Origin of the sequence: Mesorhizobium sp. M1423 (assembly GCF_040317575.1) — a bacterium.
Taxonomy (GTDB): domain Bacteria; phylum Pseudomonadota; class Alphaproteobacteria; order Rhizobiales; family Rhizobiaceae; genus Mesorhizobium.
In genome coordinates this window covers 1-111,553 of record NZ_JAMYKU010000010.1, presented here as the reverse complement: position 1 = coordinate 111,553, position 111,553 = coordinate 1, and the positions used below count along the sequence as shown (strand labels likewise).

General features: G+C 61.8%; 113 protein-coding genes, 3 tRNA genes and 1 pseudogene (1 of these 117 cut by a window edge). 44 read left to right on the top strand and 73 right to left on the bottom strand.

Going from position 1 to position 111,553, the window contains the following annotated elements; genetic code table 11:
• The 5 genes from NKG95_RS15050 to NKG95_RS15030 all read right to left on the bottom strand — a co-directional run.
• Positions 1–1,507, bottom strand: the 5' portion of a protein-coding gene (locus NKG95_RS15050) for an ORC-CDC6 family AAA ATPase (RefSeq protein ID WP_353041293.1). The gene continues 380 nt to the left of window position 1, outside the view; 1,507 of the gene's 1,887 nt are visible here — the first part of the coding sequence; its start codon is at positions 1,505–1,507; the stop codon falls past the left edge of the window.
• Positions 1,504–2,388, bottom strand: a complete 885-nt coding sequence (locus NKG95_RS15045; RefSeq protein ID WP_353041292.1) for a phosphoribosyltransferase-like protein — start codon at positions 2,386–2,388, stop codon at positions 1,504–1,506. The genes NKG95_RS15050 and NKG95_RS15045 overlap by 4 nt, the downstream gene beginning before the upstream one ends.
• Positions 2,389–2,432: 44 nt before the next feature.
• Positions 2,433–2,897 carry a dUTP diphosphatase gene (dut, locus tag NKG95_RS15040; RefSeq protein ID WP_353041290.1) on the bottom strand — a complete coding sequence of 155 codons (465 nt, stop codon included), beginning with the start codon at positions 2,895–2,897 and terminating at the stop codon, positions 2,433–2,435.
• Positions 2,894–3,481, bottom strand: a complete 588-nt coding sequence (locus NKG95_RS15035; RefSeq protein ID WP_353041288.1) for a recombinase family protein — start codon at positions 3,479–3,481, stop codon at positions 2,894–2,896. Before NKG95_RS15035 ends, dut begins: the two co-directional genes overlap by 4 nt.
• Before the next feature lie 895 nt (positions 3,482–4,376).
• Positions 4,377–4,452: transfer RNA gene (locus NKG95_RS15030), tRNA-Val, on the bottom strand.
• Between the two features lie 217 nt (positions 4,453–4,669).
• On the opposite strand from NKG95_RS15030, the gene NKG95_RS15025 reads away from it, so the two are divergent.
• Positions 4,670–4,746, top strand: a tRNA-Asp gene (locus NKG95_RS15025).
• 203 nt (positions 4,747–4,949) lie between these two features.
• Here NKG95_RS15025 and rbsK read toward each other — a convergent pair.
• Genes rbsK through NKG95_RS15010 form a run of 3 tightly spaced genes read right to left on the bottom strand, consistent with a single transcriptional unit; the run spans position 4,950 to position 7,438 of the window.
• Positions 4,950–5,891 carry a ribokinase gene (gene rbsK / locus NKG95_RS15020; RefSeq protein ID WP_353041287.1) on the bottom strand — a complete coding sequence of 314 codons (942 nt, stop codon included), beginning with the start codon at positions 5,889–5,891 and terminating at the stop codon, positions 4,950–4,952.
• Between the two features lie 4 nt (positions 5,892–5,895).
• Positions 5,896–6,348, bottom strand: coding sequence for an RbsD/FucU family protein (locus tag NKG95_RS15015; RefSeq protein WP_352481196.1), 453 nt, complete (start codon positions 6,346–6,348; stop codon positions 5,896–5,898).
• Positions 6,349–6,379: 31 nt separating this feature from the next.
• Positions 6,380–7,438, bottom strand: coding sequence for an ABC transporter ATP-binding protein (locus NKG95_RS15010; protein WP_352640079.1), 1,059 nt, complete (start codon positions 7,436–7,438; stop codon positions 6,380–6,382).
• Between the two features lie 293 nt (positions 7,439–7,731).
• Between NKG95_RS15010 and NKG95_RS15005 the strand changes: the two genes are divergently transcribed.
• From NKG95_RS15005 to NKG95_RS14990, 4 genes are all read left to right on the top strand, one after another.
• Positions 7,732–9,396, top strand: a complete 1,665-nt coding sequence (locus tag NKG95_RS15005; protein WP_353041286.1) for an ABC transporter substrate-binding protein — start codon at positions 7,732–7,734, stop codon at positions 9,394–9,396.
• A 128-nt stretch (positions 9,397–9,524) separates the two neighbouring features.
• Entirely contained in the window at positions 9,525–10,646 is a 1,122-nt protein-coding gene (locus NKG95_RS15000) for a carbohydrate ABC transporter permease (RefSeq protein WP_353041377.1), read from the top strand.
• Positions 10,647–10,659: 13 nt separating this feature from the next.
• Positions 10,660–11,577, top strand: a complete 918-nt coding sequence (locus NKG95_RS14995; RefSeq protein ID WP_353022162.1) for a carbohydrate ABC transporter permease — start codon at positions 10,660–10,662, stop codon at positions 11,575–11,577.
• Positions 11,578–11,580: 3 nt separating this feature from the next.
• Complete coding sequence (locus NKG95_RS14990) at positions 11,581–11,889, top strand: hypothetical protein (protein WP_353041285.1); 309 nt, start codon at positions 11,581–11,583, stop codon at positions 11,887–11,889.
• 7 nt (positions 11,890–11,896) lie between these two features.
• Here NKG95_RS14990 and NKG95_RS14985 read toward each other — a convergent pair whose 3' ends face one another.
• Together NKG95_RS14985 and hxlB are read right to left on the bottom strand one after the other, a co-directional pair.
• On the bottom strand, positions 11,897–12,640 hold the full coding sequence (locus tag NKG95_RS14985; protein ID WP_023717331.1) for a creatininase family protein: 744 nt from the start codon (positions 12,638–12,640) through the stop codon (positions 11,897–11,899).
• 5 nt (positions 12,641–12,645) lie between these two features.
• Complete coding sequence (hxlB, locus tag NKG95_RS14980; RefSeq protein ID WP_353041283.1) at positions 12,646–13,212, bottom strand: 6-phospho-3-hexuloisomerase; 567 nt, start codon at positions 13,210–13,212, stop codon at positions 12,646–12,648.
• Between the two features lie 184 nt (positions 13,213–13,396).
• Here hxlB and NKG95_RS14975 point away from each other — a divergent pair, with 184 nt between their 5' ends.
• The gene (locus tag NKG95_RS14975) at positions 13,397–14,419 is read left to right on the top strand and encodes an aldo/keto reductase (protein WP_353041281.1); all 1,023 of its coding nucleotides are present in this window, start codon (positions 13,397–13,399) and stop codon (positions 14,417–14,419) included.
• Positions 14,420–14,507: 88 nt separating this feature from the next.
• On the opposite strand, the gene NKG95_RS14970 is transcribed toward NKG95_RS14975, so the two are convergent.
• The 4 genes from NKG95_RS14970 to NKG95_RS14955 all read right to left on the bottom strand — a co-directional run bounded on the left by NKG95_RS14970 (position 14,508) and on the right by NKG95_RS14955 (position 19,878).
• Positions 14,508–14,780, bottom strand: coding sequence for an HU family DNA-binding protein (locus NKG95_RS14970; RefSeq protein ID WP_006201846.1), 273 nt, complete (start codon positions 14,778–14,780; stop codon positions 14,508–14,510).
• Positions 14,781–14,976: 196 nt separating this feature from the next.
• Positions 14,977–17,388, bottom strand: a complete 2,412-nt coding sequence (gene lon / locus NKG95_RS14965; RefSeq protein ID WP_023674656.1) for an endopeptidase La — start codon at positions 17,386–17,388, stop codon at positions 14,977–14,979.
• Positions 17,389–17,668: 280 nt separating this feature from the next.
• A complete protein-coding gene (clpX, locus tag NKG95_RS14960; protein WP_006332719.1) occupies positions 17,669–18,943 on the bottom strand; it encodes an ATP-dependent Clp protease ATP-binding subunit ClpX in 1,275 nt (424 codons plus the stop codon).
• 305 nt (positions 18,944–19,248) lie between these two features.
• On the bottom strand, positions 19,249–19,878 hold the full coding sequence (locus NKG95_RS14955) for an ATP-dependent Clp protease proteolytic subunit (protein WP_023674655.1): 630 nt from the start codon (positions 19,876–19,878) through the stop codon (positions 19,249–19,251).
• 347 nt (positions 19,879–20,225) lie between these two features.
• On the opposite strand from NKG95_RS14955, the gene NKG95_RS14950 reads away from it, so the two are divergent.
• Complete coding sequence (locus NKG95_RS14950) at positions 20,226–20,816, top strand: hypothetical protein (RefSeq protein WP_353041279.1); 591 nt, start codon at positions 20,226–20,228, stop codon at positions 20,814–20,816.
• A 4-nt stretch (positions 20,817–20,820) separates the two neighbouring features.
• Here the strand turns inward: NKG95_RS14950 and NKG95_RS14945 are convergent, their stop codons facing one another.
• Positions 20,821–21,924 carry an NAD(P)/FAD-dependent oxidoreductase gene (locus tag NKG95_RS14945; protein WP_353041278.1) on the bottom strand — a complete coding sequence of 368 codons (1,104 nt, stop codon included), beginning with the start codon at positions 21,922–21,924 and terminating at the stop codon, positions 20,821–20,823.
• A 195-nt stretch (positions 21,925–22,119) separates the two neighbouring features.
• On the opposite strand from NKG95_RS14945, the gene NKG95_RS14940 reads away from it, so the two are divergent.
• The gene (locus NKG95_RS14940; protein ID WP_353041276.1) at positions 22,120–23,367 is read left to right on the top strand and encodes a cytochrome P450; all 1,248 of its coding nucleotides are present in this window, start codon (positions 22,120–22,122) and stop codon (positions 23,365–23,367) included.
• 33 nt (positions 23,368–23,400) lie between these two features.
• Here the strand turns inward: NKG95_RS14940 and NKG95_RS14935 are convergent, their stop codons facing one another.
• The 6 genes from NKG95_RS14935 to NKG95_RS14910 form a co-directional block, all read right to left on the bottom strand.
• Positions 23,401–23,751, bottom strand: a complete 351-nt coding sequence (locus NKG95_RS14935; RefSeq protein ID WP_352857149.1) for a cupin domain-containing protein — start codon at positions 23,749–23,751, stop codon at positions 23,401–23,403.
• 5 nt (positions 23,752–23,756) lie between these two features.
• On the bottom strand, positions 23,757–25,037 hold the full coding sequence (locus NKG95_RS14930; RefSeq protein WP_352857151.1) for an O-acetylhomoserine aminocarboxypropyltransferase: 1,281 nt from the start codon (positions 25,035–25,037) through the stop codon (positions 23,757–23,759).
• 143 nt (positions 25,038–25,180) lie between these two features.
• Entirely contained in the window at positions 25,181–25,702 is a 522-nt protein-coding gene (locus NKG95_RS14925; protein WP_023717322.1) for a CoA-binding protein, read from the bottom strand.
• The gene (locus NKG95_RS14920; protein ID WP_353041376.1) at positions 25,699–26,475 is read right to left on the bottom strand and encodes an AAA family ATPase; all 777 of its coding nucleotides are present in this window, start codon (positions 26,473–26,475) and stop codon (positions 25,699–25,701) included. The genes NKG95_RS14925 and NKG95_RS14920 overlap by 4 nt, the downstream gene beginning before the upstream one ends.
• A gap of 12 nt (positions 26,476–26,487) precedes the next feature.
• Positions 26,488–26,910: a VOC family protein gene (locus NKG95_RS14915; RefSeq protein WP_353005510.1), complete on the bottom strand. Its 423-nt coding sequence runs from the start codon at positions 26,908–26,910 to the stop codon at positions 26,488–26,490.
• 9 nt (positions 26,911–26,919) lie between these two features.
• Positions 26,920–27,741, bottom strand: coding sequence for an enoyl-CoA hydratase (locus NKG95_RS14910; protein ID WP_353041274.1), 822 nt, complete (start codon positions 27,739–27,741; stop codon positions 26,920–26,922).
• A 149-nt stretch (positions 27,742–27,890) separates the two neighbouring features.
• On the opposite strand from NKG95_RS14910, the gene NKG95_RS14905 reads away from it, so the two are divergent.
• The 3 genes from NKG95_RS14905 to rpsI all read left to right on the top strand — a co-directional run bounded on the left by NKG95_RS14905 (position 27,891) and on the right by rpsI (position 29,518).
• Positions 27,891–28,355 (top strand): PaaI family thioesterase, encoded by a 465-nt coding sequence (locus tag NKG95_RS14905; RefSeq protein ID WP_023717318.1) that lies wholly within the window; start codon positions 27,891–27,893, stop codon positions 28,353–28,355.
• A gap of 214 nt (positions 28,356–28,569) precedes the next feature.
• Positions 28,570–29,034 (top strand): 50S ribosomal protein L13, encoded by a 465-nt coding sequence (rplM, locus tag NKG95_RS14900; RefSeq protein ID WP_023717317.1) that lies wholly within the window; start codon positions 28,570–28,572, stop codon positions 29,032–29,034.
• Position 29,035: 1 nt separating this feature from the next.
• Complete coding sequence (gene rpsI, locus NKG95_RS14895) at positions 29,036–29,518, top strand: 30S ribosomal protein S9 (RefSeq protein WP_023717316.1); 483 nt, start codon at positions 29,036–29,038, stop codon at positions 29,516–29,518.
• A 22-nt stretch (positions 29,519–29,540) separates the two neighbouring features.
• Here the strand turns inward: rpsI and NKG95_RS14890 are convergent, their stop codons facing one another.
• On the bottom strand, positions 29,541–30,497 hold the full coding sequence (locus NKG95_RS14890; RefSeq protein WP_023717315.1) for a LysR family transcriptional regulator: 957 nt from the start codon (positions 30,495–30,497) through the stop codon (positions 29,541–29,543).
• 95 nt (positions 30,498–30,592) lie between these two features.
• Between NKG95_RS14890 and NKG95_RS14885 the strand changes: the two genes are divergently transcribed.
• Entirely contained in the window at positions 30,593–31,465 is an 873-nt protein-coding gene (locus NKG95_RS14885) for an aldo/keto reductase family oxidoreductase (protein WP_353041272.1), read from the top strand.
• 108 nt (positions 31,466–31,573) lie between these two features.
• Here NKG95_RS14885 and NKG95_RS14880 read toward each other — a convergent pair whose 3' ends face one another.
• Positions 31,574–32,623, bottom strand: coding sequence for a glycerophosphodiester phosphodiesterase family protein (locus tag NKG95_RS14880; RefSeq protein WP_353041270.1), 1,050 nt, complete (start codon positions 32,621–32,623; stop codon positions 31,574–31,576).
• A gap of 303 nt (positions 32,624–32,926) precedes the next feature.
• Here NKG95_RS14880 and speB point away from each other — a divergent pair, with 303 nt between their 5' ends.
• Genes speB through NKG95_RS14865 form a run of 3 tightly spaced genes read left to right on the top strand, consistent with a single transcriptional unit; the run spans position 32,927 to position 35,723 of the window.
• On the top strand, positions 32,927–33,934 hold the full coding sequence (speB, locus tag NKG95_RS14875) for an agmatinase (protein ID WP_352481211.1): 1,008 nt from the start codon (positions 32,927–32,929) through the stop codon (positions 33,932–33,934).
• Positions 33,935–33,956: 22 nt separating this feature from the next.
• On the top strand, positions 33,957–34,883 hold the full coding sequence (argC, locus tag NKG95_RS14870; protein WP_352587776.1) for an N-acetyl-gamma-glutamyl-phosphate reductase: 927 nt from the start codon (positions 33,957–33,959) through the stop codon (positions 34,881–34,883).
• Complete coding sequence (locus NKG95_RS14865; protein ID WP_353041268.1) at positions 34,884–35,723, top strand: aminoglycoside phosphotransferase family protein; 840 nt, start codon at positions 34,884–34,886, stop codon at positions 35,721–35,723. It abuts the gene before it with no gap.
• Here the strand turns inward: NKG95_RS14865 and NKG95_RS14860 are convergent.
• On the bottom strand, positions 35,713–36,807 hold the full coding sequence (locus NKG95_RS14860; RefSeq protein WP_352481214.1) for a COX15/CtaA family protein: 1,095 nt from the start codon (positions 36,805–36,807) through the stop codon (positions 35,713–35,715). The genes NKG95_RS14865 and NKG95_RS14860 overlap by 11 nt on opposite strands.
• Positions 36,808–36,958: 151 nt before the next feature.
• Here NKG95_RS14860 and NKG95_RS14855 point away from each other — a divergent pair, with 151 nt between their 5' ends.
• On the top strand, positions 36,959–37,186 hold the full coding sequence (locus NKG95_RS14855; RefSeq protein WP_352465564.1) for a DUF2842 domain-containing protein: 228 nt from the start codon (positions 36,959–36,961) through the stop codon (positions 37,184–37,186).
• Here the strand turns inward: NKG95_RS14855 and NKG95_RS14850 are convergent.
• Complete coding sequence (locus NKG95_RS14850; RefSeq protein ID WP_353041266.1) at positions 37,183–38,241, bottom strand: polysaccharide deacetylase family protein; 1,059 nt, start codon at positions 38,239–38,241, stop codon at positions 37,183–37,185. The two genes, NKG95_RS14855 and NKG95_RS14850, sit on opposite strands and share 4 nt — an antisense overlap.
• Positions 38,242–38,330: 89 nt before the next feature.
• Here NKG95_RS14850 and NKG95_RS14845 point away from each other — a divergent pair, with 89 nt between their 5' ends.
• Positions 38,331–39,560 carry a GNAT family N-acetyltransferase gene (locus tag NKG95_RS14845; RefSeq protein WP_353041265.1) on the top strand — a complete coding sequence of 410 codons (1,230 nt, stop codon included), beginning with the start codon at positions 38,331–38,333 and terminating at the stop codon, positions 39,558–39,560.
• A gap of 21 nt (positions 39,561–39,581) precedes the next feature.
• Here NKG95_RS14845 and NKG95_RS14840 read toward each other — a convergent pair whose 3' ends face one another.
• A complete protein-coding gene (locus tag NKG95_RS14840; protein WP_353041263.1) occupies positions 39,582–41,837 on the bottom strand; it encodes a GumC family protein in 2,256 nt (751 codons plus the stop codon).
• 255 nt (positions 41,838–42,092) lie between these two features.
• Here NKG95_RS14840 and NKG95_RS14835 point away from each other — a divergent pair, with 255 nt between their 5' ends.
• The 5 genes from NKG95_RS14835 (at position 42,093) to NKG95_RS14815 (ending at position 46,850) form a co-directional block, all read left to right on the top strand.
• Positions 42,093–42,656 (top strand): polysaccharide biosynthesis/export family protein, encoded by a 564-nt coding sequence (locus NKG95_RS14835; RefSeq protein WP_023717305.1) that lies wholly within the window; start codon positions 42,093–42,095, stop codon positions 42,654–42,656.
• Between the two features lie 12 nt (positions 42,657–42,668).
• Positions 42,669–43,793 (top strand): glycosyltransferase family 4 protein, encoded by a 1,125-nt coding sequence (locus tag NKG95_RS14830; protein ID WP_023717304.1) that lies wholly within the window; start codon positions 42,669–42,671, stop codon positions 43,791–43,793.
• A 123-nt stretch (positions 43,794–43,916) separates the two neighbouring features.
• Complete coding sequence (locus NKG95_RS14825) at positions 43,917–45,452, top strand: undecaprenyl-phosphate glucose phosphotransferase (protein WP_352481219.1); 1,536 nt, start codon at positions 43,917–43,919, stop codon at positions 45,450–45,452.
• The gene (locus NKG95_RS14820) at positions 45,449–46,783 is read left to right on the top strand and encodes an O-antigen ligase family protein (RefSeq protein WP_353041261.1); all 1,335 of its coding nucleotides are present in this window, start codon (positions 45,449–45,451) and stop codon (positions 46,781–46,783) included. The genes NKG95_RS14825 and NKG95_RS14820 overlap by 4 nt, the downstream gene beginning before the upstream one ends.
• Positions 46,774–46,850, top strand: a tRNA-Pro gene (locus NKG95_RS14815). The genes NKG95_RS14820 and NKG95_RS14815 overlap by 10 nt, the downstream gene beginning before the upstream one ends.
• Positions 46,851–47,563: 713 nt before the next feature.
• Here the strand turns inward: NKG95_RS14815 and NKG95_RS14810 are convergent.
• Positions 47,564–47,863 carry a DUF1236 domain-containing protein gene (locus NKG95_RS14810; protein ID WP_023717301.1) on the bottom strand — a complete coding sequence of 100 codons (300 nt, stop codon included), beginning with the start codon at positions 47,861–47,863 and terminating at the stop codon, positions 47,564–47,566.
• Positions 47,864–48,362: 499 nt separating this feature from the next.
• Between NKG95_RS14810 and NKG95_RS14805 the strand changes: the two genes are divergently transcribed.
• Positions 48,363–48,596 (top strand): hypothetical protein, encoded by a 234-nt coding sequence (locus tag NKG95_RS14805; protein ID WP_031193496.1) that lies wholly within the window; start codon positions 48,363–48,365, stop codon positions 48,594–48,596.
• A gap of 153 nt (positions 48,597–48,749) precedes the next feature.
• A complete protein-coding gene (locus NKG95_RS14800; protein WP_023717300.1) occupies positions 48,750–48,944 on the top strand; it encodes a hypothetical protein in 195 nt (64 codons plus the stop codon).
• A 38-nt stretch (positions 48,945–48,982) separates the two neighbouring features.
• Here NKG95_RS14800 and NKG95_RS14795 read toward each other — a convergent pair whose 3' ends face one another.
• Positions 48,983–49,441 (bottom strand): YbaK/EbsC family protein, encoded by a 459-nt coding sequence (locus NKG95_RS14795; RefSeq protein WP_023717299.1) that lies wholly within the window; start codon positions 49,439–49,441, stop codon positions 48,983–48,985.
• Positions 49,442–49,559: 118 nt separating this feature from the next.
• On the bottom strand, positions 49,560–49,838 hold the full coding sequence (locus NKG95_RS14790) for a helix-turn-helix domain-containing protein (protein ID WP_023674515.1): 279 nt from the start codon (positions 49,836–49,838) through the stop codon (positions 49,560–49,562).
• Between the two features lie 317 nt (positions 49,839–50,155).
• On the opposite strand from NKG95_RS14790, the gene NKG95_RS14785 reads away from it, so the two are divergent.
• Entirely contained in the window at positions 50,156–50,347 is a 192-nt protein-coding gene (locus NKG95_RS14785) for a hypothetical protein (protein WP_353041259.1), read from the top strand.
• A 121-nt stretch (positions 50,348–50,468) separates the two neighbouring features.
• Here NKG95_RS14785 and NKG95_RS14780 read toward each other — a convergent pair whose 3' ends face one another.
• The 7 genes from NKG95_RS14780 to NKG95_RS14750 form a co-directional block, all read right to left on the bottom strand.
• Positions 50,469–50,801: a hypothetical protein gene (locus NKG95_RS14780; RefSeq protein WP_352815971.1), complete on the bottom strand. Its 333-nt coding sequence runs from the start codon at positions 50,799–50,801 to the stop codon at positions 50,469–50,471.
• 75 nt (positions 50,802–50,876) lie between these two features.
• Positions 50,877–51,419 (bottom strand): MerR family transcriptional regulator, encoded by a 543-nt coding sequence (locus tag NKG95_RS14775; protein WP_023717293.1) that lies wholly within the window; start codon positions 51,417–51,419, stop codon positions 50,877–50,879.
• A gap of 247 nt (positions 51,420–51,666) precedes the next feature.
• Entirely contained in the window at positions 51,667–51,990 is a 324-nt protein-coding gene (locus NKG95_RS14770; protein ID WP_023717292.1) for an integration host factor subunit alpha, read from the bottom strand.
• Between the two features lie 104 nt (positions 51,991–52,094).
• Complete coding sequence (locus NKG95_RS14765) at positions 52,095–53,066, bottom strand: beta-ketoacyl-ACP synthase III (RefSeq protein ID WP_353041257.1); 972 nt, start codon at positions 53,064–53,066, stop codon at positions 52,095–52,097.
• 9 nt (positions 53,067–53,075) lie between these two features.
• Complete coding sequence (gene plsX, locus NKG95_RS14760) at positions 53,076–54,146, bottom strand: phosphate acyltransferase PlsX (RefSeq protein ID WP_352481224.1); 1,071 nt, start codon at positions 54,144–54,146, stop codon at positions 53,076–53,078.
• 123 nt (positions 54,147–54,269) lie between these two features.
• Positions 54,270–54,818, bottom strand: coding sequence for a YceD family protein (locus tag NKG95_RS14755; protein WP_023717289.1), 549 nt, complete (start codon positions 54,816–54,818; stop codon positions 54,270–54,272).
• Between the two features lie 22 nt (positions 54,819–54,840).
• On the bottom strand, positions 54,841–55,398 hold the full coding sequence (locus NKG95_RS14750) for a ubiquinol-cytochrome C chaperone family protein (protein ID WP_023717288.1): 558 nt from the start codon (positions 55,396–55,398) through the stop codon (positions 54,841–54,843).
• A 114-nt stretch (positions 55,399–55,512) separates the two neighbouring features.
• Between NKG95_RS14750 and NKG95_RS14745 the strand changes: the two genes are divergently transcribed.
• Positions 55,513–56,046: an outer membrane protein assembly factor BamE gene (locus NKG95_RS14745; protein WP_023717287.1), complete on the top strand. Its 534-nt coding sequence runs from the start codon at positions 55,513–55,515 to the stop codon at positions 56,044–56,046.
• Between the two features lie 121 nt (positions 56,047–56,167).
• Here the strand turns inward: NKG95_RS14745 and NKG95_RS14740 are convergent, their stop codons facing one another.
• Both NKG95_RS14740 and NKG95_RS14735 read right to left on the bottom strand, forming a co-directional pair.
• Positions 56,168–58,309 (bottom strand): sodium-translocating pyrophosphatase, encoded by a 2,142-nt coding sequence (locus tag NKG95_RS14740; protein ID WP_023717286.1) that lies wholly within the window; start codon positions 58,307–58,309, stop codon positions 56,168–56,170.
• Between the two features lie 253 nt (positions 58,310–58,562).
• Positions 58,563–59,055: pseudogene (locus NKG95_RS14735) on the bottom strand (DUF2165 family protein).
• Positions 59,056–59,134: 79 nt separating this feature from the next.
• Between NKG95_RS14735 and NKG95_RS14730 the strand changes: the two are divergent.
• Positions 59,135–59,368, top strand: coding sequence for a hypothetical protein (locus NKG95_RS14730; RefSeq protein WP_353041256.1), 234 nt, complete (start codon positions 59,135–59,137; stop codon positions 59,366–59,368).
• A gap of 25 nt (positions 59,369–59,393) precedes the next feature.
• On the opposite strand, the gene NKG95_RS14725 is transcribed toward NKG95_RS14730, so the two are convergent.
• The 16 genes from NKG95_RS14725 to NKG95_RS14650 all read right to left on the bottom strand — a co-directional run bounded on the left by NKG95_RS14725 (position 59,394) and on the right by NKG95_RS14650 (position 74,184).
• On the bottom strand, positions 59,394–60,143 hold the full coding sequence (locus NKG95_RS14725) for an ABC transporter permease (protein WP_023717283.1): 750 nt from the start codon (positions 60,141–60,143) through the stop codon (positions 59,394–59,396).
• A complete protein-coding gene (locus NKG95_RS14720) occupies positions 60,140–61,078 on the bottom strand; it encodes an ABC transporter ATP-binding protein (protein ID WP_352481228.1) in 939 nt (312 codons plus the stop codon). Before NKG95_RS14720 ends, NKG95_RS14725 begins: the two co-directional genes overlap by 4 nt.
• A gap of 5 nt (positions 61,079–61,083) precedes the next feature.
• On the bottom strand, positions 61,084–62,250 hold the full coding sequence (locus NKG95_RS14715; RefSeq protein WP_352857192.1) for an ABC transporter permease: 1,167 nt from the start codon (positions 62,248–62,250) through the stop codon (positions 61,084–61,086).
• Between the two features lie 42 nt (positions 62,251–62,292).
• On the bottom strand, positions 62,293–63,204 hold the full coding sequence (gene osmF / locus NKG95_RS14710) for a glycine betaine ABC transporter substrate-binding protein OsmF (protein ID WP_352481230.1): 912 nt from the start codon (positions 63,202–63,204) through the stop codon (positions 62,293–62,295).
• 159 nt (positions 63,205–63,363) lie between these two features.
• Positions 63,364–64,581 (bottom strand): MFS transporter, encoded by a 1,218-nt coding sequence (locus NKG95_RS14705; RefSeq protein WP_023717280.1) that lies wholly within the window; start codon positions 64,579–64,581, stop codon positions 63,364–63,366.
• Complete coding sequence (nusB, locus tag NKG95_RS14700) at positions 64,578–65,078, bottom strand: transcription antitermination factor NusB (protein WP_023717279.1); 501 nt, start codon at positions 65,076–65,078, stop codon at positions 64,578–64,580. Before nusB ends, NKG95_RS14705 begins: the two co-directional genes overlap by 4 nt.
• Positions 65,075–65,569 (bottom strand): 6,7-dimethyl-8-ribityllumazine synthase, encoded by a 495-nt coding sequence (ribH, locus tag NKG95_RS14695; protein ID WP_353041254.1) that lies wholly within the window; start codon positions 65,567–65,569, stop codon positions 65,075–65,077. Before ribH ends, nusB begins: the two co-directional genes overlap by 4 nt.
• A 130-nt stretch (positions 65,570–65,699) precedes the next feature.
• Positions 65,700–66,317, bottom strand: coding sequence for a riboflavin synthase (locus NKG95_RS14690; protein ID WP_352449304.1), 618 nt, complete (start codon positions 66,315–66,317; stop codon positions 65,700–65,702).
• Positions 66,318–66,347: 30 nt separating this feature from the next.
• Complete coding sequence (gene ribD / locus NKG95_RS14685; protein WP_352640061.1) at positions 66,348–67,478, bottom strand: bifunctional diaminohydroxyphosphoribosylaminopyrimidine deaminase/5-amino-6-(5-phosphoribosylamino)uracil reductase RibD; 1,131 nt, start codon at positions 67,476–67,478, stop codon at positions 66,348–66,350.
• Between the two features lie 2 nt (positions 67,479–67,480).
• On the bottom strand, positions 67,481–67,990 hold the full coding sequence (gene nrdR / locus NKG95_RS14680; protein ID WP_352481231.1) for a transcriptional regulator NrdR: 510 nt from the start codon (positions 67,988–67,990) through the stop codon (positions 67,481–67,483).
• Positions 67,991–68,143: 153 nt separating this feature from the next.
• Entirely contained in the window at positions 68,144–68,725 is a 582-nt protein-coding gene (locus NKG95_RS14675; RefSeq protein WP_502897822.1) for an invasion associated locus B family protein, read from the bottom strand.
• A 69-nt stretch (positions 68,726–68,794) separates the two neighbouring features.
• Entirely contained in the window at positions 68,795–70,108 is a 1,314-nt protein-coding gene (glyA, locus tag NKG95_RS14670; RefSeq protein WP_353041253.1) for a serine hydroxymethyltransferase, read from the bottom strand.
• A gap of 302 nt (positions 70,109–70,410) precedes the next feature.
• The gene (locus NKG95_RS14665) at positions 70,411–71,664 is read right to left on the bottom strand and encodes a L,D-transpeptidase family protein (RefSeq protein ID WP_023717271.1); all 1,254 of its coding nucleotides are present in this window, start codon (positions 71,662–71,664) and stop codon (positions 70,411–70,413) included.
• Between the two features lie 338 nt (positions 71,665–72,002).
• Positions 72,003–72,518: a transcriptional regulator LdtR gene (ldtR, locus tag NKG95_RS14660; RefSeq protein WP_353041251.1), complete on the bottom strand. Its 516-nt coding sequence runs from the start codon at positions 72,516–72,518 to the stop codon at positions 72,003–72,005.
• A 203-nt stretch (positions 72,519–72,721) separates the two neighbouring features.
• Positions 72,722–73,144 (bottom strand): DUF6163 family protein, encoded by a 423-nt coding sequence (locus NKG95_RS14655; protein ID WP_023717270.1) that lies wholly within the window; start codon positions 73,142–73,144, stop codon positions 72,722–72,724.
• Positions 73,141–74,184, bottom strand: a complete 1,044-nt coding sequence (locus NKG95_RS14650) for an enoyl-CoA hydratase/isomerase family protein (RefSeq protein ID WP_353041250.1) — start codon at positions 74,182–74,184, stop codon at positions 73,141–73,143. Before NKG95_RS14650 ends, NKG95_RS14655 begins: the two co-directional genes overlap by 4 nt.
• Positions 74,185–74,379: 195 nt before the next feature.
• On the opposite strand from NKG95_RS14650, the gene NKG95_RS14645 reads away from it, so the two are divergent.
• From NKG95_RS14645 to NKG95_RS14635, 3 genes are all read left to right on the top strand, one after another.
• Positions 74,380–75,201 carry a DUF2066 domain-containing protein gene (locus tag NKG95_RS14645; protein ID WP_353041249.1) on the top strand — a complete coding sequence of 274 codons (822 nt, stop codon included), beginning with the start codon at positions 74,380–74,382 and terminating at the stop codon, positions 75,199–75,201.
• 82 nt (positions 75,202–75,283) lie between these two features.
• Entirely contained in the window at positions 75,284–76,315 is a 1,032-nt protein-coding gene (gene hemB, locus NKG95_RS14640) for a porphobilinogen synthase (protein WP_353041247.1), read from the top strand.
• A gap of 399 nt (positions 76,316–76,714) precedes the next feature.
• Positions 76,715–77,362 carry a dihydrofolate reductase family protein gene (locus NKG95_RS14635; protein ID WP_353041245.1) on the top strand — a complete coding sequence of 216 codons (648 nt, stop codon included), beginning with the start codon at positions 76,715–76,717 and terminating at the stop codon, positions 77,360–77,362.
• A 284-nt stretch (positions 77,363–77,646) separates the two neighbouring features.
• Here NKG95_RS14635 and ppk2 read toward each other — a convergent pair whose 3' ends face one another.
• Positions 77,647–78,567 carry a polyphosphate kinase 2 gene (gene ppk2, locus NKG95_RS14630; protein WP_352491852.1) on the bottom strand — a complete coding sequence of 307 codons (921 nt, stop codon included), beginning with the start codon at positions 78,565–78,567 and terminating at the stop codon, positions 77,647–77,649.
• Positions 78,568–78,847: 280 nt separating this feature from the next.
• Between ppk2 and NKG95_RS14625 the strand changes: the two genes are divergently transcribed.
• Both NKG95_RS14625 and NKG95_RS14620 read left to right on the top strand, forming a co-directional pair.
• Positions 78,848–79,891 carry an aldo/keto reductase gene (locus NKG95_RS14625; protein WP_352856122.1) on the top strand — a complete coding sequence of 348 codons (1,044 nt, stop codon included), beginning with the start codon at positions 78,848–78,850 and terminating at the stop codon, positions 79,889–79,891.
• Positions 79,892–80,014: 123 nt separating this feature from the next.
• On the top strand, positions 80,015–80,173 hold the full coding sequence (locus NKG95_RS14620; RefSeq protein WP_292656176.1) for a hypothetical protein: 159 nt from the start codon (positions 80,015–80,017) through the stop codon (positions 80,171–80,173).
• 52 nt (positions 80,174–80,225) lie between these two features.
• On the opposite strand, the gene NKG95_RS14615 is transcribed toward NKG95_RS14620, so the two are convergent.
• Both NKG95_RS14615 and NKG95_RS14610 read right to left on the bottom strand, forming a co-directional pair.
• Positions 80,226–80,483 (bottom strand): DUF982 domain-containing protein, encoded by a 258-nt coding sequence (locus NKG95_RS14615; protein ID WP_023674477.1) that lies wholly within the window; start codon positions 80,481–80,483, stop codon positions 80,226–80,228.
• Between the two features lie 96 nt (positions 80,484–80,579).
• On the bottom strand, positions 80,580–81,242 hold the full coding sequence (locus NKG95_RS14610) for a GntR family transcriptional regulator (RefSeq protein ID WP_353041243.1): 663 nt from the start codon (positions 81,240–81,242) through the stop codon (positions 80,580–80,582).
• Between the two features lie 169 nt (positions 81,243–81,411).
• Here NKG95_RS14610 and NKG95_RS14605 point away from each other — a divergent pair, with 169 nt between their 5' ends.
• Together NKG95_RS14605 and NKG95_RS14600 are read left to right on the top strand one after the other, a co-directional pair.
• Complete coding sequence (locus tag NKG95_RS14605) at positions 81,412–82,671, top strand: MFS transporter (RefSeq protein WP_353041241.1); 1,260 nt, start codon at positions 81,412–81,414, stop codon at positions 82,669–82,671.
• Between the two features lie 55 nt (positions 82,672–82,726).
• On the top strand, positions 82,727–83,098 hold the full coding sequence (locus tag NKG95_RS14600; protein WP_353041239.1) for a DUF423 domain-containing protein: 372 nt from the start codon (positions 82,727–82,729) through the stop codon (positions 83,096–83,098).
• A 51-nt stretch (positions 83,099–83,149) separates the two neighbouring features.
• Here NKG95_RS14600 and NKG95_RS14595 read toward each other — a convergent pair whose 3' ends face one another.
• Together NKG95_RS14595 and NKG95_RS14590 are read right to left on the bottom strand one after the other, a co-directional pair.
• Positions 83,150–83,293, bottom strand: coding sequence for a hypothetical protein (locus NKG95_RS14595; RefSeq protein ID WP_352481237.1), 144 nt, complete (start codon positions 83,291–83,293; stop codon positions 83,150–83,152).
• A 64-nt stretch (positions 83,294–83,357) separates the two neighbouring features.
• The gene (locus tag NKG95_RS14590) at positions 83,358–83,501 is read right to left on the bottom strand and encodes a hypothetical protein (protein WP_353022111.1); all 144 of its coding nucleotides are present in this window, start codon (positions 83,499–83,501) and stop codon (positions 83,358–83,360) included.
• Between the two features lie 164 nt (positions 83,502–83,665).
• Here NKG95_RS14590 and NKG95_RS14585 point away from each other — a divergent pair, with 164 nt between their 5' ends.
• A complete protein-coding gene (locus NKG95_RS14585) occupies positions 83,666–84,748 on the top strand; it encodes a LacI family DNA-binding transcriptional regulator (protein ID WP_353041237.1) in 1,083 nt (360 codons plus the stop codon).
• Positions 84,749–84,770: 22 nt separating this feature from the next.
• Here the strand turns inward: NKG95_RS14585 and NKG95_RS14580 are convergent, their stop codons facing one another.
• Positions 84,771–85,943: an OpgC family protein gene (locus tag NKG95_RS14580; RefSeq protein WP_023717256.1), complete on the bottom strand. Its 1,173-nt coding sequence runs from the start codon at positions 85,941–85,943 to the stop codon at positions 84,771–84,773.
• A 22-nt stretch (positions 85,944–85,965) separates the two neighbouring features.
• On the opposite strand from NKG95_RS14580, the gene NKG95_RS14575 reads away from it, so the two are divergent.
• Entirely contained in the window at positions 85,966–86,823 is an 858-nt protein-coding gene (locus NKG95_RS14575) for an alpha/beta hydrolase (RefSeq protein WP_502913952.1), read from the top strand.
• A 9-nt stretch (positions 86,824–86,832) separates the two neighbouring features.
• On the opposite strand, the gene sthA is transcribed toward NKG95_RS14575, so the two are convergent.
• A complete protein-coding gene (gene sthA / locus NKG95_RS14570) occupies positions 86,833–88,221 on the bottom strand; it encodes a Si-specific NAD(P)(+) transhydrogenase (RefSeq protein WP_023717254.1) in 1,389 nt (462 codons plus the stop codon).
• A 209-nt stretch (positions 88,222–88,430) separates the two neighbouring features.
• On the opposite strand from sthA, the gene NKG95_RS14565 reads away from it, so the two are divergent.
• From NKG95_RS14565 to NKG95_RS14555, 3 genes are all read left to right on the top strand, one after another.
• Positions 88,431–88,901, top strand: a complete 471-nt coding sequence (locus NKG95_RS14565; protein ID WP_023674465.1) for an RDD family protein — start codon at positions 88,431–88,433, stop codon at positions 88,899–88,901.
• 136 nt (positions 88,902–89,037) lie between these two features.
• On the top strand, positions 89,038–89,802 hold the full coding sequence (locus NKG95_RS14560; RefSeq protein WP_023717252.1) for an arginyltransferase: 765 nt from the start codon (positions 89,038–89,040) through the stop codon (positions 89,800–89,802).
• A gap of 122 nt (positions 89,803–89,924) precedes the next feature.
• A complete protein-coding gene (locus NKG95_RS14555; RefSeq protein ID WP_023717251.1) occupies positions 89,925–90,821 on the top strand; it encodes a DMT family transporter in 897 nt (298 codons plus the stop codon).
• On the opposite strand, the gene NKG95_RS14550 is transcribed toward NKG95_RS14555, so the two are convergent.
• Positions 90,809–92,029, bottom strand: coding sequence for an AI-2E family transporter (locus tag NKG95_RS14550; RefSeq protein ID WP_023717250.1), 1,221 nt, complete (start codon positions 92,027–92,029; stop codon positions 90,809–90,811). The genes NKG95_RS14555 and NKG95_RS14550 overlap by 13 nt on opposite strands.
• A gap of 309 nt (positions 92,030–92,338) precedes the next feature.
• Positions 92,339–94,591 (bottom strand): DNA topoisomerase IV subunit A, encoded by a 2,253-nt coding sequence (gene parC / locus NKG95_RS14545; RefSeq protein WP_353041232.1) that lies wholly within the window; start codon positions 94,589–94,591, stop codon positions 92,339–92,341.
• Positions 94,592–94,958: 367 nt separating this feature from the next.
• On the opposite strand from parC, the gene NKG95_RS14540 reads away from it, so the two are divergent.
• Positions 94,959–96,152 carry an aq_1923 C-terminal domain gene (locus tag NKG95_RS14540; RefSeq protein WP_352587811.1) on the top strand — a complete coding sequence of 398 codons (1,194 nt, stop codon included), beginning with the start codon at positions 94,959–94,961 and terminating at the stop codon, positions 96,150–96,152.
• A 75-nt stretch (positions 96,153–96,227) separates the two neighbouring features.
• Here the strand turns inward: NKG95_RS14540 and aspS are convergent, their stop codons facing one another.
• The 5 genes from aspS to NKG95_RS14515 form a co-directional block, all read right to left on the bottom strand.
• A complete protein-coding gene (aspS, locus tag NKG95_RS14535) occupies positions 96,228–98,018 on the bottom strand; it encodes an aspartate--tRNA ligase (RefSeq protein WP_023717247.1) in 1,791 nt (596 codons plus the stop codon).
• A gap of 196 nt (positions 98,019–98,214) precedes the next feature.
• Entirely contained in the window at positions 98,215–98,766 is a 552-nt protein-coding gene (locus NKG95_RS14530) for an AAA family ATPase (RefSeq protein ID WP_023717246.1), read from the bottom strand.
• Positions 98,767–98,855: 89 nt separating this feature from the next.
• On the bottom strand, positions 98,856–99,680 hold the full coding sequence (locus tag NKG95_RS14525) for a carbohydrate ABC transporter permease (RefSeq protein ID WP_353041372.1): 825 nt from the start codon (positions 99,678–99,680) through the stop codon (positions 98,856–98,858).
• A gap of 19 nt (positions 99,681–99,699) precedes the next feature.
• Positions 99,700–100,572: a carbohydrate ABC transporter permease gene (locus NKG95_RS14520; protein ID WP_353041370.1), complete on the bottom strand. Its 873-nt coding sequence runs from the start codon at positions 100,570–100,572 to the stop codon at positions 99,700–99,702.
• 68 nt (positions 100,573–100,640) lie between these two features.
• Entirely contained in the window at positions 100,641–101,909 is a 1,269-nt protein-coding gene (locus NKG95_RS14515) for an ABC transporter substrate-binding protein (protein WP_023717243.1), read from the bottom strand.
• A 281-nt stretch (positions 101,910–102,190) separates the two neighbouring features.
• Between NKG95_RS14515 and NKG95_RS14510 the strand changes: the two genes are divergently transcribed.
• Together NKG95_RS14510 and rnd are read left to right on the top strand one after the other, a co-directional pair.
• Positions 102,191–103,453: an MFS transporter gene (locus NKG95_RS14510; protein ID WP_352845138.1), complete on the top strand. Its 1,263-nt coding sequence runs from the start codon at positions 102,191–102,193 to the stop codon at positions 103,451–103,453.
• A gap of 57 nt (positions 103,454–103,510) precedes the next feature.
• Positions 103,511–104,662 (top strand): ribonuclease D, encoded by a 1,152-nt coding sequence (gene rnd / locus NKG95_RS14505; protein WP_023717241.1) that lies wholly within the window; start codon positions 103,511–103,513, stop codon positions 104,660–104,662.
• A gap of 12 nt (positions 104,663–104,674) precedes the next feature.
• Here rnd and NKG95_RS14500 read toward each other — a convergent pair whose 3' ends face one another.
• From NKG95_RS14500 to guaB, 3 genes are read right to left on the bottom strand one after another with little or no spacing between them, the layout of a single operon-like run.
• Positions 104,675–105,094, bottom strand: a complete 420-nt coding sequence (locus tag NKG95_RS14500) for an MAPEG family protein (protein WP_352587814.1) — start codon at positions 105,092–105,094, stop codon at positions 104,675–104,677.
• A 28-nt stretch (positions 105,095–105,122) separates the two neighbouring features.
• A complete protein-coding gene (locus NKG95_RS14495; protein WP_031193481.1) occupies positions 105,123–105,662 on the bottom strand; it encodes a hypothetical protein in 540 nt (179 codons plus the stop codon).
• A gap of 31 nt (positions 105,663–105,693) precedes the next feature.
• A complete protein-coding gene (gene guaB, locus NKG95_RS14490) occupies positions 105,694–107,196 on the bottom strand; it encodes an IMP dehydrogenase (RefSeq protein ID WP_352458563.1) in 1,503 nt (500 codons plus the stop codon).
• Between the two features lie 294 nt (positions 107,197–107,490).
• On the opposite strand from guaB, the gene NKG95_RS14485 reads away from it, so the two are divergent.
• A complete protein-coding gene (locus NKG95_RS14485; protein WP_352851970.1) occupies positions 107,491–108,912 on the top strand; it encodes an MFS transporter in 1,422 nt (473 codons plus the stop codon).
• Between the two features lie 211 nt (positions 108,913–109,123).
• Here NKG95_RS14485 and NKG95_RS14480 read toward each other — a convergent pair whose 3' ends face one another.
• Both NKG95_RS14480 and NKG95_RS14475 read right to left on the bottom strand, forming a co-directional pair.
• Complete coding sequence (locus tag NKG95_RS14480; RefSeq protein WP_353041231.1) at positions 109,124–109,834, bottom strand: RlmE family RNA methyltransferase; 711 nt, start codon at positions 109,832–109,834, stop codon at positions 109,124–109,126.
• Positions 109,835–109,892: 58 nt separating this feature from the next.
• Positions 109,893–111,299: a Ppx/GppA phosphatase family protein gene (locus NKG95_RS14475; RefSeq protein ID WP_353041230.1), complete on the bottom strand. Its 1,407-nt coding sequence runs from the start codon at positions 111,297–111,299 to the stop codon at positions 109,893–109,895.
• Positions 111,300–111,355: 56 nt separating this feature from the next.
• On the opposite strand from NKG95_RS14475, the gene NKG95_RS14470 reads away from it, so the two are divergent.
• Positions 111,356–111,505: a hypothetical protein gene (locus NKG95_RS14470; RefSeq protein ID WP_353041228.1), complete on the top strand. Its 150-nt coding sequence runs from the start codon at positions 111,356–111,358 to the stop codon at positions 111,503–111,505.
• Positions 111,506–111,553: the final 48 nt, after the last annotated feature.

Sequence of the window (111,553 nt, the reverse complement as noted above, 5' to 3'; positions counted from 1 at the left end):
AACCTCCAAACGGGTTCATTGAGAGTATTTGGAAAAATCGGCCTAATCCCAGCAGCAATTTCACCAGCTGGACGCCGTGCACGGTCACGCCTTCGAGTTCGGTAAGATATTGAAGGCCGACATCGCGTGCCGCTCTTGTCTGGTTTTCGACGCTGATGGGAACAGTTACGGCGTTGTCAGCAGCAATATGACGCGAGATGCTCTCGGTGACTAGCTGAAGAAAAAATCGTATGTTATTGCGGGATATTTTGGCAAAAACATCGGTCCCGCAATAGTATTTCGGAATCTCCGACCCTTTTCCAGTAATCGAGAACAAGTAAGCATATTTATAATTGCCATACCTTTCTATCTGATGTTTATCTCCAGCGGCAAAAAGGCATATATCCTTATATGCGTCATCAAAATGATATTGATTGAAAGCCAGAAATACATAAATTGATAAACCGCTAAGCTCAGCCAGCTGCTCAGCACGAGGAGATTCTGATAGGAACGTGCGAAAATCAGCAATCCGACTCTCAACGCCCAACAATACCGCTTCGTTTTCTATAGAGAGGCCTGGAAGCAAATCGTCGAGCGTCTTCTCTTCTATGCCTGCACTGTTATACCACATCGCTAGACGTGTCTCGCATACTTCTCTTGCAAACGCGGGGAAAGTATCGCTTAGACGGTTATCAATATTTATTAGCTCATAATCAGCCGGGCTGACAAGCTGCTCTGTCGGATTTAGAGTTGATTTTACGCGCCATCCCAGATCTCGGACACCTATCTTAAATACGTATCCGGAACCGGCGTGTTTTATCAATGTGTTAAGCACTTGCTGTTGATAATCTAAGTAATTTTCAAATTCATCCAGTATTATGTAAAACCGCTTTCGCCTAAAATAACTCAGACGTTCAATTTCGACAATAAGCTTATCAATTGGCGCCTGCAGAAGCGACAGGGTCGGCATATCCATCGCGCTATTATTTATATATAGCTCAAGATTATTTCTTGATAAATCTATGCAATTTCTAAGAGATTCTTGAGTGTCGATATTTTCGTAGCCAAACGACATCGCGACTCGACGGCAGGCATCACTATTGAGGTGGTCTGCCTCTTTAATGTGGTTCTGATACCATTCGAGCGCCTCCAGGAGCATTTCGCATATTTCAATATTGACATAGTGGCTAAACAGCTGCCGCCATTGGTCAGGCGTTTTATTTGGCCCGGTGAAGGCCGTAATCCTATTGGTATTCACTCTATGATACAGACCGACAAAATCGTTTGCAGAGACTTTAGAAAAGTCATTGCCAGCCAGCGCTAGCTGACCCTCATAGGACATGCATCGAAGGACGGTCGTTTTTCCTGTGCCGCGGCCCCCTACCAATACACAGGGACGGTGATCTATGAGCGATGGGAAGTATGTGGGCTCATTAAACAGCGTGAAAAGTTTCTCTTGAAGCCACTCAGCTCGAAAACTGCCAAACAGCTCCTTCAGCGATTTGGAGGTTGCATCGAACTCGGTCATGGGCTTCGTTTCATCAGTGGTCTCCAGCTGTTCAGGTCGGAAAAGTATATGGGCAAACAGGCGTCTGGGATAGAGTCATGAAACCCCACCGACAATCCCAGCTTGTGAAATCCCCGCCAATCGTTCTCTCCTCCGTCGTGGGCTGTGAAGCCTGCCCGCTTAGCTGCACGCTCTAGAAAATCGATACCTTCTGAGACGTTTAATCCGGTCCAGATTAGAGAGCTTGAGGACGATGCGTTGTGGCTTTCTGTTAGCAAGTGAGCGGGAACGATCTGAAGCTGTGGTGCCTTGCGGCCAAGTTGGGCCTTGCCGTATTCGGTGCAGAGGCATGGGCAGTATACAAATGTGTGTTTGCCGGCTGACGCTAGGTCGAGAAACGAAGCGGTAGACCCGTCCGTTCTCTTTCTCTGCCGTTTCCATGTGTCGATCATCTGATTTCCGCTGCCGACGAAATCGTCAACGAACACAAAAGTGTCAAATGCATCATGTTTTAGAATCGCGTTATCTGGAGATAGCAGACGCGATTCTTCTATTCGAAGCTTATCTCTAAGCCTTCGCATGAATGAGAATCCGCTGTCAGCTGGGTTCGGAGTTTCGCCCTCCACGTAAACAAAGGCGTACCTTGCGTTCTTTACCGCCTGAGAGGAGCCCAATCTAAAGTACTCTGAATCAAAAAATCTTCTAACTGCCCCAGAAATAAGTGCATCGACCATTGGGTCGCAAAAATAAACAAAACGGTCAAGCAATCTGTCAGCAAAAATTAGTTCATCCGCTAAGAAATTCTGCCGCCATTGCACAGTGTCGAGCTTTTGAGAGAGCGGCCAGATTTGGAACGATCTGAAGTAGCGTACTTTTTCAGATATCAGATCGACATCACTCATTTCAATTTACATCTTTTATCGTACGGTGCGTCTTAAAAGAGTGTCTACTCGACCCCGGTAGATCCAAAACCATTGTCTTGTCGTTTAGTTGGCGCAATGAAATTAACTTTCACCAGTTCTACTGAGGCGTAAGGTGCGATAACAAGTTGAGCTATACGTGCGCCCCTAGAAATCGTGAATGGCGACTTGCCGTGATTCATCAAAAGAACCTTTAGCTCGCCACGATAGTCGTTGTCGATTGTCCCGGGAGAATTCAACACAACAATTCCATGTTGCATTGCGATACCGGATCGCGTTCGAATCTGCCCTTCATATCCATCTGGAAATCCGAGGCGCAATCCGGTCGGCACCATTGCCCATTCGCCAGGTGACAAAATGATGGAGTTGTCAGTCGGAACAGCTGCCCTGATGTCGAGCCCTGAGGAGCCGTCTGAAGCATATTGGGGAAGCTCAATGTCTTGAGCATGTGGCAAACAAACGACGCGTAAAAGCAAACGGTTCTGGCTCATCTTGAAACTCTTTGGACGGCTTTGTGTGCCTTTCCTACCGAAACGTCATACTTAGCAGCTATCTGCCTGATCGATAGGCCACGTTGTCTGTCAGTTTCTATCGACATCTCACACAACTGGCGTTCCGGCCGCCCCAATTTTTTTCCTTGCTCTTTGGCTCTTTGCAAACCTGCCTTCACACGTTCTCTAATCATCGACCGTTCAAATTCAGCAAACACTCCCGTCATCTGAAACATCGCTTTTCCGGAGGGAGTGGTCGTGTCGATAGCCTGTTGATGAAGATAAACGTCAATTCCGTGCACATGAAGCTCGTCCAGCGCACTAACAAGACCCCCTAGGCTCCTCCCTAAGCGTGATACGTCCCACGACATTAAGATATCAAATTTGGCTCGAACGGCATCTTTCAACATTTGATCGTAGGCTGGCCGCTTATGTCTCTCTTTGGCTCCGCTAATCCCATTATCCTCATAGATATTGGCGATTGACCAGCATTTGGCCTGAGCCACGCGCTCTAGTTCGATGCGTTGGTTCTGGGTAGTTTGTTCCTTCGTGCTCACGCGAAGATATAAAGCAGCTCGTTTCATATTGCCCTCCAATGTTCATAAAACACTCATTTTATGAACATAAATTTTGACTCTTTGAAGGCCATACAAATCAAGGTCATGCAGACCGAATTCACAGGGGGTTTTTTGAACGCCTGTTGTCGAAGTTTTGGGGCTCTTTTGTAAGAACCAAGTGCAAGGCGAAGGCTTGAACAATCGCTTGACGGCAATGGATGCGATGTCAGTCTGAGAGCGAAGGGAGGATCTCAGATGACATTGGAACTACATTTTGTATGTCCGCACGGCCTTAATCACGTGCATAAAAGGGAAGAAGAGCAGTTTGAATCCGGGAATTGGGTGGTTAGCAATGACCTTGCGGACGAGGCTTTAGGCGGACGGATATTTCTGCACGAAACCCAATCATCTCCAGCATGGCACGGTGGCAGGATCGTTGGGTGGCGTGGTTCGGCAGAGGAAAGCAGAAAAGTCTTCACCTACGTCGTTGATGGTCCATTCCGGTTTGTATGCCGCGAAAACTGGGCCCAGGAGAAATCAGTCGTCCGAAAGCCCTGACAGGGGCGGTCATCTTGTTTGGGGCCGAGCGAATTGGAGTTCGGCTGACCCACCTAAAGAGGGCGCAATATGTTTACAAAGAGTGCAACCTCAAAATGTAGACTAAGGTTGTCGACGCGCCCCGCTTCTTCGATCTGTAGACTTATCGTCCTGATGGAATGAGATTCCTTCGCAACAAACCGACAGGCGACTCCCGCTGCGATGAAAATGGGTGACACCCCAGGTCTAGGGGGGATGTGACATGCCGGGGGGTGCCTACTGTGTAACTTGTTTGACGTGTGACCGAAAACATCGTAGATCGCGCAAGCAACTGATTTATCAGCGTTTTTGGGAGCTGGAAGAGCGCTATTCTATCTGGTGGGAGTGGTGGGCGATGACGGGCTCGAACCGCCGACATCTTCGGTGTAAACGAAGCGCTCTACCAACTGAGCTAATCGCCCGCTCCGGGCCGGACCTTTAAGCAGTTAGGACCGGCTTCGCAAGGCCAAATGAGCGGCCAGCGGCTTGGCCGAGAGCAGCTTTCGGCGACAAGGTTCTGCTTGTCAAAAAACCTTCTGCTGTTTGCTGTTATGCTGTCCGGGTCCGCTTGACACCCGGTGGCTTACCCCTTATCCACCGCCCCAACGACGAACACGGCTGACACGTGCTCGTCCATGCGCGGGTGTAGCTCAGTTGGTTAGAGTGCCGGCCTGTCACGCCGGAGGTCGCGGGTTCGAGCCCCGTCACTCGCGCCATTTCTCCTTCGGGCCACGGCCCTTGGTGTCGGAGAAATGTCGACGTTGATTTGTCAAAAACCGTCTTCTTCGTCAGGTAATCCCGATTCATTGGTTTTGAATCTGAGATCGATCTCTACATCGACCCACCAGCCCTGCTTGCTAGCGCGCCGAGCCACAAGACAAGAGCTTCCTGCCCACAGTCTGGTCCCTCAGCTACGGACTCACCCCTTGGCGAGCAGCGCCTCGACCTCCTGCAACGCCGGCATGGACGGCGCGGTGCCTGGACGCGTCACCGAGATGCCGGCGACGGCGCAGGCGAAGCGCACCGCCTGCAGGGGTTCGATCCCCCTCGACAGCGCCGCCGCCAAGCCGCCACTGAAGGCGTCGCCCGCGCCGGTGGTCTCGATGACCGGGCCGGCAGCGACCGCTGCGACATGTTCGGATCGATCGGCCGTGTGCAGCAGCGCACCCTTTTCGCCGAGCGTCACGATGACAGTGCCAACGCCCTTCTCGAGCAGGCTGTCGGCGGCACGGCGGGCATCGTCGATCGAGGACACCTTGATGCCGGTCAGTTCCTCGGCCTCGGTTTCGTTCGGCGTGACATAGTCGCAAAGCGTATAGATGCGGGCTGGAAGCTTTGCCGCCGGCGCCGGGTTGAGGATGGTGGTCACCCCTGCCCCACGCGCGATCTCCAGCGCCCGCATCGCCGCCTCGATCGGCTGTTCGAGCTGGGTGACGAAGACCCCGGCCGCGCGGATCAGTTCGGCATTTGCCTCGATATCGGCGGGCGAAATCAGCATGGCCGCACCGGGACTGACGATAATGGCGTTGTTGCCGCTCGTCTCCTCGATGAAGATATAGGCGGCACCGGTGTAGCTTTCCGGTGTGTCGATGACAGCGCTCTTCACGCCGGCCGCGTTCCAGGTCTGTCTCGCCATCTCGGCAAAGGGATCGACGCCGAGGCGGGTCAGAAAGGTGACGTCGGCGCCGAGCCGGCCGGCCGCCACCGCCTGGTTCGAGCCCTTGCCGCCGGGGCCGAGCGTGAAGGACGTGCCCAGGATCGTCTCGCCGATGCGCGGCTGGCGGGCGGCGCGGTAGGCCGTGTCGGCGACGAAGACGCCCAATATGACAACAGGCTTCATAACGATCGGTCTGCCCGGCATGTCGCTACTCCGCATCCGGCGGCACGACGCCCTTGCGGAATGCGAAGCAGCCATAGAAGCGGCGCTCGCCGGTCTGGATGACGCAATAGGCCTTCTTGGCGCGTTCGTAGAAGGCATAGCGCTCGACCGAGATCATCGGCCAGGCCTTGCCCTCGGCGGCATCGATCTCTTTTTGCACTTCCTGCTGCACGGCGGGTATCTCGTCCGGCTTGCCGACGATCTCCATGCGCGCGGCGGCATCGTCGACGAAGGTGTCCAGCGGATAAAGCGACAGCACCGCCTTGACGACCTCCGCTGCCGATGCGTCGATGCGCAGCAGCTTGCCAAGCACAGTCTGCCGCGCCACCGAATCGGACGGGAAATTGGTGTCGGCGATGATCAGATCGTCACCGTGACCCATCGCCCGCAGCGCCTGCAGCACATCGGCATTGAGCAGCGGATTGATTCCTTTGAGCATGGTATTCCTCGCGAGGTTTGCTGGGGCGAAATCAGAGCCGCTTGCCGGTCTCTGCGTCGAAGAGATGCACCTGGTCGAGCCGCGGTTTCAGGTGCAGTGTGTCGCCCGGCTTGAACTCGTGGCGTTCACGGAACAGCGCCACCATCTCGCCCTCGCCGAAGCGCAGGAACACGAGAGTCTCGGAACCGGTCGGCTCGACCACCGAAATCTTCGCTGGGACACCATCTGGATGGATTTCGAGATGCTCGGGCCGCACGCCGTAGACGACATTGCGGCCATCTTCCACGGTATTGCTCGATGCGATCGGGAACGGCGTCCCGGCGATCTCGACGACGGGCTTGTCGCCCTTGCGCACGACGCCCTTGAGCAGGTTCATCGAGGGCGAGCCGATGAAGCCGGCGACAAACAGATTGGCCGGCCGGTCGAACAATTCCAGCGGCGCGCCGACCTGTTCGATGCGACCGTCGCGCATCACCACGATCTTGTCGGCCATGGTCATGGCCTCGATCTGGTCGTGGGTGACGTAGATGGTGGTGGTCTTCAGTCGTTGGTGCAGTTCCTTGATCTCGGTGCGCATCTGGACACGCAGCTTGGCATCGAGATTGGAGAGCGGCTCGTCGAACAGGAACACCTGCGGGTTGCGCACGATGGCGCGACCCATGGCGACGCGCTGGCGCTGGCCGCCCGAGAGCTGGCGCGGATAGCGCTTGAGGTAGGGGTTGAGGTCGAGGATGTCGGCGGCGCGCTTGACCCGCTCAGTGACCACCGCCGGATCAGTTTTGCGCAGCTTGAGAGCAAAGGCCATGTTCTGCTCGACCGTCTTGTGCGGATAGAGCGCGTAGTTCTGGAACACCATGGCGATGTCGCGCTTGGCCGGCGGCAAATGGTTGACGACGCGCTCGCCGATGGCGATGGTGCCGCCGGAAACCGTTTCCAGCCCGGCCACCATCCTCAGCAGCGTGGACTTGCCGCAGCCGGAAGGCCCGACCAGCACCACGAACTGTCCGTCGGCGATGTCGACGCTGACATCGTGCAGAACCTTGACGGTTCCGAACGCCTTGGCCACATTGCGGATCGCGACTTGAGCCATCATTCCCCCTTCAGTTGCCGTGAAGCTAAACAACGCAAACGGCGAGGGCAAGTCGGTCTCTTATAGATAAAAAACCCATTCACGTTGACACCGCACTTCGTTGTGCGAATAGTGACAGTGCCCGGCTTATGACCCTGTTCCGGGCGCACCGGTACGCTTGTCCGGCACTCAATGCGAGGCGTCGCGGGAGGGAGAATTCGGGCCGCTATTTACGGGAGTCGCTGTCGTTGGGGAACATAATCGGCGCTCCACCATCTGAACCAATTCACGATTGATCTTCTGGGAGGAACGAGATGAAAGTCAGCCTTTATAACCAACTTGTCCGCGCCGGGGCCACCCGCCGCGACGTGCTGAAGGGAGCGGCCAGCATGGCCGCCCTCGCCGCGGCCTCAAGCGCCGGACTTGGTGCCCTGACGCGCCCGGCTGCGGCCGCCGATGACCTGCGCGCGCAGATCCTGCAGATCCCGGGCGTCGGCAAGGGTCAGCCGACCGATGCCGATTTCCAGCAGGTCGGCGAGCTTTGCCTGGGCGCCACCAAGGCCAATGTCAAGGAAGGCGAATTCGCCGGTGTCGAACTCACCTTCATGGGCCTCAACAATCAGAACCTGCACAATGTGCTGTTTCGCGGCTTCCTGAAGCCGTGGGAGACCTATACCGGCGCCAAGATCAACTGGATCGACCTGGCGCAGGCTGACTACAACGCCCGCCTGCAGCAGTCGATTGCGACCGGCACCGTCGATTTCGACATCATCGAAATGGGAGCACCGTTCGAAGGCGACGTCTGCGGCAAGGGTCTCACCTCCGAGATGCCGGACTGGGTCAAGGACCAGATCGACATGAAGGACGTCGTGGCCTATCTGCAGCCGCCGGTCGGCACCTGGGACGGCAAGCAATATCGCGTCACCGTTGACGGCGACGCGCATAACTTCAACTACCGCACCGACGTGTTCGCCGATGCCGACCTCGCCAAAGCCTGGAAGGACGGCGGCGGAGAAGGCGAATGGGGCGTGCCGAAGACCTGGCAGCAGGTGCAGGCGGTGACGAAATTCCTCAAGGGCAAGCAGGTGAACGGCCAGGATGTCTTTGGCTACCTCGATGCGCCCAAGCCCTGGGGCGGTTTCGGCTTCTATTTCCTCGGCAGCCGCGCCAGCGCCTACGCCAAGCATCCCGATGACAAGGCATGGCTGTTCGATGCCGACACGATGAAGCCGCGCGTCAACAATCCGGCATGGGTGCGGGCGATCCAGGACGTCATCGATGCCCTGCCCTCCGAACCTGCCGACCAGATCAACGCCGACCCGAATACCACCGCCTTCCAGCAATTCCTGGCAGGCACCGGTTCGATGGTCACCTGGTGGGGCGACGTCGGTTCGAACGTCAAGACCAACGATTCCTCGGTCGTCGGCGACATCACCGGCTTCTCGATCCTGCCGGGCTCGGACGATGTCTACAACTCCAAGACCGGCCAGTGGGACAAGCTCGCCAGCGGGCCGAACCATGCGCCGAACTGCGCCTATCTCGGCTGGGGCGTCTATGTCATGGCCCGCGTCGACAGCGACGAAAAGAAGAAGAAGGCGGCCTGGTCTGCCGCCGCCCATCTCGGCGGCAAGGACCTGTCGCTCTGGTGCGCGGCCTATCCGTCGGGTTTCCAGCCCTATCGCAACTCGCATTTCAACATTCCGGAATGGGTGGCGGCGGGCTACGACGAGGCGTTCATCACCTCGTATCTGAAGTCGGAAGCCGACAGCTACAACCATCCGAACGCGGCGATCGAGCCGCGTATCCCCGGCATCTTCCAGTATTACAGCGCCGCCGAGGACATTTTGGCCAACACCTTTGCCGGCAAGATGAAGGCGCAGGAAGGCGCCGACGCCATCGCAGCCGCCTGGGAGAAGCTGACCGACCAGATCGGCCGCGACAACCAGATCAAGCTCTACAAGGCCTCACTCGGCATGTAGGTTGAGATAGTGAAACTTGGTCCCGCGGCGTACAGCCGCCGGACCTCCCCTTGACCGACTTGGCCTCGACCGGCTCGGCCGGTCATCGAGCCTCCTGTGAACGGGCAAGACGCGTGGCTGACCGGACCCTGGCTGACCAGACTCTGTCGACAAGTGAATGGCCGGCAGGCGCCGTGCCATCCGACCTGATACCGCGGAGCCGCAAACGGCTTGGCTGGGCGCTGATGGCTGCTGCAACGCTAGGCCTTCTGGCGGTGATTGCGCTGCAGATCCTTTACAAGAGCGATGTCGACACTATCGGCTTCGAGACGTGGCGGCCGGTGGTCTACGCCTATGTGCTGTGGGGTGTCGCGCTCGGCATCGGCCAGGTGCTGACGCGCGGCGAGGATGGCCAGCGCGCGTTGTTCCTGCTGCCGGCGCTGCTGTTCACCATTGCCATGGTGATCTTCCCGACGCTGTTCGGCTTCTACATCGCGCTGACCGATTGGAACCTCAGTTCTTTCAGCGGCCGGACGTTCAACGGGCTCGACAATTTCTGGCAGATGCTGAACGACGCCTATTATCGCAACGCGCTGTTCAACATGGTGCTCTACGTGCTGGCGGTGTTGGTCGAATATGTGATCGCCTTCGGCCTGGCGCTGCTGCTCAACGCGCAGATCCGGGCGCGAAAATTCTTCCGCATCGTCTTCCTGCTGCCGTTGATGCTGTCGCCAGTCGCGGTGTCGTGGATGATCGGAAAGTCGCTGATGGAATACCGCTTCGGGCCGGCCGCAACGCTGGCGCGGCAACTCGGCTGGGAAAACCCGGCCTTCTTCTCCAACCCGATCACCGCCCGCATCTCGATCATGGTGCTCGACGCGTGGACTTTCATCCCGTTCATGATGATCATGCTGCTCGCCGGCCTGCAGGCGATGTCGCGCGAGGTGCTCGAGGCGGCGCGTGTCGATGGCGCCACCGCCTGGCAGACCTTCTGGCAAGTCACCTTCCCGCTGATGCTGCCGGTGTCGGTGACGGCGGTCATCCTGCGCATCATCTTCAAGCTGAAGCTGGCCGACATCATCATTACCGTCACCTCCGGCGGGCCGGGCGGCGCGACTGATTCGGTGTCCAGTTTCATCTACCGCGAATATCGCGACCGCTCGAATGTCGGCTACGGCACCATGCTGGCGATGGCCTATTTGGTCATCATCATCGTGTTCGTGACCTGGCTGCTGAAATTCGCCAGCCGCTTCGTACGCAACGTCAACTGATCGGGCCGGCAAGATGAGCGTTCAAACCACCGACTTTGCCGCCTCCGAAATCCGCTCGCCGGCGAGCTTCTTCGCCAACCGCGTCTTCATCTACGGCGCCCTCATCTTCTGGGCTTTCATCTGCCTGTTCCCGATTTATTGGACGATAACCACCTCGTTCAAGACCGCGGTCGACGTCACCCAGGGCCATCTGATCCCGTTCGTCGATTTCAAGCCCGACTGGAAGGGCTGGCGTTCGCTCGGCCTGTCGCCGGACTCGATCTTTCGGACGTCGACGGTGCGCGACGAATTTATCAAGCGCTTCATGAATTCGGTCATCACTTCGGTCGGCGCGTCGACCCTGGCCATCGTCATCGGCAGCCTCGCCGCCTATGGGCTGACCCGCTATCGTTACAAGTTCGCCTGGTTCAGGAACGAGGACATTTCCTTCTTCTTCCTGTCGCAGTTGATCCTGCCGCCGGTGGTATTGGCCCTGCCCTTCCTCGTGCTCTACCGGGAAGTCGGCCTGCTCGACACACGCGTCGGGCTGATCCTGCTCTACACGCTGATGGTGCTGCCGATCGTCATCTGGATCATGCGCGACCAGTTCAATTCGATCCCTGTCGAGCTGGAGGAGGCAGCACTCGTCGATGGCCTGTCGATCTGGGGCGCCTTCTTGCGCATCGTCATGCCGATCGCGCTGCCGGGCATGGTCGCCGCCTTCATCCTGGCGATGGTGCTGTGCTGGAACGAGTATTTCTTCGCCGCGCTTTTGACCTCGACCGATGCCAAGACCATTCCTGTCATGGTGGCGAGCCAGACCGGCTCACAAGGCATCAACTGGTGGTCGATGGCAGCGCTTGCCACCGCGGCCATCACACCGCTCGCCGTCATCGGCATTGCGCTCGAGCGTTACCTGATCATGGGCATGACGGCGGGCGCGGTGAAATAGGCGATGGCCAACAAATACTGGTTCGCACGCAACAGGCGCGGCAGCGGCTACGCCAAAGGCGTGATGCCGATCAGTTGGGAAGGCCGGGCCGTAGTCGCCGGTTTTGTGATGGCGATGATTGCCGGCGGCTTGATCATGCTGCTTCTCGGCCTCTACGCGAACCTGATGGCACTCGGCATCGTGATTTACGACCTGCTGGCCATCTGCGGCGCCGGCACGTTCATCTGGGCTGCGGCGACCAAGGTCGATCCCGAAAAGACCATGGCCGACTATCAGGCGGAAAGGCTAAGAGCCCGGTCGTCCGGGATCTAGACAGCACCTAACCCAAAAGTGTTGCCCGCAAATGATCGAGGATCATGGCAACCCCTTTTTGCCCCAGTTCCGCCGAGGCTTCGGGCGCACTTGCCGTGTACCAGCCGGTGTTGTCGGCGAAGCGGCCGGCATCCACCGCTTCCGGGCACAGCGCCAGCATCAGTGACGTCTCGCCGGTGCCGGCATGGTCGAACGGGTACTGGCTGTGCATTGAAGCCGGCATCAGCGGATGCACCTGTACCCAGTTGAAGAAATTGCTGCCCTCGGCGTGCTCGGCATAATAGTCAGCCATCGCCGCAGAGCCCCACCAGCCTTCGCCGCGTTCTTTCTCCAGGAAGCGGAAGATCGCTTGTCGGCCGGCGGCCTTGAAGGCGAGATCGGTTGGCATGCCGGCAGCAAAATTCTCGGTTTGGTGGTGAATGATGGCGTGGATGTTGCGGAAGCCAATGCGCAGCAAGCTGTAGAACAATTCTTCCGCAAATGGCGCCAGCACATTGCCGCCGACCTGCACCGAGCCGCTGCCTTCCGGCGCCGCAACGGCATAGCTTGCCGCGCCGTAATAGAAGGGCGGCAGAATGACGATTTCGGCCTCCGTTTCGAACAGTTCCAGGCTCTTGACCACGGCCAGCGTGTCCATGCCGACGGCCATGTGCTCGCCGTGATATTCGAGCACACCGAGCGGCAACACGACCGGCCGGTTCTCGGCGATCGCCTTGCGGATCTGGTGCGGCAGCATCAGTTCGTAGCGCATGACACCTACTCCATATTGGTGTGGCGGGCGCGCATCGCTTCCGGCGAGACGCCGGTCAGATCCCTGAGCTTCAGCACCATCACTTCGAAGAGGACGAACAGCGCGCCTTCGAACACCGAGCCCATCGGCAGGACGGATGTCTTTTCCGGACCCTGGTCGTCGGCCATGGTCTGAGCCGGGATAAGCAATGTGAAGTCGGCTAGCTTCGCGGCAGTGCTGTCGGCTTGCGCGGTGAGCAGCAGGACGGCGGCACCGGCCTCGCGCGCGACCCGCATCAAGGTCAGCACCGTCGATGTCTCGCCCGGGCCGGAGCTGGCGAGGAAGACATCGCCCGCGCCCAGCGGCGGCGTGGTCATGTCGCCGACGACCGACACCGGCAGACCGAGATGGCAGAGCCGCATGGCAAAACCCTGGACCTGCAGCGCCTCGCGGCCGCAGCCATAGGTGACGATCTTCTTCGCGCCGGCCAAGATGGCGCAAGCCGCGTCAATGCGGCTTTCGTTGATACGCTCCAGCACGGTGCCAAGCTCGCTCAGCGCAATCCCAAACAGGTTTTCGCCGTCGTCCGTCATGACATTTGCACCAGCTTGCAGGTACCGGAGAACCACATGAACATCTCAGTCACATTTGCCCCGAACAGCTTGTTTTCATTCATGCTATCACCGCGAAAATTGGTGTCCAACGACACGCAGTGCTTTTGATGCGCCACAGCCGTGATAGTGTCACGGCAAATCGCAAATGAGGAAACGACAGCATATGAAGACACGGCATTTCGACCGCATCGGCAATGGCGGCATCAACTTCACCGAGCTCGGCTTCGGCACCGCGCCGCTCGGCAATCTCTATCGCGCCGTGTCCGATGAGGATGCCAATGCGACGCTGGAGGCGGCATGGCGGGTCGGCTGCCGCTACTACGACACCGCACCGCTCTATGGGCTCGGCCTCGCCGAAACGCGGCTCAATCCGTTCCTGCGTTCGAAGAGGCGCGACGACTACGTGCTGTCGAGCAAGGTCGGGCGCATCATGCGCGCCTGCCCGCCGGAACAGCGCACCGGCATCGGCAAGTTCTTCGACACGCCGACGCGCCGCGAGGTCTACGACTACAGCTATGACGGCGTCATGCGCTCGTTCGAAGCCTCGCTGGAACGGCTCGGCGTCGACCGCATCGACATCCTCTTCGTGCACGATGTCGACATCTTCACCCATGGCAGCAAGGAAGCCTCGGACCAGCGCATCCAGGAATTCATGAGCTCCGGCTACTATGGATTGCTGGCACTGCGCGACCAGGGCGTAATCAAGGCGTTCGGCGGCGGCATCAATGAGTGGCCGGTTGCCCAGACGCTGGCCGAGCGCGGCGATTTCGACCTGTTTCTGCTTGCCGGGCGCTATACGCTGCTGGAGCAGGAGGCGCTGCAGTCTTTCCTGCCTCTATGCCAGCAACGCGGCATCGGCATCGTTCTCGGCGGGCCGTACAATTCCGGCATTCTGGCAACCGGGCCGAAGCCCGGCGCCTACTACAATTATTCGGAAGCGCCGCAGGATATCATCGACCGCGTCACCCGCATCGAGGCCGTCTGCAAGCGCCACGGCGTGCGCCTGATCGAGGCGGCGCTGCAGTTCCCGCTGTTGCATCCTTCGGTCGTGTCGGTAATCCCGGGTGGCCAGCGGCCGGGCGAAGTCGAAAGCAATCGCTCGCTGCTCGACGCGAAGCTGCCATCAGCGCTGTGGGCCGATCTCAAGACAGAAGGCTTGATGCGCACGGATGCGCCGACGGCATAGCGCCGCCTTTTCCAACGACACCGCGGGCACAGAAAAGAAAAACCGGATATGCCGGCTTTTCTTTTCTCTGAAAGACTTAAGGAGGCGCTTAGTTGACCGCGTCCTTGAGGCCCTTGCCGGCCGAGAACTTCGGCACGGTGCGCGCCGGGATCTTCACTTCCGCACCGGTCTGCGGATTGCGGCCGGTCGACGCGGCGCGTTTTGACACGGTGAAATTTCCGAAGCCGACAAGCCGGACATCGCCGCCCTTTTTCAGTTCGCCGGTGATGACGGAAAACACCGCATCAACCGCCGACTGCGCGTCACCCTTCGAAATACTCGCGGCATCGGCGACAGCGGACACCAGTTCGTTCTTGTTCATAAAAATTCCCTTCCATGAGAAAACCGGAACACTCGACTCATCCGGCAGGAAACGGACTTTAGAAAGAAGCGCTCCGGCAACCAAGTCGAAAAGCGCCAAGAAAGTCGAAAAAAGCCCGGAAATCCGGGGTTCTTCACATGAAAAAGCCGGGCTCAAGGCCCGGCTCTCTCTTTGTGCATTGCAACTTTAGCAAGAACTAATGCGCCAGCGATTTACCAGCCTCGTCTCCGACATCGACCACGGCCGGCGCATTGACGGGTTCGACCCACTGGATCGGTTCCGGCATGCGCACCAGCGCATGGCGCAACACTTCACCAACGCGTGAGACCGGAATGATTTCCATGCCGCTCTTCACGTTCTCCGGAATCTCCGCCAGATCCTTAGCGTTCTCTTCCGGGATCAGCACCTTCTTGATGCCGCCGCGCAGTGCGGCAAGAAGCTTTTCCTTAAGGCCGCCGATCGGCAGCACCCTGCCGCGCAGCGTGATCTCGCCGGTCATCGCCACATCGGCCTTGACCGGGATACCGGTCAACACCGAGACGATCGCCGTCGCCATCGCCACGCCAGCCGACGGTCCGTCCTTAGGCGTTGCGCCTTCTGGCACGTGCACGTGGATATCGCGCTTGTCGAACAGCGGCGGCTCGACGCCGAAATCGATGGCCCGCGAGCGGACGTAAGAGGCCGCCGCCGAGATCGATTCCTTCATCACGTCGCGCAGATTGCCGGTCACCGTCATGCGGCCCTTGCCGGGCATCATGACGCCTTCCACCGTCAACAGCTCGCCGCCGACTTCCGTCCAGGCGAGCCCGGTGACCACGCCGACCTGATCGTCGCTCTCGACCTGGCCGAAGCGGAAGCGCGGAACACCAAGGTAATCGGCAAGATTGTCCGCCGTGATGTTGATCGTCTTCTTCTTCGTCTTCAGGATCTCGGTCACCGCCTTGCGCCCGAGCTTCATCAGCTCGCGCTCCAGGCTCCTGACGCCCGCTTCACGGGTGTAGGTCTGGATGATGCCGCGGATCGCGTCCTCGCCGACGGAGAACTCCTTCGGCTGCAACGCGTGGTCGCGGATCACCTTGGGCATCAGGTGACGCTTGGCGATTTCGATCTTCTCGTCCTCGGTGTAACCGGCGATACGGATGATCTCCATGCGGTCCATCAAGGGCGCAGGGATGTTCAGCGTGTTCGCCGTCGTCACGAACATCACGCTCGACAGGTCGTATTCGACCTCGAGGTAATGGTCCATGAACGTCGAGTTCTGCTCGGGATCGAGCACCTCGAGCAAAGCCGATGACGGATCGCCGCGGAAATCCTGGCCCATCTTGTCGATCTCGTCGAGCAGGAAGAGCGGGTTGGATTTCTTCGCCTTCTTCATCGACTGGATGACCTTGCCGGGCATCGAGCCGATATAGGTGCGGCGGTGACCACGGATCTCGGCCTCGTCGCGCACGCCGCCCAGCGCCATGCGGATGAACTCACGACCGGTCGCCTTGGCGATCGACTTGCCGAGCGAGGTCTTGCCGACGCCGGGAGGTCCGACGAGGCACAGGATCGGCCCCTTCAGCTTCTTCTGGCGGCTCTGCACGGCGAGGTATTCGACGATGCGGTCCTTGACCTTGTCGAGGCCGAAATGATCCGTATCGAGCACGTTCTGGGCAAAGGCCAGATCCTGCTTGACCTTGGAGTTCCTGCCCCACGGGATCGACAGCAGCCAGTCGAGATAGTTGCGCACGACGGTCGATTCAGCCGACATCGGCGACATCGTCCGCAGCTTCTTCAGTTCGGCTTCCGCCTTTTCGCGGGCCTCCTTGGAGAGCTTGGTCTTCTTGATGCGCGCCTCGATCTCGGCGGCCTCGTCGCGGCCGTCCTCGCCTTCGCCGAGCTCCTTCTGGATCGCCTTCATCTGCTCGTTGAGGTAGTATTCGCGCTGCGTCTTCTCCATCTGGCGCTTGACGCGCGAGCGGATGCGCTTCTCGACCTGGAGCACCGAGATTTCGGCTTCCATGAAGCCCATCGCCTTCTCCAGCCGTTCCTTGACGGAAAGCGTGGCGAGCATCTCCTGCTTCTCGGGGATCTTGATGGCAAGATGCGAAGCGACCGTGTCGGCGAGCTTGGAATAGTCGTCGATCTGGCTGGCGGCACCCACCACTTCGGGCGAGATCTTCTTGTTCAGCTTGACGTAGTTCTCGAAGTCGGTGACGACGGAACGGGCCAGCGCCTCGACCTCGACCTCTTCCTCCTCCGGTTCGACCAGCGCCGCAGCACGGGCTTCATGGAAGTCGGGACGGTCGGTGAACGCAACGATTTTCGCGCGCGAGGCGCCTTCGACCAGCACCTTCACGGTGCCGTCCGGCAGTTTCAGCAATTGCAGCACATTGGCGAGCGTGCCGATGTCAAAGATGGCATCGGGCTCCGGATCGTCGTCGGCGGCATTCATCTGGGTCGCAAGCAGGATCTGCTTTTCCTGACCCATCACTTCTTCCAGCGCCTTGATCGACTTTTCACGCCCGACGAAGAGCGGAACGATCATGTGCGGGAACACCACGATGTCGCGCAGTGGGAGGACTGCGAAGACGCCGTCGCTGGGAGCCTTGGATAATTTGGCCATTGTCCAACCTTTCATGTCGCGGCCGCCAATCGGCCAACCGCGAATCTCATATTAACGACCGGGGATCGTTCCGCCTACCACCGTTTGTGACGGGAGTTTTACAGCACAGAATTCGGCACCACGGCCTTCTGCCTTTAGTTGGAGGCACGGCGGGTAAAGATCAAGGGTCAACACGGTCCGTCCCTCCAATCCGCAGCCATTACGCGGCGCCGTACGCGGTGTGCGACAGCAAAACGGCGCCCCGCGGCGCCGTTTCAGAAAAATCCATTGCCGGCTCACGTCAGGCGCTGACGTTGCCCTTCTTTTCCTTCTGCTCGGAATAGATGTAGAGCGGCCTGGCGTTGCCTGACACCACCTCTTCCGAAATAACCACTTCGCGCACGCCTTCGAGCGCCGGCAGCTCGAACATGGTGTCGAGCAGAATCGCTTCCATGATCGAACGCAGGCCGCGCGCGCCGGTCTTGCGCTCGATGGCGCGCTTGGCGATCGCCGACAGCGCGTTCTCGTGGAAGGTCAGGTCAACATTCTCCATCTCGAACAGCCGCTGATACTGCTTGACCAGCGCGTTCTTCGGTTCGGTCAGGATCTGGATCAGTGCCGGCTCGTCGAGATCCTCCAGCGTCGCCAAGACAGGCAGACGGCCTACGAACTCGGGAATGAGGCCGAACTTCAACAGATCCTCAGGCTCGACCAGGCGGAAAACATCGCCGGTGCGGCGATCCTCGGGCGAAGCGACGATGGCGCCGAAACCGATCGAGGTCTTCCTGCCGCGATCCGAGATGATCTTGTCTAGGCCGGCAAAAGCGCCGCCGCAGATGAACAGGATGTTGGCGGTGTCGACCTGCAGGAATTCCTGCTGCGGATGCTTCCTGCCGCCCTGCGGCGGCACGGAGGCAACGGTGCCTTCCATGATCTTCAAAAGTGCCTGCTGCACGCCCTCGCCCGAGACGTCGCGGGTGATCGAGGGGTTGTCCGACTTGCGCGAGATCTTGTCGATCTCGTCGATATAGACAATGCCGCGCTGGGCGCGCTCGACATTGTAGTCGGCCGACTGCAACAGCTTCAGGATGATGTTCTCGACGTCCTCGCCGACATAGCCGGCCTCGGTCAGCGTCGTCGCGTCGGCCATGGTGAAGGGAACGTCGATGATGCGGGCCAGCGTCTGCGCCAGCAACGTCTTGCCGCAACCGGTCGGGCCGATCAGCAGGATGTTCGACTTCGCCAGCTCGACGTCGTTGTTCTTGCCGGCATGGGCGAGGCGCTTGTAGTGGTTGTGGACGGCCACCGACAGCACGCGCTTGGCGTAGGGCTGACCGATGACGTAGTCGTCGAGAACCTTGAGGATTTCCTGCGGGGTCGGCACGCCCTCGCGCGACTTCACCATCGAGGTCTTGTTCTCCTCGCGGATGATGTCCATGCACAGCTCGACGCATTCGTCGCAGATGAACACCGTCGGCCCGGCGATCAGCTTGCGCACTTCGTGCTGGCTTTTGCCGCAAAACGAGCAATAAAGCGTGTTCTTGGAATCACCGCTGTTGTTGCCGACCTTGCTCATTTTCATGTCCTTTCATGGCCGCCCGCCGATGGTCTGGTTGAAAGGGCGCATATTCAATCTATCGCGGGAATCCGCCGCCGCCAGTGCCCCGGCTCCCGCAACGCATTCCGTACGAAACACAAATCGGAAAACGGGGCAATGATTCGAACAACCCCACGCAAAGCTAAGCCGTCGAAAATCAACATAGCCTTAACGTAGGCAATTGCACCCGTCGAGGGAACAGCCAATTGTGGCCGAAATGCCGCAAGCTGCGCCAAAAGCGTGTGATCCCCGCCACTCACTGCCACCGCAGGGCCACCGCGTGCCTATAAGGCAATACCTTCGACCGGCTCACGTGACGAAATGACCTTGTCGATGAGGCCGAAATCCCTGGCCTCGTCGGCAGTCATGAAATGGTCACGGTCGAGCGTTTTTTCAATCTCATCGTAGCTCTTGCCGGTGTGCTTGACGTAAACCTCGTTGAGGCGGCGCTTCAGCTTGATGATGTCCTGGGCATGGCGCTCGATATCGGAGGCCTGGCCCTGGAAGCCGCCGGACGGCTGGTGGACCATGATGCGGGCGTTCGGCGTCGCAAAGCGCATGTCCTTGTGGCCCGCCGTCAAGAGCAGCGATCCCATCGATGCGGCCTGGCCGATGCACAGCGTCGACACGGCAGGCTTGATGAACTGCATGGTGTCGTAGATCGCCATGCCGGAGGTGACGACGCCGCCGGGCGAGTTGATATAAAGGTTGATTTCCTTCTTCGGATTCTCCGCCTCGAGGAACAGCAGCTGCGCGCAGACCAGCGTCGCCATGCCGTCCTCGACCGGGCCGGTGATGAAAATGATGCGCTCCTTGAGGAGCCGCGAGAAAATGTCATAGGCCCGCTCGCCGCGATTGGTCTGTTCGACCACCATCGGAACGAGGTTCATGTAGGTTTCGACGGGGTTCTTCATGGACTATCCCTTTTTGAGGATGGGATTCCGGCGCCGGAGATTTGCAATCGGGCAGAATCGGTTCTGGATCGTTATTGTGTAAATAGGATGCCGGCTCACCCTAGCGCAAGGCCGCCTCTCCTAGCCATCCGGTTAAGTCGAATCAAGGTTTCCAAACCAAGTTTCGCCCGTCGCCGTGCCGGCAGCCCTCTCCTGCCGCCGGAAGGGACGCTCATGCTTGGCCGTTGTTTAGCAGTTTCTTAACCGCATCGCTTAACGAAAAGCGGTGAAACCGCTTTTTCCAGCCGCGGCTTGCCCTACAATCCAACGTTGAACCCGCTTCACGCAGTTCAAACAGGGGGAGCGCGATGATCAGGAAAACTGCTTCCTTGGCCCTTACCGGCATCGCCGTACTCGGCATGGCATCCGAAACGGCTGCCAGCGGACGCGCGGTTGAATGCTACGAGAAGGTCAACCGGCCGGCCGTCTACGACACGGTCTATGAGGACGTGCTCGTCAGTCCGGCCGGCCAGCAGGTGGAATACGAGGCGCCAATCTACGGGACGCGCGAGCGCGTGGTGCAGATCGCGCCGGCGCGCGTCAGCTACGAGATCGTGCCCGCCATCACCCGAACCATCTATCGCACCGTGAAGGTAGACGATGGCGGCTATTCCTGGGAATGGCGCATCATTCATGGCCGCAAGGTGCTGTGCAAGGTCAGGCACAAGGCGCGCTATGAACGCGTGGCCGAGGTCGTCGTGGTTGAGCCGGAACGCCGGCGGCGCGTTGTCCTCCCCGCCGAATACGAGAGCGTCGCCGAAGAGGTGCTCGTGCGGCCGGAGCAACGGCGCATCATCGACATTCCGGCGTCTTATCAGACAGTGGCGCGCCGCGTGGTGGTCAGGGAGGGCTCATCCAGCTGGCGGCGCGTGCATATTCCGAGGCATTGCCGATACTAGGCGCTCAGGCCGCCTCGGCCCTGAGCCATTTCTTCAGGCCGTCGACATCGCCATTGCCGACGCAGGCCGCAACCCTTCTGCCAACTGCCGCGCCGAACTTGTAGCCGTGGCCGGAGCAGGCCGAGACGACCAGGCATCTGCCTTTCTGGTGGGCCAGAAATTTCTCATCGGCGGTGAAGGTGTAGGCGCAGGTGACCACTTCGGTGACCTTGTACTCCTCGATACGGGCAATCGGCGGCGAAAACAGATTGCGGATCGCCTCACCCTCGCCCGGTACCGGTTGACGGTTCCAGTCGGCATCGCTGGTCGGTACTCGGTGCAGGCCTGAGCCGAACTTCATGCCGGCGCCGCCGGAGGGCGGGATCACGTAGCCGTCGACGGAGCCACCGACGTCGAGCACAACCGGTGCTGCCTGCCAGGCTGCCTTCAGGTCCACTGGCGGTTCGACATAGGCGAGCGCGGTGCGCCAGGTTTTCAGCTCGCCATCCAGCTCCGGGAACAGTTTTAGCACCCAGGCGCCGGCGGCGACGACGATGCGGTCGGCCTGCATCGTTTCGCCGCTCGCAAGCACGACATGTCCGGCGTCGGCATCGATCTCGACCACCTTGCTGTTTTCGTAGACATTGGCGCCGTTCGCGCGCAGCCATCTGGCGAGGCCCGAGGCGATCTTGCGGCAGTGCAAGGCGCCACCGTCTGGTGAAAAATATGCATAGCGGAATGAACCGGGTTCTAGGAACGGCCAGCGTTCGACCGCGGCGTCCGGTTCGAACAATTCGAACGGGTAGTTCCCGGCTTCCATGCCTTCGCGGTATTCCTCGGCCTCATCTCCCGGCTCGCGCGAAATACAGATGAAGCCGCGCGGATCGAGATGGCTTTCGCCGAGATCGGCCCACATTTCGTCCCAGGCTTCATAGGCCTTGGTGATCAGCCGGCCGTAGCCCGTCCTGGCCCGATAGGCGCGGCGAATGATGCGATGGTGGTCGCCGGAGGCGGCGAGCGGATTGGGGATCGGTCCCTGCTCGACGATCGAGACGAGGTGACCGGCCTTGACCAGCGACCACGCCGTGGAAAGCCCGGCAATGCCTGCACCGACCACGATCACATTCATGAAAACCGTCCTTCCACAACCGCTTTGGTGGCTCACCTCACGGGAGGGCCAACATACGGTCTGGCACCAGACTGGCAAGCCTTGGAGCGCCGCGCGTCCTTCGACGCGCAAAGGACGCTCCAACACTTTGAATCTGCGCATGATCCTTTCCGAAAACCGATTCCGGTTTTCGGGGTCATGCGCTAATGGTCTGGCATGACCGAATTGAAGCCGCCCTACCTTGCCTTTGATCCAGCCACCCGCCGACTGCGGCTCGATCCGCACGAGCCGGCTTTTTTCCAGGACCCTTACGAAGCCTACGCCTTCCTGCACGGTGCATCGAACGCCTTCTTCTGGGAAGAATTTGGTTTCTGGTGCTTTGGCGGCTTCGACGACGTCAACCGTCTGCTGCGCGATCGCCGCTTCGGCCGGCAGAACCCGGCCGGCATTCCAGACAGCCGGGGCATCGGCCAGGATCGCACGCATCTCAGCGCCTTCGACGGCATCGAGGCCAATTCGATGCTGGAGCTGGAACCGCCCGTCCACACACGGCTCAGAACGCTGGTCAACCGCGCCTTCGTCTCGCGCCAGGTCGAGCGGCTCAGGCCGCGCGTCGAGGCGCTGGCCAACGAACTGATCGACCGTTTCGAACCAGGGGAAGTCGACCTGCTGCCGGCGTTCGCAGCTCCCTTGCCGATCACCATCATTGCCGAGATGCTCGGCGTACGGGTCGACATGGGTCCGCAGCTGCTCGACTGGTCGCATCGGATGGTCGCCATGTACATGCATGGCCGCACCCGCGAGACGGAGGACACGGCCAATCGCGCCGCGCGCGACTTTTCGAATTTTTTGCGCGGCTACGTCGCCGAGCGGCGAAAGAGGCCGGGCGAGGATCTTCTGTCGCTGCTGATTGCGGCACAGGAGGATGGCCAGAAACTGTCGGAGGACGAGCTGGTATCGTCGGCGATCCTGTTGCTCAATGCCGGCCATGAAGCAACCGTCCACCAGACCGGCAATGCGGTGCGCTCGATCCTTGCGCAAGGCGGCGACCCGCGCCGCTTCTTCGCCTCACCGGAAGCAACAGCCGCGACGGTCGAAGAGTGCCTGCGCTTCGACGCGCCGCTGCACATGTTCACGCGTTATGCCTATCAGGAGGTCGAGGCTGGGCCTGGGATCATCGTAGGCCCTGGCGAGACGATCGGTCTGCTGCTCGGCATGGCCAATCGCGATCCCGTCGCCTTTACCGAGCCCCTCGCCTTCAGGCCGGACCGCGCCGACCAGAAAAACCTGTCGTTCGGCGCCGGCATTCATTTCTGCATCGGCGCGCCGCTCGCCCGGCTCGAATTGCAGGTGTCGCTGAAAACCTTGTTCGAACGCCTGCCGCAGCTGCATCTTGCCGAACAACCACGCTTTCGCGACAGCTATCATTTCCATGGGCTGGAAACGCTCGCCGTGGGCTTTTGAGGATTCGATCCGATAGGCTCAGCCGACAGGCGATCAAAGCTTGATCACATACTCCTTGCGAGTCGTTTCAAGCACTTCCCAGCTCCCCTTGAAGCCCGGCCTCAGCGCGAAACTATCGCCGGCTTTGACGGTGCGCGCCTTGCCGCCGTCTTCGGCGATCACCGAAACCCCTGACAGGATGTGGCAGAACTCCCACTCGTCATACTCGATGCGCCATTTGCCGGGCGTTGCTTCCCAGATGCCGGCATAGAGGCCGCCGTCCTGTTCCTCGACATTCCAGGTGCGGAATTTCGGATCGCCCGAAATCAGGCGATCCGGCGCCGGTGCGCCAAGTTCCGGTTCGACGGTGTCGACGCCGACGAAAAGAAATTTCGGTGCGGTCATGGCAATCAAACCTTGCCGAGCGCCTGTTCCAGATCGGCGACGATGTCGTTGACGTCCTCGATACCGACCGAAAGCCTGACCGTGTCCGGCCCTGCCCCGGCATTGATCTTCTGCTCGTCGGAAAGCTGGCGATGCGTGGTCGATGCCGGGTGGATGACCAGCGACTTGGTGTCGCCGACATTGGCCAGGTGCGAGAACAGCTCGAGCGCCTCGACGAACTTGATGCCCGCCGCGTAGCCGCCCTTCAGCCCGAAAGTGAACACCGCGCCGGCGCCCAGCGGCGAGTACTTCTTCTGCAACGCATTGTTCTTGTCGCTGGGCAGGCCGGGATAGGACACCCAGGCGACCTTGGGATGGTTGGAAAGCCATCCGGCGACCGCCGCCGCATTGTCGCAGTGGCGCTGCATCCTGAGCGGCAAGGTTTCCAGACCGGTCAGGATAAGGAATGCATTGAACGGCGAAATCGCCGCGCCGATGTCGCGCAGGCCGAGCACGCGCGCGGCGATGGCGAAGGCGAAATTGCCGAAGGTCTCATGCAGGACGAGACCGCCATATTCGGGGCGCGGCTCCGACAGCATCGGATATTTGCCCGACTTCGACCAGTCGAACGTGCCGCCGTCGACAATGGCGCCGCCGATCGAATTGCCATGGCCGCCGATGAACTTCGTCAGCGAATGCACGACGATGTCGGCGCCATGCTCGATTGGCCGCAGCAGGTAGGGCGAGGCCAGCGTGTTGTCGACAATCAGCGGCAGGCCGTGCTTGCGGGCAATGTCGCCGATCTTCTCGATATCGACGAAGACGCCGCCCGGATTGGCCAGGCTTTCGATGAAGATCGCCTTGGTCCTGTCGTCGATCTGGCTCTCGAAGGTCGAGATGTCATTGGTGTCGGCCCAGCGCACCTGCCAACCGAAATTCTTGAAGGCGTGGCCGAACTGGTTGATCGAGCCGCCGTAAAGCTTTGTCGCTGAAACGAAATTGTCGCCGGGCTGCATCAGATTGTGGAAGACCAGCACCTGCGCGGCATGGCCGGAGGCGACCGCAAGGCCTGCCGTGCCGCCTTCGAGTGCCGCGATGCGCTCTTCCAGCACCGCCTGTGTCGGGTTCATGATGCGGGTGTAGATGTTGCCGAACGCCTTCAGCCCGAACAGCGAGGCGGCGTGGTCGGCATCGTCGAAGACAAAGGAGGTCGTCTGATAGATCGGCGTCGCTCGCGCCCCAGTCGCCGGATCCGGCTTGGCGCCGGCATGGACGGCGAGCGTGTTGAAACCGGGCGTGCGGGCCATCGAAAACCTCCCTCAATGGTGAATGGTGAATGGTGAATGGTGAATGGCAAAGTCGGCCAGCGCCGCCCTGATTGCAAGCGGCTCATATGCCGCCTTGCCGCCTTCCAGAAAAATCCTTCTATTCACCATTCACTATTCACGACCTACTTCTGGCGAACGCCGAAACTCTGGAATCCCGGCCGCATAAGCGGCTTCTTCGACGACAGCACGCCGGAATTGACGCCGGTCCAGCCGATCTCGCCCGACAGCTTGCCATATTCGATCTTGGGGCAACGGTTCATCACCACCTTGATGCCGGCGGCTTCGGCGCGTGTGGCCGCCTCGTCATGGCGTATGCCAAGCTGCATCCAGATGACCTTCGGCAGCGGATCGAGCCGCAGCACCTCGTCGACAATGCCCGGCACGGCAGCGGACGCGCGAAACACGTCGACCATGTCGACAGGTCCCGGAACGTCGGCGAGCCTGGCAAAGGTCATCTGGCCTAGGATCTCCTTGCCGGCCTGGCCGGGATTGATCGGGAACACCGAAAAGCCCTTGCCGAGCAGATATTTCAGCACGAAATAGCTCGGCCGCACGTCATTAGCCGACGCGCCGACCATGGCGATGGTCTTCACCGAATTGAGGATGCCGGCGATATAGGCGTTGTCGTAAGCGTCGTGGTTCATGCCTCGTCCTCATACAGCGCTTCGGCGAGAAAACCATCTGGATCGTTGCAAAAATTGCGCATCATGCGGAAATGATCGGTGTCGTGAAAATCGGTCGGGTCGAGCCCGGACCGGCTGATGCGGAACAGCCGCGCGCCGGGACAGGCCATCAGCAGCGGCGAATGCGTCGCCATGATCACTTGCGCCGTGCCGGACTGGTCCATCCGCCGCAGCATCTTGAGAAGTTCGATCTGGCGCGTCGGCGACAAGGCGCTTTCGGGCTCGTCGAGGATGTAAATGCCTTGCCGGCGGCAGCGCTCCTCGAAGAATCTGATGAAACCCTCGCCATGCGACCAGGACAGGAAGTCGGGCGGCGCCTCATGTGCGTCGATGGCAGCCTGATCTAGATAGCGGGCAACCGAATAGAAGGATTCGGCGCGAAAGAACCAGCCGGCGGTGACCTTCGGCAGCCAGTGGCCGCGCAACGTCGCCGCCAGCGCTGCGCCGCTCTTGTCGACGGCGCGGGAGTGATCGACCGGCATGTAGCCCTTGCCGCCGCCGGCTTCATCGTAGCCTGCCAGCGCGCCGATCGCTTCGAGCAGCGTCGATTTACCGGTGCCGTTCTCGCCGACGATGATGGTGATCGGCGTGGTGAATTCGAGCTCGAATTCATGGCGGTGAAAGATCGGCAGGTTCCAGGGATATTTTTCCCAATCGACGACCCGGCTGGGCTCGATCAGGATACGCTTCAGATAGGGCGCCTTCAGCCGCGTCAGTTGCTTGCGATGAGCCAGAGGGGAACCTCGTCAGGCCGGCAGCGAAATCGATCCGTCTTCCGCGATCGGAAAAGCCGGATTGTGCGCCACTTCCCAGACATGCCCGTCCGCATCGGCGAAATAGCCGTACCAGCCACCCCAGAAGGCCCGTTGCGCCGGCTTGACGATACGGCCGCCGGCCTTCTTGGCCAGCGCCAACACTGCATCGACCTCGGCGTCGGAGCGGGTGTTGTAGGCGAGGTAGACGGCCGACGGCGCGTTGCCGAAGGTCACGCCTGAATCCTCCTCGGCGCTTGGGCGCGGAAACAGGGCAAGGATGGCGCCACCCATCTGGAAGAAAGCAACGCCCTCGGTGATCCCGGCATGGCGGGTCAGGCCCATCGCCTCATAAAAGCGCGTGGCGCGCTCGAGATCGTCGGTGGCGATGGTGATGATGGAGATGCGCGGTTCCATATCCGCCTCCTATTCCTCCGGCCATTCCGGCTTGCGCTTGCCGATGAAGGCGCCAATGCCCTCTTCCGCATCGCGCGCCAGCATGTTCTCGACCATGACGCGCCCGGTGTAATCATAGGCCTCGGCCAGCCCCATTTCCGCCTGCTCATAAAAGGCTTCCTTGCCGATCTTGACGACCAGGGAGGATTTGGCAGCAATGGTTTGCGCGTATTTGGTAACAATCTGATTCAGATATTCGCGCGGCACGACGCGGTTGACCAAGCCGAATTCCTTGGCGGTTGCCGCTTCGATCGTTTCGCCGGTCAAAAGCATCTCCATGGCATGCTTGCGCGAGACATTGCGCGACAGCGCCACCATCGGCGTCGAGCAGAACAGTCCAATATTGACGCCCGGCGTGCAGAAGGTCGCCTCGTGCGAAGCGATGGCGAGATCGCAGCTGGCGACCAGCTGCAATCCGGCCGCCGTCGCCAGGCCATCGATCTCGGCGATCACCGGCTTGGGATGGCGAACGATTGCCTGCATCAGCGCGGCGCAGGCGGAAAACGTCTTTTCGAAGAAGGCCCTGCCGCGATCGGCATCGGCGCGGTGCGTGCTCAACTCCTTGAGGTCGTGCCCGGCGCAGAACACTTTGCCGGCCGCCCCAAGGACGATGACGCGGACGGACTTGTCGGCCTTGGCGCGGTCGAGTTCCGCCATCAGCGCCGCCATTACTGAAAGCGAAAGAGCATTGGCCGGCGGATTGGCGAGCGTCAGGCGCAGCACGCCCTTATCCAGCCGGGCGGCGACCGGCCCTTCGGCAACGGCAGGCTTGATGGCGACGATTTCGGCCATGGGTCATTCCTCCGCGATTCCGGATCGGTGATGGTCTAACCTAGTATGCGGGTCTCGCTTCGTCCAACACCCGCTTCTGCCATAATGAATGGCTGTTGCCAGAAACGGCACGCTACGCTCATACAGGCAGGCGCAAACGAGAGACCGACATGCCTGCTCAAAGCAATCTCAAGCCGGTGCTGACGGCTGCTGACGTCAACGCGCTTGTGGCGACTGTTTTCCCGCAGCTCAACGACCAGTTCACCTTCTACGAGGCGTTGGAGGTGTTTCCAGGCGGCTGTGTCGTGCGGCTCAATGCCGACGAGCGCCATTTGCGTCCCGGCGGCACCGTGTCGGGTTCGGCGCTGTTCACGCTGGCCGACATAGGCGGTTATGTCTGCGTGCTCTCGCATGCCGGACCGGATGCACTTTCGGTCACCACCAGTCTCAACATCAATTTTGTCCGCAAGGCCGAGGCCGGGCCGATCGACGGCCATTGCCGCATCCTCAAGCTCGGCAAGAGCCTGATGGTGTTCGATATCGACATCGTCGCCGGCCCGGAGGGACACACGGTAGCGCACGCAACGGGCACCTATTCGATCCCGCCAAAGCGGATTGGAGATGTGGTAAAATAATACCTTGTGCTCAAATCATTGTTTTTGCTTGATTTTACCCCAGAGATGGCTTTTCACGCGCCTTGACGTAGTCGCCGCTCTCTCCTATAAGCCCTCACGGAACAGCGGCCCGCAAAGGCCGCCGTTTTGTTATTGGCGGCGGGCAAGTGCCTTTCGCCAATCCAAGCAACAAGAAACGCCTTCTTTTGAAGGTCCGAACCGAAAGCAACAATCCATGACAACCTTTTCGCAGAAGCCTGCGGATGTGGTGAAGAAGTGGGTGCTGATCGACGCCGAGGGTCTCGTCGTCGGCCGTCTCGCCACTGTCATCGCCAATCATCTTCGCGGCAAGCACAAGCCCACTTTCACCCCGCATGTCGACGACGGCGACAACGTCATCGTCATCAATGCCGACAAGGTGGTGTTCACCGGCAAGAAGTTCACCGACAAGGTCTATTACTGGCACACCGGTCACCCCGGTGGCGTCAAGGAACGCACCGCGCGCCAGCTGCTCGAGGGCCGCTTTCCCGAGCGTGTCGTTGAGAAGGCCGTCGAACGCATGATCCCGCGCGGCCCGCTCGGCCGTCGCCAGATGAAGAATCTCCGCGTCTATGCAGGCACGGAACATCCGCATGTCGCCCAGCAGCCCGTCGTCCTCGACGTGGCCAAGCTGAACGCCAAGAACAAGAAGGTTTCGTAAGATGGCTGAGCTTTCCTCGCTCGCAGAACTCGGAACTGCCACCGGCAACACCAACACCCAGCCGGCTGCACCCGTCCATGTCCAGAAGCTCGACAAATCGGGCCGCGCCTATGCCACCGGCAAGCGCAAGAACGCCATCGCCCGTGTCTGGGTGAAGCCCGGCTCCGGCAAGATCGTCGTCAACGACAAGGTGTTCGCCGAATATTTCGCGCGCCCGGTCCTGCAGATGATCCTCAACCAGCCGATCATCGCTGCCAACCGCGCCGGCCAGTACGACATCGTTGCCACCGTCATCGGCGGCGGCCTTTCCGGCCAGGCCGGTGCGGTGCGCCACGGCATCTCCAAGGCGCTGACCTATTACGAGCCGGCGCTGCGCGCCGTGCTCAAGAAGGGCGGCTTCCTGACCCGTGACAGCCGCGTGGTCGAGCGCAAGAAGTACGGCAAGGCGAAGGCCCGCCGGAGCTTCCAGTTCTCCAAGCGCTAAGCGCTGCGAAGCTACACAGAGTTCAAAGGCCGCCTTCGGGTGGCCTTTTTCTTTGTGCCGTGCCCGTGATGTCAGAGTTCATGGGCAATGCCTTGATGAAGTCGACGAACGCCCGCAGCGGCGCCGGTACGAGGCGCCGGCCGGGATAGTAGAGGAACGGCCCGGAGAAGCTCTGCCACCAGGGTTCGAGGACGGGTTCGAGTGCACCGCTCTCGAAATGCGGGCGAAGCCAGTCCTCGAACAGCTTCACGATTCCGGTGCCGGCGATCGCTGCATCAACGGCTAAATCGGCTGCTCCGCCGATCCCCACAATCAGTGGCCCCGTCGGATCGACCCGCACCACCTCGTCGTCGCGCTCGAACTCCCATGGCGTTATCGCACCGCTGGGAAAGCGGCCGCGCAGGCAGGCGTGGCCGAGCAGGTCGCGCGGGTGTTGCGGCCGGCCATGACGATCCAGGTAGGCCGGGCTGGCGGCGGTGGCGAAGCGCTGCACGCGCGGCCCGATCGGCACGGCGATCATGTCCTGTTCCAGCCGCTCGTCGTAACGGATGCCGGCATCGCAGCCGGCCGCCAGCACGTCGACAAAGCTCTCCTCGGCGATCACCTCCAGCCGGATACCGGGATAGGCGGCAAGGAACCGCGGCACGATGCTGGGCAGGACCAGTCGCGCCGCGCTGACCGGCACATTGAGGCGCAGCGAGCCGGCCGGCCTGTCGCGAAAGCCGTTCACCACGTCCAGCGCCGACTCCACCTCGGTCAAGGCTGGACCGAGCCGCGCCAGCAAGCCTTGGCCGGCCTCCGTCAGGACGACGCTGCGCGTCGTCCGGTTGAGCAGCCTGACACCGAGCTGCGTCTCCAGGCGGCGCACCGCCTCGCTCAAGCCGGACGCACTGCCGCCGCTGGCGCGTGCCGCATCCCGAAAACCTTTGGCGCGCGCCACGGCCACGAAGGCGTTCAGATCCCCGAGATCAATCTGCATTGTTCGTCATTCCGCACAGCCCGTGCGAATTGTACCCAATTATCACGAGATCGGACACCGTCTATCTGTGCACCATTCCCTGAAGGAGAAAGACCATGTCCAGCGTCGACCAGTCCGGCACATTCATCCTCGGCGACCGCAAAGTCAGACGGCTCGGCTACGGCGCCATGCAGCTCGCAGGGTCCGGCGTCTTCGGCCCACCAAAGGACCATGATGCGGCATTGGCCGTGCTGCGCGAAGCCGTTGCGCAGGGCGTCAATCACATCGACACCAGCGATTTCTATGGCCCGCACGTCACCAACTTGTTGATCCGCGAAGCGCTCGCACACTATCGCGACGACCTCGTTATCGTCACCAAGATCGGCGCCCGGCGCGGCCGGGACGGAGCATGGCTGCCGGCCTTCTCGGCCGAAGAGCTGACCAAGGCGGTGCACGACAATCTGCGCAATCTCGGGCTCGACGTGCTGGAGGTGGTCAACCTTCGGGTCATGTTCGACGCGCATGGCCCCGCCGAAGGGTCGATCGAGGCGCCGCTTGCAACGCTCACCGAGCTTCAGCGACAGGGCCTCGTGCGTAACATCGGGCTGAGCAACGTCACCGCTGCACAAATCGCCGAAGGCCGCAGGGTTTGCAAGATCGTCTGCGTGCAGAACCAGTACAATCTGGCGCATCGGGGCGACGATGCGTTGATCGACGACCTGGCCCGCGACGGCATCGCCTATGTGCCGTTCTTCCCGCTTGGCGGCTTCAACCCGCTGCAGTCGTCGGCCTTGTCCAAGGTCGCCTCACGCCTCGGCGCCACGCCCATGCAGGTCGCGCTCGCCTGGCTGCTTCGCCGCGCGCCCAACATTCTTCTGATCCCCGGCACGTCTTCAGTTGCGCATCTCAGGGAGAACCTCGCCGCAGGCGATCTCGCGCTGCCGGAAGATGCGCTCGAGGCGCTGGAGGGCGTGGCGATGGCCGCTTGACCTGCGCACGAGGCGCGAGGTGCCGCCAGCCGGTGTTGGAGACTAGCGAAGGCGGTGATGAGCCAATCTCCCCCCTCGTGGGGGAGATTGGCAGCGCGACCGCCGCTCCTAGTTAATGCTGGCCGTATTCGCCGGCTCGGCCGGGCCGGCATAGGGCACGCGAAAACCGTTCGCCGCCAGCCAATCGATGGCGGCCTTCGGTTCGTCGGTCTGGATGATGGTGGCGCCGCGCTCGACCCAGAAGCCATAAGTCTCGCGCGGCAGGCTGGCCGCGACCGCCAGCTCGTCGCCGCGGCCACCGGCGAGGAAGCCACCCGGCTTGTTGACGATGGCATAGGTGTCGGCCCAGATGTGCCAGTCACCCCTCACCGCCAGCGCGCGCATGCGCGGGCTGAACAGCGGGCCGCCGGTCTCGGTCAGTGTCTCGGCGCCAGCCCGCCAATTGATCAGTTCGATCGCCCGCACCGGGAACGCCCGGCTGACTTTTTCGGCAAACATGGCGTCGTGAACCGCATCGTCGGCAATGATCGGCATGAACTGGAAGCCGCCGTCGATCGCGTCCATGGCGGCCGCAACCGTGGCGATCCTCTCCGCATCCCACAGGTTCTCCTTGACGATCACCTGTTCGGCCATGCCGAGGTCGCGCGCGACCGCGACCATGCCGGCGAGGCTTTCGGTATCGAGCTTATTGTCGAGATTGATGAGGATCCTGTCCCTGGTCGCCATCAACATTTCGCGCAACGTCGAGACTGTCTCGCCCGTAAAGGCGCCGGTGCCTTCGATCACCAACCGGCACGTCTTGAGTTCGGCCAGCGTGCGCTTGACCACCTCGCCCTTGCAGTTCGTGGTGCGGTCGAGCCAGCTGTCATGCATGACGACGAACTGTCCGTCCTTCGAGCGCCTGATATCGACCTCGACGATTTCGGCGCCCATTGCAATCGACGCGTCGACGGCGGCGATCGAATTTTCGGGATAGAGCGTCTTGCCGGCCTGCATGCCGCCGGCGCGGTGCGCGGCCACCATCACATGGTCGCGCCATTGGTTGGCGTGCTCGAACCGGTCGAGAATCTGCCTGGCGCGCGTTTCGCCTGCCGATGCATGGCCAAGGGAGGCCGCCAGCGCCGCGGAAAGCAGAAGGCTCAGCCAAGTCGTTCGCATGAGACAGGTCGTTCGCATGAGAATCGCTCCGTACCGGATCGACACCCGGTTAAGCGACGCTCGTGACAGCCTAGTGAACGAAGCCGGCTTCGCAAACGCTGGAAAATCAGGTTAATGCCGGCCGAAACGGCCGTAGCGGCTACTTTCGGTTGCTAACTAGGCAATCTCCGGGCCAGCCATGCGGGGCTCTCCTGGCAAGCAAGGATTTGTGACCGGGCCGAATAGCCATGTTCTTCCGAAGGGGTCGCAATTCTGAGAATTATGGCCAATAAGGTTGCGCGTCGACGCACAGGAGATCGCTTCATGCCGCCAAGGACCATCGATCACGCCTTCACCACCCGCTCCAGGACGGGCGCGTCGTTCGAGCCGACCTATGCCGGCGCGCTGTCGTTCATGCGGCGCAAATATTCGAAGGACGTGAAGGGCGCCGATGCGGTGGTGTGGGGCATTCCCTTCGACGCGGCGGTCACCAATCGGCCGGGCGCGCGTTTCGGACCGCAGGCGATTCGCCGCGCGTCGGCCATCCTCGACAACGATCCGCAATATCCGTTTTCGCGCGACCTGTTCGAACAGCTTGCCGTGGTCGATTTTGGCGATTGCCTGCTCGACAGCGGCAATCACCAGAAGACCCCTGCCACGATCGAACGCGAAGCGGCGAGGATCCTGAAATCCGGCGCCTTTCTGCTATCGCTCGGCGGTGACCATTTCGTCACCTGGCCGCTGCTCAAGGCGCATGCCGCCATCTACGGCCCGCTGGCCCTGGTGCAGTTCGACGCTCATCAGGACACCTGGCCCGACGACGGCAAGCGCATCGATCACGGCTCCTTCGTCGGCCGTGCGGTCAAGGAGGGCATCATCGACCCCGACCGGTCGATCCAGATCGGCATCCGCACCCACGCGCCCGATACGTTCGGCATCAAGATCCTGTATGGCCATGAAGTGGAGGAAATGCGGGCGTCCGACATCGCCTATGCCATCGTCGACCGTACGGGCGGCAAGAAGACCTACGTCACTTTCGACATCGATTGCCTGGATCCGGCTTTTGCGCCCGGCACCGGAACGCCGGTAGCGGGAGGCCCGTCTTCGGCAAAGATCCTGTCGGTGCTGCGCCAGATCAACCAGGTCGATATCGTCGGCGCCGACGTCGTCGAGGTTGCGCCAGCCTATGATCACGCCGATATAACGGCAATTGCCGGCTCGATGGTGGCCATGCACTATCTCGGGCTGCTGGCGGAACGAAAGGCCCGGCTCGAGGAAATGAACCAGGGCAATCACAGCGTTGCCGGATTGAATCAGGCAAGCGGCATATAGCTAACAGGAATTTTGGCAGGCAATGAAACCGAAAATCTTCATCGACGGCGAGCACGGCACCACCGGTCTGCAGATCAGGGCGCTGCTTGCCGAGCGCGGCGACCTGGAAATCATCTCCATCCCGACTGAGCGCCGCAAGGAAACGGCAGCGCGCGCCGAGTTCCTCAATGCCGCCGATGTCGCGATCCTCTGCCTACCGGACGCGGCAGCCAAGGAAAGCGTTTCGCTGATCGCCAATGACACCACCAAGGTGATCGACGCCTCGACGGCACATCGCGTCGCCGAGGGCTGGGAATATGGTTTCGCCGAAATGGACAAGGACCAGGCGAAGAAGATCGCTTCGGCGAAGCGCGTCGCCAATCCGGGCTGCTGGCCGCAAGGACCGATCGCGACGCTGCGGCCGCTGGTTGCGGCGGGGCTGTTGCCAGCCGATTTTCCGGTCACCGTCAACGGCATTTCTGGCTATTCCGGCGGCGGCCGGCCGATGATCGAGGATTATGTCGCCAAGGGCGAGGATGCGTCGGAATTCCTGCCCTACGGGCTGACGCTGCAGCACAAGCACGTGCCGGAGCTCAGGACCTATGCCAGGCTTTCGCACGATCCGATCATGCAGCCGGCAGTCGGCAATTTCGCGCAAGGCATGATCACGGTAGTGCCGCTGCAACTCGGCGGTCTCGACCATGTACCGACCGGCGCTGAGCTTCACGCGGCGATCGCCGACCATTTTGCTTCCATTGATCGTGGCGTGGTCGAGGTGGCGCCGTATCTGCATCAGGAACGCATGCCTGACATCGATCCGGAGATCTACAACGGCACCAACCGGATGAAGCTCTATGTCTTTGCCAATGACGACAGGGCGCAGGCGCTGCTGCTTGCCGTCTACGACAATCTCGGCAAGGGTGCCTCGGGTGCAGCCGTGCAGAACATGGATCTGATGCTCGGCCTCTGAATGGATGCGCCGGCATTTCCGAAGCGCTGGAAGGTCGGCGCGCCCGAACTCATCGCCGAAACCTTCAGCAGCCGCATCTGGAAGGTTGCTCGCGAGGACGACTCACCGGCAATCGTCAAGGATCTAAAGCCTTTCGACGATGTCGAGGACGAGTTGCGTGGCGAGCATTTCCTCGCCTGGCGACGCGGCGAAGGCGCGGTGCGGCTGCTCGGCCGCGACGGCCACCGCATGCTGCTCGAATACGCCGGCGACAGGATGCTGTCACACCATCTTGCCGAACAAGGCGACAATGCCGCCACCGCGATCGCGGCCGAGGTAATGGCAAGACTGGTCTCGCCGTCGAAGCACCCTGCCCCGCCGGATCTCCAGCCGTTGCGGACCCGGTTCTCCAGCCTGTTCAAAAAGGCCAAGGCCGATCGCGCCGCCGGCGAAAAGAGCCTGTATGTCGAAGCAGCCGAAATCGCGGAACGGCTGCTGTCCAATCCGCATGACGTGCGGCCGCTGCATGGCGACCTGCACCACGACAACGTCATGCACGGTCCGCGCGGCTGGCTGGCGATCGACCCGAAGGGCGTTCTCGGCGACCCCGGCTTCGACGCGGCCAACATGTTCTACAACCCACTTGACCGAGACGATCTTTGCCTCGATCCGCGGCGGATCTGCCATATGGCGCAAGTCTTTGCCGCAACGCTCGGCCAGTCGCCGCCCGCGATACTGGACCACGCCATCGCCTATGGCTGCCTGTCGGCTGCATGGCACCATGAAGATCGCAATGCGGTCGACGAGGACCGCGAGGTGGCGATCGCCATGGCGATCCGGACGGAGCGGCTCAGCCTCTGAGAGCAATCTCGTGGGGCAGCGGATAAGCGCCCTTGGTGCCGCGCCAGTGCGCGGCGGCAAAACCCAGCAGGAACAGCGCGAATGCCTGATGCGTCAGGGCCATGTGCAGCGGCACATGCATCAATAGGGTGCCGATGCCGATCGACGCCTGCACCACGACAATCAGGAACAGCAGCGTCGCGCGTCGGGCATGCGTCGTGTCCGGCAGACGCCGGCGTGTCGCAATCATGTGCCAGAGCGCGACTGCGAAGATCGTGTAGGCGCCGACCCGGTGGATGAACTGCACCGTCTTCGGGTTTTCGAAGAAATTGCGCCATGCCGGCTCGAGCAGCAGCAGGTCGCCGGGGACCAGTTTGCCGTCCATCAGCGGCCAGGTGTTGTAGCTCAAGCCGGCGTCGAGCCCTGCGACCAGCCCGCCGAGATAGATCTGGACCAGCGCCAGCAGCACCAGAAAGCCGGCCAGACGTTGCGTCGATCGGTCGGCGGCCGGTTCGGAGTGTGGGGCCAATCCGCGTGCGACCACCATGGTCGCCGTGAAGATCAGCGCCGCCAGCGTCAGATGCGTCGCCAGCCGGTATTGGCTGACCGAAACCCGGTCGGCCAACCCGGACGCCACCATCCACCAGCCTATCGCGCCCTGCAGGGCGCCGAGAAGGAGGATGCCCGACAATTTCGTGCCGAGGCCGCGCTCGATGCGGCGCGTCGCCCAGAAGAACAGCAACGGCAGGGCGAAGACCACGCCGACACTACGCGCCAGGACGCGGTGCACCCACTCCCACCAGAAGATCGACTTGAACGCCTCGATGCTCATGCCCTTGTTGAGTTCGGCATATTGCGGGATCTGCTGGTAGCGCAGGAACTCCTCCTGCCACTCGGCATCATTGAGCGGCGGGATGACGCCGTGAATCGGCTGCCATTCAGTGATCGACAGGCCGGAATCGGTGAGCCTCGTAGCGCCGCCGACCACCACCAGCGCAAACAGCACGAGGAGCACGACATAGAGCCAACCACGTACCAGCGCGCGGTTGCGAAGGTCGCGATCGCGGGCTGCGAAAGGCGCGGCATCGGATATGGCAGCAGCCATGGCTTTGTCCCGGCAGTTGAAGTCGCGGATTGGTGAACCATCGCAACCCGGCTTGCAAGACCGGACAGCGCGGCACGCCGTCGCGCCGTTTCTGGCGGCTTGCGCGCATCGGCTGTTCGGCCTAAGCGATAGCGATCAACGAGATCGCGCCGTGCCCATTCGCCTGAAAAAGCTGATCGGAAGCTTCCTGCTGGTAGTGCTGGTCGTCGTCTATGCGCTGGTCGCCTCGATCGTGGCGGTCGCCCAATTGTCACAGTCCGGGCCACTGGCGCATTTCATCTTCTTCCTGCTGAGCGGGCTTTTGTGGGTGCTGCCGGCGATGGGCATCATCAAATGGCTGATCCTGGAGCCGCGGCCGAAGAGCCGAGGCAACAGTTAGATCGTCACCACCGTCTTGCCGGCATTGGCCAGCGGCGTCGTCACGCCCGACAACATTGTTCGGATGTGGGCGACGCTCTGATAGCGGCCATTGACCGAAATACGAGGCAGGGCATGCAGGAACCCGGCATGCTCGGCGCGGAGTATGCCGTGGCGGGTCGTCACCGCCGAGGCATAGCCGGCATCGCGGACAAGGCCCACTTCGCGACGGCCGACGGCGCTGACATAACCGTAGGGATAGGCGAAATGGCGCGGCTCCTCGCCGAGTTTGGCCTGCAATATGCGCTTGACGTCGCCGATCTCATGCCGCGCGTCGCTCTCGGAAAGCCGCTTCAGATTGCAATGATTGACGCTATGCGCTCCGATCGTCACCAGCGGGTGCGCGGCCATGGTGCGGAGCTCGTCCCAGTTCATCAGCGTGTTCGGGCGCGAACCGCCCAACTCGATGCCGTTCGAACGCGCCAGATCGCGCAACACCGCACGCTGGTCCTGCTCGCGCACCTTCAGCGTCAGATGAGCGTGCAGGCGCGCATTGGCCTGGACCTTTTTTCCCGGGTTCGAGCAATCGATCGTCACCGGGCCGTCCGGCGTCGTCAGCGTCAGGCGATCGCGCGCATTGACGATGTCCTCGACCACGTCCCACCACAAATCGGCAGCGCCGTCGATCAGTCCCGGCGCGACGTAGATGGTAATCGGCGCGCCGTGCTTCTCCAGCACCGGCAGCGCCTCGGTCATGTTGTCTCGATAGGCGTCGTCGGCGGTGATCGTCGCGAACTGGCCGTCCTTGTCGCCAGCCTTGATGCGCTCGATCGCCTCGTCCAGAGTAACGAACCTGTAGCCGTTCGCCGTCATGTCGGCGATCACGATGTCGAGGAACCCAGGCGCGATGTTCAAGTGACGGTTGACGCCGTTCGGCTTTTCCGGCGTCGCGGTGACCCGATGCAGCATCAGGATGGCGCCAAGGCCGCCGATGAACGGCTTGGCCAGCGGCGCAAGACCGGAATAGCGGGCGAGATTGAGCGCCAGTTTGCGGATTGCCTCGCCCCCGTCGATCATTCATTCACCTTTTGCGCCTAAGCTCATCAAGCATGGAATGCGCCTGCGCGGACCCCCAATCGCGACGAATACGCCCTAAGGATTGAGGTATGGTTGACGCCACCGCGTCATTTGACGGCAATCGGCTGGCAAGCAGCGAGGCGTCGCCGTGTGCCTTGCCGGCCGGCAAAGCCGGCCTGTCGACCTCGGTTGCCGATAGTGCGGCGCTGGCGGCGTACGCCGAATTCTGCCGTTCGGCGCTTTTTGCCCCGGCGCAGAGCGCAGGCTGGATCCTGAACTGGGCCGCACATACCGGCGCCGACGTTGTCGTTGCGACGCTGCGCGCCGGCGACAGGCCGGTTTTCTCGTTGGCGCTGGAGGTCACCCACAGCGGGGCATTCCGCATCGCCCGCTTTATGGGCGGCCGCCATGCCAACGGCAATTTTGCCGCCTCCGACCCGCAATGGCTGGCGAATGCCGATATCGCGGCGATCCGCTCTATGCTGGCCGCGATTGCCAAGGCGCGGCGCGACATCGATCTTGTCGCGCTAGAGCGGTTGCTGCCTGATCTCGACGGCGTTGCCAACCCGCTCTCCGCCTTGCCGCATTTTTCGAGCCCCAATCTGTCGCTGGCCGCCGGTCTTGTCGGAGGGTTTGATGCACTGCTCACCCGGGTGAGCGGCAAGCGCAGGCGCAAGAAGCATCGCTCGCAGGCGCGCAAGTTCGAGGCCGTCGGCAGCTATCGTCGCATCGAGGCGAGGACTGCGGACGAGGTGAACAGGCTGCTCGACGCCTTTTTCGAGATGAAGGAATTCCGCTTCCGCAAGATGGGCATCGTCAATGTTTTCGGTGAAGCGGAGGTACGCGCTTTTTTCCGCTCGCTGTTTGCCGAAGCGCTTCAAGAGGAAAACCCGTGCTTCGTGTTGCATGGGCTGGAAGTCGCCGGCAAGCTTCGTGCGGTCACCGGGTCGAGCCGCTCGGGCAAGCGGCTGATCTGCGAATTCGGGGCGATCGCCGAGGACGACCTCGCACACACCAGCCCCGGCGACTTCCTGTTCTTCGAGAACATCCAGGAAGCCTGCGAGACGGGTTTTGAAATCTATGATTTCTCAGTCGGCGACGAACCCTATAAGCGATTGTGGTGCGATGTCGAAACGCAGCATTTCGAGGTGCTGGTTCCGCTGACGCTGAAGGGCCGCGCGCTGGCGCTTGCGCTCAGGCACGGCGCAAGCCTGAAAGCATTCATCAAGCACAGCCCAATGGTCTGGAAGCTGACCAAGCTGCTGCGCCGCAAGGCCGTGGGGCAGACAGCACCGGCCGCAGGCGAAGACAACAGCTGATTTCGATTTGAGAAAACTGCCTCAGGCCGCCGAGCGCCGTCCCGGCATTGGCCCCGGCGCCACGTGGCCGATTGGCGTGACCAGCGTCAGGTCGGGATAGCCGCTCTCGATGAGCGCGACTGCGGCTTGCGTCACCTCGTCGTCCGGCTCCAGCATGGAGAGCAGCACCTCGGTGCCCTCGCCCACTAGGCGGCTGATGCCTTGGGCGTCCGCTGGCCCGCATTCGACAACGACCAGGTCATAGGCGGTGGTCAGCGACTGCATGATGATCGGCAGCCGGTCGGCGGCGCGCATGGCACGGACCGGATCGGCTGTGCCGACCGGAATCACGTGGCAGTCCGAATAGAGATCGGGGTGGATCACGTCGCTGAACTGCGCTTGCGAGGCGAGCAGATCGGTGATGCCTGGAAACAGCCCGCTGTCCAGCATCGGCCGCGAGGCAGCACCCGAAGCGGTGAGATCAAGCAGCAGCACGCGTAGCCCGGCGTCGGAGACTGCGCGCGCCACCAGCACCGCCGAGGCAGCCGCCTCGTCGCCTTCCGGCGACACGAATATGGCGCGGGCGGCACCGGTGGCGATGAGTTTTTCCGCGGCCTTGTCGATGTCGACCTCACCGAGGGTAGAACGTGCCGGTTCAATGTCTGCAGCAGCCATCTCAGAGTACTCCGGTTCGATTTTCTCGGCAGCCGCTTCCGCCACCGCGACGGGTTCCGGCTCCAGTTTGGTTTCAGTGACACTGTTGTCGGACTCACCGAACTGGTCGATCTCGGCGACTGCCGGTTCGGGCCGGGCAACCGGCGGGCCGGGCTCGGCCACTACGCGTTCGGCCTGGACAGCCGGCATCGCAACGTGCTCGATGCGTTCGAAATGGGCACCGGCGGCCGGACGCATGGCGCGGCCGGAAAACAGTTCCTGCAGCAACGTGACGATCGCCATGAGGAGCAACGAGCCGACAAAGGCCGCACCGACAATCGGACCAATCTTGGGGAAATAGGGTTCGGTCGGCGCCCGGGCCTCCGAAAATAGGCGAGCGTCGACAGGCAGGTAGTTACGATCCTTGCGTGCGGCCGCCTGGAGATAGCTGGACGAGTAGAGATCGAGTTGCTGGCGCTTGGTCGCGGCATCGCGCTGCAGGGCATCGAGTTCCACCTGCTCTTCACCGGCGCGGGCGGACGCCGCCTTCAGGGTGTTGACGTCGGCCACGAGTTGAGCCTCTCGTGCCTTCGCCGTCTCGGCCTGCGCCATCAGACCCTTCATGATCTTTTCCGCTTCGTTGCGGATCTGGCGGTCGAGATCGGCGAGCTGCGACTTCAGCGCACGGATGCGCGGATGATTGTCGAGCAAGGTGGTGGAAAGGTCGGCGATGTTGTTCTTGAGTTCGACTTGCCGCTCGCGCAGGCGCTGGATCAGGTCGGAAGACAACACCTCTGGAACGGCATCCAGCGAGCCGCCATTGCGCAACGCCCTGCGCACACTGTCGGCGGTCGCTTCCGCCGAAGCGCGGTTGGCGCGTACCCGTGACAGTTCGCTCGACAATTCGGACAGCTGCTGGGTGGCAAGCACCGAATTGTTGCCGCCCATCAAAAGATCGGACTGCGCACGGAATGCGGCAACCTTGGCCTCCGCCTCCTTCACCCGGTTCTGCAGGTCCGCGATTTCCGGCGCCAGAAAGTCGGTGGCGGCGGAATTCGATTCGAGCTTGGCGTTGCCCTTGGAGGCGATATAGGCGTTTGCGATGGCGTTCGGGATTGCGGCGGCAAGCTGTGGATCCTCTGACGAGAACTCGATTGCGATCGCGCGGGTTTTTTCAACGCCATAGACGTTGAGCTTGTCATGCATTGCGTCCAGCACGCGCTCTTCCAGCGGAATCTCGAAGGGATCGCTTTTCAAGCCAACGAGGACAAGGGTGCGGCTCAGCGCCGACATCTTCAGCGCCTCGTCGAATTCGGGCAATTTCGCGAGGTTGAGCTTCGCCGCCACCTGTTTGAGGATGTCAGGGGACGAAATGATCTGGACCTCGGTGGCCACAGCCTCTTCGTCGGGAATCGACCACTCGTTGCCGTTGGCACCGGCTGGCCGCGTGAACTCCGATTCTCGAGGCCCGATCTCCAGCTTGGCTGCCGCCTTGTATTCGGGCGTTGCAAGCCAGGCGAGCGCAAAGGCCAGGCCGGTTACAGCCAGCGCGACGACAAGGATGCGCAGCCAGTTTCGCGCCAGGCTGGCGAAAAGCTGCCTGAGATCGACGTCGACATCTGCGGCCGCGGATTGAACGGACATGCATCCCTGCTCCGGTACTGAGTCAGCATGCACCGTAAACAACTATGGTAACTCAGCCGTTAATAACGCGGTAAGCACCTGTTAGGCTCTGCTAACAAGCCGCAAACAAGAGGCTGAAAACCATCTGCATTTGTCGATCGGGCCCGCATCGGCCGCGCGCCTTTACCGGCCATTAACCCTAACAGGATGATAACCGAGCTCGATCGTTAAGGTTTGCCGCAGAGTCGCCGGCTATTCAAAGGTACGTGTCCGCTCATGAAAAGCACTGCTCCCCTTTTCCGCGCGCTGCTTGCCGTATCGATGCTTTCGGGCTGCTCAAGCTACCGGCCGACGCCGGCCGCCTTCCATGAAGTGCTCGACCAGCCCTATCGCCTCGGTGCCGGCGACCGCGTCCGCGTCACCGTGTTCGAGCAGGAAGGATTGACCAACACCTACAGCGTCGACCAATCCGGCTATCTCTCGCTGCCGCTCGTCGGCAACGTGCCGGCGCGCGGCCACACCGCCCAGCAACTCGAGGGCGAGATCGCCGAGAAACTGCGCCAGGGCTATTTGCGCGATCCTGACGTTTCGGTCGAAATCGATCGCTACCGGCCGATCTTCGTCATGGGTGAAGTGGGCGCGGCGGGCCAATATTCCTACGTTCCCGGCCTGACCGTGCAGAAAGCTATCGCCATCGCCGGCGGCTTCACGCCACGCGCCAACCAGGAAAGCGTCGACATTACCCGCGACATCAACGGCAAGGTTATAACCGGACGCGTGGTGACCTCCGACCCACTGTTGCCCGGCGATACAGTCTATGTTCGCGAACGCCTGTTTTGATGTGCTGACCAAGTGGCGGACACACTCAGGATCGTCCACTGCTTTCGCTCACCCGTCGGAGGCATCTTCCGGCATGTGCGCGACCTGACCGAGGCTCAGGTCGCCGCCGGCCATGCCGTCGGCATCGTCTGCGATTCGACGACTGGCGGCGATTTCGAGGAACGGCTGTTCGAACAGATGAAAGGCAGCCTGGCGCTCGGCATTCATCGCACACCGATGCAGCGGCATGTCGGGCCAGGCGATCTCGCTTCGGCCCGACGCACCTATAGGATCATAAAAGAATTGCGGCCGGACGTGCTGCACGGGCATGGCGCCAAAGGTGGCGCCTATGCCCGTCTGTTCGGCTCATTGTTGCGGGTATCAAGGTCTCGCGTAGCCCGCCTTTATTCGCCGCATGGCGGCTCACTGCACTATGACGAAACCACGGCGATGGGGAAGCTGTTCTTCGCGCTCGAACGCTTCATGGCTCGCTTCACCGATTGCCTGCTATTTGTTTCCGATTATGAGCGGCGGACTTATCGCAGGAAGGTCGGCGAGCCGCCCATTCCGAACGCTCTCGTACACAACGGCCTGCGCGCCGCCGAGTTCGAGCCGGTGCAGACCGAGCACAATGCCGTCGACCTCCTCTATATCGGCATGATGCGCGACCTCAAGGGCCCGGACATCTTCATCGATGCGCTGGGGCGAGCCGCAACACGGCTCGGTCGTCCATTGAAAGCGCTGATGGTCGGCGACGGCGACGACCTGCCGCGCTATCGCGCCCAGGTAGATCAGCTCGGCCTCGAGGTCAGCTTCCTGCCGCCGATGCCGGCCAGGCTCGCCTTCACGCTAGCCAAGCTGGTCGTCGTTCCCTCGCGTGCGGAAGCCATGCCTTATATCGTTCTGGAAACGCTTGCCGCCGGCAAGCCGCTAATCGCGACGTCGGTCGGGGGCATACCGGAAATCTTCGACACCGGCTCCCCTGCCCTGATCCGGCCCGACCCGCGCGAACTTGGCGACAAGATAAGCGCCGCTCTGGCCGATCTCGACGCCTACAAAGGCCTGATGCCCGGCGCCGCCGACCTCAAGGCACGCTTCGGCGCCGATGTAATGGCCGCTGAAATCGAAAAGGCCTATTTCGCCGCGCTCAAACAGTAGAGCAACTGATATCCACTCGGCTGCAAAAGGCCCCCGGTGAAAGCGTCTCCAAAGCCATCTGTTGTTTCAAGGGTTTCTTAGCTCTCTTTTGCTATTCACCTGAGGGAAACCTACGGACGCCCCATGAACGAAATCGACCCCGCGCGCCGTTTTTCGCTAGACGCGGTGCGCAAATTCGACGCCCCTGCCGAGAACAACACGGCCGGCGGCATGAACGACGTTGCCCGCCAGGTCGCCTCGCAATACCGGCGCGATACGATGTCGCCGATCATGGTCAGCGGCGTCCTGCGCATGGCGGAATTCGCGCTGCTGTTGGTGTCGGGTCTTGCCGTCTATTTCTACTATGTCGGCTTTTTCAGCTATCTTGCCTGGCAATACTCGCTGACGATCGCCGCCACCTCGTTCCTCGCGGTCGTTTTGCTCGACGTCACCGACTGCTACCAGATCGTCGCGCTGATGCGGCCGATCGCCAATTTCGGCCGCCTCCTGCTGGTCTGGGCTGGAACCTTCGCCTTGATGGCGCTCACCGCCTTCACCATGAAAATGTCGGAAGACTATTCGCGCCTGCTCTTCGGCACGTGGTTCGTTATTGGCTTCGTGCTGATCCTGGGTCTCCGGCTGGTGATGTCGAAGCTGATCCGGCGCTGGGCGCGCGACGGGCGGATGGAGCGCCGCGCCGTCATCGTCGGCGGCGGCAAGGCGGCGGAGGTGCTGATCCGCTCGGTCGAAAAGCAGCCCTACAACGACATCCGCATCTGCGGCATCTTCGACGATCGTGGTGACAAGCGTTCGCCGCCGGTTGTCGCCGGCTATCCCAAGCTCGGCACGATTTCCGAGCTCATTGAATTTGCCCGCATCGCACGCATCGACATGCTGATCGTTTCGCTGCCGCTGACCGCCGAATCGCGCGTGCTGCAACTGTTGAAGAAGCTGTGGGTGCTGCCGGTCGACATCCGGCTGTCGGCGCATTCGAATGCGCTGCAGTTCAGGCCGCGCGCCTATTCCTACATCGGCTCGGTGCCGATGCTCGATATCTTCGACAAGCCTATCAACGACTGGGATTCGGTCGCGAAACGCGCCTTTGACATCGTCTTTTCGATCATCGGCATCATCGTGTTCTCGCCGGTGATGCTGGCGACCGCGATCGCGATCAAACTCGACAGCAAGGGCCCGGTGCTGTTCCACCAGAAGCGGCACGGCTTCAACAACGAAATCATCGACGTCTATAAGTTCCGTTCGATGTACACCGACAAGGCGGACCCGACGGCGAAGCAGACCGTGACCAAGAACGATCCGCGCGTCACCCGCGTCGGCCGCTTCATCCGCAAGACCTCGATCGACGAATTGCCGCAGTTCTTCAATTCGCTGTTCGGTTCGCTGTCGCTGGTCGGGCCGCGCCCGCACGCCATTGCCGCGCAGTCGCACAACCTTCTCTACAATGAGGTGGTCGACGGCTATTTCGCCCGCCACAAGGTCAAGCCCGGCGTGACCGGCTGGGCTCAGATCAATGGCTGGCGCGGCGAGATGGACACCAACGAGAAGATCCGCATGCGCACGGAATACGACCTCTATTACATCGAGAACTGGTCGCTGTTGTTCGACCTGAGAATCCTGTTCCTGACGCCGATCCGCCTGCTCAACACGGAAAATGCGTATTGAGCGCGACGGCCTACGAATTGCCGGCGGCGGCGGTCAACGCCAAGCTCATTGCGCTGATTGCGTCAGGGGCAGTTTTCCTCGGCGTCTTCCTGTCCGGTTTCGTTATTGCCGAGCCGGCGCCATACGACCTCTATATGATCGGGCTGATCGTGGTGTGGCCCTTGTTCGGCATGCGCATACAGCGCGCGGCGGTGCCACTTCTGGTGCTGCTGATGATCATGAACATCGGCGGAATGATCTCGATGACGCAGATGTCGGACCTCGCCGCCACGCCGCTCTATCTCGCCGTCTCGCTGTTCCTGACCCTCACCGCGGTTTTCTTCGCTTCCGTAACGGCCGTCCAGCCCAGTCTCTACCGCGTGATCTTCGTCGCTTATGTCGTGTCGGCAGTGCTGACTTCGCTGGTCGGCATAGCCGGCTATTTCCATGCCTTTCCAGGAGCGGAGATCTTCACCAAATACGACCGTGCCGCCGGCGCCTTCCAGGACCCGAACGTGTTCGGGCCGTTCCTGGTGCTGCCGGGCATCTACCTGCTCTATCTGCTGCTTACCGGCTCGATCGCGCGCATGCCTCTATTGGCGGTGCCGCTGCTGATCATCACCGCCGGCATCTTCTTTTCTTTTTCGCGCGGCGCCTGGGGCATGTTCGCCGTTTCGGCGATCCTGCTGACCGGGGCCTTGTTCCTGCAGAGCGCCAGCGGCAAATTCCGGCTGCGCGTCGTCGTCATGACCATCGCCGCCGTCGGACTGCTGGTCATTGCGATGATCGTCATCCTGCAACTGCCTGGCGTGGCGGAGATGTTCTCGAATCGCGCGCAACTCGAACAAAGCTACGACACCGCCCGCCTCGGCCGCTTCGCCCGCTACACGATCGGCTTTCAGATGGCGCTGGAGCATCCGTTCGGCATCGGCCCGCTCGTATTCGGCAAGATGTTCGGCGAGGACACGCACGACATCTGGCTGAAGATGCTGATGGATTACGGGTGGCTCGGCTTCGTGTCGTTCCTGACGCTGACGTGCTGGACGATCGCCGCCGGCTTCCGCATTCTGCTGCGCGACCGGCCCTGGCAGCCTTATCTGCTATGCGCCTATGTCGCCTTCATCGGCAATATCGGGCTCGGCACCTTCATCGACATCGACCACTGGCGGCATGTCTACCTGCTGCTCGGCCTGATCTGGGGCGCCATCGCGCTGGAATACCGCCATCAGTGGCAGTTGCGGGCGGCGCGGCGCCCGCAACCTCCGTTGCTGTTGCTTCAGGCCGGACAGCAGCCGAATTCGGTTGACCGGACCCAGTCTATCACGATACATCGCGACCGGTCCGGAGTGTAGCGCAGCCCGGTAGCGCACTTGACTGGGGGTCAAGGGGTCGTCGGTTCGAATCCGGCCACTCCGACCATTAAATCCAAAGGCTTAGCCAGTTCCCCCAACTGGCCATACAGAATAGCCGCATTGCAGCCAGCGCAACACGATTTCGACCAAGGGCTTCGCTCGCCAGGTCAATGTGGAATAGCCCAAACCAGCATGCAAAAAGCTCGCGCCTTCCGGGAGAAGGACGCGGGCAGATCGGTGCAACCCGATCTGGCAGCAATTCTTATGAGGAGGGACTTGCTGCGTTGAGATGAACCGTCGCGCCGGCCGGGTTGTTCCATCGAGTAAATAAAAACCCGCCGCACATGAAGTACGGCGGGGCCGATCAAGCGCTGTTGCACCAGGCGGGGGACTCGGGTGGGCGGGCTTGCCAGGTGCGCGCGGATCAAGTCGACATTAGGCGCATGAGCGGTAGCGCGTCCACCAACCGGCGGTTGGAACGAACTGGTTCAACGCCGGCGGCCGGCTTGGCCTGAAACTTTTTCAGGGCGGCAGCGACGGGGTCAGGAAAGTCGAGCAAGCGCAACGTGCCCGGCCCTCGTTGCTTGCGGGAATGCCGGAAGGATCAATGGCAGCAAGCATGAAGAACCCAACCTGGATGCTGGCGGCCTGGGAACGAAACGTGGCAGCTCACCCCTCCGGTTTCCGTGAGGACGCGAGCGCATCGTCCGCTACCGCGATTGGCGGCTGAACGCAAACAAGCCCGCCGCTTTTTCGGCACGGCGGGCTTCAGGCAGAAAATCAATCGTAGATCTTAACAATTTTGCGGGTACCTGGATCAACCAGGACGGTTCGTCCCTCGACGACTACATAGCGGTACTGAACGTCCGGCACTTCGTAAAGCTCGACTGTGTCGGGCAGAGCGGTGCCAATGTTGAGCTCAACACCGGGAAGGCTCAGGGATGCTACCGGCTTCTTCTTTACATACTCCCGGATCACCGTGTCTTGCTCAGGCTGAATGATGACGTCCTGAGCAGCGGCGGTTCCGATACCTACGAAAAGAAAGATTCCTGTCGCAGCAGATAAAAGTTGCTTTCCCATATAGCAATCCTCCAGCGAGGCAACCTTCCGCTACGGTGCTTGATTCTTCCGTGCGGGGCTACTTACCTAAACGAGCCGAAAGACTTGTTGTTCCGCTGGCGGTGGGCGAACTCCGGTGCCATGGCCATGAGGCCGCCTACAAACAAGCACCTGCTCAAGGCTTAGTTTCTTCCCGGGGAGGAGCTTTTGGGTCAGGACAATCAGGATAGGGCAATTCTTCACACGGAGAGGGCCTGTCGCGAACGCTGCCATAATGTTCCACGAGTTTTGCGAAACCGTAGGCGAAGGCGAAAAGAAGCATTAGGACAACCGCTATACGGACGGCCATACCGTATTGTAGCAGGATCCTCCCATTGGAGCGCGGGCGGCGTTTTTAATACGTTCGAATGTTGAGTTCGAAAAAGGTTGGCTCTAGTTGAATTGCCGTCGTCCGCAGTTGTAAGGGCGAGCGGACGCTTCGAAGATGACACGCCCTTTCGGCCTTTTCGGGAGAGATGCAATGTCGCTTCAAGGAGCTACCTGTCCTGCCGAGCTGACCATGTTGGCCAAAGCACTTGATGCCCGATGCCGTGAACTAGGCCTCGCTGACGGCGATCCAGGCAGAGAAGTGCTCGGCCGCAGGGTGATGGATTTGTTCGAAAGTGGTCAGCTCAGCGCCGAAGATTTGAGACTGGCTCTGAGCGGCGAGATTTTTTACGCCAAAAATCCTCCGGCCGGAGGCAGTGGGTTTTGATACGGCAAGCGGCTATCCGCGCAACCATTTGAATTATTGGTCCAGCGTAGGCTTCCGTGCACGCAAGGGCGCGCGTGAACAAATGTGATTTTGCGGTCGGTGCCAGACGGGCTAATCTTCCCAACGAATATCCAATGAAAGAGGAGAATGATCATGAAGACATTCCTCGCAACAGCCGCCGCACTGACCCTGTCCATATCCGCTGCCTCTGCGGATTGCCCCGCGCATTCAAAGGTCCAGGCATCGGTCGACACGCAGACGAGGACAGCGAGCGTCGAGAAGGCCGATATGTCGACAGCCGCGGACGCTCAGACGATCAAGAAAGAAGAGCCACAGAAGACCGAATAGCGGTAACGCTCACCGGATCCCACGACCCGGATAAAGGGCTACTGGCAGACATCCACCCACTCGGCGTCGACGAGTTCGGCCATGCGTTGCGGGCTGAGCCGGACGGCGGCGTTCGTCGCGCCTGCGGCGGGGACGACCTCGTCAAAGGCGCGCAGCGAGACGTCGCAGTACACCGGGAGCGGTGCCGGTAGGCCGAACGGGCACACCCCACCGACGGGATGACCGGTCGCGGCGAGCACCTGCTCGGCATCCAGCATTCGCGCCTTGCCGCCGAACCGGTCCTTGAATTTGCGATTGTCCAGCCTGGAGATGCCGCTGGCCACGATCAGCATCGTCTGGTCGCCGGCGCGCAGGCAGATCGTCTTGGCAATCTGCGCCGGCGCTACGCCATGCGCTTCGGCAGCCAGAGGCACCGTCGCCGAGCTGGCTTGCGTAACGATGACGTCGATTTCGGGCGCGTGGGCGACGAAGAAAGCGCGAACGGATTCGAGGCTCATCTCCGGCGATTTCCGTCTCGCGTCGCCGTGGCGGCCGGCAAGTCCGCTACGTGGCCGGAAAACGAAGCTCGCCAGGGCAACCCATGGCGAGCTCGTCGAATAAACGCATGGCACGCCGCTACGACACGGACCGCCTTTTCGCAGGCAACACGGCTTCGTCGAACAGAGCGCTTTCCGGAAGCTGAAGCGCGGAGGCAATACGCCGACGTTTCGAAGGATCGGCATCCTTGCCGCTTTCGATGTCGGCAATCTCATAGGCTGCCAGCCCGCACGCCAGGGACAGCTCTTCGATGCTGTATCCACGGGCTTCCCGGGCGGTTCGGACGGCACTGCGTTCAGGCGTAACCGCGCTCGCCGCCAATTCGGAGTAAGGTTCGCGTTTTGCTATTTGGGGCATTGGCAACTCCGTGGGATGAAAGAGTTAGATCAAATCATGTTGTTGCCTGAGACGATCGGGAGAATGCCCGCTCGCCGGTGATTTGCCAAGCATCAAAGATAGCGTCACGGCATCGTGAACCGACGCCGGAATGAATGGCGGATGCCGGCGCGCTCATATCTGGCTTGATCGTCGGCAGACACAGTTCGGAAACAAAATTCTACAGGCCGGAAAAACTGCCGAAAAACTCCAAGGCGATAGTCCTGACCGCAGTGCTCGAGTCACCGACCTGAATCGGTGACGCTCAAATTCGCCCTGCGCAAAAAGGAAACGATGTCATGAAGAAGTCTCTTCTCTCCGCCCTTGGACTTGCAATCGCACTTGCCCTTTCGATGCCGATCATCGGCGCGAGCAGCGCGAATGCAGCGACGATGCACACCACCGTCAAGAAGCATCACCGCCATCACTACCATCACCGCGTCCACCACTATCGCCATCATCACAAGAAGGTCGTGGCGAAGAAGTACTGAAAACGCCTTGGGACAGACAGCCGGCAAGCAGGCGTTCTTGGTCTTTGATCAAGGGCGGCCAGCTTGCCGGGTTTGCCGCGTCGACGAAATGGCGGCGGTCCCGCTGACCACCGCATTTCCTCTACCTTGAACGCGCTCGCGGCGCTTTTTGCTGCCGGCCACCGAGGAAGAGACTGGCGACCAGCCCGACCAGAACCAGCCCGACAGCGGCCGCCGTCGCCGGGTGATCACGGGCGGTCTTCTCGATCGCCCGACCTTGCCTTCTGATTGCCGGCAAGGTGTCGCCGAGACGCTCGGCGATATCCGAATAATAGTCCGACGCGGTATCGCGACCGTCTTCGTAATAGGCGCCGCCCCGCTTCAACACGGCTTTCTTCAAAGTGGCCAGTTCCCTGGTCAGGGCGGCGACCTGCTTGTTCAGATCGGTCTCGGAGATGCTCGAAAGCGATGCCATGACGTGGTTCCTTCATCTGCAGAAGGAAGCCTAACGCATGACCCTGAAGACCGTTCCGGTCAGTCCCGGCGGGCTCTAGCGAACCTGATCGAGCAGGCGCTTGCATTCCAGCAGGTCGAACAGCGCCTCCTGCAGCAATGCGCGATTGTCACGGGAAAGTTTTGACGTGTCCGGCGGAACCGGGCCTTCCTCGTCGGTCTTGCCGATGCCGAAAAAACGACGGCTGGGTTTCACCCTCGGTTGGCCGACCAGCATCTCGTCGTCCGGGCCGCGCGGCTGCGCCGCTTGCGTCAGCGGTACCGCGTCAGCCTGCCGGCGCTGCGAGATCGCCTCGACCGCCGCCATGTCGCCATTGCCGACGGCGATCAAAAACTGGTTGCCGTTCTCGCGCAACAGCTTCTGTACGCCCTTGATCGTATAGCCCTGATCGTAGAGCATGTGGCGAATGCCCTTGATCAGCTCGACGTCCTGCGGCCGGTAGTAGCGGCGGCCGCCGCCGCGCTTCATCGGCTTGATCTGGTTGAAACGCGTCTCCCAGAAGCGCAGCACGTGCTGCGGCAAATCCAGATCCTCCGCGACCTCGCTGATGGTGCGGAAAGCATCGGGGCTCTTGTCCATGGGCGAATCCTCACGCTAGAGCATGATCGCGAAAGGCGGGGACCGGTTTTTGGGCAACATCACGGTAAAACAAAGAGAGCAGCTTTTCCGTCCACCGGGGCGGATCACACCCAAATACCGATCCGGCCTGCCGAATCGCATCTTATTTCAGCGGTTTATGAAACAATATTCAAGCCCGGCGTAAAAGCAGGCTTCGTTTTTCAACCGAAGCCTGAAGCATGGATTCTCGGCAAGGGAGATCGGGAATCTACTTGCTGCCCTTGGCCTTGCTGTTTTGATGGGAGCGCAGGATGCGGTTCTTCAGCACGTTCGATGACTTGAAGGTCATCACCCGGCGCGGCAGGATCGGCACTTCCTCACCGGTCTTGGGATTGCGCCCGATGCGTTCGTTCTTGGAACGGACATGGAAGGTCGCGAAGGACGACAGTTTCACCGTCTCACCGCGAACGATCGCCTCGCAGATCTCATTCAGCACCGCCTCGACAAGCTCGGCCGATTCAGTACGCGACAGCCCAACCTTGCGGTAAACGGCTTCGGCGAGGTCGGCGCGCGTAAGTGTCTTTCCCCCCATACGAACCGTCCCATCAGCTCAAAAAATAAAATCGATACAAGCAACGGCAGAACCTAAGTAATTGATCCGTCAAGGTCAAGGACCCGAACCCGTTAGTTCGGCACTTACCAACGCAGCAGGACGGCGCCCCAGGTGAAGCCGCCGCCCATCGCCTCAAGCAGCACCAGGTCACCCTTTTTGATGCGGCCGTCGGCGACGGCCGCGGATAGTGCCAGCGGCACGGAAGCAGCCGATGTGTTACCGTGCAAATCGACGGTCACCACCACCTTCCGCTCCTCTATCCCGAGCTTTTTGGCCGAAGCATCAATAATTCGTTTATTGGCTTGATGCGGCACGAACCAGTCGAGATCAGCGGCGCTGATGCCGGCCTGTGCGAACGTCGCCTCGATGACGTCGGTGATCATGCCGACCGCATGCTTGAACACTTCGCGGCCTTCCATCCTGAGGTGCCCGACCGTTCCGGTAGTCGACGGCCCACCGTCGACAAAAAGCTTGTCCTTGTGGATGCCGTCGGAGCGCAGGCTGGCCGCCAGAACGCCTCGGTCGGCGATGCCGCCTGCCCCCGTGCCTGCTTCCAGCACTATCGCGCCGGCGCCGTCGCCGAACAAAACGCAGGTCGAGCGGTCGTTCCAGTCGAGAATGCGCGAAAACGTTTCCGAGCCGATCACCAGCACCCGTCTGGCCAAGCCGCCGCGGATATAGAGGTCGGCGGTCGTCACCGCATAGACAAAACCCGAGCAGACCGCCTGCAGGTCGAAGGCAAAACCGTGGTGCATGCCGAGCCGGTTCTGGATCTCGACTGCGGTCGCGGGAAAGGTGTTGTTGGGCGTCGAGGTCGCCAGCACGATCAGGTCGATGTCGTCAGCCGTCAGGCCGGCGCTGTCGAGGGCTGCGCGCGCTGCCGCCTCACCCAGAGAGGCCGTCGTCTCGTCGTCGGCCACAATGTGGCGCTGGCGAATACCGGTACGCTGGACGATCCATTCGTCCGAGGTCTCGACCATGCCTTCAAAATCGGCATTCTTCATAATGCGGCGGGGCAGCGCGGCGCCCGTGCCGCGCACGACTGATCTGATCAATGCTCTTTCCTATTCCTTTGCGTCGATGACGACGTCGGATTTCCGGATTGTCTGGGCATTCGGATTGCGGGCATGGAACAGGTCGAGATCGGCCTCGATGCGGTCAAGCAGATTGTTGCGCACCATGTCGTAGCCGAGCTCGATCGCCGCAGCGAAGCCATCCGAATCAGCCCCGCCATGGCTTTTCACCACGATGCCGTTCAATCCCAGGAAGACGCCGCCATTGGAGCGGCCGACATCCATCTTCTCGCGCAGGCGATCGAAGGCGGTCTTGGCGAAGATATAGCCGATCCTGGCCATCAGTGTCCGGTTCATCGCGGCGCGCAGGTAGCCGGCGATCTGCCTGACCGTGCCTTCCGCCGTCTTGAGCGCGATATTGCCGGCAAATCCTTCGGTAACGACGACGTCGACACTGCCCTTGCCGATGTCGTCACCCTCGACAAAGCCATGGTAGTTCATCGAGGCCATGTTGGCCTCGCGCAGCATACGGCCTGCTTCCTTGACCTCCTCCTGACCCTTGATCTCCTCGACGCCGACATTGAGCAGGCCGACGCTCGGCCGTTCGATGCCGAAAACCGAGCGCGCCATGCCGGTACCCAGAATGGCAAAATCAACCAGTTGATGCGCATCCGCACCGATGGTTGCGCCGACGTCCAGCACCACGCTTTCGCCGCGCAATGTCGGCCAGAGCGCCGCAATCGCCGGGCGGTCGATGGTCGCCATGGTGCGAAGGCAGAATCTGGACATCGCCATCAGTGCGCCGGTATTGCCAGCCGAGATGCAGGCGTCCGCCGTGCCTGCCTTGACCGCTTCGACGGCTTTCCACATCGATGACTTCCAGCGGCCATGGCGCAGTGCCTGGCTCGGCTTGTCGTCCATCCGGACTGCGATCTCGCAGTGGATGAACTCGCTCACCTCCGCTAGCTTGGGGAATTTGGCGAGTTCAGGCCTTACCGCTTCTTCGCGCCCATAGATGACGAAGCGTATGTCCGGACGGCGGGTGGCGACAGTCATGAGCGCCGGGATGACCACGCTTGGCCCGTGATCGCCGCCCATGGCATCGATGGAAATCCTGATCACGCGGTGTTCATCTCACGGTTGCTTGGCCAGCGGGCTTGCCAAGGTACGGGGCTCGCGAAGGTTCGGCGAAAATAACGGTTTTGGGCTGCCGCACAACCAACTTTTCTCAAATTGGGTCAGCCATCAGGATTTTCCCAGCAGTGATCTGAGCTTTTGCTGGAATTCATTCTCCACAGGCTCGGCATCGCCGGCGGCCTCCAGCGACACACCCGGCTTGCGCGGATAGGGATCGATCGCCAAGCCAAAGAACTGTTCGGCAAGCGCCCCGACGTCGATCGCGTCGCCGGAAAAGGTTTCCGGGCTGTCCGGCCCTTCGGCGTCGAGCAGGATCTCACCGCCACCGTCGAAACCTTGCCGCCCGAGCTTGGATTGTTCCGGCAGGAACAGCGCCTCGACCGGCTCGTCGATATGCGCCTCGACCGGGTCGAGAGTGACGATGCAGGCCTGCGTTATATCGGCCTCGACATGGCCGCTGACTTTCACCCCATTGCGCTTCCACGGCTCGATCAGAAGTTCGGCGCGATAGTTCTCGACCGAAAGCAGCTCATGCTCGACGGCCAGTATGGCGCGCTGCCCGGCGTCGGCATCGATCACCACCGGCAGCCCTTTTTGCGGCATCCGGGCGACATTTGCCAGGAATGACACTGGGCTGTGGGTATCAGGATGTTTCATCTTCGCCTCCACTTCGCCGCCTTCATTCGGCCTGCCTTCGCTCAGAGTTGGCCACTGGAAATGCCACCGTGCCGGAAACGATCGATTCGGTCGGCTGTTGCGTGAGTTGCCTTGATGCATCGGCGGCATAGAGTGCCAGTTGCGACGCTTGCGGCCAGGCGCCGGCATCCGGCCTGACATTGCGGGAAAGGGCGGCGGCAAGCGCATCATGGTCATTTCGTTTCAGCGCATCGTCATAGGCGGCGGTACGGCCATAGAACATCTTCGCCAGTTTCCGCATTCGCTTCGGCACGCCGACGTCGCCAATGCCCAATTCCCGCAACGAATGTTCGACATCCATGAAGAACTCGTCGATCAGCACCTGCGCAACCTCTGCCGCAGCACCGCCCTCGCCGCGCAACCGGTGCTGGAACAGGAACATGTGCAACGACAGCATCTCGAAGCGGCCGAGCGGCGTGTCCGGCACGTTCCAGGCGGAATAAAACACCGGTTGCCGCGCCGCCGCCACGATTTGTGCGTAAAGCGCCTCGGTGATGGCGCGGTTGGCGTGACGTTCGCGGCCAAAGAGGCGCTGGAACATTTGAGGGTGGTCTCCCGGGACCGTTTGTTGAAGTGGCCTTGTTGCATCGGCAAGCAAGCTGGTTTACCGGTTTTGCGGCCCAGCGCAAGTTGCGGCCAGCTTATGGAGTTGTAGTTGCGCGCGCTGAAATTCAAGTCGACTTTCCTGCCTAGGCCCGCCGGTGCGGTTTCGCTGCTGGTGATCGCTGCGGCGCTTTCCGCCTGCAATTCGTCCAAGATGATCGGCGATCTCAATCCGAGCGAGACGCTGACGCAGGGCTACGTCATCGACCAGCAGGCGATCGACCTGGTGCCGGTCGGCTCGAGCCGCGAACAGGTGCTGCTGGCGCTCGGCACTCCCTCGACGAAGGCGACCTTCGACAACGAGGCCTTTTATTACATTTCGCAGACGCGCAAGCGCTATGTCGCCTTCGACAAGCCGCGGCTAGTCGACCAGCATGTGCTGGCGGTCTATTTTGGCGATGACGGGCGCGTCACCCAGATCGCCAATTACGGCCTGAAGGACGGCAAGGTGTTCGACTTCATCTCGCGCACCACGCCGACCGGCGGCAAGGACCAGAACTTCCTCAGCCAGATCATCAGTGGCGCCAGCAAGCTGACGCCTGGTGTTCCGGGCGCCAGCGGCGGCAGTACGCTCGGCGGCACCTGATCCACTCGACGGTGTCGGCTTCTTTTCTTTTCGCTTCCCTGTAAGCGGCGGCACATCTCAGGCAATGAAAACCCGCGGGAGCGATCCCGCGGGTTTTTGTCTTGAGCCGTGGCGACCGAGCTTAGCCGTGCGCGAGCACGGCCAATAGCAGCAGCGCGACGATGTTCGTGATCTTGATCGCCGGGTTGACCGCCGGCCCAGCAGTATCCTTATAGGGATCGCCGACCGTGTCGCCGGTCACAGAGGCCTTGTGTGCTTCGGAGCCCTTGAGGTGCTTGAGGCCGTCCTTGTCGACGAAACCATCTTCGAACGACTTCTTGGCGTTGTCCCAGGCACCGCCGCCGGAGGTCATCGAGATGGCAACGAAAAGGCCGTTGACGATGACGCCGAGCAGCGAGGCGCCGAGCGCGGCAAAGGCGGATGCCTTCGAACCGGAGATCAGGAGGACACCGAAATAGACCACCAGCGGCGCCAGCACCGGCAGCAGTGATGGAACGATCATCTCCCGGATCGCTGCCTTGGTCAGAAGGTCGACGGCGCGCGCATAGTTCGGCTTCGAGGTGCCGGCCATGATGCCCGGATCCTCGCGGAACTGCTTGCGCACCTCCTCGACGATAGCACCGGCGGCGCGGCCGACGGCGGTCATGGCGATGCCGCCGAACAGATACGGGATCAGGCCGCCGAAGATCAGGCCGGCGACGACATAAGGATTGGAGAGGTCGAAGGAGACGTCGCCCATGCCCTGGAAGTAGGGGTATTTGTCGCTATTGGCGGCAAAGAACTTCAGGTCGTTAGAGTAGGCCGCAAACAGCACCAGCGCGCCGAGGCCGGCCGACCCGATGGCGTAGCCCTTGGTTACCGCTTTGGTGGTGTTGCCGACAGCGTCGAGCGCGTCGGTGGACTGGCGCACTTCCTTGGGCAGGCCGGCCATTTCGGCAATGCCGCCGGCATTGTCGGTGACTGGGCCGAAGGCATCGAGCGCGACGATCATGCCGGCGAGGCCAAGCATCGTCGTCACCGCGATCGCCGTGCCGTAGAGGCCGGCGAGCTGGTATGTCGAGATGATGCCGCCGACGATGACGATCGCCGGCAACGCCGTCGCTTCGAGCGAGACCGCCAGGCCCTGGATGACGTTGGTGCCGTGACCGGTGACCGAGGCCTGGGCGATGGAGTTCACCGGACGCTTGTTGGTGCCGGTATAATATTCGGTGATCACCACGATGAGGCCTGTCACCACAAGGCCGACCAGGCCGCAGATGAACAGGTTCGTGCCGGTGATGGCCATGCCGGCGACGGTGCCGATCTCACCCCAGCCGATGCATGCCGAAGTGGCGACGGCAAGGCCGACAATTGACAGCAGGCCGGTGACGATCAGGCCCTTGTAGAGAGCGCCCATGATCGAGCCGCTGGAACCGAGCTTGACGAAGAAGGTGCCGGCGATCGAGGTGAGAATGCAGGCGCCGCAGATGGCCAGCGGATAGAGCATGGTCGCGCCGAGAACGGCGGTGCCACCGAAAAAGATGGCGGCAAGGACCATGGTGGCGACCACGGTCACCGCATAGGTCTCGAACAGATCGGCGGCCATGCCGGCGCAATCGCCGACATTGTCGCCGACATTGTCGGCGATGGTGGCCGGATTGCGTGGATCGTCTTCGGGAATGCCGGCTTCAACCTTGCCGACGAGATCGCCGCCGACGTCGGCGCCCTTGGTGAAGATGCCGCCGCCGAGACGAGCGAAGATCGAAATCAGCGAGGCGCCGAAGCCAAGCGAAACCAACGAGTCGATGACGACACGGTCATCGGGCTGAAGGCCCATGAACTGGGTGAGGATCAGGTAATAGATCGATACGCCAAGCAGGGCCAGGCCAGCAACCAGCATGCCAGTGATGGCGCCCGACTTGAAGGCGATCTCGAGGCCGGCAGCGAGGCTGTTGGACGCCGCCTGCGCGGTGCGCACATTGGCGCGCACCGAGACGTGCATACCGATGAAGCCAGCGGCGCCCGATAGAACGGCGCCGATCAGGAAGCCGATGGCGGCGGTGATCGAAAGCAGCCACCAGGCGAGCAGCAGGACCACGACGCCGACGATGGCGATGGTGGTGTACTGGCGCGCCAGATAGGCTTGCGCGCCTTCGCGGATGGCCGCGGAAATTTCCTGCATGCGTGCATTGCCCTGATCGGCCGCGAGGACCGAACGTGTCGCCCATATGGCGTAAAGGACTGAAAGCAGACCGCAGGCGATGACAGCTGAAAGTATGGTCATTGCCGAATTTTCCTCGATTGGTGGCCCAAAAGAACCCCTCCCCGGGCCGTTGAGACAGGGGACGAATTTTCCGCAACCGGAATCCGTCCCTTCGCAGCGGCTTATGCGAAACAGGGCTCGGAACGTCAAGATATTGTTCGGTTTTTGTCCGGTTTTCGCTCAAAAGATCGCGGGTTTCATCCAAAAGGCTGGACGGCAGCGCGCCTGTCGACACTGCCATCCGATTAGATCGATTGAAATCGGCGAACGGCCGTCAAACTTTGCGCGGGTCGCCGTCCGGCTGGACGACGAAGATCAGCACCACCAGCATTGTCATGTAGAATTTCCTCCTGACCATTCCATGTCGAAGACTGCCACATGGCAAACCACTCGCCGCCAACGACCATGAAGCCGAAATACCAAACGAGGAAACCCATGGTGGCGGCTATGATGGCGAACTTCTTGGCATCGTTGAATGCCTGTCCGCTGGCGTTGCGCGCCTGCCAGAGTCGCCAGGCGGCGACTAGGTAGAGCAAGCAGGTCAGCGCCTCGCCAATGATGATCAGCCAGTAGCCCGCCGTCCACAGCGACGGGTTGGTGATCGAGCGGTACATCAGGGCGTTGCCGGGAAAGGTCGTGTCCATGCTCAGCACATGCTGGACAAAGGCGAAGTTTGAGCCGTAATCGGTGATGTTGCCGAAGGCGACAAGGAAGGCGAAAGCCGCCAGACACAAACACATGACGATCTTGGAGAAACGCGCGGTCATGGCAAGAACTCCTGCTGAAAGATCGGGGCATCGCACTCATCAATCGCCGAGTCCCGAAGATCGCGCAACGGGGGGACCAGTGATCATAGTGCTCACGACTGTCGCGAGACATTATGCCGGGAAGCAGGACATTGCCGCGATTCTCGAAACTCTCGATCTCGACAGCTATTGCGCGGTGGGCGACTTAGTCTCTGTGGTTAGAGCCGGCACACAGCACGATTTCGCCATCATCCGCCGCCGCTGGATCGCCAGCGAGACGGGCACCACGCTCGAACTGACGCTCGATCATCCGGCGCGTTCGAATGGCCGTTGAAAGAAGCGAACTTTGCCCCGAGGGGCTATTCCACCTCGCGCCCCATGCGCCGGCCCGTGTAGCGCTCGATCGCCGACAGCCCGTCATAGATCAGCACGGCAAGGGCGGCGACGATCAGGCCGCCCTGCAGGATGAAGGCGAGGTTGTTCGACAGCAGGCCGGCGATGATCACCTCGCCCAATGTCCTCGCCGCCACTGTCGAGCCGATGGTCGCGGTGGCGAGGCTGATCACCACCGACAGCCGGATACCGCCGAGGATGATCGGCGCGCTGAGCGGCAGTTCGACCTTGACCAGCCTTTGCCAGCCGGTCATGCCGGCGCCACGCGCCGCCTCGACGACATTGGCCGGCAGCGTCGTCAGGCCGGTCAGCGCGTTCTCGAAGATCGGCAGCAGGCCATAGAGAAACAACGCAATCAGCGTCGGCTTTTCGCCGAAGCCGACGGCCGGCACGGCAAGCGCCAGCACCGCCACCGGCGGAAAGGTCTGGCCGATATTGACCAGGCTGCGCGACAGCGGCAGGAATTCGGCGCCGGCTGGCCTGGTGACCAGAATGGCGAGCGCGACCGCAACGATCGTCGCGGCAACCGTTGCGATCAGGACGGTCCGCAGATGCAGCAGCGTCAACGTCAAAAGGCTGCCCTGATTGTAGATTACCGGCGCGTTGTTCTCTGTCAGCGGCTTCAGCAGCGGTTCGAACCAGCCGGGATTGGTGACGAAGGCAATAAGCAGCACCACCAGGGCAAGCCTGAGCAGTGATGGAAGCCAGGCTTTCATGCCGGCCTCGCCGCGCGTTTAACCAGTCCATCCACCGTGACGCGGCCAAGCGATTTGCCATCAGTATCTTTCACCGGCAGTGCCGGGCGGCCCGACCACAGGAGTTCGGCCAACGCGTCGCGTTGGCTGGCATCACCGGGGATCGCCTCGCCTTCGGCCGTGCCTTTTTCCACCGCGTCGCGCACCCGGCCAAGCGATAACAGCCGGAACGGTTTTTCGCTGGCGCCAACCAGGGTCTCGACAAACGCGCTGGCCGGTTTCGCCAGTATCTCGGCCGGCGCGGCATATTGCACTACTTTGCCGCCATCCATCACCGCGATCTTGTCGCCCATGTGAACGGCCTCTTCCATGTCATGGGTGACTAGGATGATGGTGGTGCCGAAGCGCTTCTGGATCGCCAGCAGATCCTCCTGCGCCTTGTTGCGGATGATTGGATCGAGCGCGCCGAACGGCTCATCCATCAACAGCACGTTGGGTTCCGCGGCAAGCGCCCGGGCGACGCCGACGCGCTGCTGCTGGCCGCCGGAAAGCTCATGCGGATAGCGTGGCCCGTAGGCTTGCGGGTCGAGCTGATATAGCGTCATCAGCTCGTCGACGCGGGCTTTGATGCGGTTGGCGTCCCAGCCGAGCAATACCGGCACAGTGGCGATGTTCTGTGCCACCGTGCGATGCGGAAACAGACCGTGGCCCTGGATGGCATAGCCGATGCTGCGACGCAGCTCATAATCAGGCACCGAGCGGTTGTCGACGCCGTCGAGCTTGATCACGCCCGATGTCGGCTCGACCAGCCGGTTGATCATGCGAAGCAGCGTCGTCTTGCCGGAGCCGGAGGTGCCGACGATGACGGCGATGCTGCGCGGCTCGATTACTATCGACACGTCGTCGACCACTGTCGTCTCGCCGTAGCGCTTGGTGATGCCTTCGATCTCGATCATGCCGTTTAAACCCTGCGCTTGCTGGCGCTCATTTCGATCACTGCATCGAGGATGATGGCGGCGGCGAAGGCCAGCGCCACCGTCGGCACGGCACCGAGCAGCACCAGGTCCATCGCCGTCTGGCCGACTCCCTGGAATACGAATACGCCAAAGCCGCCGCCGCCGATCAGCGCGGCAATGGTGGCGAGGCCGATATTCTGCACCAGCACGATGCGAATGCCGGTGAGGATCACCGGGAAAGCCAGCGGAAACTCGACGCCGAACAGCCGCTGGCGGTCGGTCATGCCCATGCCGCGCGCTGCGTCGTTGGCGGCACGCGGCACACCGGCAAGGCCGACCACGGTGTTGGCCACCACCGGCAGCAGTGAATAGAGGAACAGGGCGACGAAAGCCGGCGCCGTGCCGATGCCGCGAATGCCGAGCGCGGCAGCACCCGGCACATGCGAAGCGACCCAGCCGAGCGGTGCTATCAAGAGGCCGAACAGCGCGATCGAAGGAATGGTCTGAATGATGTTCAGCACGTTGAGCACGCCGGCCCGCAATTTCTCGACGCGGTGGCAGAGGATGCCGAGCGGCAGGCCGATAATCACTGCTGCCGCCAGCGAACCCAGCGCCAGCGTCACGTGCTTGGAGCCTTCCGCCCAAAAACTATCGGCGCGATTGAAATATTCCTTGAGGATCGACAGGCTGTTCCAGCTCCCCGAGACCAGCAGCAGGCCGATCGCCGCTGCGGCGACAACAAGCACGCCGACCCGTGCCTGCGGCGACAGGTTCAGCCTTGTAAGCACGTCGGCGAGCAGAAGCGTGAAGGCGAAGATAAACAGCCAGAAGCCCGAAGCCGGCGAGATACGGGCGAAGGTGTTGCCGGCGGGCGTCAGGAAGCTGCCGGCAACGCCGATCAGCAGCGCCAGCGCCGCAAGTGCAACCACACTGGCGGCGAGGCGCAGAGCAAGCGGCGTTTTCAGCAATGCAATGAGCGCCGCTGCGACAACAATCGCCATCAATAGCGGACCGACCGCCGCAGGCAAAGATTCGAGGATCGAGCTCGCCTCGCCGGGTACGATGCGATTGGCGCGGAACGTGGCGAATGGTGCCGCAAAAGCCGCATAGGCTGATATCGCCGCGATAACCACGCCGAGCTTGTCAAACCGGATGCGCACGCCCTCCCCCATCGGCCGATCCGCGCACCTCGAAAGCGGCGCGCCGGAATCGCCTTACTTGAGGAAGCCGTTCTTTTTCAAAAAGTCTTCGGCGACGCCCTTGACCGGTTCGCCGCCAACCTGGACGCGGCCATTCAACTCCTGCAGCGTGACGAGATCGAGCTTGGCGAAGACCGGCTTCAGCAGCGTCTCGATTTCCGGGTGCTCCTTCAGCACCGCCTCGCGGATGATCGGCGCCGGCTGGTAGACCGGCTGCACACCCTTGTCGTCCTCAAGCACGACGAGGCCGGAGGGCGCGATGCCGCCGTCGGTGCCGTAGACCATGGCCGCGTTGGCGCCGTTGGTCTGGTTGGCCGCAGCGGCAATGGTCGCCGCCGTATCGCCGCCCGACAGCGTGATCAACTGGTCCGGCTTCAGCGTAAAGCCATAGGTCTTCTGGAAAGCGGGCAGCGCGGCCGCCGAATTGACGAACTCGGCGGACGCCGCCAGCACCACCTTGCCGCCGCCCGAGACATATTTGCCGAAGTCGGAAAGGGTGACGAGCTTGTTGGTATCGGCGACCTCCTTACGCAGGGCGATCGCCCAGGTGTTGTTAGCCGGTGACGGGGACAGCCAGACGATCTTGTTGGCGTCGTAATCGAGCTTCTTGGCAGTCTCGTAGGCCTTAGCGGCATCCTTCCACACCGGATCGTCGGCCTTCTCGAAGAAGAATGCGGCGTTGCCGGTGTATTCCGGATAGATGTCGATCTCGCCGGCCGTAATTGCCTTGCGTACCACAGGCGTGCCGCCGAGTTGGATGCGGTCGGTGGTCTGGATATTATTGGCGTTCAGCACCAGCTGGATGATGTTGCCGAGCACGCCGCCCTCGGTGTCGATCTTCGACGACACCACCACCTGGGCACTCGCCGAGGCCACCGTGATGCCGAGCGCCAGCACGGTGCCGGCCAGAACCTTGATTGAAAACATATCACAAATCCCTTGCTGTGAACCGGAATATGGCTGCCGCATATGAGCATGGCTTCGATGCCCCGTCGGGGTACACGGTTTCATAAGAAGCGTGATGGACGCAATAATTTTGTTCGGATTTGGGTGAATCCGCTGTTGTCTCGTCCCGACAGCGTGGCGTCAGCTGGCCGCACGCAAGCCCGTCATCTTCAACACGCCCAGTGCCACGAAGCACAGCGCGACGACCGGAAAAATCATCCAGTTCAGCATCTCCCAGCCCCAGGCATTGTAGACCGCGCCCGACATCAGCGAGGCGAAGGCGACGGAGCCGAACAGGACGAAATCGTGGAACCCCTGGACCTTGCCTTTTTCGGATGGCTGGTAGCTGTCAGCCACCATGGCGGTGGCGCCGATGAAGCTGAAGTTCCAGCCGAGGCCGAGCAGGATCAGCGTTGTCCAGAACTGCCACAGTGCCAACCCCGACAGCGCGACTATACCGCAGCCAATGAGCAGCACCAGGCCGATGGCCACGATCCGCTCCGCGCCAAAACGATAAATCAGCGACCCCGTGAAGAAGCTCGGCGCGAACATCGCCATCACATGCCAGGAAATGCCGAGCGTGGCGTCGTCGGTCGAAAGGCCGCAGCCGACCATGGCCAGCGGCGCGCCGGTCATGACGAAGCTCATCAGCGCGTAGCTGCCGATGGCGCAAAACAGCGCCGCGACGAAGCGCGGCCTGGTGACGATTTCTAAGAGCGGCCGGGCGTCGCTGTCGGCGATTTCCACCTTCTCGGTTGCCTTGGCTGGGATGCGCAATAAAGAGAGGATGGCGGCGCCAACCGCCGCCAGCACCAGGATGGACGCAAACGAGCCGGCAAACTTCACCGGCGAGAACAGGTCGCCGGTGAAAATGACGATCTGCGGCCCAAGTATGGCGGTGACGATGCCGCCGGCCAGCACGAAGGAGATGGCGCGCGCCTTGAATTCAGGCGGAGCATTGTCGGCGGCGGCAAAGCGGAATTGCTGGACAAAGGCACCGCCGATCCCGATCACGGCAAGGCCGAAAGCGAACAGCCAGAAGCTGGCATGAAACAGCGCCAACGTAGCGACCAGCCCGCCAAGCGCTGTGACCGCAGTGCCGGTCATGAAGCCGTCGCGCTGGCCGAGCCGGCGGATGATCGCCGCGGCCGGCAGGGAACCGAGCGCCACGCCGACATTGAAGCCGGTGATCGGCGCGGTTGCCAGCGACTTGTCGGCTTCGAGGAGGTACTGCCCGGCCAGTCCGCCCATGGAAATGGCGATGGGTGCCGCCGAACCGATGATCGCCTGCGAGGCTGCGAGGATGAAAGCGGTGCGACGCGCTTCCTTGCCGGCCTCAACGACGACGATAGCAGTCATGAGGCGTCCTTGCCGCGGCCCTCGCCACGCACGCGGCGCGACACGCGATCAAGCACCGCATTGACCAGTTTCGGCTCGTCTTCTTCGTAAAATGCCTTGGCGATGTCGACATATTCGGAGACGATGACCGCCACCGGCACGTCCTCGCGTTTCATCAATTCGTAGACGCCGGCACGCAATATGGCGCGCAACGTCGAATCGAGCCTCGACAGCGGCCAGTCCTCGGTCAGCGCCTGGCGGATAATCGGATCGATGGTCTTCTGGTGCTCGACAACGCCGGCAAGAATGGCGCGAAACCATTGCGCATCGGCCTCGCGATAGAGCGCGCCGTCGACTTCCTTGCCGAGCCTGAACGCCTCGTATTCGGCGGTGATCTCAAACACGCCGCTGCCGGCGACATCCATCTGGTAGAGCGCCTGCACAGCCGCCAGGCGGGCAGCACCGCGCTTGTTGGCATGGCGAACCGCAGGCTGGCCGGGCGAAGCGGGTTCGCTCACGTTCGCTCTCCCAGTTGTTCCTTTAGGGCGATCATGGTCAGCGCCGCACGCGCCGCAAAGCCGCCCTTGTCGCCTTCGGAGCGCCTGGCCCGTGTCCAGGCCTGTTCGTCGTTTTCGGTGGTCAGGATGCCATTGCCGATGCAGACTGAATCCTGCACGGACAGGTCCATCAGGGCACGGCTGGATTCATTGGCGACGATATCGAAATGATAGGTGTCGCCGCGGACCGCCGTGCCGAGGGCGACGAAACCGTCATAGCTCGTCCCGCCTTCGGAAGCACCGTCGAGCGCGAAGGAAATCACCGCCGGGATTTCGAGCGAGCCCGGAACGGTGACGACATCGTATGTCGCGCCCGCTTCGTCGAGCGCGCTGGTCGCGCCTTCGAGCAACGCGTCCGCAAGGTCGTCGTGAAAGCGCGCCTCGATGACAAGAAGGTGGGCCTTCTTCTTCGGACGGATGAACGCTTTGCCGTGTTGGGATGTGCCAGCCATAGATGTCTCCGGGGATCGCCGGTGACTTAGGCCGAAGCCGGTTTGATCGCAAGCGGAAGATTGCTGAAGGAACGTTCAAGGCCAACCCGGTGGCGGCCGCATCAGGGAATGGACTTTATGGGCGATCACCTCAAAGTCCCTCTTTGGCCGCCTCCACCAGTCGCGCCGCGTAGCGGGCCATGGTGTCGATCTCGAGGTTGACGCGGTCGCCGACCTGGCGTTCGCCCCAGGTGGTGACCGTCAGCGAGTGGTGGATCAATAGCACGTCGAAGCGGGTGCCTTCGACCTTGTTGACGGTGAGCGAAGTGCCGTCGAGCGCGACGGAACCCTTGGGGGCGATGAATTTGGCAAGCTCGCGCGGTGCTTCCAGGGTAAAGCGAACGGCGTCACCCTCTTCCTTGCGGGCCACGATCTCGGCCATTCCGTCGACATGGCCTGACACGATATGGCCGCCAAGCTCGTCGCCGATCTTCAGCGCCCGCTCCAGGTTGATGCGCGTGCCGGATTTCCAGCCCATCGCGGTCGTCAGCCTGAGTGCTTCTTCCCAGGCCTCGACTTCGAACCAGCGTGCGTTCGCGCCGTCTTCCGGCAATCCCGTTACCGTCAGGCAGACGCCGCCGCACGAAATTGAAGCGCCAATGGCAATGGTCTGCGGATCGTAGGCGGTGTCGATGCGCAAACCGACGCCTTCCCTGAGCGGCTTCACGGCGGCGACGGTGCCGACATCGGTGACGATTCCAGTGAACATTACTTTGGCCCAGTGAACATCAGTTCGGTCCTAAATGTCTCTTGTCCATTCGGCATATGTGTCTTCGCCGAAACGCATGTCGCGCAATTTGCGAAATCCCGGCGGGATATGGTTGGCATCTATCGGCGATGCAATGCCGTCCTCGCCGATCGCATCCGGCCCCTGAAACAGCACGATGCGATCGACGAGTTGTTCGTCGAGGAACGCCTTGGCCACCTTGGCGCCGCCCTCGACCAGCACGCTCGCCATGCCCAGCGCCGCCAGATCCTCGAGCAGTTCCGGCAGCGCAATATCGCCTTCATACGTCTCAGTGCCGATGAAGCGCACTCCGGTGCGTTCGAGCGCGGCCCGCCGACGTGGATCGGCCTCGGCACACGCGGCGACATAGAGCGGGACCCGGTCGACGCCGGAAACCAGCTTCGAGGTCTCCGGCAGCCTGATCTGGCGGTCGAGCACGATGCGCGCCGGCGAACGGTTCTCAAGTCCCGGCAGCCGCACCGTCAGCGCCGGATCGTCCTCCAGCGCGGTGCCGATGCCGATCAATATGCCGTCCGCTTCGGCGCGCATCAGATAGACTTCGCGCCGCGCGATATCGCCGGTAATGGAGACCTGCCCCTCGCCTTTCACGCCGATCTTATTGTCGCTCGAAAGCGCAAGCTTCAGAATCACTTCCGGGCGTTTTTTCAGAGATCGAATCAAATAGCCGGCCATCTGCTCCGCGGCCTCGGCCGCCAGCACTTTTTCCATCACCTCGACGCCCGCGGCACGCAAGATGGCGTAGCCCTTGCCGGAAACACGCGGGTCCGGATCGCTGGCAGCGCCAACCACCCGCGCCACGCCGGCGCTGACCAGCGCATTGGCGCAAGGCGGCGTGCGGCCGTGATGGGCGCAAGGCTCCAGCGTTACATAGGCGGTGGCGCCTTGCGCCAGCTCACCGGCCTCGGCCAGCGCCTCGGTTTCGGCATGCGGCCGGCCGCCGACGGCCGTGACGCCGCTGCCGACGATCATTGGCCCGTCGCCGTCATCGCGTACGATCAGCGTGCCGACGGAAGGATTGGTCGACGTCCGGCCGGCATTTTTGCGCGACAGCCTGAGGGCTGCCGCCATATAGCGGCGATCGAGGACCTCTTGCTTCGCCGTGCTGCGCTCGGACCCTGCCATGCTCAGCCGGCGTCCTCTTCGCTCTTCAGCTCTCCGCCCCTGGGCTCGTCACTTTTGAGCTCGTCGCCTTTGAGCTCGCCCAACACGTCGTGGAAATCCTTGGCCTCGCGGAAATTGCGGTAAACGGAGGCAAAGCGCACATAGGCGACATCGTCGAGCGACTTAAGCGCCTCCATGACCAGCCGGCCGACTTCGCCGGAGGCGACCTCGGTCTCGCCCGAGCTCTCCAGCTGGCGCACTATGCCGGTCACCGCGCGGTCGATGCGCTCCGGGTCGACGTTGCGCTTGCGTACCGCAATCTCGACCGAACGCAGCAGCTTGTCGCGGTCGAACGGCACCTTGCGTCCCGACTTCTTCACCACGACGAGGTCGCGCAGCTGTACCCGCTCGAAAGTGGTGAAGCGGCCGCCGCAATCTGGGCAGACGCGCCGCCTGCGGATCGCCGCGCCGTCTTCGGCAGGGCGCGAATCCTTCACCTGCGTATCTTCGGACTGGCAATAAGGGCAGCGCATGGAGAGCCTTCGGTTCGCGATTCTCGTGGAGCGAAAGGCTTAGAGGTTTTTGCCACGATGGCAAAGTATGGCCGATGACCGATCGCGCCTCAGAGATAGCGAGGCACGAGGAAAATTGCGAGAGCGGCAATCAGTTGGACGGCAATACGCCAATCAGGGAGCGACGTCGCCGGTCGGGAAGCCGCAGGACGTGCCGAGATAGCGATAGGCCTTGGTGAAGCCGTCCATCGATATGGTCGCGACCGGCTTGTCGGCGAAGCTGACATCGAGGGCGCTGGTACGGCGCATGGCACGCAGTATGGCGAGCGTTGTCTCGGGCTTGTTGTTCACTATCCACTGGCCGTCGGCGATAAGATGAAAACCAGCCTTGATCTTGTCGTTGACGTCGCGGAACACCGCCGGGATGTTGTCGCCCTTAGGCAAGTCACCGTTTCTCACGGCGATGATGAGGCTCGGATAGCCCTCGGGCGGCAGTACGTCGCCATTCGAGATGGCTAGCGTAAGGGTGCCGCTGGTGCCGTTTGCGTCGAAAAAGACCGTCGAGGCGGCGCAGGTCTTGCGCACATCTTCACCGGTGTTGACCACGTCCACCGTGGTGGACCATCTGCCGAAGGTCTCTGTCTTGGGTGCTGCCGGGGTCAGCTCGGTCTGTGCCAAAGCGAGGCCGGACTGGTGCGAGATGGCTAAGGTGAGCAAGGCGCCAACGCTGGCGAAACGGAAAATTCGCATCATCATCAAGCCTCTCCGAGATGCCGCCGTGTCCAGTTGATCGGCGCCGTCACAGTTGGGGAACGACGCCCTGCGTCAACCAAGATACGGATAAAGCGGAAAACGATCCGTCAATACCGCTACCTTGGCCTTCACGGCTGCCTCGACGGCAGCATTGCCCTCGTCGGAATTGGCGACTTTCAGTCCATCCAGCACTTCGGCGATCAGCTTGCCGATCTCACGGAACTCGGCCTGGCCGAAGCCGCGCGTGGTGCCGGCCGGCGTGCCGAGCCGAACGCCCGAGGTCACGAAGGGCTTTTCCGGATCGAAGGGGATGCCGTTCTTGTTGCAGGTGATGTTAGCGCGGCCAAGGGCAGCTTCGGCGCGCTTGCCGGTGGCGTTCTTGGGACGCAGATCGACCAGCATCAGATGGTTGTCGGTACCGCCGGAGACGATGTCGAGACCGGTTTCCTGCAGGCTGGAGGCCAGCGCCTTGGCATTTGCGACGACGCTCTCCGCATATATCTTGAAGCTCGGGTTCAGCGCTTCGCCCAGAGCCACCGCCTTGGCGGCGATGACATGCATCAGCGGTCCGCCCTGCAGGCCGGGGAAGACGGCCGAATTCATCTTCTTGGCAATCTCCTCGTCATTGCAAAGGATCATGCCACCGCGCGGCCCACGCAGCGATTTGTGCGTCGTGGTGGTCACCACATGAGCATGCGGCAGCGGCGACGGATGCATGCCGCCGGCGACCAGGCCGGCGATGTGGGCCATGTCGACCATCAGATAGGCACCGATCGAGTCGGCGATCTCGCGAAAACGCTCCCAGTCCCAGACGCGTGAATAGGCGGTGCCGCCGGCCAGGATCAATTTCGGCTTGGTCTCATGGGCGGTCTTCTCGATCGCATCCATGTCGAGCAGATGATCTTCCCTGCGCACGCCATAGGAGACAACCTTGAACCATTTGCCGCTCATATTGACAGGCGAGCCATGCGTCAGGTGGCCGCCGGAATTGAGGTCGAGGCCCATGAAGGTGTCGCCGGGCTGCAGCAACGCCAGGAACACCGCCTGGTTCATCTGGCTGCCGGAATTCGGCTGGACGTTGGCGAAGTTGCAGCCGAACAGCTTTTTCGCGCGTTCGATGGCCAGTTCCTCGGCGACATCGACGAATTGGCAGCCGCCATAGTAGCGCTTGCCCGGATAGCCCTCGGCATATTTGTTGGTCATGATCGACCCTTGCGCCTCGAGCACGGCGCGCGAGACGATGTTTTCCGAGGCAATCAGCTCGATCTCATGGCGCTGGCGGCCGAGTTCGTTGCGGATGGCGCCGAAAATCTCGGGGTCGGCATCGGCAAGCGTGGTTTCGAAGAAGGATTCGAATTTGTTCGACACTGCCGCTGCTGTTGCCATGGGCTGAAATCCTCAAGGTTCGGGGTCTGTCGCGCCATTAACACAGTTGCTTTCGGCCCGCCACGTTTGCTGCGCGAAATTTGCTGGCCGGATTGCGCCAGAGAGACTGGCGGCCTCTATTTCCTTGCCTGCCGACCCTTCAGCAGGGCCTCGGTGAGCGTGATCTCGGTGAACAGCGCCGCGTGGTTTGCATATGGTCCGTGGCGAACTGATTTTCGGAATCATGCGCAAAGCTCAGAGCGCGACGGCGACAATAAAAAAGGCCGCCCTTCCGGCGGCCTTTTGCAAATGAACTCAGCTGTTTAGAGCGCGGATGTGATCTGCAGCTCGTTGGCCCCGTCGAGGCCGTAAATGTCGTCGCGGAACTGCACCACGCCCGGCCCCGTCGACCAGGCCGAGATGTAGAGAAAATAGACCGCCACCGGATTGGTGACCTGCACCGGGACGTTCTCGCCACTCTTGATCGCTGCCTCGAAGTGCTGACGGTTCCAACCCGGCGTATCGCGAAGAATCCAGGTGACGAGATCGCGCACATTCTGGACGCGCACGCAGCCCGATGAATCGAAGCGCATCATCTTGCCGAACAGGCTCTGCTGCGGCGTGTCGTGCATGTAGACGCCGTCCGGGCTGGGGAAATTGATCTTGACCGAGGCCATGGCGTTGCCAGCGCCCGGATCCTGGCGGAAGCGGTACTTCTCGGCGTCGTCGGTCGACCAGTCGACGGTCAGCGGATCAACCTCGCTGCCATCCGGCGCGAACAGACGGATGTGGCTGTCCTTGAGATAGTTGGGGTCCTTCCGCATCAGCGGAATGATGTCCTTGCGCACGATCGAGACCGGCGCGTTCCAGTAGGGATTGACGATGATCTCGTTGATCTTGGAATTGACGATCGGCGTCTGCCGGTCGATTTTGCCGACGATTGCGGTATGGCGCAGCACGACGCGATCGTTCTCAACGGCTTCGATCTGGGCGCCCGGGATGTCGACCAGCACGTAACGGTTGCCCAGCGTGCCGGCGCGCTCGCGCAGCCGCTGCAGATTGGTCTGCAACTGGCCGAGCCGAATTGGCGCCGAAACATTCATCGCGGCATAAGAATATTGGCCCAGCGTCCCGTCGGCAGGCAGGCCATGGCGCGCCTGGAAGCGCTTGACCGCGGAGTCGACGTAGGAATCGAAGGCTGTCGAAATGCCGGCGCTCTGCGCCAGATCGCCCGCAATCATCAGACGCTTGCGCAGCGGGACCACGTCGGGATCGTCGACGCCGAGCTGCAATTTCTTGGTGTCGGGAACCGGCTCCCAGCCGCCCTGGGCGACAATGTTCTGGTATTGCGCGACCGCCTGCTCGGTAAACGAAACGGTCTGCAGGCTGAAGATCGGCAGCGTCGAGGCCACCTTGCCGCCCTGGCTGGGGCGGGCGTCGAACTGGTCGTCCCAATTGCCGCGGGCCGAGGATTTCAGGATATCTCCGATCACATCCTGCGCACTGGCACGGCCGGCGACCATAGCGGCTGCGAGCGCGGAGGCTCCTGAAAGGAAGAAACGGCGGCTGGTTCTCATGGACGGTCCAGACATTCTTGCTACAATTCAACCTACCGGGCGGTCTCGCCCGCACTCTAGAGTTGGCTTCTTAACAATTAGCCAACCATGGCCCGCATCACTTCGGTGTAAAAACACATGGGAAGTGATTTGAGCACAGGACAAATGCACGGCTTTGGCCCCAGCATCACCCGCATCTTCGGTTCCACTGGAATATGGCGGCAACGTGGCTGTTGCTCGAATTTGGATCGGCCGGCCTGACGAAACGGAAAGACCGGTGCTTTTCGGCACCGGCCTTTGGTCCGCTCCGCGGCAGCGCTCCCGTGGTCCAGCTTCGGATTTTTATGCGGCGGGTGCGACTACATCCGGTAAGCGATGGTATCGTTCCAGAACCGGTCCAGCCGCTGGAGGGCGCGATTCATCTGCTTGAACTCTTCGGTGTTGATGCCGCCGACCTGCTCGATCGTGCCGACATGGCGCTCGTATAGGCCGGCGACGACCTCCGCCACCTCATTGCCCTTCGGCGTCAGCGAAACCCGCACCGAACGGCGGTCGATGCGCGAGCGCTGGTGGTTGATGAAGCCGAGATCGACCAGCTTCTTCAGATTGTAGGAGACATTCGAGCCGAGATAATAGCCGCGCGAGCGCAGCTCGCCGGCCGTCAGCTCCGAATTGCCGATGTTGAACAGGAGCAGCGCCTGGATGGCGTTGATGTCGGAGCGGCCGTTGCGGTCGAATTCGTCCTTGATCACGTCAAGCAGACGGCGGTGCAGCCGCTCGACCAGCTGCAGCGATTCCATGTACAGCGAACGGATCGCCTCGCGGCGGTCATCGGATACGTTGGCGGTCTTCGCCGCCGGACGCGAATTGATCATTGTCTTTGCCTCTCGTTTGTCGCCCGGTGATTTTTTGTTCTTCACCTTGATCGCGACACTATCGAATACTCATAAAATTCGACTTAAACGCCAAGGCTAACAAGAGCTTACCGGTAAGGGGTTTCGAAAGAGGCTTAACGGACGGTCACCCGAGCAAGGATAATTAACCTAAAGATTTAGCCACCGATCCTTGACCGGAATTGCTATCGCCGGGCCTGCCGCTTCTGGATCCAGATCACCACGCGGAATACGATGTAGAGCAGCGCCACCGCAAGATGCGAGGCGACGATCAGCAGCCGGTGGCCGAACAGCTCGGGGAAGCCGGCATACATGACCGTCTCGGTCACCGCGCAGATGAACCAGATCACCGGCCCCCAGGACGCCAGCATCCACAGGCCGGCGGCGGCGAATGGAAAAAACACCGCCAGCACCACCGCCGCCACCTGCCAGTGCACCGGCATCAGGTCGAAGCGCCATAAGGGGCCGGGGTAAAAGCCGATCAGCCGGATCCAGTACAAGATGCCGAACAGCAGGCAGTAGCCGGCGATGACGCGCTGGAACCAGGCGAAGATGACCTCGACCGTCGAGGGCTGCAGCACCACGCGTCTCGAGGCGGCCTCGCTCACAACTTCAGTTCCCGTTCGCCGAGCGGTGCGAAATAGGCATCGACGTCGACGGCGCTGACCTTATCGATGCCTGCCGGCCGCCATTGCGGCGTCGAGCCCTTGTCGATGATGGCAGCACGGATGCCTTCATAGAAGTCGTGCCCGGCAAGCATGCGGTTGAGGATACGGAACTCCATTTTCATGCACTCGTCCATCGACAACGTCTGCCCGGCTCTGATCTGGCGCCAGGCGACATGCAGGCTGGTCGGCGACCGGGTGCGGATGGTGGCCAGCGTCTTTGCCGCGAACTCGTCGGCAGTGGCTGCCCGCTCCAGGCTGGCGACGATATCGGCCAGCGACGGCTGCGCGAAATGCCTGGCGATGACTTCGAGCGTCGGCCTGTCGGTCTCGCGTTTGGCTGGGACGAAGCAGCCGCGCAGCACCGATTCCGGGTCGCCGCTTGCCGTCAGCCGGTCGAGAAAGCCAGCTTGATCCTCCGCCCTGATCGTATGCGTGGCCAGGCCCGACCACAAAGCATCGCCATGGCGGATGCGGTTGCCGGTCAGCGCCAGATACATGCCGAAGCTGCCGCCGAGATCCGGCAACAGATGGCTGGCGCCGACATCCGGGAAAAAGCCAATGCCGACCTCGGGCATGGCGAACTGGGCGTTCTCGGTCAGCACCCGCTGCGAGCCATGGAAGGAGATGCCGACGCCGCCGCCCATGACGATGCCGTCGATCAGCGCGACATAGGGTTTTTTGAAACGGGCGATACGGGCGTTCAGCCGGTATTCGTCGGCGAAGAAATCGACCGGAGGCTTTCCTGCCCGGCCGGCCTCGTAGATATGAAGGATGTCGCCGCCTGCCGAAAACGCCCTGCCCTCGGCCTTGACGACAACGACGTCAACGCCGTCGTCACGCTCCCAGCTGCGCAGCGCCTTGTCCAGCGCTTTGACCATGCGGTGGGTTACGGCATTGAGCGCCTGCGGCCGCGTCAGCGTGACGAAGCCGGCCCTGCCCAATCTTTCGAAGCGAATCTCGTCGCCTCCGCCAAAATCCATCGCCAGAGAATCCCTCCCCGCGCCCGCCGGGAGTGAAGTGCTAAAGCGTGGCGCATGGCCGCGTCAATGGCGGGCACGCCAGCGCGGCCTCTGGCCCGGACCGGCAGCCGGTGCTAACAATCGATGGCTAGAGGCAGCAATGACGAAAAAGTCATGGCAGGCGCGTAGCAACGCGGCACCGACGGGACGTCGTCTATGATTCGATTTTCGCGCCCTGCGCTGATGGCAATCGGGTTGATCGGCACCTGCCTGGCTGGCCATCCGGCCTTGGCGACAAGCCTCGCCGAACTCTACCAGTCGCAAACCATCGTCAATGGCCAGGGAGAAGAACACCGTCAGGCCGGCTTCAAGGTCTGCCTCGACAAAGTGCTGGTGCGGGTATCCGGCGACCAGCGCCTGCCGGCGAAACCTCAGATGACGGCACTGCGCGACAAGGCCGGCAGCTTCGTCAGCAGCTTCCGCTACCGCGATCGCATGGAAGGTATCCCCAACCATGATGATCAAGGCACGTACGATCGGCCGCACGATCTCACTTGCCAGTACACGCCGCCGGTGATCGATAAAGTGCTTGCTGAGCTCGGCAGCAAGCCATGGCTCGGCGAGCGGCCGATCATCTCGGTACTGCTGGCTGTGCAAGATGCACGCCAGCATTTTGTCTTGGCGAGCGACGGAGACGAAAGCCCCTATATGGCAGAGTCCTTTCAATCGGCAGCCGGACCGTTGGCGATGAAGATCGTCATTCCAAGCAAGGCCGCTCTCGTAAAAGCGGGGGCGATTTTCGAACAGGTGCGTGCGCTCTCACCCGAATTGCTGGCGGGAACTGTCGGCAACGAGGAGCTCTTGGCCGGCAGCCTGGTCTGGAGCGACAAGGAGTTGGGCTGGATCGCCGATTGGCGGCTTGCCATGAACGGCAAGGCCTATAAATGGCAAGTGCGCGGCGTCAACTTCGACGAGGCATTCCGCGTCGCCATGCGGGGTGCTGCGCAGATCCTGTCAGGCAATGGCCAACCAGAATAGCGCCGGAGCGCTGGCACAATCGTGTCGCATTGGTCAGCAGCGGAGGCTCGTGGTAAAAGCCGCCCGATCCGGAGTTTTGGCGATGAACAAATTCACCCCTGCAAAGCCTGCCGGCGCGCGCAGCGTCGACGAGATCACCGGCAGCCGGCGGCTGCGGCGCATGCGCAAGGCCGATTGGTCGCGCCGCCTTGTCCAGGAGAACCGGCTCTCGGTCGACGATCTGATCTGGCCGATCTTCGTCGTCGACGGCAGACAAGTGCGCGAACCGATCGCCGCCATGCCCGGCGTCTTCCGCCTGTCGCTCGACCTCGCCGTCAAGGAGGCTGAGCGCGCGGCTAAGCTTGGCATTCCGGCGATCGCCACTTTCCCCAATGTCGAGCTCGGCCTGCGGGACCAGACCGGTTCGCACATCCTCGATCCGGAAAACATCATCAACCGTGCCACCCGCGCCATCAAGCACGCGGTCCCGGAGATCGGCATCATCACCGACGCCGCGCTGGACCCGTTCACCTCGCATGGCCATGACGGCATCTTGCGCGACGGCATTATCGTCAATGATGAAACGGTGGAGCAGGTGACGGCAGCAGCCGTCATCCAGGCGGCGGCAGGGGCCGACATCATTGCCCCCTCGGACATGATGGACGGCCGGATCGGTGCCATCCGCGATGCGCTGGACGCCAATGGGTTTCAGGATGTAGCGATCATGTCCTATGCGACCAAGTTCGCATCCGCCTTTTACGGCCCCTATCGTGAGGCGGTCGGCACCGCCGGCCTGCTCAAGGGCGACAAGAAGACCTATTACATCGATCACGCCAATTCCGACGAAGCGGTGCGCGAGGCCGAGCAGGATCTCGCCGAGGGCGCCGACATGCTGATGGTCAAGCCCGGCCTGCCCTATCTCGACATCATCCGCCGGCTGAAGGACGAGTTGCAGATGCCGACCTTCGCCTATCAAGTGTCGGGCGAATATTCGATGATCAAGGCCGCCGCCGCCAATGGCTGGATCGACGGGGAAAAGGCGATGCTTGAATCGCTGCTGGCCTTCAAGCGCGCCGGCTGCGACGGCATCCTGACCTATTTCGCGCCGGAAGTGGCTGAGATGCTGAAGGGGTGATGCGCCTCCGTAGCGCCCACATCGAGTAACGTTCCTTCGTCCAAAGCGCGACATGGCCACCGCAGGGCAATCGCTTCAGGTTTGCGCTGCCCCTCATTGCCCTGCCGGGCATTTCTCCTCGTATAGTGACGGGGAGAAAGACGCGTTCGCAAAAGATTTCGCCAATCTCCAGCGTTGCAAAAACATCGCCGAGGTTGCGGCCAGCCCCTTCGCCCCGTCACTATACGGGGAGAAGGTGCCGGCAGGCGGATGAGGGACGGCGCCAACATTGAGATTGGTCATCCCAACATGATTTGGAAGCGATTGCCCCGGCGATTCAAAAAACCGCTTGCAAAATGCAATCAGTTAAGCTAACCCGATAACTGCTGCATCGCACAATTGGTTATCGAGGAGGCTCTCATGTCCAAACTTCGCGTCAAGGCTTTCACCCTGTCGATCGACGGCTTCGGCGCCGGTCCCGACCAAGACCTCAAGAACCCGCTGGGTGTTGGCGGCGAAGCCCTGCACGAATGGATGTTCGGCACCCGCACCTTCCGAAAGATGGTCCTCGGCAAGGATGGCGGGACCACGGACACTGACGAGACGTTCGCGGCGCGCAGCTTCGAGAATGTCGGCGCATGGATCCTCGGCCGCAACATGTTCGGGCCGATCCGCGGCGAGTGGCCTGACGAGAGCTGGAAAGGCTGGTGGGGAGACAATCCGCCATACCACGTGCCAGTCTTCGTGCTGACGCACCATCCGCGGGATCCCATTGTCATGGAGGGCGGCACGACCTTCTATTTCGTGACCGACGGCATCCACTCAGCGCTGGAGAAGGCGAAAGCAGTGGCTGACGGCAAGGATGTACGGCTGGGCGGTGGCGTTTCTACGATCCGGCAATATCTCAAGGAAAAGCTCATCGACGAGATGCATCTGGCGATCTCACCTGTCCTGCTAGGCGCCGGCGAGAGCCTTTTTGCCGGCATCGACATGCCCAAGCTCGGCTACCGCTGCAGCGAGCAGGTCGCGACGCCGAAGGCCACGCATGTCATCATCGAGCGCGATTAGGAAGTAGCGTGGGCGTTTTTGTCTGCGCTATTGGCGAACCCTTTGGTGCAGCCCCTTTCTCCCCGTCACTATACGGGGAGAAATGCCCGGCAGGGCAATGAGGGGCGGCGCAAGCGATCAAAGATTACGCTGCCGGACAATACCACCGAGGGCAATATGACGTCAGAATAAGTTTAGTCCACGAAGTGATTTGAGCGGGTTCAATTGTCGAGGTTGGCGCCGCCCCCTCATCCGCCTGCCAGCACCTTCTCCCCGTATAGTGACGGGGAGAAGGAGGCCCAGCCTCAATACTTCTCCGGCACGTACAGTTCGCGCGGCAGCACCTGGCGCTCGTATTCGGGATTGAAGACGCGCTCGGGCAGTGTGATCTCCTCGTGCGGCACCTCCTCATAGGGCATTTGCTTGAGGAGATGGTCGATGCAATTCAGCCGCGCCCGCTTCTTGTCGTTGCCCTCGACGATGAACCAGGGAGCTTCCGGGATGTTGGTGCGGGCAAAGGTTTCTTCCTTGGCCTTTGTGTACTGTTCCCAGCGCACGCGCGACTGGAGGTCCATCGGCGACAGTTTCCATTGCTTCATCGGGTCATGGATGCGCATCAAAAAGCGCATCTGCTGCTCCTCATCGGTGATCGAAAACCAGTATTTGACAAGCGTAATGCCTGAGCGGACGAGCATGCGTTCGAAATCCGGCACGTCGCGAAAGAACTCCTCGACCTGATCCGGCTGGGCAAAGCCCATCACCCGCTCGACGCCGGAGCGGTTGTACCAGGAGCGGTCGAACAGCACGATCTCACCGCCGGCCGGCAGATGCGGAACGTAGCGCTGGAAATACCATTGCGACTTCTCGCGCTCGGTCGGCGCCGGTAGTGCTACGACGCGGCAGATGCGCGGATTGAGCCGCTGGGTGATGCGCTTTATGACGCCACCCTTGCCCGCCGAGTCGCGGCCCTCGAATACCACGACGAGCTTCTTCTTGTGATAGGCGACCCAGGACTGCAGCTTGATCAATTCGGATTGCAGCGTGATCAGATCGCGAAAATATTGCAGGCGGTCGATCGATGGCGGATGCGCATTCTTATAGATCTTGGCGATCTCCATCGACAGCGCCGGCTCAGAGATTTCCAGCTCATAATCTTCGTCGAGCGTGTCGGCGAGTTCCGCTTCCAGCCAGTCCCTGGCCGGGGAATTCTGTTTTATCTCGGTCATTTGCGCTGCTCCGCTTACAGGCCGTGTCGGCCGCTGTCAGGCGCTCTGCCGCCCGGCCCGGCGGCCGGAAATCGAAGCGCTGAACCGATGTTAGTATAGGCCGGCAATGACGGTTTTATTGCAGCCGCTGTTGCGCTGGCTGCGCGTCCAATCCGTAAGATGTGATCGATGTTGCCCTGCAACACGGGCGACAAGCGGAACGAATTATCCTACAAATGCCCGGTTCATTCAGGGCTGTCGTTTGAAACGCCCTTTCCCGATAAAATCATGAGGATACGACATGGAATACCGCACTCTCGGCCGTTCCGGGCTGAAGGTTTCGACGCTGACCATGGGCACCATGACGTTCGGCGGCGGCGGCGCGTTTTCGGCGGTCGGCAAGACCGACCTCGACGAGGCGCGCCGGATGATCGACCTTTGCATCGATGCGGGCATCAACGTCATCGACACCGCCAACGTTTATTCGAACGGGGTGTCGGAGGAGATCATCGGCGAGGCGCTCTGCGGCAAGCGCAAGGGCGACGTGTTGATCGCCTCCAAGGCGCGCATGCGGATCGGCAAAGGCCCCAATGATGAAGGCCTGTCGCGCTATCATCTGATCCGCGAATGCGAGAGGAGCCTGAAGCGCCTCAGGACCGATGTCATCGACATCTATTTCCTGCACGAGTGGGATGGCCTGACACCGCTCGAGGAAACCATCGCCGCGCTCGACACGCTGGTCGCGCAGGGCAAGGTCCGCTATGTCGGCTGTTCCAATTATTCCGGCTGGCAGGTGATGAAGGGGCTCGGTATCAGTGACCGTCATCACCAGCCGCGCTTCGTCACCCAGCAGATCCACTACACGCTGGAAGCCCGCGAGGCCGAGTATGAATTGTTGCCGATCTCGGTCGACCAAGGGCTCGGCGTGCTGGTCTGGAGCCCGCTCGCCGGCGGATTGCTGTCCGGCAAATACCACCGTGACCAGCCGACCGCCCGCCAGCTCAGTGGCTGGTCGGAACCGCCGATCCGCGACGAGGACCGGCTGTGGCGGATCGTCGACGTGCTGATCGATATCGGCAACAACCACGGCGTGTCGGCGGCGCAGGTGGCGCTTGCCTGGCTGCTTGGCCGGCCCGCCGTCAGTTCGCTGGTGATCGGCGGACGAACCGAAGCGCATTTCAAGGACAATATCGCTGCTGCAAGCCTGGTGCTCGGCGATGAGGAGCGCACACGCCTCGACGTGGTCAGCAGGCCGCCCGTGCTCTATCCCTACTGGCACCAGCAATTCACGGCAAAGGACCGGTTCGGGCCCGCCGATCTCGTCCTCGACCGGGACGGCGCCTGAAAAAACGCCCTGAAGCGGGGCTCCCCGGACTGCGACGAGATATGGAGCCGATCGTGCCTTGCGGTGTTGTGTTTGTGGCCCAATGCTCCTAGGCAAAGGCCAAGCACAATGAAAGGAAACGATATGGCACGAGCACCGAACTACGGTCAGGAACGCAAGGAACGCGACCGGCAGAAGGCTGCCAAGAAGGCGGAAAAGCAGGCTGCCAAGGTCGCGGCCAAGGAGCGCTCGAAGCCCGAGGGCGAAAGCGAGTCCCAAACCAACACCGAAACGGCCGAGTGATGATATCAGGCCTGTCAGGCGGCCCGGGTCTCGATCAAGTCCCCGCTATGCCTCAGGCCGGCGCCTTGTCGCTGACGAAGACGTTCACTTCGCGGGCGGCGGCAATGAAGGCCCGTCTTGCGTTCATGGCCGGCTTGTCGCCGGCCAGCGCATCATGACAGGCTTGCAGCGCTTCGCGGTGCTTGGGGCTGCGCTTGCCGGGCCAATTGTTGAGGAGGTAGTCGGAAGCCTCGCGGGCCGTACGCAAGAGCTGATTGCTTCCCGCCGCGCCCTTGACGGTCACGGGTGTGTCAAATCGGTTGTTTTCCATCGCCGCTCTTACGCCATCGGCATTTGCGAAGCGAGACCGAAAGTAGCTTTCTTCGCTCATCTGCCTTTTTCGTGATCAATGGCCGCCGATCCTCACTCAAGCGACGACGGCAAATCCCCTGGCGCGCAGGCCGCGCCGGTCGTTGCGCAACGACGTCACCAGCCGGTCGCGGCTACCGTCGATATGAGATGAAAGCAGGCAGGCGGCCCCGTCGGCATCGCCGGCCCGCACCGCCGACAGAATGTCATGGTGTTCGGCCCAGGCACGGCCAAGCGCTGCCTCGTCGCGAACCTCGAGCCAGCGGGCGCGCGACAGGCGCGTCATCGCATCACGAACCGCTCTGAACAGGAACTCGTTGCCTGACAGGCGCGCCAGCTCGATATGAAAATCCATGCCGACACGATGCCATTCCTCGCGCGGCGTCTGGTCGTCGCAGGAATCGAGCATCGCCTCGATGATTTCGACGGCACCCCTGTCCTGCAAGGCACAAGTCAGCCTGACTGCCGCGACCTCGACCGCCTCGCGATAGACGGCGATCTGCTCCAGCTCGGCAAGATTGATGGGCGAGACCGTCCAGCCGCGGCCGTCGCGGCAGATCAGGCCTTCGGTCTCGAGCCGCAGCAACGCCGCCCTGACCGGCGTGCGCGAGGCGCCTAAGCGGCTTTCGACCCAGCGCTCCGTCAGCCGCTCGCCGGGACCGATCTCGAGCCCGAGGATCATCTCGCGAAGCTGCTTTTCGACGTTCTGCATCTGCGACATTGGCGTTCCGTTTGTTGGAGCCGGTTCATTAGCCCTCTGCTCACCGGCCATTACTGGCGATCACTTTGCAGGGACCGCATTGACAGCGACCAGCCTTGCGTCCATGACGGATACCAGTTTGGTATCCCAAAATGGTATCCGCAGCAACCCAACGACAGCAGTCTCTGACATGCCGCAAGACGCCATCCTCGCCGTGCAAGGCACGCATAACGTCCACTGGCGCCGCAATCTCGCCGTGTGTTTTGCCGGCTCGTTCAGCACGCTCGCAGCGATGACGCTGCTGTTGCCGTTCCTGCCGCTCTACGTCGAACAGCTGGGCGCCGAGGGCCATGCGGCGATCGTGCAGTGGTCGGGCATCGCCTACGGCGCCACTTTCCTTGCTGCCGCGCTGGTCGCACCCCTGTGGGGGCGGTTAGGCGACCGCTACGGCCGCAAACTGATGCTGGTGCGCGCCAGTTTCGGCATGGCGCTGTGCATGTCGCTGACCGGCATGGTGCAGACTGTCTGGCAATTGGTGTTCTTGCGCCTGCTGATCGGCTTTGCCGGCGGCTATTCTTCGGGCTCGACCATCCTGGTTGCCATGCAGACGCCCAAGGATCGCTCCGGCTGGGCGCTGGGCGTGCTGTCGGCCGGAATCACGGCCGGTGCCCTGGTCGGCCCGCTGCTCGGCGGCGCGCTGCCGCCGCTGATTGGCATCCGCGCCACATTCCTGCTCGCCGGCGGCGTCATTTTCCTGGCCTTTCTGGCAGCCACCTTGCTGATCAAGGAGGCCCCTCGCCCGGTTGCCGCCAAGGCCGCGTCAGAAGAAAAGGCGAAAGGCGGCTGGTCGCAAATTCCCGACAAGCGCCCCGTCGTCGCCATGCTGGCGACCGGGATGCTGTTGAGTTTCGCCACCATGTCGATCGAGCCGATCATCACCGTCTATGTCCAGCAGCTCATCGAAGACCAGAGCCAGGTCACGCTGGTCTCCGGCATCGTCATGTCGGCGGCAGCGCTCGGCGCCATCCTGTCGGCGTCGCGGCTCGGCAAGCTCGCCGACCGTATCGGCCACTGGAACGTCATCGTTGCCGCACTCGCAGTCTCGGCGCTGCTCCTGATCCCGCAGGCCTTCGTCACGCAAGGCTGGCAGCTCGTCGGCCTGCGTTTCCTGATGGGCCTGGCGCTTGGCGGTCTTTTGCCCTGCATCACCAGCGTCATCCGCCACAATGTGCCCGACGGCGTCGGCGGTAATGTGCTGGGTTTGTCGATCTCGGCGCAATATGTCGGGCAGGTCGCCGGACCGCTGCTCGGCGGCTTCGTTGGTGGCCATTTCGGCATGCGCGCGGTGTTTCTCGGCACATCCGTGCTGATGGCGGGCGGAGCGGCCTATAACTGGCTGGTCCAGTCACGCCGCGAACGTGACATGTTGGCGGAAGCCGGCAAATCCTGACACGGTTCGCGCAGCGCTATCTCAGGCGGTCGCCAGCAATCACGGAGGCGTGGAAATGAGCACGGATGAACACGCGGCAGGCGGCCGCATTCTGATTTTTGCCGGCGGCCTATGCGGCGCAACCGGCGTGGCGCTTTCGGCGGCGGCGGCGCATCTCGGCGGCGCTTTCGTTGGTACGGCCGCGTCCTTCCTGCTCATGCATGCGCCGGTCTTCCTTGCCGTCGGGCTGCTCGGTGGCAATAGCATCCTGCGAAGCGGAAGCCTCATCCTCCTCGTCGGGCTTCTGCTGTTCTCGGGAGATCTCCTCGCTCGCGACTTCCTTGGCTCGCGGCTGTTCCCGATGTCGGCACCGATCGGCGGCACCTTGCTGATCGGCGGCTGGCTGGTGATGGCCACCTCGGCGCTGGTGCGTCCGCGCCGCCATTGATGCGGCAACCAATGGCGGCCGCCCTCGATCCACGAGCTCTGTCTTGCCAGCTCAGTCTCGCGGACGTTCGGGCCGAACTTGGCCGTCGCGTTTGGTCGTCTTGACCACACGCCGTCGCTCCGGCCGTTCGGTGGCCGGCGAGATGCCCCAATAATTGCGATAGATGTCTTCGAACAGATGCTTGATCGGGTGCATGGCTTAATCTCCTCTAGCTTATTTGAATCGATCCAAGCAGCAGGCGCAAAAAATACGCTGCCGATCAGCTCCGCTTGCGTCGCGTCAGGAAACGCAGGTCGCGAATCCACGGACCGGTCCTGTCGCGCCGCTTCCGGGCCTCCGCGCTGGAGCGGATGCTCCAGTCGTTCTGGTAAATGTCCTCGAACAGATAATTGACGGGGTGCATGGCACTCTCCTCTTGTATCGATCCAACCTGCGGACGAAAGCGCGCTTGGATCGATTCAAAGAATACGCGCCGCACCATAAATGTCAAGCAAAAATTTGAATCGATCCAAGGAAGGTGTTAGGTAATTGGCGATACTGTTGGACCGGAGTCCCGGAGACAAACAAATGGCATCACTCACCGAAGGCAGCAGGAGGCCCATCCGGCTGGCCGACATCGCCAAAGCCGCGGGCGTATCACACGGCACTGCCTCCAATGTCTTCAGCCGTCCCGAAATCGTGCGCGAGGAAGTCCGCGAGCGGGTCAAGGCGGCGGCCGAGGCGCTGGGCTATGCCGGCCCCGATCCAAAGGGCCGCCTGCTGCGTGCCGGCAAGGTCAATGCGATCGGCGTCGCCACCACCGAGCCGCTGTCCTATTTCTTCGACGACCCCTTTGCTCGCGTGATGATGGCCGGCATCTCGGAGGCATGCGACGCCACCGGCGCGGGAATTGCCCTGGTGTCAGCTGGCAACGAGGAAAAACTTGCCTGGAACATCCAGAGCGCCCTGGTCGACGGCTTCATCCTGTTCTGCATCGAGGGCGGTCCGCGCCTCGTCGAGCTGACGCGCGAACGAAAGCTGCCCTTCGTTGCGCTCGAGTTCGGCTCGCAGGACGACACGGTCTCGGCGATCAGTATCGACAATGTTGCCGGCGGCCGGCTCGCGGCGCACCATCTGGCGGTACTTGGACATCGCCGCTTCGCCGTGTTGTCGCTGGCCTTCGCCGACGACAGCACCGGTCTTGTCTCGCCCGAGCAGGTCCGGACAGCGTCGTATACCGGAACCCGTGACCGCCTCCTCGGCTATTTCGAAGAGCTTTCCAGGTTCGGTGTCGACACCGCCAAGGTGCCGGTCTACGAGACCGAAAACGACAAGGCGAGCACAAGGGCTGGTCTCGAAACCATTTTCGCCTCGGCGGAACCGCCGACCGCCATCCTGGCGATGTCGGACCGGATCGCAATGGTGGCATTGGAATGGCTCAACGCACGGGGTATCACGGTTCCCCGCGATGTTTCCGTCGTCGGCTTCGACGGCGTGCCTGAAGCCGCAATTTGCGAGCCTCCGCTCACCACCATCGCCCAGCCGATCGCCGAGATCGGCCGCCGGGCAGCGCGAAGAATCCTCGACTTCGATGGCACAGTGCGGCGAGAAACGCTCGACGTCGAACTTGTCGTCAGGGCATCGTCCGGACCGCCGCCAAGTACAGGCTGACTGGGCAGATCGGCTCCAAATCTTATCTATTGGCCGCCATGGGACCGATGCCAAAGGATGGACGGCCAGGCGGCGCGTTGCGGACCGGCTTGCCCTTGCCGGACCAGCCGATGGCGGACAGCCACTCCAGATAGAACGCGAGCGCGAACTGCATGGCGATGCCGGCGGCGAGCAGCAGACTGTCATAGGCAATGCCGCCCGGGTTGATCAGCTTCATCACTTGCGCCGCCATGGCAATCACCGTTCCGGCAATGAAAACCGGCAGCGAGCGTTTGCCCAATATGGCGAGCGGATTGTCACGACCGGTGCGGAACAGGTTCGAGACGGAAGGCAAGGCGACGACCAGGTAGCTCATCGCCAGGATGTGCAGCAGTCGCGGCAACGACAGGAATGTCTTGTCGAAACCGGTCAGCACCACCGGCAGGTCGAGCCATGACACATGCCCCCACAGCGGGCTGTGCACCCAGACGAGCGCCGTGAGCACATAGGCGGCGGCGGCGCCGACCAGCCAGCGATTGACCGGGATGGTGCCGCCGCGCCGCACATGCAACACGCTGGCCATGCCGATATTGAACAGCAATTGCCATGACAGCGGATTGAGGAACCAGAACCCGGGCTCCGGGTAGTTCGGTGGCGCGATCTGGTAGATTCCGGCAAGCAGCCAAAGGGCTGCGGATACGGCAAGCGCCGCCAGTGGCCGATAGCTGATGAACAGCAGGAAGGCCGGCGCCATCAACAGCAGCGCTGCATAGACCGGCAGTATGTTGTTGTAACCGAGCTGATGGCCGAGCGTGACGATGCCGACCAGGACTTGTGGCGGGTTTCTGACGAGCGGCTCGATGTTGATCAGCGTCAGAAGGTCCGGCCGTTTCGCAAACACCGCCGCCGCGCAGAAGATAGCCATGACCACCATCGTCGTGACGATGTGGGTGACATAGAGCACGCCGGCGCGGCGCCACATTTTCAGCGTTGCAATCAGCCGGTTTCCCGGCTGGAATTTGGTGCCGTAGGCGAGAGCGACGGACATGCCGGAGATCAGCACGAAGGCCTCGGCCGCATCCGAAAACCCGAAATTCTTGTAGGTCAGGGTTTCGAAAACGGTGCCCGGCACATGGTCGATGAATATGGTCAGGAGGGCGAGAGCCCGGAACACGTCAATACGCGTATCGCGTTCCGGCGAAACTGGCATGGTCATCGATAAAAGGCCTTAAAGCTGGTTGTTCATGCCGGCATGCGACCACCCGGCGCACACTGCTTCGATCCCTCCCGCGGGGGGATTATATCGGCAAAGAAACGGACTGAAATGCGCCCGGTTCAATCAACTTTCGCGGAGCTTGAAAATATTTCGTTTTGAAGCCGGCAAATTAACGAAAGTAACGCGAAATCAAAAGGATGTGACTATGGCCGAGGAGAGCCTCGAAGACGGTATTTTGCAGGAAAATTCAGGCTTTTTCTACCGGCTCCATCGACCCGCCAATTTACCCGGTGACTGGCTGTTCCTGCAGCATGGATCGGGAGTCGATGAGACGACCTTGCTGCCGCTTGGTCGGCAAATCGCGCCGCATGCGGCGCTGGTTGCGGTCCGTGGCCGCATCCCTCAGGAGGGCGGGTTCCGCTGGTTCACGCGAATCACCCCGACGCGTTTCGAACAGACGAGCATCCGTGCGGAGACGGACGCATTCGCGGGCTTCGTCGACGGCATCGCGAAGCGCCACCGCTTCGATCTCAGCCGCGCGACCTTTGTCGGTTATTCGAACGGCGCCAATCTGGTCTCAAGCGTCATGCTGCTGCATCCGGGCCTGATCGAGCGCGCCGCATTGCTGCGTCCGATGCCGGTGCTTGACGAGGTGCCGCCGGCCGACCTGTCGAAGGCGCGGGCGTTGATCATCGCCGGCGCCGCCGACCTGACCTATGCGCCATTCGCGGCGGTGTTGGCCGCCCTGCTGAGTTCGCATGGCGCCAAGGTCGAGACCCACACCATTGCCTCCGGCCATGAAATCGGCGATCCGGACGCCGAGATCGTCAGGCAATGGCTGGCGGATCCTGCGGTCGCCGTTGCAACGTCAGATCGATGAGCCTCGAAGCTATCCTCGCCCCATGCGGTTCCAGGCGTCCAGCCCGGCGATCTTGTAGGCTTCGGCCAGCGTCGGATAGTTGAAGGTGTTGTTGACGAAGAAGTCGACGGTGCCGCCGAGATTGATGACCGCCTGGCCAATGTGGATGAGTTCGGTCGCGCCCTCGCCGACGATATGGGCGCCGAGCAGACGGCGTGTTTCGATCGAGAACAGAAGCTTCAGGAAGCCGGTATTGACGCCCATGATGTGGCCGCGCGATGTCTCGCGAAACCGCGCCACGCCGACCTCATAGGCAGCACCACTCTCGCGCACCTGCTCCTCCGACTGGCCGACGGTGGAGATTTCCGGCACGGCGTAGATGCCGTAGGGAAAGGTTTCGGGCGGCGGCGGCAAGGGCACGCCGAACGCATGGCAGGCGGCCACCCTGCCCTGTTCCATCGAGGTCGAGGCCAGGCTCGGAAAACCGATGACGTCGCCGGCGGCATAGATGTTGGGCGCGCTGGTCTGGAAGGTCTGCGGATCGACCTTGATGCGGCCCCTGGAATCGGACTCGATGCCGACCGCTTCCAAGCCCAGGCTGCCGACATTGCCGGTACGCCCGGCAGCATAAAGCACCATCTCGGAACGTATGGTGCGGCCGTCTGCCAGCATCACCTCGGCATAATCGGGTTTGGAGGCGATCTCCTTGACGGCGCTGCCCAAGCGGATGGTCATGCCGCGGTCGCGCATCTGATGGATGAAGTCGTCGACGATCTCGCGGTCGACGAAATCCAACATGGTATTGCGCGGCTCGACCAGCGTCACCGGAACGTCGAGCGCCGAAAAGATCGTCGCATATTCGACGCCGATGACGCCGGCGCCGATCACCGTCAGCGTGCGCGGCAGCCGGTCGAGCTCCAGCATCTCGTCGCTGTCGAAAATCCGTGTTTTGTCGAACGGCACGTCGCGCGGCCGGTGCGGCCGGGTGCCGACCGCGATCAGTGCATGGGCGAAGCCAACCTCGCTGTAGTCGCCGGTGTCGGTGGTCAGGCTGACCTTGTTGGGGCCGAGGAATTTTGCCGCGGCGCGCGCACTCTTGACCGTGTTGCGCATGAACTGATGCTGCAGCACCTCGACCTCATGGTCGAGCGTCTTATGCAGGCGCTCGACCAGATCGCCGACCGAAATGTCCTGCTTCACGCGGTAGCCGCGTCCATAAAAGCCGCGCTCACGCCAGCCGGAGAGGTTGAGGACCGTCTCGCGCAACGTCTTCGACGGTATGGTGCCAGTGTGTACCGACACGCCGCCAAGACGACGACCTCTGTCGACCACCAGCACCGACTTGCCGAGCTTGGCCGACTGCACCGCGGCGCGGCGCCCGGATGGGCCGCTGCCGATGACCAGCATGTCGTAGTCCATGTCGCCCCGTCCCCTCGGCTCGGCACGTTTTGTTGCGCCGCAGCAAGCTAACGCTATCCGCGCCATGAATTCAACAAGTCAGACGGCGCCGGGCACTCCGTCACCATCTACGGTGGCGAATGGCTCGATCTTGATTCCACCGCGAACCTTCACCATTTCATCAATACGCGGCCCGTGCATTAACCCGGGTTCGATTACGAGGAAATGACATGAACGCTCGCGTTCTCGACGGCGAAATCATCACCAGCAGGCTCGAAGACGTTCGCGCCTATGAGGGCGTGCGCACGCGGCGCATTCTCGCCTTCGTCATCGATTATTTCATCGTCGCGCTGCTCACTATTCCATTCGCGATCCTGGTGTTCTTGTTCGGGCTGTTGACGCTCGGCCTCGGCTGGATGCTGTTTTCCATTCTCGTGCCGGCCGTCGCGATCCTCTACATCTGGAACACGCTCGGCAGTAAAGATCAGGCCACCACCGGCATGAAGATGATGGGCATCCGGCTCGACCGGCTCGACGGCAGCCGCATCGACGGGTTGACTGCCGTCGTCCATTCGGTGTTGTTTTGGGCCGGCAATGTCATCCTCTCGCCGCTGGTCCTGCTGGTGAGCCTGTTTTCCGACCGCAAGCGCACGCTGCACGACCTGCTGCTCGGCACGGTCGTCAGCCGCAGCGGCCGCTGAGCGGCTTTGAAGCGCGGCCGCAGCCTTTGCGCACAAAAGTGAAGACGTCCATTCACACAGGCTTTCACAATCCTGTTGAATTTTTCGGCGTCCGCGCCAAAGGTAGAGCGATTCGCAGGAGTGTTTCCAAGGCTCGATGACGCAGCACCCGACCCAGTCGCCACAGTTCTTTCTGACCGCGCCCTCGCCATGTCCCTATCTCGAGGGCCAGTTCGAGCGCAAGGTGTTCACCCACCTGGTCGGCGACAAGGCCCCCGAGATGAACGATCTGTTGACGCAGGGCGGGTTCAGGCGGTCGCAGAACATCGCCTACAGGCCGGCTTGCGAGACCTGCCGCGCCTGCGTGTCGGTGCGCATCCTGGCGCAGGAGTTCACCGCCAGCCGCAACATGAAACGCGTCATACAGCATAATTCGGATCTGGTCGGCGCCATGCACGACGCCGAACCCTCCACCGAGCAGTATTCGCTGTTCCGCAGCTATCTCGACGCCCGCCACCGCCGTGGCGGCATGTCCGATATGACCGTGCTCGACTACGCCATGATGGTCGAGGATACCCATGTCGACACCAAGGTCATCGAATACCGTCGCCGCGGACCTGACAGCTTCATCACCGGCAAGGGTCAGGGCGAACTGATCGCCGTGGCGCTCACCGACAAGATGGCCGATGGCCTGTCGATGGTCTATTCCTACTTCAACCCGGATTTCGAGGACCGTTCCCTCGGCACCTTCATGATCCTCGACCACATCGCCCGCGCCAGGGCGATGGGCCTGCCCCATGTCTACCTGGGCTACTGGGTCAACGGCTCGCGCAAGATGAATTATAAGATGCGCTTCCAGCCGCAGGAGCATCTCGGCCCGAAAGGCTGGGAACGCTACAATCACGAAGCGGTTTCGCGCTGATTTCCGCTTTCGGTATTCACCCTTAAATTGTTTCGAGGAGGATGCCGCTGGGCTTCCGGCCGATCGGCGGAAGACCGGGCGGGTCAATTTTGCGCCTCCAAGCCTACCGCGAGAATTGCTGCATGTCTTCCCACAACGACCACCAGAGAGGCCTTCTGATCACCGCCATCGGCGGATTGACGCTGACCGTCGACATTCCGCTGATCCGGCTCGCCGACGGCGAGGCATGGACGATCCTGCTCTTGCGCACCGGCACGACCTTCGTCGCCACGCTCGTCATCTGGGCCATCTGGCGCTCGCTGAGCGCAAAGGCACCGCAGCTTATCCCGGGCTGGTCAGGGCTCATCGTTGCCGCCCTCTACGGACTCGGCTCGATCGCCTTCATCACCGGCGTCTACAACACCTCGACCGCCAACCTCGTTTTCATCCTGGCCTTCACCACCATGTTCGCGGCCCTTTTGTCGTGGCTATTCCTGAAGGAGAGGCCACAGCCCCTGACGGTCGCAGCGCTGGCATTGATGATCGCCGGCGTCGTGATGATTGTCGGTGATTCCGTCGGAACCGGGCATCTCTTCGGCGACCTGATGGCACTATGCTCCGCCTTCATGATCGCCGCGGCCATCACCATCTCGCGCGCCAGCGGCAAGGATATGGGCTTCACCGCGCTGATCGGAGTCGTGCTGCCACTGGCCATCGCCGCCCTGATGGTTTCCAAGGTGGGTTTTCACGTCAACGCACCGTGGTGGATCGTCTTCAACGGCGCCGTCATCATGCCGATCTCGTTCTTCTGCCTCGCCAACGGTCCGAAATACATTTCCGGGCCGGAAGTGGCGATGTTCTACCTGTTAGAAACCGTGCTGGCGCCGGTCTGGGTGTGGATGATCTTCGCCGAGACCCCGTCGCGCAACAGCCTGATCGGCGGCACGATCCTCATCGTCACCTTGATCGGCCATTCGCTCTGGCAGTTGCACGAGGGACGTAAGCGCCGCGCCACGCTCGCCGTCAGTCACCCGGCCTGATTCTTTTTCGCGGCGGCGCGTTCGGCGACAATTTCGATCTGCGGCGGTGCATCTTCCTGCTCCGCCGGTTCGGCGGCAGCGAGTTCATCGGTCAGCTCCACCTCGCGCAGCCATTCGCGCCAGATCGCGACCAGCAGGGCCATCAGCACCGGGCCGATGAACAGGCCGAGAAAACCCATTGTCTTGACGCCGCCGATCAGGCCGAAGAAAGTCGGCAGGAAGGGCAGCTTTATCGGTCCGCCAACCAGCTTCGGGCGCAATGTCTTGTCGACGACGAAGAGTTCGACGGCGCCCCAGATGAACAGCGCCAGCCCGGCCATCGGCGAGCCGCTGGCGGCGAGGTAAATCGAGACCAGCGTGAACGACAGCGGCGCGCCGCCGGGGATCAGCGCCATGATGCCGGTCAGTGCGCCGAGCGTCACCGGCGACGGCACGCCGGCCAACCAGTAAGCGATGCCCAGCACCAGCCCTTCGCCGATGGCGATAACGGTCATGCCGGTGACGGTGGAGGAGATCGTCGCCGGCACCACGCGTGAGATCCGTTCCCATCTGGCCGGCAGGATGCGTTCGCCGAGGCGATCGACCTGCCCGGCGAAATGCTCGCCGTCGCGATAGGCGAAGAACAGCGCGATCATCATGAACAGCAGCGTCAACAAAAGGCCGAAGGCGCTGCCGCCGGCGGCAAGCACGCCGCGATAGATGCTGCCGATATTGGCGCCGCTGATCAGCTGGATCAGTTCGCCGATACCGCCTGGGTGGCCAACGTTGACCGTCCATTGTTCATTGAGCCATTCGCCTACCACAGGCAGCGTGGCGATCCAGTGCGGCGTCGGCGCGCCGTAGCGGTTGGTCTCGATCGCCCAGCCGACCCATTCGCGCACCTCGTTGATGGCATAGGTGCCGGCAAGCGCGATCGGCACCACCAGGAAGGTCAGGATGAACAGGATCGCAAGGGTCGCGGCGATCGTGCGGTTGCCGCCGACGCCGGCGAGCAGCCGCCGATAGAGCGGCCAGCTGGCGAAAGCGATAACCAGGGCGGCAAGGACCGGGAACAGGAAGCCGTGGAAGAAATAAACGCCGGCGGCGACGATCAGCACCAGGAGCCAGCGCGCCGCCGACAGCGGCGGAATGACAGCGGCCCTGAGCGGCGTCGACAGGCCAAACAGGCGCTGCTGCCGCTCCGGCTTCTGTATCCTGACTTCCTTCAAGCGACTACCTCCCCAACGCCCCGTGTCGTTCAGATGCGTTATCCCCGCGATTTCCCATGGCGAAGCTTATGCACTGATATAGTGCAGCAATCGTGACGGCATTCCAATTTGGTCGAAAGGAGCCCGAAACAAAAAACCCGCCTTGGGAGGCGGGTCGTCGGTGCGAATCAGCACCATAGTGAAATTAGTAGCATAGCTGCCGGCACAAAGCAAGAACAAAATGCGCCGCCGGGCGCGAAAACACGAATTCCCTTTCACCACCTCGCCTGACCGCCCCCCGAAAGGTCACGCTCCTTCGCGTTCGCGCGCCTACCCGAACTTGCCCGTGCGCGGAAAGCCCTTCGGCACCATGCGACCGGCCGAGGCGCGGGCACCGATCCATTCGGCAAGCTCGTCACGCGATTTGGTGAAGGTGCGATCTGCCGAATCCTGCCAGGACAGGCCGCTGGCGAGCGTGAAGGTCTTGAGGTCGAGGACGCCGCCATCCTTGTATTTCTGCAGGCGCACGCCCTTGCCGCGTCCCATCTCCGGGATCTCGGCCAGCGGGAACACCAGCATCTTGCGGTTCTCGCCGACAATGGCGAGATGGTCGCCGGCGACAGTCACGCAGCGCTGGGCCTCGTCGGGCGCCTTGACATTCATCACCTGCTTGCCCTTGCGGGTGTTGGCGACGACCTCCTCTTCCTGCACGATGAAACCGTTGCCGTCATGCGAAACCAGCAGCAGCTTGCGCTTGGGATCATGGACGAAGGCGGTGACGATATCCTGGTCGTTGTCCATGTCGACGATGATGCGGATCGGCTCACCATGGCCACGCCCACCCGGCAGCCGGTCGGCGCCGATCGTGTAGAACTTGCCGCCGGTGGTGAAGACCAGCACCTTGTCGGTCGTCTGGGCATGGAAGGCGAGCTTGAGGCTGTCGCCTTCCTTGAAGGTCAGGGCCGAGTGATCGGTCAGATGACCTTTCATGGCCCTCAGCCAGCCCTTTTCCGATACGACGACGGTGACCGGCTCGCGCTCGATCATGGCGTGGGCGATATCGGTCAGGTCATGTTCGGGTGCATCTGCGAACTCGGTCCGGCGCTTGCCGATCTCGGTCTCGGGCCCATATTTCTGGCGAACATTGGCGACTTCCCACTTGATCGTCGCCCACTGCTTGGCGTCGGACGCAAGTAGCGCCTCGATCTGCTTCTTCTCGCCGGTCAGGCCGTTGAATTCCTCACGAATCTCGAATTCCTCGAGCTTGCGCAGCGCCCTCAGCCGCATGTTGAGGATGGCTTCGGCCTGGGTGTCGGTGAGTGACCAGCGGGCCATCATCACCTGCTTGGGCTCGTCCTCCTCGCGGATGATCCTGATCACCTCGTCGATGTTGAGGTAGGCGATCAGATAGCCGGCGAGGATCTCCAGCCGCCTCTCGATCTCGCCGAGACGGTGCTTGGAGCGGCGGATCAAGACGTCGCGGCGGTGCTCCAGCCATTCCTTGAGCACGCCTTTCAGCGACAGCACGTTCGGTACCTTGCCGCGCGACAACACGTTCATGTTGAGCGGAAAGCGGCTTTCGAGCTCGGTCAGCTTGAATAGCGATTCCATCATGATGCCGGGATCGACCGAGCGGCTCTTCGGCACCAGCACAACGCGGATGTCCTCGGCGCTCTCGTCGCGGATATCCTCGAGCAACGGAAGCTTGCGCGCCATCAAGAGCTCGGCGATCTTTTCGATCAGCCTGGCCTTCTGGACGCCGTAGGGGATCTCGGTGACGACTATGTTCCAGGTGCCCCTGCCCTGGTCCTCCTGGCTCCATTTCGCCCTGACGCGAAAGCCGCCGCGACCCGTTTCGTAGGCTTCGAGGATCGAGGCTCGGCTGTCGACGATGATGCCGCCGGTCGGGAAATCCGGACCTTGCACGAAGTCCATCAGCTTGGTGACGGGCGCATCCGGATGATCGATCAGGTGAAGCGCGGCGTCGCAAAGCTCGGCCGCATTGTGCGGCGGGATCGAGGTCGCCATGCCGACGGCGATGCCGGACGAGCCGTTGGCAAGCAGGTTCGGGAAGGCGCCGGGCAGCACGGCCGGCTCCTCGTCTTCCTCGTTGTAGGTCGGGCGGAAATCGACCGCGTCCTCGGTGATGCCTTCCAGCAGCAGCGTCGACACGTCGGTCATGCGCGCTTCGGTGTAGCGCATGGCGGCGGCGTTATCGCCGTCGATATTGCCGAAATTGCCCTGCCCGTCGACCAGCGGGTAGCGCATCGAAAAATCCTGCGCCAACCGCACCAACGCGTCGTAGATCGACTGGTCGCCATGTGGATGGAACTTGCCCATCACCTCGCCGACGATGCGGGCGCATTTGGCAAAGCCCTGGTCGGGGTTGAGCCGCAACAAGCGCATGGCATGCATTATGCGGCGATGCACCGGCTTCAACCCGTCGCGCACGTCCGGCAGCGCCCGGTGCATGATGGTCGACAGCGCGTAGGCGAGATAGCGCTCTTCCAGCGCCTTCTTCAGATCGACCGGCTCGATATTGTCGCCGCCGCCAGTTTCAGGCGGCAAAAGCCTTTTTCCCATGGGCTGGCACTAGCCGAGCGGGTGATTCGCGGCAAGAGGCGCCGGCATACGTCCTCCTAAAGCGCGTCGCGTTCGACCGGCCTTATGCGCGCGCTTTAGGTCCTTGTTTTGATCCATGTCGCGCAAAGCCGCTGCACACTTTTGCGCGACCTGCATTGTGCAACAGGAATTGGAAGCGTCGCGACGCCGGCCAACATCAATCCGTTACATCCGGCTTCTATCGCAAGCCTGATGGATCGGGTTTGCCTTTGGCCGCGATTTTCGACCATTGTGCCGAGGCCCGCCTTTTTCCGGTCCAGTTCGTCGCTGAATGGTGACGACGCGACGATTTGAAAAGAATTTCAGGACACTCTCAGGGGAGCTCTCGATGACGATCAGACACTCGACACTTATTAAAAGACTGGCTTTTTCGACCTTTTTGCTGACGCTGCCGCTGAATGCGGCGTTCGCGCAGGATACCGCGGTTGCCGACCGGCTGAAGGCTGCCCTCGCCGCCCAGGGCGTCGACCTCTCCTGGACCGGAGTAACCGGCGACACCTCCAGCATGGTTCTGCAAGGCGTAGCGGTCAAACCGGCGGCCGAAAAGGAGGCGCTCAAGATCGGCGACGTCAAGCTCGAAGGCGTGACCGAAGCCAATGGCGGCTATCAAATCGCGACCGTATCGACTTCGCCGTTCGAACACAGCGAAGATGGCGTCACGCTCAATCTCAGCCCCTTCGTCATCCACGACATGACGGTTCCGGCCGAAGGCGCAAGCGGCCCGCTGGGCTCGCTGATGATCTACAAATCGGCCGAGCTCGACAACATGACCGTCAAGGTCGCCGACAAGACTGCCTTCTCGATGGACGGGCTTGCCATCGCAATCACGCCGCCGGCCGACGGCAAGGCCATGGCGTTCTCCGGCACCACGGAAAAGTTCACTGCCGACCTGACGCTGGTCGAAGATCCGAAGTCCAAGGAAGTCATCAACGCGCTCGGCTACCAAAACATATCGGGCAATCTTGAGATGGAAGGCACCTGGCAGCCTACCGACGGCAAGATGGATTTGTCGAAATACGAAATTTCGGTCGACAATGCCGGCACGCTCGGCATGACCTTCAATCTCGGCGGCTACACGCTGGATGTCATCAAATCGATGCAGGACATGCAGAAGAAGATGGCAGCGCAGCCCGAAGGCGCCGACAATTCGGCGCAAGGCATGGCCATGCTCGGGCTGCTGCAGCAGCTATCGTTCAACAGCGCCTCGATCCGCTTCGACGACGATTCGCTGACCAAGAAGGTGCTCGATTATGCCGGCAAGCAGCAAGGCATGTCCGGCAAGGACATCGCCAACCAGGCCAAGGCGATCGTGCCCTTCGGCATGGCGCAGCTCAACAATCCGGAACTGACGGCGCAGGTTTCGGCCGCGGTCAACAAGTTCCTCGACGATCCGCAAAGCATCGAGGTCTCGGCCGAGCCGCCGGCAGCGGTGCCGTTCGCGCTGATCATGGCGGGCGCCATGTCCAACCCGCTCGACCTGCCGAAGACGCTCGGCGTGACGGTTACGGCGAACGAAGACTGACCGAGCTTCCAAGCAAAAGCCCGGCAGCGATGCCGGGCTTTTTTATGAATCCACAGGACTTGTTCGGAGCGTTTCCTAAACCTCTTTCTTCGTCGCCACGACGCGCAGCGACAATTCGCGAAGCTGCTGCGGGCTGGCTTCCGACGGTGCGTTCATCAACAGGTCGTAGGCCTGCTGGTTCATCGGGAACATGGTCACTTCGCGCAGGTTCCTGGCGCCGACCAGAAGCATGACGACACGGTCGATGCCGGCCGCCATGCCGCCATGCGGCGGCGCGCCATACTGGAAGGCACGGTAAAGGCCGCCGAAGCGTTCCTCGACGGTTGCGCGGTCCAGCCCGACCGTTTCGAACGCCTTGACCATGGTTTCCGGCAGATGGTTGCGAATGCCGCCTGAGGCGATCTCGAAACCGTTGCAGACCATGTCGTACTGGAACGCCTTGATGCCGAGCAGATCCTCGCCGTTAAGCGCATCGATGCCACCTTGCGGCATCGAGAACGGATTGTGCGCGAAGTCGATCTTCTTCTCCTCCTCGTTCCATTCGAAGAACGGGAAGTCGACGATCCAGCACAATTCGAAGCGATCACGGTCGACAAGGTTGAGCTCCTCGCCGGCGCGGGTGCGCGCCGCACCCGCGAAGGAGACGAATTTCTTCGGGTCGCCGGCGACGAAGAAAGCGGCATCGCCATCGGCAAGGCCGAGTTGTTGGCGGATCGCCTCCGTGCGCTCCTCGCCGATGTTCTTGGCCAGCGGCCCGGCGCCTTCGAGCTTCTCGCCCTCCTTGCGCCAGAAGATGTAGCCCAGCCCGGGCTGGCCCTCGCCTTGCGCCCATGAGTTCATGCGGTCGCAGAAGGCGCGCGAACCGCCGGTCTTGGCCGGAATGGCCCAGACCTCGGCCTTCGGATCGTTGGCAAGGATGTTGGCAAATACCTTGAAGCCGGAATCGCGAAAATGATCGGAGACGGCCTGCATCTCGATCGGGTTGCGCAGGTCCGGCTTGTCGGTGCCGTATTTGCGGATCGCGACATCATAGGCGATGCGCGGAAACTTCTGCGTCACCGGCTTTCCGGCGGCAAAGGTCTCGAAAACGCCTCGCATCACCGGCTCCATGGTGGTGAACACGTCCTCCTGCTCGACGAAGCTCATCTCCACGTCGAGCTGGTAGAATTCACCCGGCAGACGGTCGGCGCGCGGGTCCTCGTCGCGGAAGCACGGCGCAATCTGGAAGTAGCGGTCGAATCCGGACACCATGATCAGCTGCTTATACTGCTGCGGTGCCTGCGGCAGCGCGTAGAAAGTGCCGGGGTGGATGCGCGACGGCACCAGAAAGTCGCGCGCCCCTTCCGGCGACGAGGCGGTCAGGATCGGCGTCGAGAATTCGGTGAAACCGACCTCGCCCATCAGCTTGCGCATCTCGGCGATGATTTTCGTCCGCGCGACGATATTCTTGTGCAGCGTGTCGCGGCGCAGGTCGAGGAAGCGGTATTTGAGGCGGATGTCCTCCGGATAATCCGGCTCGCCGAAGACCGGCAGCGGCAATTCCCTGGCCGCCGACAGCACCTCGATCTCGCGCGCAAAAATCTCGATCTCGCCGGTCGGCAAATTAGGGTTCACGGTGTCGGCGAGGCGCGCCTTGACCTCGCCATCGACGCGGACGACCCATTCACCGCGCAGGGTCTCGGCGATCTTGAAGGCCGGCGAATCCGGATCGGCGACGATCTGGGTCAGGCCGTAATGGTCGCGCAAATCGATGAACAGCAGGCCGCCATGGTCGCGCACGCGATGCACCCAGCCCGACAGGCGGACGGAAGAGCCGACGTCGCTCTTCCTCAACTGGGCACAGGTATGGCTGCGGTAACGATGCATTGTCATTGCTAGGTCCGGATGTTGGTTGCGGCCAAAGCACGATGGCCCGGCCTGAAAATTTGCGCGAAAAGCACATGAGAGTGTGCATTTGTCAAGGCAAGCGGCGCCCGGGTGGCATCTCGGTTCGAACTTCGGCTTTCAAGCCCTTCGGACCTTGGGCGCAGACAACGGTGGACGATCTCGATGCCTCCCTGCGCTATTCTGCGACGATACTCAACCAGCCAACTTCCCGCAAAATGATCTCCGCAAGTTCCTTTGGCATCTTGCCATCTGTGGGTACCACAAACAGATCTTCGGCTGCTTCACCGGCCATGCGCCTGGCTTGTCGAAACGAGCGCTGTGCCTGCTCTTCCGCACCGGATCCAATCTCGCGCTGTGCTAGACGCGCGAGTATTGTGGGTTCCGTAGCGGACAGACGAACCACCGTAATCCGCGCGTCGGGTATGGCAGCAAGAATCCACCGCCGATCGAATTGGAGGTGCATCATGACACCCGACATAATCAAGCGCGAGTGGCCCAGCACCCGATATGTTGACCAGATCGCAGCCAAATTGATGCTGCTGACATCAACAGTTCCAGGCTGAATTCTTTCAAGGTCCTCGGCACTTGGGCGGGGGAACACTCTGTCGATTTCGTCTGTCTCGATAACCGCGTGAGCTATCTGCGCTGCGCTGAGTTGAGCGCTCATTTCCCAGCACAGCGTGGTCTTGCCCACGCCAGCCGGGCCGGTGATCAGCAGGATCTGCATGTCGTCTCGCCATTCGATTTTTGAGCGGGGACGTTCCGCGAACGATGGCGAGTTGGCAAGCCTCTGTGTGCGACGAAATGTTCAGCACCTCATCCCTTGACCCCGCCTGCGGTGAGGCCGGAGATGATCTTGCGCTGGAAGATCAGGACGAGGATGACGAGCGGCACGGTGACGATCACCGATGCGGCCATGATGTTGCCCCACGGGATCTCGAACTGCGAGCTGCCGGAGAGCAGCGCGATGGCGACCGGCACGGTTCGCTGCTCGTTGTTGGAGGTAAACGTAAGCGCGAACAGAAATTCGTTCCACGCACCGATGAAGGCGAGAAGCCCGGTGGTCGCCAGCGCCGGCCACATCAGCGGCAGGAAAACGCGGCTGATGATGATCCAGGGCGTGGCGCCGTCGAGGATCGCCGCTTCCTCCAGCTCGATCGGCAGGTCGCGAACGAAGGCGGTGAGCACCCAGACGGTGAACGGCAAGGTGAAGATCATATAGGACAAGATCAGCGCGAACGGCGAATTGTAGAGGCCGAAGGCCCGGATCAGCTCGAACAGACCGGCAAGCACCGCCAATTGCGGGAACATCGAGACGGACAGGATAATGAGGAGCAGAGCCGAGCGGCCGCGGAAGCGGATGCGCGCCAGGGCATAGGCGGCGGTGACGCCGAGGAACAGCGAAATGGCGACAACGGCGCTCGAGATGAACAGCGAGTTCACGAGGTTGCGCAGGAAGGTCCCTTCGGTGAAAACGGTCTTGTAATTGCTGAAGGTAATCGTCTTCGGCCAATAGTCGATCTGGAAGAGCGCCGTCCCGGATTTCAGGCTGGTGACGATGGCGTAGTAAAACGGGAATACCGCGACGACGACGATAACGGCGACGAGGAGGTAGAAAGCCGTGCGCTTGACGATCCACATGGTCAGCACCCCCACATGATCAATAGTCCTTGTCCAGTCTTATCCGGCCGAGCCACAGAACGAGCATGGTCAGCAAAGCGAGGATGAGGAAGAGCAGCGTCGAGGCGGCGGAGCCGTGGGCAAACTTGTCGAACTCAAACAGGCACTCGCGGGCAAACACCGACATCGACTTGGTGTGGATATTGTTTGGCGTGAGCACGTAGATCAGGTCGAAGATGCGCAGCGCATCGAGACCGCGGAAGATCATGGCCACCATCAACGCCGGCCGGATGAGCGGCAAGGTGATCTTCCAGAAAACTTTCCACGCGCCGACGCCGTCGAGCTTGGCGACCTCGTAGATTTCTTGTGGAAGCATCTGGAGGCCAGCGAGAATGAGAAGCGCCATGAACGGGGTCGCCTTCCAGATGTCGACAATGAGGATGGCGACCATGGCCGTGTCGGCGCTAGCCGTCCAGGCGATCTTGGTGCCGATCAGGCCGAGCTTGAGAAGGACGTCGTTGATGATGCCGAACTGGTCGTTGAGCATCCACTGCCACATTTTCGCCGAGACGATCGTCGGAATGGCCCAAGGGATTAGAATCGCGGCGCGCACGATGCCGCGGCCGCGAAACTTGGTGTTGAGCACCAGCGCGACGATCATGCCGAGCACCGTCTCGCAGGTTACCGAAATCACCGCGAAGCGCACCGTATTCCAGACGGCGCGCCACCAGACCGGATCGGCGAGCAGCCCGTCATAGATGACGCGGCCGCTCGGCATTTGCAGGATGGAGAAATAATTGGCGAAGCCAACCCAGCGACGGGCTTCGAGGTCGGCGAGCGAGGCATCGGTGAAGCCGAAATAGATCGTGCGCATCAACGGCCAGCCGGCAACGGCGGCGAGCACGATGAGCATCGGGGCAAGCAGCAGCCATGCCGAGCGCACACGCTGACGCGCCAGCAGCGAGCCTGAGCGTGGCGAGGTCACCAGGCGGTGCCCTTGAGCCTGGTCAAGGAGAACTCCAGATCGGCAAGGTTGTCGGCGGCCGTGCCCTCGCCGGACATGGTGTTGTGGACGGCGGTCCAGAACTCGCTCGATGCCTCATTGTACCTGGTCTTGGCCTGGGCCGAGGGACGCGGCACCGCGTTGAGGACAACTTCCTTCCAGCGCGGGATAACCGGCTGGGCGCTGGCGATGTCGGCATCGTCATAGAGCGCCTGAATGGTCGGCAGATATGCCCCCTTCAAGGCGCGGTACTTCTGCATCTGAGGCGAAGCGATCCATTTGACCAGCTCGACGGCTGCGGCCGGGTTCTTCGAATATTTGGAAACCGCAAGATTCCAGCCGCCAAGCGTTGCTGCCGGGCGGGCGCCCTCACCCGACCCGGACGGCAGCGTCGTCACCTCGAACTTGCCTTTGATGGGGGAGCTTTCGCTGTTGCCAAGCGCATAGGCGTAGGGCCAGTTGCGCATGAAGACGGCGTTGCCGGTCTGCCAGACACCGCGCGACTCTTCTTCCTGATAGGCCAGAATGCCGGGAGGCGAGATGGTTCCCACCCAGCTCCTCGCCATTTCCAGCGCCGCGGCTGCTTGCGGATTATTGATGGAGATCGTGCCGTCCGGCTCGATGATCTGACCACCGCCGTTCGACTTCACCCATTCGAGTGCATCGCAGGTCAGTCCCTCATAGGCGTTGCCCTGGAAAACGAAGCCCCACATGTCCTTGTTGCCGCCCTCGCGTTCCTTGTCCATGACAAGCTTGGCAGTATCGGCAAGCTCGGCCCAGCTGGTCGGGACCTTGGCGCCGTATTTGTCGAGGAGATCCTTGCGGTAATAGAGCGCCGGAGCGTCGGTGAATATCGGCAAGGCGACGAGCTTGCCGTCGACGGTCTGCGATTTGATGATCGATGGGAAATGAGCGCCGACGACATCCTTGGTCGCCGCGGTCAGGTCGACGAGCTGCTTTGCAAGCTGGGGAGCCCAGATGACGTCCGTCTGATAGACGTCGACGTCGCTGTTTCCAGCCGCAAGCCAGAGCCTGTATTGACTAAACTGATCGGTCCCCGAGGGCGGCACCGGAACCACGCTAACCTTGTTGCCGGTCTTCTTCTCGTATTGATCGAGTATCTCGCGAAGGATTCTCTGGCCGTTGCCGGTATCGCCCGACACCATGGCGAGGTCGACAGCCCGCGCCGGCCCGGCCGCCAGAACTGCGGCCACGGCAAATCCAGCAAATGCGGGATGAAACTTCATGATGACGGATCTCCCTTTGGAGCTTCAGGCAGCAGCAGAAACGGACGTCGATGCCCGACACCGTCCTCAGCACACCGGCAGCTCACAAGACGCGCATTCGCCCACCAGCACTGAACTACAAAGATACGCCTTGGGTTCCCAACACGGAGCATCCGGCGCGACGCGGTAGCGCAAGTTCCCAAGGCAACCTATGGCCCTGCCTGGCCCCAACGCCTCCGGGAATTGCCGCTGGCATTGGCGAAGGCGATGGTTCAAGAAGGATCAACGACAGGCTTTCCTTCATGTCCTCCATCCGCCCGCTGATCCCGCTCCTGATCGCCGCCGGCATCCTGCTCGGCGGCAACGGCCTGCAGAGCACTTTGATTGCGCTGCGTGGTGCGCAGGAGGGTTTTCCCGCTTCCTTTATCGGCCTGATGGGCACGTTCTATTTCGCCGGCTTTTTGCTCGGCTGCCTTGCCGTCACCCGCATCATGAAGTCCGTCGGCCATGTGCGCGCCTTTTCCGCGCTGGCGGCGATCGCCTCGGCGGGAACGCTGCTGCTGGTGCTGGTCATCGATCCGGTGATGTGGTGCGCCGTGCGCTTTGCCGGCGGGTTCTGCTTTGCCGGCCTGTTCACCATCATGGAAGCCTGGCTGAATTCCGGCGTCACCAACACCGACCGGGCGCGGGTGCTTGCCATTTACCGCATGGTCGACATCGGTTCGGTGACCGGCGCCCAATTCCTGATCCCGATCTTCGGCGCCGGCGGCTTTGCCATCTTCGCCATCATGTCGATGATGATCACCGTGTCGCTGGTGCCGGTTTCGCTCGGCGACCGCTCCAACCCGACGCCGCCGGAAGACGTCAAACTCGATTTAGCACGCGTCTGGCGCATCTCGCCGCTTGGCTGCTTCGGCTGCATCGCCGTCGGCGTGACCAACAGCGCCTTCCGCACCCTGTCGCCGGTCTATGCCGAGCAGATCGGCATGTCGGTCGCCGACGTCGTCACCTTCGTCAGCGTCGGCATTTTCGGCGGCGCCATCATCCAATATCCGCTTGGCTATCTCTCCGACCGCTGGGACCGGCGCTCGGTGCTGCTGATGACGACGTGCTGTGCGATGGTGGCGGCACTGGCGCTGGCGTTCGTGGCAGGCGGCAGCCCGTTCCTCAACTTCCTGCTCGTCTTTATCTTCGGCTGCTTTGCCATGCCGCTCTATTCGTTGTCGGCGGCGCATTCCAACGACCGCGCCGACAAGGGCGAGTTTGTGCTGATCAACGCAGCCTTGATGCTGTTTTATTCCTTCGGCGCCATTGGCGGCCCCTTCGCAGCCTCGACGGTGATGCAATATTTCGGGCCGAGCGCGCTGTTCGTGTTCAGCGCCACCGTCTATGCGATCTTCGTGGCGGTCATCCTTTTCCGGATGCGGGCGCGCTCTGCTGTGCCGGCGAGCCATCGCAGCCGTTTTACGGCGCTGTTGCGCACATCGACGGTTTTTGCCCGGTTGGCGAAGCGGAATGCCGATCCCGATGAACCCGCAAAGCCCGATAAAGGTGCTTGCGCTTGACGAAAGCGCGCGCGGCTGAAATTGAAAGAGACCCTATCCCTTGCCAAAAGCGATTTGATGCACGTCATCACCACCCAGAACGAACTCGAGACCGTTATTGCCGCTTTCGAAAAGGCGGAATTCGTCACCGTCGATACTGAATTCATTCGCGAAACGACCTTCTGGCCGATCCTGTGCCTGATCCAGATGGCAGCGCCCGGGGTGACGGCGCTGATCGATCCGCTGTCGCCCGACATCGACCTGAAACCGTTCTTCAGGCTGATGGCCAACGAGGCGATCGTCAAAGTCTTCCATGCGGCGCGACAGGACATCGAAATCATTGTGCATCTCGGCGATCTGGTGCCGCATCCGGTGTTCGACACCCAGGTCGCGGCGATGGTCTGCGGGTTCGGCGACAGCGTCTCCTACGACCAGCTGGTGCAGCGCATCACCGGCGCGCGGCTCGACAAGTCGTCGCGTTTCACCGACTGGCGCCATCGTCCGCTGTCCGAAAAGCAGCTCGACTACGCGCTCGCCGACGTCACCCATCTGATCGAAGTCTACAAGCACCTCAGCGCCGAGTTGGTGCGCGAAAACCGCGCCCACTGGCTGAACGAGGAGATGGACGTGCTGACCTCGCGCGAGACCTACGATCCGCATCCCGAGGATGCCTGGAAGCGGCTCAAGATGCGGCTGCGCAAGCCACAGGAACTGGCGATCGTGCAGGCGGTGGCCGCCTGGCGCGAACGCGAAGCGCGCGAGCGCGACGTGCCCCGCGGCCGGGTGCTCAAGGACGATGCGATCTACGAAGTAGCGCAGCAGGCGCCGCGCGATACGGCGGCGCTGAGCAAGCTGCGTACCACGCCGAAGGGCTGGGAGCGCTCGTCGACGGCGACGGCACTGCTTGGCGCAGTCAACGCTGCCCTGGCGCTGCCCAGGGAAGAGATGCCGAAGCTGCCGAAGAGCTTCCAGCCGCCGGAGGGGTCGAGCGCCGCGGCGGAGTTGCTGAAGGTGCTGCTGCGGATCGTTGCCGAAAAGGAAGGTGTCGCATCGAAGGTACTCGCCTCCAGTGACGACATCGATCGCATCGCTGCAGAGGGCGAGGACGCCGATGTGCCGGCATTGCAAGGCTGGCGGCGCGCCGTCTTTGGCGAGGCCGCGCTCAGGCTGGTGCGCGGTGAACTCGCGATCAGGTTCGACAAGCGCAAGATCGCCGTGTTCGATTTGTAGGCTTGAGCTTGCTCAGACAAAGCCGAGCAGATGCAGCGCCAGCCATATCCAGCCAAGTGCGAGAACGACCGCGCCCACGTAGAATGCCCTGCTGCGCAGGATTAGCCGATTGCTGGTCAAGTGGACCGATGCGTGAAGATAGCGTGAGACGACAAATATCCACATCAGCGCCAAGGTCAGATAATTGACGCCATTGGTCACGTGCAGCGTCAGGCATAAGACGTAGAAAAGCACCGGCAGTTCGAACTGGTTGCTCAGATTGTTGGCGACGGTGATGCTGGAACCAGGCTCCGTTGAGCGCGTCTTGAACTGGCCGGTCTTGGCTTCGCCCGATCTGACCGCACCATGGCGGCGCCGGCCCATTACGACATAGACGATATAGACCAGCAGCACCTGCGCCAGCATCGGCCAGAAGATCGCGGTCTGGTTCAAGACGCCCCCTGTCGTTGTCACCCAGCCTTCAAGGCCGTTTCTGAGCCATCAGAGTGAAAGCCGCAATGACGGTCACCGGCACCGCCAGAAGCGCGAATTTGGTGACGATCAGCGCCGAGGCAAAGGATAGCGAATCCGGATTGGCAGACAGGAAATCGGACAAAAGACGAGCCACGGCGATGTTCTGGGCATAGTCGGCGAGCGTGTAGGGCAGCACCAGCACAGCTGCGAATATCGACTGGGTTTGCGCAGGCAGCGAATGGAAATTCTTCAGCCGCCGGCCCGTTGCCAGGATCAGGCTGACCATCGTCAGCGACAGCAGCGCCGGAAACAGCAGGTCGAAGGTCAGGTAATGCCAGACGAGAATGATCTCGCTGCCACGCCGGCCGAGCGCCGTCAGCCAGGCCATGCCCTCATCCGGAGTGAAACCGGCATAGCGCATGTCGAGCGAGGGCAGACCGCCGCTCAATTGGCGAAAATAGAGGAACTCCATCGCCGTCATGATGATGAAAATCGCCACGGTGGCGAAACAGAGTGCGGCGGCGTGGCGCGACAGCCGCAGGATCATCGCCGCCAGATTGCGCCAAGGCGCATGGCGATCATGCTCCGCCAGGATAATTCGGGCTTTCGCGGGTAATCGTGACGTCATGGGCGTGGCTTTCACGAAGTCCGGCATTGGATATCCGCACAAAAGTGGCGCGCTCGCGGAAATCGGCAAGGTCGCGGCCACCGACATAACCCATAGCGGCTTTCAGGCCGCCCGCAAGCTGGTGCAGCACGCCAGACACAGGTCCTTTGTACGGCACCTGCCCTTCGATGCCTTCCGGGACCAGTTTCAGCGTGTCGCGCACCTCGGCCTGGAAGTAGCGATCGGCGGAGCCGCGCGCCATCGCGCCGACCGAGCCCATGCCGCGATAGGCTTTGAAGGAGCGGCCCTGGTGCAGATAGACCTCGCCCGGGCTCTCGTCGGTGCCGGCCAGCAACGAACCGATCATCGCCGCGCTGGCGCCGGCGGCCAGCGCCTTGGCCAGATCGCCCGAATATTTGATGCCGCCATCTGCAATGACCGAGACACCCGATTTTTGCGCCGTCTCGACCGCCGACATGATTGCCGAGAGCTGCGGCACGCCGACGCCGGCGACGATGCGGGTGGTGCAGATGGAGCCCGGCCCGATGCCGACCTTGACCGCGTCGGCGCCAGCATCGATCAGCGCCAGCGTGCCTTCCGCTGTGGCGACGTTGCCGGCCAGGATGCGAACCGAGTTGGAAAGCTTCTTGGCCCGCGTCACCGCATCCAGGACGCGCTGCGAATGACCGTGCGCGGTGTCGATCACCAGAAGGTCGACGCCGGCGTCGATGAGGCGCTCGGCCCGCTCGAAACCGTCATCGCCGACGCTGGTGGCGGCGGCGGCGCGCAAGCGTCCCTGCGCATCCTTGGTGGCGTGCGGGTTGAGCTGCGACTTCTCGATGTCCTTGACCGTGATCAGCCCGACGCAATTGCCGTCCCGATCGACCACAACCAGCTTCTCGATGCGGTGCTGATGGAGCAGCCGCTTGGCCTCGTCCTGATCGACGTTCTCCTTGACGGTGATCAGGTTCTCGCGGGTCATCAGCTCATAGACCTTCTGCGCCGGGTCGGAGGCGAAGCGGACGTCGCGGTTGGTCAGGATGCCGACGAGCCGGCCGACGGTGTGGCCGCCGGTGCCGCCGTTCTCGACCACCGGAATGCCCGAAATGCTGTAGGTGCGCATCAGACCCAGCGCATCGGCCAGCGTCGCCTCGGGACCGATGGTGACGGGGTTGACCACCATGCCGGATTCGAATTTCTTTACCTGCCGCACCTGCTCGGCCTGTTCGGCCGGCGAGAAATTGCGGTGGATGACGCCGATGCCGCCGGCCTGGGCCATGGCGATGGCAAGCCGCGCCTCGGTGACCGTGTCCATGGCGGCCGACAGGATCGGCACGTTGAGGTCGATGTCGCCGGCGATGCGGGTGCGGATGTCCGTCTCGCCGGGCATGACCTCGGAATGACCGGGCTGCAACAGCACGTCGTCAAAGGTCAGCGCCAATGCGCCGGTGGACGTCTCGATGATTTTTGCCATGGCCAGCCCTCGGAATGCAGGAAAGGCGCTCGCCCTGGATGGACAGCGCCGACTCGTCTTCTTCCCTTTCAGGATTGGCGCTGGCTCGTAACACGTCCCGTTGCCGTTGAAAAGCCGATGGTTGTGTAGTGGCGACGATGCATTTTGCCCCAGGTGCTGCACGACTTGCGGTCGCACAAACGTGACAGCAAATTAATGCGACATCCGGGCCAAGGCATGATAACCGCCCTACGTGTCGGTTTGGCCCCAAGGCCGGCAAGCAATAGCGACGCACATTTCAAGGCCGGATCCATCGTGAACCGCACCATTCCGCTGATCCTGGCGGTAGCTCTATTCATGGAAAACATGGATTCGACCGTCATTGCGACATCGTTGCCGGCGATCGCCATCGACATCCACACCAGCCCGATCGCGCTCAAGCTGGCGCTGACCGCCTATCTGGTATCCCTGGCGATCTTCATTCCGATCAGCGGCTGGATGGCCGACCGCTTCGGCGCCAAGAATGTCTTCCGCGCCGCGATCGCCGTGTTCATCATCGGTTCGGTCGCCTGCGCCATGTCCAATTCGTTGCCGGCTTTCGTGGTCTCACGCTTCCTGCAAGGCATTGGCGGCGCCATGATGACGCCGGTCGGACGCCTGGTGCTGGTACGCGCCACGCCGAAAAGCGAACTCGTCGCCGCCATGTCGTGGCTGACCGTCCCGGCTCTGGTCGGCCCCCTGGTCGGTCCACCGGTCGGCGGCTTCATCACAACCTATTTCACCTGGCACTGGATTTTTCTGATCAATGTACCGATCGGGCTGATCGGGATCTGGCTGGCCACGCGTTTCCTGCCGAAGACCGACGCCGCGCAGACGCCGCCGCTCGATTTCATTGGTTTCGTGCTGAGCGGGCTGGCGGCATCGGGCATTGTGTTCGGCCTGTCGGTGGTCAGCCTGCCGGCCCTGCCGCCGGCTGCCGGCTTTATCACCGTTGCCGTCGGGCTGGCATCGGCGGTGCTTTATCTGCTGCACGCGCGCCACGCCAAGAATCCGCTGCTGGCGCTCGAGCTGTTTCGCAATCGGGTGTTCCGCTCATCGGTGCTCGGCGGCGGACTGTTCCGCATCGGCATTGGTGCCGTACCTTTTCTTTTGCCGCTGATGTTCCAGATCGGTTTCGGGCTAACGCCGTTCCAGTCCGGCATGATCACCTTCGTCTCGGCAATCGGCGCCATAGGCATGAAATTCGTCACTGCCCTGATCTTCAGGGTCGCGGGCTTCCGCCGTGTGCTGATTTCAGGCTCGCTCGTCGCGGCCGCGTCCATCGCCGTCAACGGCCTGTTCACACCCGACACACCCTATGGGCTGATCCTCGCCATGCTGCTCGCCGGGGGCTTCATCCGTTCGATGTTCTTCACCGGCATCAACGCGCTTGCCTATGCCGAGATTTCAGCCGCCGACACCAGCAAGGCGACGCCGATCACCGCGGTGTTCCAGCAGTTGGCAATCGCGCTCGGTGTGGCGCTGGCCGGCGGCATCCTGGAAGTGTCGACCAAGATCCATGGCGGCCCACTGACGCTGAGCGACTTCCACACCGCCTTCTTCATCGTAGCGGCGGTGTCGGCGGCAGCCTCGCTGTCGTTCATGCGGCTGGCGCCGGACGCCGGCAATGCCGTGTCGGGACATGGCCGACTGACACCGCCGAAGACGCTGGAGCCGGTGAGCCCGCCGGGGAGTTGACCTTTGCTCGTGCTTACGGACGCCGGAGGCGCCCCCCTCTGTCCTGCCGGACATCTCCCCCACGTGGGGGGAGATCGGACGTGACATCGGCTTTCGCCAATATTCAACGTTGCAGGATTAGACAGCGCGCCGAAGCTGCCAATCTCCCCCCTCGTGGGGGAGATGTCCGGCAGGACAGAGGGGGGCGCGAAGGATCGCTACAGAGCGATTTTCACGCCGCGCCGTTTCCGCCTTTAAAATCCTTCGCCAACAAATACAGCTCCACCGACTCATCGCGCGAGGCCGGCGGCTTGACGTGATGGACCGAGCGGAAATTCCGCTTCAGCCTCGCCAGCAATTCGTTTTCGGCGCCGCCCTGAAAGGTCTTGGCGAGGAAGTGGCCGCCCGGCTTCAGTACCGACAGCGCGAAATCGGCCGCCACCTCGCAAAGATACATGGTGCGGATGTGGTCGGTCCGCTTGTGGCCGGTGGTGGGTGCGGCCATGTCGGAGAGCACGATGTCGGGCTGGCCGCTCAGCGCCTCGGCCAGCTTCTGCGGCGCCTGAGGATCGAGGAAATCCATCAGCAGCACCGGCGCGCCCGGCACCGCGTCCATCTCCAAATAGTCGATGCCGACGACGTTCGGGTGTTCCGCGGTAGATTTCGTACGTGCGGCAGCGACCTGGCACCAGCCGCCGGGTGCCGCACCAAGGTCGATCACCTTCATGCCTGGCTTGAGCAAATGGTGCTTGTCGTCGATCTCGATCAGCTTGTAGGCGGCGCGCGAGCGATAGCCGTCGGCCTTCGAGCGCTGGACATAGGGATCGTTGATGTGGCGCTGCAGCCAGCGGCGCGACGATTCCTTCAAGCCGCTTTTCTTCTTGATCTTCGTCTTCAGCACGCGAATGCCGGCGGAGCTCGGTCTTTCCGGTTTCTTGGTCATTGCTTTATTGCCTGTTTGAGCATGATCTTGTCCAAAAACCGGCAGCCACTTTTCGGGATCATGCTCTGCCCCGCCCGCTGTTTCGCCAGACGCCGTCATCGGCCATCAATTCGCTCAATATGCCCTCGCGCAGGCCTCGGTCGGCGACACGCAGCCGCTCCGACGGCCAGACGGCACGTATCGCCTCCAATATGGCGCAGCCGGCCAGAACCAGGTCGGCGCGGTCGGCGCCGATGCAAGGATTGGCGACGCGCTGCTGGAAATCCCAGCCGACCAGCTTTTCGACCATGCGGTCGACGCTGTCGCGATCCATCCACAGCCCGTCGACGCGGCGGCGGTCGTAGCGTTCGAGATCGAGATGGACGCCGGCCAGCGTCGTCACCGTGCCCGAGGTGCCTAGCAAATGGAATTTCGGGCTGGACAGGAGGTGGCTTAGCCGGTCGCGCCCGTCGAAGGCGCGCAGCCGCATTGCAACATCCTCGACCATGGCGCCAAAGATCTCGCGCGTTACCGTGCGGCCGCCAAAACGCTCGGCCAGCGAGACGACACCGACCGGCAGCGAGGTCCACGAGACGATATGGTTGGCAAGCCTTGGCGAGCGATGGCCGGTGAGGTCGATCAGCGCGATTTCGGACGAGCCGCCGCCGATATCGAACAGCACGACGCCTTGCGTGTCGCGCTCGACCAGCGAGCCGCAGCCCGACACCGCCAGCCGCGCCTCGGTCTGGCGGTCGATGATCTCGAGCTTCAGGCCGGCCTCGCGCTCGACGCGCTCGAGGAACTCGACGCCGTTGGCGGCGGTGCGGCAGGCCTCGGTGGCGATCAGCCTGGCCTTCCTGACCTTGCGGTTGCGCAATTTGTCACCGCAGATCTTCAGCGCCTCGACCGCGCGGTCCATTGCAGCCTCGCCGAGCCGGCCATTGGCGGTAAGGCCCTCGCCCAGCCTGACGATGCGCGAGAAGGCATCGATGACGCGGAACTGGCCATGACGCGTCGGCACCGCGACCAGCAGACGGCAATTGTTGGTGCCGAGATCTAGCGCGGCAAACACCGGCAATTCCTGCAGCGGTGGCGGCGTGCGGGCATCTTGGCCAGGCCTTGGCGACGTTGCCGGGGCTGAGGGCGGAGGCACGTAAGCCGCGGGCTGGGGCGGACGCGCGGCCGGGGTCTCGCCGGCGGCGGGCACCGAAGCGCCGACCGCCAGCGGACGAGCCTCGTCGCGTGCGAAAACCTTGCGCCCGCGCCGGCGCTTGCGCCGCTTCTTGGGTTTGCCGTTCTGATGCGGGCCTTTTTGGTCTTGGCCCTTTTGGTGCTGGGACGTGTCGCTAGCCTGTCCATTGCTGGACCGGGGCTGCACCTGACGGCCGTAGCGTCCGGTGGATGGGCTTGCCTGGCCGGACGGCGTCGGCGAACCCCTGGACACGCCCACTTCCGGCGCACCAGCGCCGGCTTCGTGGTCTTCCACTGTGGTTCCTTCCGGCGCCGCGCGAACCGGAGACCGGACGCAGCAGGCGCATTTACATGTTCAAGTTGCCGCCAGACTATCAGCGCCGGGCCGGATCACCAAGAGTGCTCGCGGCGAATTTTGCCGGCGGCGTGAAGGCGGCGACGTCGGTGACCCCTTCTCCCCTTGCGGGCCTGTTGCGTAATTCGCTGATTGTGATTCTCTGAGGTGGACGGTCTGAGGGAATCGCGATGGCAGTGAAGCAGACGGGCCAG

What these genes read in the sequence shown, in the direction of transcription:
- NKG95_RS15045 (WP_353041292.1), bottom strand. Translation starts at nt 2,388, where the DNA reads ATGAGTGATGTCGATCTGATATCTGAAAAAGTACGCTACTTCAGATCG.
- dut (WP_353041290.1), bottom strand. Translation starts at nt 2,897, where the DNA reads ATGAGCCAGAACCGTTTGCTTTTACGCGTCGTTTGTTTGCCACATGCT.
- NKG95_RS15035 (WP_353041288.1), bottom strand. Translation starts at nt 3,481, where the DNA reads ATGAAACGAGCTGCTTTATATCTTCGCGTGAGCACGAAGGAACAAACT.
- rbsK (WP_353041287.1), bottom strand. Translation starts at nt 5,891, where the DNA reads ATGCCGGGCAGACCGATCGTTATGAAGCCTGTTGTCATATTGGGCGTC.
- NKG95_RS15015 (WP_352481196.1), bottom strand. Translation starts at nt 6,348, where the DNA reads ATGCTCAAAGGAATCAATCCGCTGCTCAATGCCGATGTGCTGCAGGCG.
- NKG95_RS15010 (WP_352640079.1), bottom strand. Translation starts at nt 7,438, where the DNA reads ATGGCTCAAGTCGCGATCCGCAATGTGGCCAAGGCGTTCGGAACCGTC.
- NKG95_RS15005 (WP_353041286.1), top strand. Translation starts at nt 7,732, where the DNA reads ATGAAAGTCAGCCTTTATAACCAACTTGTCCGCGCCGGGGCCACCCGC.
- NKG95_RS14995 (WP_353022162.1), top strand. Translation starts at nt 10,660, where the DNA reads ATGAGCGTTCAAACCACCGACTTTGCCGCCTCCGAAATCCGCTCGCCG.
- NKG95_RS14990 (WP_353041285.1), top strand. Translation starts at nt 11,581, where the DNA reads ATGGCCAACAAATACTGGTTCGCACGCAACAGGCGCGGCAGCGGCTAC.
- NKG95_RS14985 (WP_023717331.1), bottom strand. Translation starts at nt 12,640, where the DNA reads ATGCGCTACGAACTGATGCTGCCGCACCAGATCCGCAAGGCGATCGCC.
- hxlB (WP_353041283.1), bottom strand. Translation starts at nt 13,212, where the DNA reads ATGACGGACGACGGCGAAAACCTGTTTGGGATTGCGCTGAGCGAGCTT.
- NKG95_RS14975 (WP_353041281.1), top strand. Translation starts at nt 13,397, where the DNA reads ATGAAGACACGGCATTTCGACCGCATCGGCAATGGCGGCATCAACTTC.
- NKG95_RS14970 (WP_006201846.1), bottom strand. Translation starts at nt 14,780, where the DNA reads ATGAACAAGAACGAACTGGTGTCCGCTGTCGCCGATGCCGCGAGTATT.
- lon (WP_023674656.1), bottom strand. Translation starts at nt 17,388, where the DNA reads ATGGCCAAATTATCCAAGGCTCCCAGCGACGGCGTCTTCGCAGTCCTC.
- clpX (WP_006332719.1), bottom strand. Translation starts at nt 18,943, where the DNA reads ATGAGCAAGGTCGGCAACAACAGCGGTGATTCCAAGAACACGCTTTAT.
- NKG95_RS14955 (WP_023674655.1), bottom strand. Translation starts at nt 19,878, where the DNA reads ATGAAGAACCCCGTCGAAACCTACATGAACCTCGTTCCGATGGTGGTC.
- NKG95_RS14950 (WP_353041279.1), top strand. Translation starts at nt 20,226, where the DNA reads ATGATCAGGAAAACTGCTTCCTTGGCCCTTACCGGCATCGCCGTACTC.
- NKG95_RS14945 (WP_353041278.1), bottom strand. Translation starts at nt 21,924, where the DNA reads ATGAATGTGATCGTGGTCGGTGCAGGCATTGCCGGGCTTTCCACGGCG.
- NKG95_RS14940 (WP_353041276.1), top strand. Translation starts at nt 22,120, where the DNA reads ATGACCGAATTGAAGCCGCCCTACCTTGCCTTTGATCCAGCCACCCGC.
- NKG95_RS14935 (WP_352857149.1), bottom strand. Translation starts at nt 23,751, where the DNA reads ATGACCGCACCGAAATTTCTTTTCGTCGGCGTCGACACCGTCGAACCG.
- NKG95_RS14930 (WP_352857151.1), bottom strand. Translation starts at nt 25,037, where the DNA reads ATGGCCCGCACGCCCGGTTTCAACACGCTCGCCGTCCATGCCGGCGCC.
- NKG95_RS14925 (WP_023717322.1), bottom strand. Translation starts at nt 25,702, where the DNA reads ATGAACCACGACGCTTACGACAACGCCTATATCGCCGGCATCCTCAAT.
- NKG95_RS14915 (WP_353005510.1), bottom strand. Translation starts at nt 26,910, where the DNA reads ATGGAACCGCGCATCTCCATCATCACCATCGCCACCGACGATCTCGAG.
- NKG95_RS14910 (WP_353041274.1), bottom strand. Translation starts at nt 27,741, where the DNA reads ATGGCCGAAATCGTCGCCATCAAGCCTGCCGTTGCCGAAGGGCCGGTC.
- NKG95_RS14905 (WP_023717318.1), top strand. Translation starts at nt 27,891, where the DNA reads ATGCCTGCTCAAAGCAATCTCAAGCCGGTGCTGACGGCTGCTGACGTC.
- rplM (WP_023717317.1), top strand. Translation starts at nt 28,570, where the DNA reads ATGACAACCTTTTCGCAGAAGCCTGCGGATGTGGTGAAGAAGTGGGTG.
- rpsI (WP_023717316.1), top strand. Translation starts at nt 29,036, where the DNA reads ATGGCTGAGCTTTCCTCGCTCGCAGAACTCGGAACTGCCACCGGCAAC.
- NKG95_RS14890 (WP_023717315.1), bottom strand. Translation starts at nt 30,497, where the DNA reads ATGCAGATTGATCTCGGGGATCTGAACGCCTTCGTGGCCGTGGCGCGC.
- NKG95_RS14885 (WP_353041272.1), top strand. Translation starts at nt 30,593, where the DNA reads ATGTCCAGCGTCGACCAGTCCGGCACATTCATCCTCGGCGACCGCAAA.
- NKG95_RS14880 (WP_353041270.1), bottom strand. Translation starts at nt 32,623, where the DNA reads ATGCGAACGACTTGGCTGAGCCTTCTGCTTTCCGCGGCGCTGGCGGCC.
- speB (WP_352481211.1), top strand. Translation starts at nt 32,927, where the DNA reads ATGCCGCCAAGGACCATCGATCACGCCTTCACCACCCGCTCCAGGACG.
- argC (WP_352587776.1), top strand. Translation starts at nt 33,957, where the DNA reads ATGAAACCGAAAATCTTCATCGACGGCGAGCACGGCACCACCGGTCTG.
- NKG95_RS14865 (WP_353041268.1), top strand. Translation starts at nt 34,884, where the DNA reads ATGGATGCGCCGGCATTTCCGAAGCGCTGGAAGGTCGGCGCGCCCGAA.
- NKG95_RS14860 (WP_352481214.1), bottom strand. Translation starts at nt 36,807, where the DNA reads ATGGCTGCTGCCATATCCGATGCCGCGCCTTTCGCAGCCCGCGATCGC.
- NKG95_RS14850 (WP_353041266.1), bottom strand. Translation starts at nt 38,241, where the DNA reads ATGATCGACGGGGGCGAGGCAATCCGCAAACTGGCGCTCAATCTCGCC.
- NKG95_RS14845 (WP_353041265.1), top strand. Translation starts at nt 38,331, where the DNA reads ATGGTTGACGCCACCGCGTCATTTGACGGCAATCGGCTGGCAAGCAGC.
- NKG95_RS14840 (WP_353041263.1), bottom strand. Translation starts at nt 41,837, where the DNA reads ATGTCCGTTCAATCCGCGGCCGCAGATGTCGACGTCGATCTCAGGCAG.
- NKG95_RS14835 (WP_023717305.1), top strand. Translation starts at nt 42,093, where the DNA reads ATGAAAAGCACTGCTCCCCTTTTCCGCGCGCTGCTTGCCGTATCGATG.
- NKG95_RS14825 (WP_352481219.1), top strand. Translation starts at nt 43,917, where the DNA reads ATGAACGAAATCGACCCCGCGCGCCGTTTTTCGCTAGACGCGGTGCGC.
- NKG95_RS14810 (WP_023717301.1), bottom strand. Translation starts at nt 47,863, where the DNA reads ATGGGAAAGCAACTTTTATCTGCTGCGACAGGAATCTTTCTTTTCGTA.
- NKG95_RS14805 (WP_031193496.1), top strand. Translation starts at nt 48,363, where the DNA reads ATGTCGCTTCAAGGAGCTACCTGTCCTGCCGAGCTGACCATGTTGGCC.
- NKG95_RS14800 (WP_023717300.1), top strand. Translation starts at nt 48,750, where the DNA reads ATGAAGACATTCCTCGCAACAGCCGCCGCACTGACCCTGTCCATATCC.
- NKG95_RS14795 (WP_023717299.1), bottom strand. Translation starts at nt 49,441, where the DNA reads ATGAGCCTCGAATCCGTTCGCGCTTTCTTCGTCGCCCACGCGCCCGAA.
- NKG95_RS14790 (WP_023674515.1), bottom strand. Translation starts at nt 49,838, where the DNA reads ATGCCCCAAATAGCAAAACGCGAACCTTACTCCGAATTGGCGGCGAGC.
- NKG95_RS14785 (WP_353041259.1), top strand. Translation starts at nt 50,156, where the DNA reads ATGAAGAAGTCTCTTCTCTCCGCCCTTGGACTTGCAATCGCACTTGCC.
- NKG95_RS14780 (WP_352815971.1), bottom strand. Translation starts at nt 50,801, where the DNA reads ATGGCATCGCTTTCGAGCATCTCCGAGACCGATCTGAACAAGCAGGTC.
- NKG95_RS14775 (WP_023717293.1), bottom strand. Translation starts at nt 51,419, where the DNA reads ATGGACAAGAGCCCCGATGCTTTCCGCACCATCAGCGAGGTCGCGGAG.
- NKG95_RS14770 (WP_023717292.1), bottom strand. Translation starts at nt 51,990, where the DNA reads ATGGGGGGAAAGACACTTACGCGCGCCGACCTCGCCGAAGCCGTTTAC.
- NKG95_RS14755 (WP_023717289.1), bottom strand. Translation starts at nt 54,818, where the DNA reads ATGAAACATCCTGATACCCACAGCCCAGTGTCATTCCTGGCAAATGTC.
- NKG95_RS14750 (WP_023717288.1), bottom strand. Translation starts at nt 55,398, where the DNA reads ATGTTCCAGCGCCTCTTTGGCCGCGAACGTCACGCCAACCGCGCCATC.
- NKG95_RS14740 (WP_023717286.1), bottom strand. Translation starts at nt 58,309, where the DNA reads ATGACCATACTTTCAGCTGTCATCGCCTGCGGTCTGCTTTCAGTCCTT.
- NKG95_RS14725 (WP_023717283.1), bottom strand. Translation starts at nt 60,143, where the DNA reads ATGAAAGCCTGGCTTCCATCACTGCTCAGGCTTGCCCTGGTGGTGCTG.
- NKG95_RS14720 (WP_352481228.1), bottom strand. Translation starts at nt 61,078, where the DNA reads ATGATCGAGATCGAAGGCATCACCAAGCGCTACGGCGAGACGACAGTG.
- NKG95_RS14715 (WP_352857192.1), bottom strand. Translation starts at nt 62,250, where the DNA reads ATGGGGGAGGGCGTGCGCATCCGGTTTGACAAGCTCGGCGTGGTTATC.
- osmF (WP_352481230.1), bottom strand. Translation starts at nt 63,204, where the DNA reads ATGTTTTCAATCAAGGTTCTGGCCGGCACCGTGCTGGCGCTCGGCATC.
- NKG95_RS14705 (WP_023717280.1), bottom strand. Translation starts at nt 64,581, where the DNA reads ATGACTGCTATCGTCGTCGTTGAGGCCGGCAAGGAAGCGCGTCGCACC.
- ribH (WP_353041254.1), bottom strand. Translation starts at nt 65,569, where the DNA reads ATGGCTGGCACATCCCAACACGGCAAAGCGTTCATCCGTCCGAAGAAG.
- NKG95_RS14690 (WP_352449304.1), bottom strand. Translation starts at nt 66,317, where the DNA reads ATGTTCACTGGAATCGTCACCGATGTCGGCACCGTCGCCGCCGTGAAG.
- ribD (WP_352640061.1), bottom strand. Translation starts at nt 67,478, where the DNA reads ATGGCAGGGTCCGAGCGCAGCACGGCGAAGCAAGAGGTCCTCGATCGC.
- nrdR (WP_352481231.1), bottom strand. Translation starts at nt 67,990, where the DNA reads ATGCGCTGCCCTTATTGCCAGTCCGAAGATACGCAGGTGAAGGATTCG.
- NKG95_RS14675 (WP_502897822.1), bottom strand. Translation starts at nt 68,725, where the DNA reads ATGATGATGCGAATTTTCCGTTTCGCCAGCGTTGGCGCCTTGCTCACC.
- glyA (WP_353041253.1), bottom strand. Translation starts at nt 70,108, where the DNA reads ATGGCAACAGCAGCGGCAGTGTCGAACAAATTCGAATCCTTCTTCGAA.
- NKG95_RS14665 (WP_023717271.1), bottom strand. Translation starts at nt 71,664, where the DNA reads ATGAGAACCAGCCGCCGTTTCTTCCTTTCAGGAGCCTCCGCGCTCGCA.
- ldtR (WP_353041251.1), bottom strand. Translation starts at nt 72,518, where the DNA reads ATGATCAATTCGCGTCCGGCGGCGAAGACCGCCAACGTATCCGATGAC.
- NKG95_RS14650 (WP_353041250.1), bottom strand. Translation starts at nt 74,184, where the DNA reads ATGGATTTTGGCGGAGGCGACGAGATTCGCTTCGAAAGATTGGGCAGG.
- NKG95_RS14645 (WP_353041249.1), top strand. Translation starts at nt 74,380, where the DNA reads ATGATTCGATTTTCGCGCCCTGCGCTGATGGCAATCGGGTTGATCGGC.
- hemB (WP_353041247.1), top strand. Translation starts at nt 75,284, where the DNA reads ATGAACAAATTCACCCCTGCAAAGCCTGCCGGCGCGCGCAGCGTCGAC.
- NKG95_RS14635 (WP_353041245.1), top strand. Translation starts at nt 76,715, where the DNA reads ATGTCCAAACTTCGCGTCAAGGCTTTCACCCTGTCGATCGACGGCTTC.
- ppk2 (WP_352491852.1), bottom strand. Translation starts at nt 78,567, where the DNA reads ATGACCGAGATAAAACAGAATTCCCCGGCCAGGGACTGGCTGGAAGCG.
- NKG95_RS14625 (WP_352856122.1), top strand. Translation starts at nt 78,848, where the DNA reads ATGGAATACCGCACTCTCGGCCGTTCCGGGCTGAAGGTTTCGACGCTG.
- NKG95_RS14620 (WP_292656176.1), top strand. Translation starts at nt 80,015, where the DNA reads ATGGCACGAGCACCGAACTACGGTCAGGAACGCAAGGAACGCGACCGG.
- NKG95_RS14615 (WP_023674477.1), bottom strand. Translation starts at nt 80,483, where the DNA reads ATGGAAAACAACCGATTTGACACACCCGTGACCGTCAAGGGCGCGGCG.
- NKG95_RS14610 (WP_353041243.1), bottom strand. Translation starts at nt 81,242, where the DNA reads ATGTCGCAGATGCAGAACGTCGAAAAGCAGCTTCGCGAGATGATCCTC.
- NKG95_RS14605 (WP_353041241.1), top strand. Translation starts at nt 81,412, where the DNA reads ATGCCGCAAGACGCCATCCTCGCCGTGCAAGGCACGCATAACGTCCAC.
- NKG95_RS14600 (WP_353041239.1), top strand. Translation starts at nt 82,727, where the DNA reads ATGAGCACGGATGAACACGCGGCAGGCGGCCGCATTCTGATTTTTGCC.
- NKG95_RS14595 (WP_352481237.1), bottom strand. Translation starts at nt 83,293, where the DNA reads ATGCACCCGATCAAGCATCTGTTCGAAGACATCTATCGCAATTATTGG.
- NKG95_RS14590 (WP_353022111.1), bottom strand. Translation starts at nt 83,501, where the DNA reads ATGCACCCCGTCAATTATCTGTTCGAGGACATTTACCAGAACGACTGG.
- NKG95_RS14585 (WP_353041237.1), top strand. Translation starts at nt 83,666, where the DNA reads ATGGCATCACTCACCGAAGGCAGCAGGAGGCCCATCCGGCTGGCCGAC.
- NKG95_RS14580 (WP_023717256.1), bottom strand. Translation starts at nt 85,943, where the DNA reads ATGACCATGCCAGTTTCGCCGGAACGCGATACGCGTATTGACGTGTTC.
- sthA (WP_023717254.1), bottom strand. Translation starts at nt 88,221, where the DNA reads ATGGACTACGACATGCTGGTCATCGGCAGCGGCCCATCCGGGCGCCGC.
- NKG95_RS14565 (WP_023674465.1), top strand. Translation starts at nt 88,431, where the DNA reads ATGAACGCTCGCGTTCTCGACGGCGAAATCATCACCAGCAGGCTCGAA.
- NKG95_RS14560 (WP_023717252.1), top strand. Translation starts at nt 89,038, where the DNA reads ATGACGCAGCACCCGACCCAGTCGCCACAGTTCTTTCTGACCGCGCCC.
- NKG95_RS14555 (WP_023717251.1), top strand. Translation starts at nt 89,925, where the DNA reads ATGTCTTCCCACAACGACCACCAGAGAGGCCTTCTGATCACCGCCATC.
- parC (WP_353041232.1), bottom strand. Translation starts at nt 94,591, where the DNA reads ATGGGAAAAAGGCTTTTGCCGCCTGAAACTGGCGGCGGCGACAATATC.
- NKG95_RS14540 (WP_352587811.1), top strand. Translation starts at nt 94,959, where the DNA reads ATGACGATCAGACACTCGACACTTATTAAAAGACTGGCTTTTTCGACC.
- aspS (WP_023717247.1), bottom strand. Translation starts at nt 98,018, where the DNA reads ATGCATCGTTACCGCAGCCATACCTGTGCCCAGTTGAGGAAGAGCGAC.
- NKG95_RS14530 (WP_023717246.1), bottom strand. Translation starts at nt 98,766, where the DNA reads ATGCAGATCCTGCTGATCACCGGCCCGGCTGGCGTGGGCAAGACCACG.
- NKG95_RS14525 (WP_353041372.1), bottom strand. Translation starts at nt 99,680, where the DNA reads ATGTGGATCGTCAAGCGCACGGCTTTCTACCTCCTCGTCGCCGTTATC.
- NKG95_RS14520 (WP_353041370.1), bottom strand. Translation starts at nt 100,572, where the DNA reads ATGCTCATCGTGCTCGCCGCCGTTGCCGGCTGGCCGTTGATGCGCACG.
- NKG95_RS14515 (WP_023717243.1), bottom strand. Translation starts at nt 101,909, where the DNA reads ATGAAGTTTCATCCCGCATTTGCTGGATTTGCCGTGGCCGCAGTTCTG.
- NKG95_RS14510 (WP_352845138.1), top strand. Translation starts at nt 102,191, where the DNA reads ATGTCCTCCATCCGCCCGCTGATCCCGCTCCTGATCGCCGCCGGCATC.
- rnd (WP_023717241.1), top strand. Translation starts at nt 103,511, where the DNA reads ATGCACGTCATCACCACCCAGAACGAACTCGAGACCGTTATTGCCGCT.
- NKG95_RS14495 (WP_031193481.1), bottom strand. Translation starts at nt 105,662, where the DNA reads ATGATCCTGCGGCTGTCGCGCCACGCCGCCGCACTCTGTTTCGCCACC.
- guaB (WP_352458563.1), bottom strand. Translation starts at nt 107,196, where the DNA reads ATGGCAAAAATCATCGAGACGTCCACCGGCGCATTGGCGCTGACCTTT.
- NKG95_RS14480 (WP_353041231.1), bottom strand. Translation starts at nt 109,834, where the DNA reads ATGACCAAGAAACCGGAAAGACCGAGCTCCGCCGGCATTCGCGTGCTG.
- NKG95_RS14470 (WP_353041228.1), top strand. Translation starts at nt 111,356, where the DNA reads ATGTTCAAGTTGCCGCCAGACTATCAGCGCCGGGCCGGATCACCAAGA.